Source organism: Vibrio sp. 14N.309.X.WAT.E.F5 (assembly GCF_030397615.1).
In the GTDB taxonomy this organism is placed as follows: domain Bacteria; phylum Pseudomonadota; class Gammaproteobacteria; order Enterobacterales; family Vibrionaceae; genus Vibrio; species Vibrio lentus.
In genome coordinates this window covers 173,015-288,357 of sequence record NZ_JAPNXR010000001.1, presented here as the reverse complement: position 1 = coordinate 288,357, position 115,343 = coordinate 173,015, and the positions used below count along the sequence as shown (strand labels likewise).

Below are 115,343 nucleotides of genomic sequence, written 5' to 3'. Positions count from 1 at the left end.
GCGCAGCTGGCATCACGTAATTGGAATCGAAAAGTAAGCGGTCGATGGTCGCTTTAGTATTAAGCAGCCAAACTTGTGTTTCTACCCAAATCGGCTCGAAAGAAACGTTACGTACACGCTTAATAGGATGATGCTCATACAGATAGATGATTCGCGCTTCAGTGAACGAAAGCAGTGACTCAATCCTCTCGAGGCTACTGGCTCGTAAGTCCAAGCTCTCCATATCAACGAAAATCAGATCGAATTCGAACTGGTACTCCTTGTTCTTAAGTGCAGATGCGACATCTAAGACGGCGAGTTCAAAGCCCATAAAACGCGATATCTCGGTCATTTTACTGGTCAGAATCTTCTGGTCGCTCACCATCAACACCGTCTTCAGCTTAGTGAGCTCACTCTTGATCTCTTTCACTGTATTTGAAGCCAAAGATGGGAACGTCATCGTAAACTGCGTCCATTGTTCCACTTCCGACTGACACTTAATCTCACCACCAAACGAACGCATCACCTTCTTACAAAATGGTAAACCCAGTCCGTAATTACCCGATTGGCCCGTGGTATAAAAATCTTGGAAAATGCGTCGAATCAACTCACTTGAAATACCCGCACCGTTATCGGTGACCATGATTTGATTGGTCACTTCATCACTACACATCGTGACATGAATATGAAAATCTTCTGGGCTGCGATGATGGAATGCGTTCTTGAATAAGTTATACATGACGTACTTCAGCAAGGTGTCACTGCCCAAGAAATCAAAATCGCTTTGTACATCCAAAGATATCGCAGATTTATCGGCTGAACGCTTGTAGTTAAAGCTGTCTATTGCATCCTCAACCACCGCTTGCGCTGAATGCTTTTTGAATGTTGAACGAGACACGCGGTTTTCATCAATTGAAGTCAGCAACAGGTCAATCGTCTCGTTACCTGAGTGAATAATCTCCATCGCCTCATCCCCCACTTCACGCAACTGGATAACTTCTTCATTGCTCAGCGCGTATTGCCCTTTATGGTCGCCACTTTTGGGGTTCGGCAATATGGACTGCATGACATCGATAGAGGTCAACAAGCCACTTAATGGGTTTCGCATCTCATGGGCAATACCAGCCCCAAAAGATTTCGCCAATGACACCTTGTTCTCGTGTTCCACCTGATTGCGAAAGTAGAACAAGTTACCGAATAAGTAGATAAACAAAAAGATTGGCACATGTGTCCAGTCCATTGTGAGTTCTAGATAGAAGCCTTGTGCCACCCACGCACAAAACGTCGCAATTCCGATTCCGGCAAAGGTCTGAGCGAACATGACTTTAGTTACGTGCACCAACAAGATATGCAGGAATATGGCCGACATGAAAGACATGACCCAAACGTTGGACCAATTGTTCATCAGCAACATGTAGAAGAAGAAGCACGGTAAGCAGAGGGTTATCGCAACTTGATAATAAGCAGGAAGGTATTTGCGCCAGTCAAATGGGACACGATTACGAAAAATAATGCCGAAGAATAATACAGAACAAGCGAGACGCAGCGATAAGTTTTCATAGGGTTGAGGGAACAAAAACTCCCATACAACGTAATAGATCGGAAAGCCGACAAAGCCCATCCATCCGACGAGAGTAAGGTTTGGTTCTGCGTACTGGTAAACTTTGCGAATAGCGTTCATACGGAATACTTTATTAACTAAGCCCTAACGTTTACAAATTCTATGAATTAATTTTTGTTCTTATATTTTGTCACGGATTATATTACACATCGCCTCCGAGCAATGAGGTTTCAATCAAATATATATGAAGGTATTTGCTTTTAAACTTGAATTTGGAGTCAGTATAAATACTGATAAAAGTAACAAAAGCCTTTAGCGGATTCAGAATAACTAAAGAACCTTTGGCCGATTCTGAATAGATAAAGACCCTTTGGTTATGAGTGCTCAGCGATCACAGCCGAGCACGCACAACTCATCAATGTTATATCGAATCAACTGGCGTGCGTAGCTAACCAAGATGTTCAGCAAACTGACACACGCAGCTAATTGAAATTTACAACTACTTGATATGTAAAACTAACTGATATGTAAAGCTAACTAAGCTCCAATTTCATATTGATAGTTACTATTTCTTGCTGCCATTTTTGTTGCAGATCTGGCTTCTGGTGTTTCGCTTTGCGTGACTGGTCTTGTGTTAGTAACTCTTCCAACTCTAACAGCCTTTCCAACAGCAACTCATCATCATTTTGAACTAGCTCAGAGTGTTGATTTTCACTCACCGTAGATCGTGATAACACAGTGCCTGGAGTTTCCCCTCCCACCTCTAAGTTATCAACTTGATTACCGACAGACATGGCGTCATAAACCGCGTCTAGGTAAGTCATTTCCACCAGTTGACCGTCATTGATATACCAGAATCGATTACATGAACTCTCGATGAGTTCTCGATCATGGCTGACTAACAACAGCCCTCCTTCAAAATGAGTCAAGCAATGCGCTAACTCTTCCTTACCTTCAATATCAAGATGGTTCGTTGGTTCATCCAATAACAAGAAGTGATACTTAGCCAAAGATAGCCCGACAAACAGTAAACGAGAGCGCTCGCCACCGCTTAATTCTGCGATCTTTTGATCGTGTCTTTCATAAGAAAAACCAGCACTGATCAGAGCCATTTTTCTTGCTTCCTGCGACACAGGATAAAACGGGTACAGCGAGTCTATTAATGAGTGCTCATCGCACAATTGGTTCAAGCTTTGGTCGTAATAACCGACTTCAGCTTGCGGATGGAAATAGCCATTATCTTCAAGTTGAGAAGCTTGATAACTTGCCCATAACACCTTCAACAATGAAGACTTACCTGCGCCGTTCTTGCCTAAAATAGCGACTCGGTCACCGCTCTTTACCTGCTGGAACAAAACTTCAAACAAAGGCGCTTGGTCTTGCGCGGCTGCGATTGGCACCGATGCTAATTCAAGTAAGCGGTTAGCTTTCATTGACTCACCAGAGAGACTTAGCGTCCATGGTTCAATCGTATCCAAACGCGTCATGGTCGTTCGTAAACCAGCAGCACGTTTCTCCATACTTTTGGCTTTGCGTGCTAGACCTTCGTTATCGAAATCCCTACCCCAAATAGCTAATCGCTGCGCACTCTTTTCAATGCGGTTAATCTCTTTTTGTTCCACCTCTTGTCTTTCAGCGTCAGCGCGATCTTTTTCTTCTAGCGCCTTTCTTGCTTCAGTGCAGGTTTGGCTGAAGTATTGCAGCTTTTTGTCACGTAACACCCAAGTACAATTGGTCACATGGTCGAGTAGCCTTTGGTCATGTGACACCATAACAAAGGTGCCTTTCCAATCCATCAGAAATTGCTCTAACCAAAGCAAGGTTGGCAAATCTAAGTGGTTACTCGGTTCATCTAACAGTAGAACATCAGGTTCGACAATTAAGGCTCTTGCCACCAAGACTCGCGCGTATTGACCACCACTTAAGGTCTCAATTGACTGACCCCAATAGCTTTCGTCAAAACCTAAGTTAGACAAGATGATTTGAGCGCGCCATTGCTCAGAGAGTTGGATCTCAGATGGGAGATTATCGATAACAGCATCAAGCATCGACATGCTCAACAGGCGTTTAGGCAGATGTTGCTCAATAAGCGCGACTTCAGCATAAGAGGCAAAAGACACACTGCCGATATAGTCAGGTAAGTCTTTGTTTAATAGACGTAGTAAGGTGCTTTTCCCACACCCATTGCTGCCAATTAGGCCAATACGGTCACCCTTTTTAATGGTGAAAGAAAGCCCATCAAATAAGCGGCATGATGTTAGATCGTAAGAAATGGATGATGTAGATATTAATGTAGTCATTTGTTTACTCAAGTTTCAAGCGCACGAACGCGCTGTCGTCATTTGCTGACAACAACCAAGTAAACTAGAGTGAAGAAACTCTATAGAAGTTTAGTTTTAAATGCTTCGCTCAAGTTTTGGTTATCGCAGCACGATAGTGTTAAAACTTGAGTTTTGGTCGTACCAAAAAATATGCGCAAAGTTAAATTTACACACTTTCATAAAAATCCTCCTTATTTGTATTGAGTTGAACATTAGCGCTAAAAATAAATCACATTGACCTATGAGTCAAAATATTTAGTCGTATGCTGCTTGGCCTCAATTTACCCAAAACTTACGTAAGCTAAGTCACCGTGACTCTGTGCATTTTTCTTGGCGTGTCGCCGTAATCAATTACCGCGTAATGCTGCGTTACTCTGTTATCCCAAATAGCCATTGTTCCCTTGTCCCATTTGAAACGAACTTGAAACTCAGGGCGTCGTGCAATTTCGAACAGTTGGTTAAGTAAAACATCGCTCTCTTGTCGGTCGAGCTCGTTGATATAACGAGTAAACTGTTCATTGATATAGAGTGTCTCTTTACCCGTTTCAGGGTGAATTTGAACAACCGAGTGAATCACTGGGGGATTTTCTTGAGCCGTTTTGATTAACGACTTATGCCAATCAAGCTCAATCTGATCCGACTCTATACCTTCAAAAGCCACCAGCGAATGCGTCGCTGATAAGCCTCTCAGTTTTGCTTTCATATCTTCATCTAATGAATCAAATACAGCAGTCATCGAACACCAAATCGTATCCCCGCCTACGCTTGGAATATGTTGGGCTTGCAACAACGACGCTTTCGATGGCAATTTTCGCCAGGTTAAGTCGGTATGCCAATAACTTTCCATCGGCGCATTGCCACGCGTTGTTTCTATTACGCTCACTTGAGGTACATGTTCGACGCGAGGAAAAAACGGATGCGCTGGTTCGAGTTGTCCAAATCGCTGTGCAATCATCAAATGCTGTTCTGGCGAAAGGGTTTGATCATCCAGAAAAATCACTTGATGGGTTAGAAGCGCCTTATAAACCTCATCAAGTTCAGTCGCACTGCATGTCGCGAGATTGACTCCATGAATACGAGCACCGATGTGAGGGGTAATGGGTTCGATTTTCAACATAAATTCGCTTTTTAATGATGTGACATTTCAGAGTCAATTTAGATACTGACTATTAAACCGGATAAATACGCCATTTCTTTCAATCCTACTCAACATAAAATGACTTTACTTGGAAAACAAAAAAAGAGCCCCTAAACTGGCGCTCTTTTCGTTTTTTGATACTTCCTGTATCCGTAGACAAGTCCAATCTGTAGTACCTTCACCGAAAGCCAGATCATCGATATCTCCAGTTGTGTATCAACTTAAATCTAGCACACAATCTTCAAGCTTTTCTGAGATACAACCGAGATAATGAACTTAGTGCCACTCCATCTCACCGCTTAACACTTTAGCACCCAGTTCTAGGTCGCCTTCCGTTGCCTTAAATTGCGGGTAAGCTGTCTTCATGTAATCACTGATATCTACAGACGTTGGATTGCTTGTGCTTGCTAACGCCTTTTCAATATCAGCCACGTAATCCAATGTAAATTGAACGCCATTAGTACCCGTTGGCATTTCACCTAAGTAGTGACCCGGAATGACAACTTCAGGCTCAAGTGCTTTCATGCGATCTAATGATTGTGACCACTGGCTACGAATCTCGTTCGATGCAGTATCTGCCATCCATACATGCACACCGCTATAAACCGACACACCACCAAACACGGTCTTTTCAGATGGAACCCACAGATAAGCTTGGTGTGTATTGATTTCTCTCACTTCGATAGTTTTACCTTCTATGCTCAGCGTGGTGTCGTTAAGCACGGTTGGAACAATGACTTTAGACGGTGCGTTGTCTTCTAAGATTGGGCCCCAGTATTCGAGCTTTGCATCTTTAGTGCGTTTGATATGTGCAACAACCGCTTCACTGGCAACGATCTCGACGTTTGGAAATGCCGCAACAATCGGTTCTAAGCCAAAGTAGAAATCTGGGTCGCCGCTGCTGATGTAAACCATCGACAACTCTTTACCAGTGGCTTTGATTTGCTCCACAAGATTTTTTCCATCAGCGACACTAAATTGCGCATCAAACAAAATCACTTCCTTCTCACCAGCGACCAACACAGAGCTTGCGGGGAATATCGCGTTTTCACCCGGATTGTAATGAGTGATGTTTAGTTCAGCAGCAGAGACAACACTCGATGCTGCCAACATTGCTCCTAGGCTCAGGGTTCCTAAAAGCGTGGTTCTCGATAGAAGAATTTTAGATAACTTTTTCATAGCTTGATTCCATTATTTCGAGCTGAACGCCTGCCAACTCATTGAGTGTGTAAACATCTTATTTGATTGGATTTAGATGAAATAGACATCAAATTAACTTTCACTGTTGCGATTTTCGGACATATACTAATTTTCCGGTAACTATTAGATTCAAAAATCATTGGGTAATTAGAACAATGGATAAACTCGAGGCAATGAACGTTTTTGTCACCATCGTTGAGCGTGGCAGTTTGAGTGCAGCAGCAGAGCACCTTGATCTATCTCGAACCAAAGTCACGCGCTATTTGGGGGAACTCGAAAGCTGGATGGACACGCGTTTGCTTCATAGAACCACTCGAAGCTTGAGCTTAACCAGTGCAGGGAAAGAAACACTAGAAGTCGCAAGAGAACTGCTTGCCCTTGAAGCATCGTTAGCAGGTATCAGAAACCAAAGCCGCGAGCACTTGAAAGGCCAACTGCGTATTACCGCGAGTTATTCGATTGTCGATAGCTTCTTGATGGACGTGATCGGTCGCTTCATCGATAAATGGCCAGAGGTCTCGATTGATATCGTTTCTACCGATCAAACGGTCAATCTTGTTGAGTCACGGATTGACTTGGCGATTCGTATAACCAACGAACTGACACCCAATATTGTCGCTAAGCAGCTAGGTGAATGTCGCTCGGTGATTTGCGCATCGCCTCAATATCTAAAAGAGAAAGGTACGCCATCAAACGCACAAGATTTAGCGCACCACAACTGTCTGTCATTCAGTTACTTTGGTAAAACCGCGTGGACGTTTAATGGTCCTAATGGACTGGAATCTGTGCCGATTAAAGGAAATATCAGTGCCAACACCTCTGAGGTTCTGCTTTCTGCCACACTCAAAGGCAACGGTATCTGCTTACTGCCCTTTCCTTCGGTGGAAGGCTTAATTGAAAACGGGCTATTGGTTCCTCTTCTCTCTGAATGGAAACCGAAAACGCTGGGCGTGCACGCGGTTTACGGAACCCGAAAGCAAGTCACTCCGCTGTTAAGAGCCTTTATCGATCATTTATCTAGCGAGATGGAGCAATCTACAAGCTGGTAGACAAGCTCTCTCATTAACAATACTGATGTGGAATAAGTATTATTAATTTTACTTATGCAGAGCTAAATTCTATCTTGGCTGCATTATCCAACACCATAAACAAACGCGATTACGCAGGGAAAAAGACGATGACCGCCATTACCGATTTAAACATTCTGCTAAAGTCCATGTCACCAGAGCTCATTGAAGGTGATTACGTTTTTTGTACTGTAGACGGGGGATTGGCAGATTATGTTCAACTCGAACCAATCGCGACCTTTCGAGAAAAAGAAGGCTTAACCTTGGTGCTCACTGAGGATGCCGCACGTCAAGCTCAACTCGATTTCGATGGTGTATTTAGCCTAATCACTTTGTCGGTACACTCCAGTCTTGAAGCTGTGGGACTAACTGCTGCCTTTGCCACCAAGCTAGGCTCATACGGCATTAGCGCCAACGTGATTGCTGGTTATTACCATGACCATATCTTCGTTCAAAAAGACAAAGCTGAAGCCGCAATGAGTGCACTTAGAGAGTTTTCAGAAGCGAGCTAACAAAAGTGCGTTCTTCAGACACAAAAAAAGCGACGTAATCTACGTCGCTTTGGCTTATTGCTTACCGATTACTCACTGATCAGGCATCAGTGAATGAAACCGTTAAGCAAGCTTAAAAGTCGCCACTTTGTCACTTAAACCAGCGGCTTGGCTCTTAAGTTCGTTCGACTCAGTTAAGCTGTCCTGCGCGCCCACAACTAAGTGGTCAGTGACATCTTTAATGGTCGTAATGTTCTGGGTAATTTCACCCGTCACGTGCGTTTGCTCTTCAGCGGCAGTCGCGATTTGAGTCGCCATATCGCTGATCAAAGCAACTGCAGTATTGATCTCTTCAAGCGCGTGCGAAGCTCTGTCTGCATCTTCTACTGAATGTATTGCCAGTTTAGAGCTGCTCTCCATCAACTCAACGGCTTGGGTCGTTGTGCGCTGTAGAATATCAATCGTTGATTTGATCTCTTCCGTTGAAGAGTGCGTGCGTTGAGAAAGCACACGTACTTCATCTGCTACCACAGCAAAACCACGGCCTTGTTCACCGGCACGAGCGGCTTCAATCGCTGCATTCAAAGCAAGTAAGTTGGTTTGCTCAGCAATGCCTTGGATTGTCGCTAATACTGTCGAGATCTCTTGAGCATGCTTGTTTAGCTCGCTGATCACGTTACCCGCTTCATTCACTTCATTGGCTAGGTTATTGATAGAACCTTTAGTATCGACAACCAGAGCGTGACCACTGTTAGTGCTTGTCGCTGAGTCTTGTGCAGCTTTCGCGGTTTGTTCGGCATGCGATGCAATCTCTTGAGTTGCACAGGCCATTTCAGTTACCGCCGTCGCCACCATAGTAATTTCTTGCTGTTGGTGGTTAAGTTCGTCCACAGAACGATTTGCGCGCTGGGCACTTTGCTCCGACTGGCTGTTTAGCTGTTCTGATTGTCCACGAATATGACCAATCAACTGCTGCAAGCTGCCAACAAAGGTATTGAAGTTATGAGCCAGTTCACCCACTTCGTCTTGGTTTTCAACATGAATTCGTTGAGTTAAATCACCGCTACCATTGGCAATTTGTGCCAAGGCTTGAGATACATGATTAAGCGGACGGAATAGAATCGTACACAGAAGATTGAACAATATGGTACATACGATCACAACCAACAGTGTCACCAACACTTGACCGATCACCGCATCAAATAACGGTGCAACCAACGAATCATGATTAACCACGCTGATGGTAATCAGGTTTGTTCCATCGATCGCACGCGCATACAGAACATAGTCGCTGCCGTTTAAATCTATCGAAGTGTCTTTCCCGCTTACCAACGCCTTTTGTACATCAGAAAAATCCAACCCAAGTGAACTGATATTCTTGTTCAATAGCTTGGTGTCGGCGTGCGTGTAAACCGTGCCCTTATTCGTCGCGATGAACATGTAGCCTTCACCCGGAAGAATCACTTTTTCAAGACTGTTTAGAATGTCGGTAATTTCAACATCCGCCCCCAACACAACCTGCTGACCATGCAATTGCATTGCGGTGCCCAGTGACACAACGTTAGCACCCGTTGCTGCCGCAACCGTTGGGTTGTCCATGAACACTTTACTTGGGTTCGCAACCGCATTGGTGTACCAACCCCATAGGCGTGGATCATCATTGCCTGGTGGCAACACAACACCATTCGCATTCTTTTGTGAACCATCAGGGAATGCCAGGAAGACATTATCAAAAGAGGCAGAATCACGGACCTGTTTTAGGTGAGTTACCAAGCTTTCTTGTTTGGACTCTTTCGACAGAGAAGTGAGCGCACGCTCTTTGGATAAGATCCAATCTGACACGTATTGGTTGTAAGAAGCGGATGCCCCTTCCAAACGTTGTTCAACTTCAGTATCCAATCGTTGCAATGATGCACGAAATGAAAGTGCTTCGACCAGAATCCCCCCCAGGATGATGGCCATACTGGCAGAGATCGCCAGCTTATTCTTAAGCGAGAGTTTCTTTAACATAGAAAACCTATAATTTTTGTATAAATAACCGTGGGTAACAGAACCGTTCCCATGCGGTAGCAAGCCAATATATTTTACACATTAAAATAAATAATAGAACGGGCTAACTTATTGTATTATCGATATATGTGAACCAGAAACCAGATCCAGATCAACTCACAAGAACGAACGATATACGCTAAGGTTCAATATCAATAAAGGGGAATTTACGTGCCATGCCTCTCACTTCATTTATCATCAACCAAAATAGCACTCACGTTATCAATGCATTAATCTTATACCTCGTTATGTACTCAGAGTTTTCCCATGTCCCGAAGCCAACGTCTCTTTGACCTGCTCCAACTATTAAGTTGCCATAAATACCCAGTTACTGCCGACTACTTGGCTAGCGAGCTCAATGTAAGCACTCGCACCATTTATCGCGATATCGTGACGCTGCAAGCTCAAGGTGCTGAAATTGATGGTGAAGCAGGAGTGGGCTATCAGTTGAAACCCACCTTCACTCTACCTCCGATGATGTTTTCAATGGGAGAATTGGAAGCATTAAGGCTTGGTGCGGAATGGATAGCCAAACAAGCCAATGGTGAATTCAGTGAATCGGCTAGAAATGCCATTGCCAAGATTTCTGCGGTGTTACCTGCCGACCATCAAGCCAAACGCAGTGAAGATGTTGTGCGTGTTGCTTCCATCATTGAAGTCGCAGAGTTATCCATCGAACTGTCGAACATCAAGTTAGCGATTAAGCAACAAAACAAAGCTGCAATTCATTACACAGACGCCAAAGCCAAGGTTAGCTCTAGAGTCGTTTGGCCAATGTTGATTGGCTTATTCGAACAGCACTATGTTTTGGTTGCTTGGTGTGAAGTACGAAGTGCGTATCGTAACTTCAGGCTCGACAGGATTGCCGAATGGACAATACTTGAGGAAAAGTATCAGCGTACGCGTCATGACTTGATCAAAGACTGGCAGAACATGGAAGGCATTGCAGATAAAGTGATTCGCTACTGACAAAAACTGTCACAGGGTTTCGATACATTGCTGTGGTCCCAAATCGGGTTCAACACAAAAGCCGAGTTGACTGAAACCAACACGGCAAATCCAATTGAACAGTTCAGGAGCTATTATGTTTACCATTGATTCATTTGTTCTTTATGTTGCAGACATTCATCGCAGCATGGACTTTTATGCCAAAGCATTTGATTGCGAGCCAAAGCTTCTATCACCGACCTTTGCTGCCCTAGACTTTGCAGACAATGTTAAAATCACACTCAAGCAAGCAGATGTTCTAACCCCAGTAAGTAACATCAAGGGTGGTGGCACAGAGCTCTCCATGCCTGTTGCAGACAAAGAGACACTAGAAAGTCTTTACCAAACATGGGAAGAAAAAGGCATTCAGTTTGAACAAGAACCAGAAGAGTCGGTTTACGGCATCAACTTCCTTGCTGTTGATCCAGACGGACACCGTATCCGCGTCTTCGCTTAAATGAATAAGAGCAAGCTGCACTTAGCCGCTTGCTCATCTCATCTCATCTCATCTCATCTCATAAAAAGCTTACTAACCGAAATCTAATGTCAGCAACAATCGCGTCTCGTCAGATGAAGTAACGGGAGAACGATGAACAAGACCCGCATTTTCATTGCCACTCCAACGCTCCCCTTTCAATAGCGCCACATCACCACTCGCCATTTGTTGAATATCAGATTCATGAGTGTATAAGCCTGAAGCAGAATCTGGCTGTCCGTTGGCTCCTCGTCCTAGCTTCGAACGGTCGACCGCGTAGTTAGGTAACCATTGCGTCGCGACACCATGATAAGTCGTCACTAAGCGGCAAGGTACTTGGTCAAAATGGAAACGAGGACACATCGCTTTATTCAGAACGGCTAGGCGCAGCCCGACTTCTTCAAGTTCGAACAAGCAACAGAACATATCCACCAACTCTGCCATGTTTTCTAATAGCGCTTTAGAAGCCGTTCCGTCAGTCGCAAACTCTAATTTCTCAAAAGCGTTGTCGGGTGACACGCTAACAGACTTACTAAAGTTTGGATTCGACGCGATAAACTCACCAATGTCGCCTGTTAAATCAGCATCAAGCTTACGCTGCCAAATCGCAATATTGATGTCGCTTTGATAGATATCAGCTAATACCGTGGGCTGCTCCGAAGCACTAACGCATGCCTTGTGACTCGCCTGATCTTTGATACTAACAGCCGAACTAATATTAAGTGGCTGGTTACTATTGGTTGCCAAACGCTTGGTTAACACGGCATTCATTACGTCATCTCCTTGATACATGCTTATCGTCCCCCCTTTTACCAATACGCTCGTTATTGGCAGCAAGAGTGATTTTTCAGTTATGTTATAACATAACTAAAAATACACAAGTAACTTAGCCGATCATGGTTCCAATAATATGGCTATGCTCTACCTTCCTCAGGTAATTTGGTGAATGCTAGACTAAGCTTTTATCTATCTTTATTTTCCCAAAGATGTGCTCCAAAAAATGTGCCAAAGAAGTTGTTTAAGCGAACGGCTCCATCACGTTAAACCTGTAAATTCAGCAATCTGGTGACCACTTATGAAAAAACTAATACCTACGCTCGGTCTGTTTTGTACCCTCATTTCTGCGCCCTCTTTTGCAGAAACGGGCTACACGTTAGATCCCAAGTTATCGAACATTACATTCGCAACCATTAAGAAGCAGTTTGTTGTGGAGCCTGCGTCTATAAAACCTCTATCTGGTGGGCTTACTGAAGACGGGCAATTTTCGATATTGTTAGACTTAAAGACCGTCAGTACTGGAGTATCCATTCGTGACCAGCGACTCAATGAGCTCTACTTTGAATCGATGACTTTCCCTGAGGTGAAGATCTCCGGAAAGGTTGACCCTGAAATGCTATCTGGCGACCCGCAAATTACGACCATCGCTGCCGAAGTTACCTTACACGGCACCACCAAAACTATCGACTTCCCAGTGATGGTCGTTCCGTCTGAAGGTTTTGTCATGGTCAATTCAACCTCAACCATTATCGTCAATGGCGCTGATTTTGGGATATCGACGGAAAACCTCAACAAGCTTTCAGCAACCGTCGGCGGGCTAGCGATTTCCGATAAAGTTCCGCTAAGCTTCAATCTACTCTTCGACAAATAGTGGATTAATACCGTCTCTTTCTGACTCCCTCTAAGTTCTCTCCATCCTATTAAGGCGAGAGCTTAAGGGAGAATATCCCGTTATTCTCAATGCCTATAAAGTCCCAAACAGAGCCAGAACAAGGTTCAACAAAACCTAATTGCTCGGAACCAAAGACCAAATAGGTCATACTAGAACCCTCATAGAAAAAGCCCATAGCAGCCAAAACCGCATGAACTCTATTAACCTCAGTAAACCTTTCACCCTAATCAATGGCCAAGTGATTAAGAATCGCCTATTTAAGTCAGCGATGAGCGAACAACTTGGCGACAAACACCACAACCCGACAATCGGCTTAGTTAACCTCTATCAACGCTGGGCGAACGGTGGGATTGGTTTGTCGATGACCGGTAACGTCATGGTCGATAGGAATGCGCTCGGCGAACCGAAAAACGTCGTTTTGGATGAGCAAAGTGATTTAACCGTTTTCCGCCAATGGGCTAACGCTGGAAAGCAAAACGGCTCTCAAATATGGATGCAGCTTAACCACCCAGGCAAGCAGATCCCTAAGTTCTTATGCAATGAACCCGTCGCTCCCTCTGCTATATCATTAGGCCGTGGATTAGAGAAAGGCTTCAACACCCCAAGAGCACTCAGTGAAAGCGAGATCCATGGCGTTATTAATAAGTTTATTGTGAGCGCTAAACTCGCCAAACAAGCTGGCTTTACTGGTGTACAAATCCATGGTGCTCACGGTTACCTTGTCAGTCAATTTCTGTCGGCTAGACACAACCAACGCGAAGATAAATGGGGCGGCTCATTGGAAAACAGACTTCGATTCGTACTCGAAGTTTATCGTGGTATCCGAAAAGAAGTGAGCGATGATTTCCCTGTTGGTATCAAGCTTAACAGTGCCGACTTCATGAAAGGTGGATTCACGGAAGAAGAGTCAATGCAGGTTGTACAAGCGTTGAGTGAAGACGGAATCGACTTAATCGAAATATCAGGCGGGACTTACGAAAGCCCTTCAATGATGGGTTCTAAGAGCAAAAGTGAACCGATAAAAGCAAGCACACTCAAACGTGAAGCCTATTTTATGGATTACATGGTTAAAGCGAGGAAACTGGTCAGCACGCCTCTCGTGGTCACTGGTGGCTTTCGAACCGCACAAGCGATGAATGACGCGTTAAATACATCCGCCACTGACTTTATCGGCATAGCTCGAACCATGGCGGTTGATCCTGACTTCCCCAATAAGTTAATTGAAAACCCAGAATACGGAATGCCACTAACCGTGCCTACCACGGGAAAACCTTCATTAGATAGAATGGCGATGGTTGGATTGGTTTGGTACGAACATCAAATGTGGCGAATGGCCGCAGGAAAAAACACCGATCCTAGATTAAGTGCTCTTGGCGTCGTAGTTAAAACGATCTTAAGTGCAGGTTGGCACGCCTTCAAGAAACGCAGAGCGTAACGTGTTTAGCGTATTTATTTCGGAGAATTGAAGCGCTTACACTCCAGAAGATGTCGTTGATGTCACATGTCGTTACACAGCATGAAGTCTTAAGGCTTTACATCTTGGGCGAGGTAAACAACAATCCCTGAGAATAAATCCATAACATAATGTATTTAGAAATTATGAGTAATACAGAAAACAAAAAATCGAACCCTCTTTTTGAAGTCGTGTTTAACGTCTTTCTTCCTTCATTCATCTTAATGAAGTTCAGTGGAGAGGAGCATCTCGGAACTGGCTTAGCATTGCTTGTCGCACTTGCCTTCCCTATTGCTTACGGTGGTATGGAACTCATCCGCAACAAGAAGTTTAACTTCATCGCGGCGCTGGGCTTTGTGAGTGTGTTATTAACGGGCGGCATTGGTTTCTTTGAACTCGATACTCGTTGGTTGGCACTCAAAGAAGCATTAATCCCCGGCCTAATTGGTTTAGCGGTACTTGGCTCTACGTTTACTCGCTACCCATTTATCCAAAAAGTCATCTTCACTCCGGCACTACTAAATATCTCTCTGATTGAAGAGCGTTTGAGACAGTTTGGCAACCAAGCTAAGTTTGATCGTTGCCTCATGACATCAAATTACCTATTCGCAAGCACGTTCGCCTTCTCTTCTGCGATGAACTACTTTCTAGCGACTTGGATTGTCACCAGCCCAGCAGGCACAGTCGCCTTCAATGAAGAACTTGGTAAGCTGACACTTTACAGCTACCCAGCAATCGCTATCCCAAGCCTTCTGATGATGTTAGGTATTTTCTACTATATCTGGCGCCAAGTGCGCGACATGACATCATTAGAAACGGAACAGATCTTCATTACTAAGTAGCTTTTACCGAACGATCTTAGAAAAACACCAAAAGCTCAGCACACTTGCTGAGCTTTTTCGTTTTACTCTCTCGTTGGTCGCTCGATGGGATTTCATCTTTGGTTGATCAAATGAATCACATTTATGATTCGAGGCCCGTTTTCTTAGATTAGGTCAAGTAACTCGCTCTAAATCCATAATAATCAACGAATTTCATTGATTGAACCGACAGATGCTTTTATAGTCAATTTTGTTGGTTACTTTACAAAGCCCTACCCAATCACTGACATTATCTCAATTGCTATTGATAAGATCGTATCAGCTAGGTGCTAAAGGTAGACGCCAGCCGTACTCAATAAGGAATATAGATTATGAACAAATCTCAATTAGTTGAACACATCGCGACTTCTGCAGACATCTCAAAAGACCAAGCGGGCACAGCGCTAAATGCACTCGTTGAAGGCATTTCTACGACTCTTGCTAACGGCGATGATGTGTCTATCCTTGGATTTGGCAGTTTTAAAGTGAACGCCCGCGCAGCACGCACTGGTCGTAACCCACGAACTGGAGAAGAAATTCAAATTTCAGCGTCAAAAACGCCAGCCTTTAAAGCAGGTAAAGCTTTAAAAGAGGCATGCAACCTTTAATACCGCAATACAACAAGGAAAGTTACGATGACTACGCCAAAAGAAAAAGCGAAAACCAGTCGCAGTAAAAAAGCTGGCAAGTCTACTAAAGCACAAGCCGAAACGCCTAAAACTCGTCAACGTATTGAAGAGCTAATGGAGCAGCGTGAATTGGCCAAACTGTTAGAGTTATAGATTGTTATCGTTCAAATGCCACTGCAGCTCTGCAGTGGCATTATTTGTTTAAGGACCAGCGCCTGCAACAAATACCCCCTCTCCCATAAGAACCCCTCACGATTAATAGAGACAAACGCACAAGTCCTGAACACTAAGTAACTGATTCAGTTACATTGCTATACATACCCATACATACCCACATGACACTTTTCATTATCATCATTTCCCTTGTTGTTTATGAGAATAAAGGAAGTAATCGCGACACTGATGTGTTCGTGCAGTGCTTCTTTGTTGAGGTGATTATGAATGTAGTTCGCATGGGAATTGAAGCTAATGTCCATAAGAATAAAGGAAAGTACAAGGCGATAGTTAAGTTCGCTGTTCGTGCACTTTTTTATTATTCAGATACTAAAAAAATGAATGAGAATTTCAGCTCTGTCGAGAGAAAACTCTTGTTCAAAAAGCAGCCAAATTTCCTCTCTAAGTTTGTCACCCCTTACTTGTGTACTGACTTCAGTAAAAAAGAAAAAATAGAAATACTATCAAAGCATTATGATTGGTTTGAAGACAATTTCACGACACAAGCGCGCCATCAAATTTATAACGAGAGACTTAACCTTTTAGAGCTTGAGATCGACGAACAAACCTACTTGCTAAACCTAAGCTTTGAAAGAAATGCGAGAAAAGAAGGCGAACTCACCCTCTCCCTTACTGATTCCATGTTGAACAAAATGTACACCATCTCATTCTCCATTTTTAACAATGATATCTACATTGGCGGTGTGCAAGGCGGAGCAAATGACAATGGCTTCAGCCGCACATTCACAAAGGCATTTTATGGTTTGAGACCCAAATCCTTTATGGTAGAAACCCTTCGATTAATGGCGACTAGCCTGGGAATTAATCACATTTATGCAGTCAACGAAACAGGACATGTCTCAAACTCATTACGCTATGGGAAGAAAGGGAAAGCGATAAGCCTCAAATATAATTGCTTGTGGGAAGAGCACGACGGACAGCAACATGACAAATGTTTTTACGCTTTGCCTATCCAGTCAACAAGGAAAGATCTAGAGCCGCTTAAACGTCAGAAACGAAAACTATATCGTGAGCGCTATGCTTGGTTAGATCAGTATGAGCAAGACCTGCATAACGTAATCAGTCAGCACACCCACGGTACAGACATGACCCCAATTCAACTAGCAAAAGCTAGCTGATTTAATTCTGTTGAATAGAACACGAGGCCTCGCAATCGCGGGGCCTTTGAGTTTCACTCATAAGAGTCAATAAAGGCTTGAAGTGCTTGTTGGTCGATAATTTCCAACCCTTGTTGCCCTTTCTTGATGAAGCCTTTATCGAGTAAGTCTTTGACTGCTCTGCGATATACTCTGCTCGATGTACCGAAACGTTCGGCCTCTTGATTCACTTTATCGAAGCCACCTAACACGGTATTGGTGTGGCTTTGTACCAACAAATCGTAGGCGATATTGTAGGTAATCGAGTGTAAAAGGCGATTGGTGTAAATGCCCATCGAGTCTTGGTAATCTTCCGCCAATGCTGAAGCGAAAAAAAACATCATCTCCGGGTTTTCATGTAACGCTTCTGATAGTTTCTGGATACAGATAACATCAACCTGCATGTGTTCATCTGTGACGACATTCCACTGACAAGGCGTTTGAGTGAAGAACTCCATCTCGCCAAAGATATGATAGTCGCAATTCACTTCCCCCAGTTGAAAGCGTCGCCCATTAGCCGCAGAGATACTCATAGAAACTCGCCCTGCCGGTACAACATAGAGATACTGAAGCTGCTCTCCTTGACGCAAAATTTCGTCATTCTTATCAAAATAACGCGAACTCACTTGGTGTTGGTAGATGAGAGCTTTAAACTCAGAACTTTTCTGTTCTAGGTAGTTTTTAAAACGTCCGCTTGAGTATGGTTCGATCTTCATACTAACTGTCTCTCATTGCATGAACTGCTGTTGATGTTATTGCGATTGTAGCGGCTTAAACCAATGGAGAGAACAATAAAAAAAGCGACGGTCTCCCATCGCTTTTATCTTCAGTTTATTGCTGCTCTTACTGAGCGATTAACGCTTCCAACGCCGCTAATGATGCAAGTCGTTCACCTTTCATCATCACTTTTGCTTCATCGACATACTGTCCAACACCGTCTTTTACATCTTGTTCGTACAAAACCACATTGTTCAGGATGGAGGCGACGTTAACTCCTCTCAAGCGCCCAACCGTAAACAGTGCCGATGTTTCCATGTCTGCCCCCAAAATGCCTTTACCATTCCAATACTGACATATCGCCTGTTCATCATCGGTATAAAAGCTGTCGTGTGAGCGCACCGTTCCTAAATAGTAAGGTGTTGATTGCTCCTGCAAGAACCCATCTAGCTCTTTGAGCAGGGAGAAGCTTGCATAAGCGGGATACGACGGTTTAACGTAAGCCGCAGAGCCTCCCTCATCACGAACCGCACCTTCTGCGACAATCAACTCACCAAGTCCAATATGGGACTGCATCGCACCCGCAGAGCCGACTCTTACAATATGAGTGACACCACAAAACTTGAGCTCTTCGACCGCAATGATCATTGAAGGCGCACCGATCCCCGTACTACAAACCGATACCGCTTTGCCTTGATAAGTACCAGTGAAAATTCGATATTCACGGTTTTCGGCGACTAGCTCAGCGTGCTCAAGCAGACTCGCGATACGGTTTGCTCTATCAGGCTCGCCACAAACAATAACCAACGGAGCAATTTGCGTTTCATCAACGCCAATATGAGGTTGCTTTGCCATCTTAACTCCTAAGAAACCGTTGCTTGAGTCAGTGACTTATCACTGTTTCGTTTTGCTGTGCGTGCCCACTCACGAGTACCATTCGCCGCAATAAACATCAAAATAGCGTATTGAACGGACATTGCGTAAACGCCCTGCGTAGCATAAATACCAACACTGATAATGTTAATCACAATCCACAGTATCCAGTTTTCAACATACTTACGAGTCATGAGAACTTGGGCAACAATCGATAGAATAGTCATGGTCGCATCCCAGAATGGGAACGCATCAGGTTCAAGAACAGGTTCAGCTAAGTCCGCACCAAATAGATTCAGGCTATCAACCGCGATGTTTGCCAGCGCAAAAAAGAATGGGTCGATGTACATAGTAAGCAGTGCAATCGAAATCGCACACGCTGCGGCTGTTGCCATCAGCTTGTTTTGGCTCAACCAACGAACTTCTAGCGTTTCCCCTTGCTCATTAGGGCGTGTCCATGCGTACCAGCCGTAAATGTTAGCGCAAAAGAAAAAGAGTTGAAGAAGTAACAGTCCGTATAACTGAATTTGGAAAAAGATAACCGCAAATAAGGTGACATTCAGTAATCCGAACAGATAGTTAATGGTTTTCTCTTGGCTCGCAAACCAAATGCAAAGCAGGCCAAACACAGTGCCGAATGCTTCGATCCAGCTCATTGCATAGCCATCCCCTATTGGGATATTGACTAGAGTATTGTTGATATCAAGTAGGGCGAATAGGTCCATAGGGATGTCCTTTATTATTTGTTTTTAGTAGCACCTATCTTATTGCGCTGACAGAAACAAAAAGGAGGACATTTGTCCCCCTAAGATTGCATGCGATCATAAATCAGAATAATAAATGGAAGAATCAAATTCATCGTAAAGAGCGTGATGCTTCATCGGTATTTCTGAATCTCATTTCCTTTGAAGAATAAATCACTTCCAAAAACGAAATTTTAGCTTACTGGCTTTTGACTGATATCGCGTTGACGGGCGCGTTTGAGAAGCGCATGCTTTTATTTCCGAGCAGAATAGTTTTGGCCGAATTAATAGCCTAACCCGCCCATAACGTGTTCTGTGTAACGCATCTGATTGAATGGTAGGTCACATGAATAAAGTTATTATGTTAGTAATGGGGCTGCTTTTTACCAGTCGATTATTTGCCAGTATTGGGCCGCACGTTAGTCAACTTGAGCATGATGCCCCTATTCTCCTTCGATCAGCATTGATTGTCGGTGTTTCGGCTTATGCCGTTTGGACAGCGTTCAAATATTTCAAAAAGAACAAAGCTTCTAGTTCAGACCAACTGTAGTGGAAAGAACCCAGAAAACGTCGAAGTAAGCAGCAGATGTCGGTTATTGATCCGCAAAATAATCGACCAAAATTTTACGCCACTTACGCGACTCACGAATTTTCAGCAGCGCACGGTTTATCTCTTCTTCGTATGAGTTATTTTCAGTAATGATAAATCCATAATTCTGCTTTTCTAACTGATACGGTAACACCTCTAGATCATCGAACTGTCCACTTATTCTGCCATTACCGATCATATATTTGAGTACCACATCATCGGCTACGATGGCGTCAACTTCACCTTCCTCTAAAGCCGCCAACAGTCTCGGCATATCCACATAACTCTTGTGTCGAATACCAAAGCTAGTGAGCATCAAAGAAGAGGTCGTCGCAACTTTTGCCCCTACTTCTACATCCGCGAGATCATTCACGCCTTTAATATGGGAAGAGCCTTGGCTAAGCGTAAGCTTGCTGGCTAATACCGCAGTAATACTGGCAATAAATAGCATGCTCAATACACCAATGAATACTGTGGCAATTCGTCCGGTTAAGCTCTTAAACTCAAAGTAATTGAATGGGCCTCGAGTGATGAACAGTAAGCCAAGTATGAAGCTTTCTAACCAACGACCAGTACGGCTTTTCATCGAATAGAGCTTTTCATTCTCACCGTGCTCCAACACGTAGAAAAATGCGCCAATGACCCCAGAGATAAAAACGATAACACCAATGATCACCCACAATGCAGGGTTTAAGAAAATGGCGTGCAAGGTATGAAGGTAGCCCTGTTTCTTCACTGCGATGGCAAGGTGAGTTTCGTAAAAGGAATGGGAAAAGTCAGCAAACAGCTCACGCTCTGGGGTGATTGAAATGCAAGAGACTCCGATATCGATTTGCTCGGTTTCAATCGCATTGAGTAGTTCATCCAAGCGGTGATTCTCTATCGTATATTCAACGTCCATCTCTTTGGCGATTTGTTCCCAAAGCTCGACACTCAGGCCATTCCATTGACTTTCCATCGAACTGATCACAAAAGGCGGACACGGGTACACACCGACTTTAAGTGGAGAAGAAGAAGCAAAAGTACTGAAGAATAGAAAAAGAGAAACGATTGAAGTGACACTGTATCGGAGTGTCGATTTGAAGAATTTGTGCATCAGCAGCCCTCCAGAAGAAGGCAGCAATGAATTGAATACGAAGGCTCGACTAATGAACACACATCAGCGCGATCAGAAGTGAAGAAAGTTTATGATAAATTCAATACTGCCCTAGCTTTTATAGTTATAACTTTAACTATAGAGAACCCTATTTATTGTGCAAAGAATCGGCTTAACAAAGTACAAACGATAGAACAAAACCGACTCTACACTTCCATAAAAGCAATATAGAATAAGTATTGTCACCGCCTTCTGGTTATTCTTTTTGCTGTTCCCAACAATTAAAGGTAGTTCGCAATGAAAATCGTCGTAACAAGTGTTCCCGTTGAAGACCAAGACAAAGCACTGGATTTCTATACCAATATTCTGGGTTTTATCAAGAAGACAGAAGTTCCGCTTGGTGAGCACAAATGGTTAACGGTTGTGTCACCACAAGAACAATCGGGCGTTGAACTTCTGCTTGAGCCAATGGCTTTCGAACCCGCTAAGCAATACCAAGATTCATTGAAAGAAGCCGGTATTCCTTGGACATCATTTGCTGTCGATGACGTAAACGCAGAATACGAAAGATTGGTCGCTCTAGGAGTCGAGTTCTCCATTACCCCAAGAGAAGCAGGAAGCGTGATGATCGCCGTCTTAGACGACACCTGTGGTAACTATATCCAGTTGATGCAACTGCTATAACACTCAGCTCATTCAACCAACAGGTGCTGCCAAAGGTATCACCTGTTGGTCGTTCTGCCTCTTTCGTACTGAACAAGACTAATATAAATAAGTGTCTATCCAATAACGGGTTAACGAGCAATGTCATCACCCCCTAAAACATTCTATGAACAAGAGCTCGACCGCTTGGACAGTGAGATATCACTTCCTGCCAAACATTACGTGCTCATCAGACAATCGAAGCGATTCATAGAAGAGTATTATCCAGAAAAAATAGACTTAGATGACCTAGCCAAAGCTGCATTTATGTCTCGGTTCCACTACATTCGTGTATTCAAACAGGTATATGGCGTGACACCTAGGAACTACCTGAAAGACATGCGTATTTCCAAAGCCAAAGAACTCTTGAAACAGGGCCATTCTGTCACCGATGTTTGCATGAGTGTCGGCTATGAAAGCTTGGCGACTTTCTCAACAACCTTTAACAAAAGCACAGGTTATTCACCCAGAGAGTATCAACGTTTGTATAATGAAAACCTGAAATAACGTTCGATTTGAATACCCTGCCGAATTCATCCCATACACCTTCCACCAACTCCGAGACCTATTACGTGTTACCTGACACCTAATGGCTAAAACCTAAGACAAAAACTGGCTTTGTGCCGATGAACACAGTTTTCCGTTCTGAGTGATTTTGCTCTCTAAGAAGTGAATGTTGCGTCGGCTTTTGACCCATTGAGCGTGAATTTCTAACTCTTGACCAATGGCTATTGGATGATGAAAGCGAGACGTTAAACTCACCGTCATTGCATTGATACTATTTTGGAACAAACAATGCAGCATCGCGCTGTCGTGTAATGTAGTAACAATGCCACCTTGCATGATGCCATCGTAGCCCTCAGCTTTATCTGTTGGTACAATCTTGGCTCTGGTTTCATATTTAACTAAAGCTTCACTCTTAATTGAAGCTTCATGATTGGCCAAGGCTTTATGATTGACTAAAGTCTCGCGCTCGCCAACGGCTTCAAAACAAATGGGGCTGTCTGCGAAAAAACCTTGGCTGCATACTTGGCAGCGCCGATGGTTGTGAGGAATGAAAACCTTCATACTACCCTTATTCCTTTTTACCCTTAGATTCCTAGAGATTGATATGGCTCGACCAAAAAAACATCGCCAGTTATGTACCCGTGCGGCTTACTCTTGTTTTAAGCCTAATGGCGTTCCTATGGACGAGCTTCATAAAGAAGAACTGCTATTAGAAGAGTTAGAAGCCTTACGCTTGGCTGATCAAGAAGGATTGAGCCAGCTTGAAGCCGCCGAACAGATGCAGGTATCTCGCCAAACGTTCGGCAATATCATTAAGCGTGCACGAGCCAAAGTCGCCAAATGCATCGTCAACGGCCATGCGTTGGTCATTCAAGGCGCTTAACTCGTGTCCTAACCAGAAATGATTTAGCGTAAGACCACTCATTCCCAAGACTTAGCTGATGGCTCAGTAATCTGATACAACGTTCGGCTATGCTCTTCGCACACATCCTTGCAATTGCATTCGCGCTCAATGTCTAACTGCGCGAGCCCTCCACAACTGCCTTTGATTGGCTTACGTGAAAAAATCACGCCTATCGCCATCAGAAAAACGATCCCAACAAAACCCAGTAGCGTGAGTAAGAAAGTCATTTACGAACACCTCGAATAACACTGAACCTATTCGACCGTGGCGTGTGAATCGACGTTTCTTTCTTGTGCCCTTTGTCACCGCACGTTTTCTCGCGACAGCCGCTATTTCTGGGCTCTCGACCATAATCGAGGTCAGTGACTTCTTGCAGATTGCTGAAATCCAGCGTGGCAACTTCCGCCTTTCCTGTCGATGCAAAAACTCGAATATCGTTATTGAACAAGTGCGCTAGCATCTTCTTCCCTATGTGACGGACAACTACAGCCTTCACATCGTAAGATTTAACGACAGACATCCATTGTTTCTTCTTATTGCACGGGCTGTCCGACTCAACCAAAGGAATAAGCTGCTTTATTTGTTGTTGTTCATCGACAATGGCTATCTGCGGAGAACGAGCAAAGTGGTTACCGACATGAAGGTCGCGACAAGGTACTGCGTATAACATGGTAACTTCCTGTTATTGATGATTAGGAGTTCAGCATACGCCTCATTATTAGCATATGCCAATAACTATCGCGTGAAAAATTAGATTTACTGTTTGTAGAGATCTTAACGATGAATAGGCAAAATCTCATAAAACATTGGATATCAATTGAATGCAGCGGTTAAACTCTGAACAATCACTAAGTATGGCAATCTGATACGCACACGAGGGAAATCACTATCTCATCAACGATTCTTTGGATGATAGGCACACTGATATCATTCAGTTTGATGGCCATCGGTGCGCGAGAGCTCAGTGGCAACATCAGTACTTACCAAGTGTTACTTGTACGAAGTGTCATTGGTTTATGCGTCGTGTCATTTTTGATCTTCGCGTCTAAGAAAAAGGAGCTGTTTTCGACAAACCGACTCCCCTTGCATAGCCTGCGTAATGTCTTTCATTTTGGTGGGCAATTTGGCTGGTTTGTTGGAATTGGGCTACTTCCTTTGTCGGAAGTGTTTGCGCTCGAATTCACGGTCCCACTTTGGACGGCATTACTGGCAAGTCTCTTTCTGGGTGAAAGCTTGACACTTAAGAAGATGATGGCTATCGCATTAGGGTTACTCGGCGTTGTCATCATTGTTCAACCGACTCAAGATGTCATGAATGCCGGAGCTATTGTCGTGTTGTGCGCAGCATTTTGTTACGCGGTGGCGCATACCTCGACCAAATCATTAGCCAGTACCGAGGCTCCGCTTACTATTCTGTTCTACATGTGCTTAATTCAACTGCCCATAGGCTTGGTTCTCTCTTGGCAAACATGGAAAATGCCATCAGCGTTAGAATCGGTTTGGCTGTTGCTCGTCGCCCTTTCGGCACTCTCCGCTCACTATTGTTTGACCAAAGCCATGAAGAACGCCGAAGTCACTTTGGTGATGATACTCGATTTCTTCCGCCTACCCGCTATCGCCGTTGTCGGCATTCTGCTGTATGACGAGCCATTAACGCCCGCACTCATCATTGGTGGCGTAGTGATGCTGTTCGGGAACCTGTTAGTTACCTATAAAAGCAATCGCCGCAATCAATAGCAAAAGACCTCGCTATCGCAAAACCATAGTTTTATCTCTCCGTAATCCGATTAACAAGAAGAACACAACCATGTCGCGAAATGCACATTTTCAGTGCTGGGTTCCTTTATTATCTCCTACATCAACAGCGCACTTAACTCGCTAACTAATGTAGAGGTTACATCATGAAAAAATTAATCCTAGCCGCAACAATCGCATCACTATCCACTGGTGTAAACGCATCTATTGAAACATTAGATTGGCATGAATTTGCTTCGCCAGAAGCGCAGAAATTCGCACAAGAAACCATTGTGTTGGACTTTTATGCCTCTCCTAGCGCTGTTGGCTTCACTGAAGATTCTGATGTTGCTCGCTATATCGACCTTGCTCATGAGCGTGGCATAACAGGTGCATCAGTAACGATTGCTGCACCTCACACACCAAACATGTTGGCATTTAAATCTGAACATGCGAAGTGGACAAAAGCATCAGCGTCTGCCAAGACACCAATTCGTTATGTTGAGAGTGTTGAAGACTTCCAACTGGCTCATGACAACGGTGAATACGCGATAATGTGGGCAAGCCAAACAACCATGCCTTTGGAAGGTGATGCTTCAAATGTTGCAGTCATGGCTGAACACGGCATCAAAACAATGCAACTCACCTACAACGAGACAGAGCTTACAGGTTCTGGTGTTATCTCCATGATAAACGGTGATAAATCAGGCCTAACCGAGTTTGGTAAAGAAGTAATTGATGAAATGGTGAAACACGGCATCACGGTTGATCTCTCTCATACGTCTCACTACACAACTGAAGATATTACCGACTACATGCAGAAACACCATAAAGGTGTGCCAGTTATCTATTCGCATTCGCCAGTTGCATCAACTTACGGCTGTAAGCCTCACGAAACACTGAGTGAAACGAAGCAGCGTATGGCAGAGAAAAACCTACAAAAGGACCACCCCGATTACCGTTTATCTGCATGCTACCGATTAATTTCTGATGAGCAAGCGGAGACTGTTGCCGAAATGGGCGGTGTCGTTGCAGTTACTGCGACAGAATTCATGATGGACGGCGTTTGGCCTGCAGACATCTCACCACAACAATTTGCAGAGATGATTGATGGTGCGGTAAAAGTAGCAGGTATTGACCACGTCGGCATCGCAACTGATGACATGATGACAACAGCGAAAGTGGTACCTTTTGCCGTCGCTAATGCTGACAAGTACGCTGATAACGGCTACATGGTAGAAGCATTCAACAAAGGCGCGACAGGCTGTGCAGAGCTGTCAAAACACATTGCAGGTGTTGTCGATGCTTTATGGGAAATGGGTTACTCAAATGAAGACCTTGCTAAACTATTCGGTGGTAACTTAATGCGTGTTTACGAACAAACATGGACACCAAAAGCTTAAGTTATTTCGCCCACAGAAATGTGGGCTTTTTTGTCATCCTTGGCTCTAAACGATTATCGCATTGAGTAAATTGAGGCTTATCTCTCGCCTCTTTCCCAAGATACGCTCGGTGGCTACTAGACACTGCTATTAATAGAACAGAGAGCAACGTCTAACACCCTGTATATTTCACATTTTTGTTCTGTGACATCTTCGTAATGCTGGTTCAATAGAACGCTGCTATCGCCTACCTTGAACAGGATATACGTTGCTCCATCAACTTCGAACCAATCGAACGTCCCATGCTGGTTGTACGTCGTCATTGTTCTGTTTATTTTCAAGAGATGTACACCAGAAGAGCAAGACAAGCAGACGCACATAACCCGAAGAAAGAGAAAAAGAACCTCGCCCCTAATTCAGTCTTTTCATTTTCTGGCATTGCCCTACTTTGTTGCCAGCCAAGCTCACGAACCTCATCCTTCGTGAGGTTTAAATCTAATTCTTCAATGTATCTATCGAGTTCATCATTGTGCACTGATCCAATCATCTTCTATCCCCTCTAGCCGTTTGATTCGTATTTTATGGCCACCCTGTGTTTAATTAAATTAGATAATTTATAACAGGCGTTAAGGTAAATAGAACGCAATGAAGATCAGGTTAACGAACGCCTCCCACTTCCTCAACTGGTCACTTTATGAGAGCTAGCGAACTTGTGTGGTTGCTTCAGTGATAGAAGATCAACAACAGGAGCTTCAAGGTTAATTAAGCTCCTTACTTCTTCCTATCAATACTATTTTGATAATTCTTTACTCAAAAATTCAAAGACATATTGGATTCTCCGATTGGTTCTAAGTTCACGATGAGTCACAAGCCAAAGCTCCGTTGAGACAGCCCCCAATTCCGGCAGGACTTTCTCTACACCATCTGCAGGTTGAACCAAGCTTTCTTGAAAAAAACCAATACCAACGCCTTGTTTGACTAACTCCCAATAGACCGTGTGATTGCTTGTCGTCACTGGAAAGCTCTCAGTGGTAAGGCTTAAACCGCGTCGATTTAACATCGAAATAATGTCTTGATAATCAGATGGGCCGATAAAAGCAGCATGATTAAAATCAGACAAAGCTTGCGGATTATCGATTGAATCAAGATAGGAGCTTGTCGCATAAAGGTAGAAATGGTCATTTCGGAGCTTCTTAGCGATTAAGTCTAACTGCTCAGGTCTGTAAGATCGGATAGCAATATCGGCCTCCCTGCGTTTCAAATCACTGCTCCCGTTAGATGCGACCAGTTCAATCGTAATTTTGGGTTCAATACACCTCAACTTCGATATGATCGCAGGCAACTCATAAACCGCCATACTCTCTGATGCACTGATGCAAACCGAACCTTCTAATAACTCTGACTTCCCAGAAGCTGTCAGGGATAAATGGGCGGCAGCATTCCCCATACTCTTGACACACTCAGCCAATTCGACACCACTTGGCGTTAACTCAAGCCCTTTACCTACACGCTCAAATAGAGCCACTTTAAGTTGCTTCTCCAATGCGTTGACTTGCCTACTCAACGTTGGCTGAGAGCTATTTAAAGCCTTCGCTGCCGCTGACAAAGAACCCAACTCAGCTGTTGCAAGAAAAGCTCTCGCATGATTCCAATCAAAATCTACTGCCTTCCAATCTATTCGCATATGAATACCTTTTATGCATTTTCGCCCCTACCAATCCATAATAGCATCGATAGAATGTAGTTAATTGGTGAATTTCAACTCATCAAGATCCAACTCAGGCAACAGATGTATGGTTTAACGAAACTGAAAGGTGGTAGGTAATGAACAAGACTGAAAACTTCTGGAATAAGGCGTCAAAAGGTTATGACAAGTCTGAGGCTCGCTTTGAATACATACATAACATGACAAGAGAAGATGCCAAAAAGCACCTCAATGTTAGCAATGTGGTACTGGATTATGGATGTGGAACAGGCACAAAATCATGCGAGTTAGCGAGCCATGTTAAGGAAATTCATGCCATTGATATATCAGCAGAGATGGTCGAAGCGGCAAAAAATAAAGTCGCTAATAACAACATAGAAAATGTCCATTTAGCCCAAGCTACTATCTTTGACAACGAATACAAAAATGAGTCATTTGATGTGATCTTCGCTTTTAACATATTACACACTGTTGATAACCCCCATCATGTCGTTCAACGAATACATGAGCTACTAAAGCCTAATGGGCTATTGATTTCGACCACACCTTGTCTAGGGGGAAGGAAGTCTTTATTGATTAGCATGCAGATTCACCTGGTTAGAATACTTTCGAAAATCGGAATCATCCCCATCACGATCAGGCAATACAAAAGCTCTGATTTAGACAATTTATTAATAGAAGGTGATTTCCAGATAACGGAAGCCAAAGAGATATACAAAGGGGCATCCAGCTACTTTGCTGTCGCAAGAAAATCAAATCGTCATTGATTAGAGCGAAGAAATACGGTGATTATTCGGAGTTAGAATCCCATCGGCTATAGAGTGAATACGCTGTGTCGGTATTATTGATTTACAAAAGAGCATCAAAACCGCTAAAGAAAAGTATCGAGAAGCGATACAATGCTCATGCTGCAAGACCGCGGCAAGCTATGCCCATTCAATGAAAGCACATTCACAGAACCTTAAAGTAGCCACACATGTCTAAAGATCTCGGTTTCACCACAGAATACACCCTCGACAAGACGTTTTTTGCAGAGTGTTATGATCAAACTAGCCTTCCGACTCAATTTCCAAAAGCCTATTTAAAAGGAATACTGTTTCTTGTTTTTGGTGTGGTTCTATTAGAGTTTGAGCTATTACCGAACGGTTACGTTGGCTGGTTCTTTATTGTTTTGAGTGTGATTGAAGCATTCAGTGTGTACTGCAAAAGAACCTGGTGGCTATGGCGACAAAAAATCAGCTCAGGCGCTGGTAGCAAAGTAGTCTTTGCGGGGAACATTGATGGTGTGAGTTATAAAAACCGCAAAGCCACCAATACTATCGCTTGGAGTGACATCGACCAACTTGAACAGACCGATCTCGGCTTTATCCTTCATATTGGAAAACAGCGCCAATATGTCAGTAAATCTTGTTTAAGCGATGAAGCAATCGCGTTCATGATTGAACAGCACGAAGCTTCTAAAGCATCCAAAGCTAACTAGCATCTCTAAATGCCTGCCAATTTGGCAGGCATTTTTCTATCATCTTTAACAATGTGCATGTAATGACCGGACAACAACCATGAACACCGTATACCAAATCAGTGATTGCCACCTATCCGATGAATCTAGCTATGAGAACCTGCGTAAAGCCTTGGAACACGTCGCTAACGATCCAACCTGTGAGAACATTTTCCTGACCGGTGATATTTGTTGTAATCCAAAGTCGGGAGACTACGTTCGATTAGAGGCGTTCATTAGGCAACACATTGGTGATCAATCCATTTACGCGATTGCGGGCAACCATGACGACTCTCGCTTAATGCGTACTGAGCTAAAAGGCTCGACTATTGTCGTCACCGATAAAGCGATTATCAATGAACGAAAGTTTCTATTTCTGGACTCTAGCGACAAGCCACTTGATAGCCGTCATCCACTCGGTTCAGGGCGCATTGATAACCGTGGAATGACAAAGCTAAAACAACAGCTAAGAAAAGCGAATAATCCAATCATTGTTATCCATCACCCTGTCATTCCAGTCGGAGCTGAGTGGATGAAAGTCATCTGTTTGGAAAACGATGTCGATGTGATGAGCCGACTTCGAAAACATAGCGTGCGTGAAGTTATTTGCGGTCACGGCCATGATGGAATAACGGTTACACAACAAGGCGTAACTCAATACATGGCACCTTCAACAGCCTACGGTTTTGACCACTCTATCAATGAATACAATCGCAGCGAGAAGATTGGAATAAGTCGAATTTCATTCTCTGATCATTCAATCGACTATCAAGCTATGTATTTTTAACATTGAACTGAGTTCAAAAGAATAAATTCCAGAATGTAAATGACTGATTTGATATTTACAGAGGATATAAATCACCATCAAACTCCACACATTAGAGTAGAAACTCATTTGGAGCACTCAAGTTAAAATGTTAGCGTGATGTTACAAACACAAACATCAGGCGCGACATGCAACAAATAAAACTCTTAAACCGCGCCACTTTCGCTGGGCTTGCGGCAACATTAGTCGGTAATGGCATTGGACGCTTTGCCTACATTGCCTTGATGCCAGTGCTCATACAGAGCGGATGGTTCTCAAGTGAAGATGCCTCAACCCTTGGCGCCGCAACGCTGATTGGCTATATCTTTGGGGCTCCTGCTTCCAGCTTTTTACAACGATATTATTCAACCGGCACACTCATACGCGCCTCTCTTTTATTGAGCAGCTTTAGTTATCTTGGTTGTGCCTTAAAGACTGCCCCCTTTGAATGGTTTTTAACATTGAGAACCATGGCGGGAATAACGGGAGCCATTCTTATGGTGCTCGCGCCACCCATGATTGCGAGCCTTCATCCTCAAGAAATGAAAGCAAGAATCAGTGGCGTCGTATTTTCAGGGATCGGGCTTGGTGCCATGATCTCAGGAACGATCATACCTCTGCTTATCTATCAAAGTGTGGAAAGTGCATGGTTAGGTATGGGAGCCATTGCTTTTCTAGCGACCGTTTTGACATGGAATACATGGAGTCTTGAGGTTCAACAGAGTCATTGTACGATGAGCCCAGCTTCGTTTAGAGACTTATCCAAGCGCACACGTATCAGTATTCGATTTGTGCTTTTAGCCTACACCTTTGGCGCCATTGGTTACTTGCCTCACACTCTCTTTTGGGTCGACTATATTGTTCGTGAGTTGGGAATGACTTTATCAAGTGGCGGGATTTATTGGGCCGTATTTGGTATCGGCGCTGCGATTGGACCAATAGTGACAGGCGTATTAGGCGATAGGATCGGACTCAAAAGAGCGTTATTAACTGCGTTTTTCTGCAAAGCGATTGGCGTTGCACTTCCACTATTGAGCACAGGTACCGTTGCACTTTTTGTTTCGTCCTTGCTCGTCGGTATGTTTACTCCAGGTATCGTCACACTCGTATCAACTTACACTTTAGAACTCGTTGGAACACAGCTCCATACGAAATCTTGGGGAGCCATGACAATGGCTTTTGCTATTTCCCAAGGCGTGGTTGGCTTTGTTATGGCTCATTACGCACCACAGTTAAGCAGCTATAACATCCTATTTATGGTCAGTACGAGTGCACTCATCTTGTCGATAGTCTGCATTGCATTTACATCAACCAAACAGCAATCATTAAATACTGCTCAAACAAGTTCTTAGCAAAGGAATCGCTCATGAAACTGTACTTAAATGATACCTCACCATTCTCACGAGCGGTGTTGGCCACTGCCTACCTGTGCAATGCGCCACTTAAACTTGAATGGATCGACCCATGGCAGACACCCCAAGCATTAGTCACAATCAATCCATTTAGTACCATCCCGGTTCTTGAAACTCATGAGGGTATTGCGCTCACCGAGAGCTTAATGATCTGCGAGTTTCTATTGCAGGCTTACCCAACTAAGACACTCACAGCAACCAAAACTAGTGATAGTAAGCGCATGTCGTTATTGGGGATGAGTAAAACCCTAATGGAAGTAGCATTTCGCTGCGCTGCATTGAGCCGCTTTGAAGCTGAACAAAATGTGCTGACAGTTAGAGGAAAGGAAGGTATTCAAAGAAGCGTTCAATCACTTATCGAGCAACTGAATAACACTCATGATTTACTTCAGCCTGATTTCTCGACGTTGTACCTACACGTTGCATTAGATTACGTTCTGTTCAGGCACGCGAGTTTACTCTCAGTTAGAGAAGTAGATACCCTCTCCACCGCCTTACAAAGTTCCCCTTTCACAGACACACTGGCAAAGTTAAGCCTAGAAGCGCTTTCCAATAAACCAAGCTTTAGCGAGCTATACCAATAGAAGAGGCTTGCAGCGATTCAATTTATCAATCTGTGATTGAAACCAGCACAATCAGGAGGTTTGGCGTTACACTGAACGAGACATATTAAGTAAAGAGGGCCTATGACGTTTTCTCCTGCCATTCTGCGTAAAATCTGGTACTCCCCTTCGATTAACTTAGGGCTTCGCGCCACCAGTGCCATTGTGTTGTTTCTTGGTTTAGGGGTGTTGTCGAATCACCTCAACATCGCAATGACCGCGCTAATGACTATGCCAGCGGCTTTAATTAGCGGTCTTGATGCAGCAGGCCCAAGGCGGTGGACACGTTTTGCGATTACCGCAACTGCTTGGGGAATCACTTTAGCCGTCAGTTACGTCCTGTTGAACAGTGGACTGCCTTTATGGTTAACCTACGGCGCAATGGGTGCCTTACTTGCCAGCACAGCGGTCAATGGTCCATTCTGGGCACGGCTAGGCATGTCCAGCCTCTTAATTGCAGTCGTCACCCTATCACTCCATAATTCCAACTCAGCGCTAAGCTTGTACCCAATGTTGGTACTTGGCCCACTTACTTTTGCACTGTTTAGCTGGCTTTGGTTTGCCCTGTGGAAACACTATGCATTGCGCGTGTGTCTATCTGCGATTTACGAAACGTTGGCAGACTATATTCAATATCGCCAAACCTTCTTGTTAGGAGGCGAAAACGAAGCGCCAAAAAGACGCATCAAATACCAGCTCATCGAGTTGTTCCAACAAGCACTTCAATCCGAGTCCTTTCGATCTAAACACGAAGACGCAGACTCGCTCCGACAAGCCTTATTTCTCGCGCTCGATACATTTGAAGTGATACTCAGCAGCCATACAAGTAACCCTGATTTATTGAGCCAGTTTCAATCAAGTAAGCAAAAGCGAGATTTGTTATTGGTTTGGAGCCAACATTGTCAGCAAAGGCTAAGACACAAAGCCAAACAGCTTTTGCACAACACGAATGAAGAGATGGAGCACTTAAGCTCATTAGAACAAGAAGCCAATGATTTGATTGAAGCGGTAAAGCTTGAAGACCAACCCCGCTTTCGTTATTGGGCATACGCAGTGAAGCACATTTCTCGTCGTATTGAGCTTAATGAACCCGCCTATGAACGCTCTTTTGAAGTGCAGCCGTTCGAATTGTCGTTTCGCCTGCCAAGCCGAGGCAACCCGATTTGGCGTCATGTTACCCGTGTTGGTTTGATGTTCGCACTTGGTGCTGGAATTGCCGAATACTTTGAGTTGATTCGCCCTGACTGGGTGTTGATCTCGATGTTAATGGTGATTCAGCCAAGCTTCTTGGCGACCCGCAGTAAAACTTGGCAACGCTGTTTAGGCACGGCACTTGGTGTGCTGTTCGCGACTTCCTTGATTCATATTGGCGTGCCAACGACCGCGATGTATACGCTGATGGTCATCCTCTTACCCGTCGCGATGCTTAATATCATGCGGAATTACTCGCTAGCAATTGGTTGTATTACCGCGCTATTGATTTTGATTTATCAGACCATGGCACATCAAGGGCTCGATTTTGCCGCGCCACGCTTGATCGACAACATCGTGGGGGGCACCATTGTCCTACTCGGTTATGGTTTATTGTGGCCGCAATGGCGAGGCAAAGAGATCAACAACCAAGCGTTAACGGCTCTGAACAGTTCAAAAAGCTTGTTTGTGTATTGCTATGAACAACTGCAAGTAGACACCGAACAACGCGACCACATGGCCTTAACCAAGCAACGTGCTGCCATGCTGACGGCAGAGAGCGACCTAGAACTCATCTATAACGAAATGCAACAAGAGCCAAGACACACTCGCACCGATCCCCATTATTATGAAGATATGCTGAGTCACTATCGATTATTGAGCCATTATCTCTGTCTGCTGATTCCGCTTATCAGAACAGGCACGCAATACCAAGGAACTCAACAAGTCGAACGCTTAATTCACGATGCTATGAACGCGTTGGTCAATACCATTCGCGATAATCACGTCCATGAACTACCCGCGCTAACCAATAATGCCGATCACCTCTCCTCCACAACAGGTCAACGTTCGGTAGAAGAAATAATCTGGTTAGCGCTGATGACAGTAAAACAGATGCACGATTTAGTTAGGTGTAATCTGGAAAGCTGAATTCAAGACTTAAATACCAATAACGAATCAGATTTCGCTCTGTATTTTTAGAGCGAAGTGTTTGGCACGCTTTGAGGAACAGGCTTGTTAAAAAATGGCCGACACATATTTGCTCCAGAACAAGTTAGATTAAATATCTATACACAATTTAAGGATCATTAAACACGGAAATCTCCGATTTTGATTCAACACATTTGCTATCATCTTGTGCTGATACATGTTAGCGCTGCGATTTGAATCCGCGTGGAACTTAGAGGTTGTAGTCAAATTGGCCAGACATCACATAAGAAAGTTCAAGCTCGGCTCTATATCGAACATCTTCATCATTTATCCCAAATTCTCTAATCTCTTTAAGTACGGGAAACGACATGGCAGTTAGCACTTCTGATAGACTATCTCTATCAGGTTGAGACCCTAACAAATTTTTAATTTTCTCACTGAAGAACTCAGGGTGTCTTTTCAGAATTTCTCTGCTTATCAGATGCTTGGTGGATTTGTGAGGGTGGAAATGTGCAATGTCACTAGTGTATGGGGTGTATACGACATTACCACCACGACCAGATAAAGGACGCGGAACAGGTGGAGATGAAAAACGTTGTTGGATAATTCGATTAGGTTCCTTAATGTCTACTTCGTAAGTATGATTACTATATGAAAACTCGCAAAAATATGGTTCTTTAATCCTATCGTCTGAATCTCGAGTTTGAATTGTAGATACCTTTCTACAACATTTTTCAGAAATATTAATAGAGTATTTTTTGCATGCCTTAATAGCATCGAATAATGCACTTTCCTCTGTTTTACCTCTGCCGGATATCGGCGCAAGGTTGAATTTTCCCCAATTTTGTTGCCATTCATTAACCATTGCCAGTGGTTCAACCCCATTAGAAGCTACATCCTCAATGATGTAGATGATCAAACTAACTACATGCTTGGGTTTTTGTTCGTTGACGTCTAGATACATACTTTTCCTTGTTATTTATCTAATTTATTTCATTTGTTTTGATACCAAATTATAACCTGAGATAGCAATATTCAGTACAGTTGAAGACACATACTATGATTTTTCTGCTTGGTTACTGTTTTTGTGAATGAATGATCTTAGCCAACTACATTTAGGCAGTCCATGTAGTTTCAATACTAAGAGTAATACGATAAGTTGGAATTATTGAAACGTCGTAACTCGGAATTATCCAAGATTTTGTTATCACTACCCGAAAAACAAAAATCCTCGCAAACACGAGGTCTTAGTTTTATCCATAAATAGTGAGTACATCTTTAACCTAGGGAAGAGCCCCTAGCCTCCGAATTTTCTGTTATTTTTGCGCATCTAGATTCGCTTGATGTTTTAAGTGCTCAATGAACATCGGAACCTTTTTTGCTATATGCTTTCTCGACGCATAAAAGGCGTACAGCACCAAATCTTCAGGTTTGTATTCAAGTTCTATGACTTCCAAAGAGCCAGTATCTATTTCATCGCGACAAAATTCAGCAGGGAGTATCGCAAACCCCAAACCAGCCAATGAACCTGCTTTAGCGAGTTGTCCACTATTCACTTTAAATGTAGATTTTACTCTTTGAGTAATTACCTGATCTGTTTCGTTCTTAAATACCCATGGCGTACCATTTAACGCGGTAAAGCTGCTAATACAAGGTACATGTTTCAAATCCGTAATATTAAAAGGCTTAGAAGATGTATGAAGAAGTTTGGGTGAAGCCACAACAACACTAGGCCAACGCTTAATCTCTTTCGCTATCCAATTGTTATCCTCTAGCTTCCCTCGATGAAAACTCAAAATAACGTCAAACCCGTCAAGCGGATCCCCTTTAGGGCTAATACTCGTATCACAACATAATGAAATAGATGGATATTGAGTACAAAACGAAACGACGGCTTGGGCCAAGTCAGGTGAGTCAGGCATTAAAACATTGAGTTGCCCTATGACTTCACGAGAGTGTTGTGTCACCTCTTCAAGGGCATCATTGAGTTTATCCAACAATGGCTGAGTTCGTAGATAGAGGTGGTCCCCTGCTTCTGTCGAAGCAATTCGGCGCGTTGTTCTATCAAAAAGTCGAGCATCTAGCTGCTCTTCTAGCAACGCGATATGACGACTGACGTTTGATGTCGGCAAACACAGAAACTCCGCAGCTCTCTTAAAGCTATTGTTCTCATAAACACAGTGAAAACTTTTTAGCCATTGTTGATCAATCTTCTCAAGCATTCCCATTAATCCCACCCACTCTAATAATCCCACTTAATTGGATTATTAAGCCAATATTAGCCACTTTATTACCAGAAACAGGCTTATACAATACTCATCATTAAAAGTGAACTGGATAAGGTTTCCAATGAGTTGGATAGAAAAACTATTAGATAAGAAAAATATAATCAGTACGCGTAAAGCGAATATTCCAGAAGGCGTATGGACCAAATGCCCCTCTTGCTACCAGATCCTGTACAGCATAACCCTTAAAGAAAATCTGGAGGTATGTCCAAAATGCGATCACCACATGAGGGTGTCGGCACGCTGTCGCTTAGACAGTTTTTTAGATAAAGGTATGAAAGCTGAGTTAGGCAAACAACACGAGCCGCAAGATCTGCTCAGTTTCAAAGACAATAAACGCTACACAGAGCGCCTTGCCCTAGCCAAAAAAAGTACAGGTGAGAAAGATGCAATAGTCGCGATGCAGGGAGAATTGTTAGGGATGCCTGTTGTAGCTTGCGCTTTTGAATTCTCTTTTATGGCTGGCTCAATGGGTGCCGTTGTGGGCGCTTGCTTTGTTGATGCTGTTAATGCAGCCATCGAGGCTAACTGCGGATTGGTATGCTTTTCGGCTTGTGGTGGAGCGCGTATGCAAGAGTCACTGATGGCTTTAATGCAAATGGCAAAAACGAGTGCTGCTTTAAAACGGCTATCAGATGCAAAGCTCCCTTATATCTCCGTATTAACCGACCAAACATTTGGTGGTGTATCAGCAAGTATAGCAATGCTTGGTGACATCAACATTGGCGAGCCCAAAGCGCGAATTGGCTTTGCTGGACGCAGAGTCATTGAACAAACGGTACGAGAAAAGTTACCTGAAGATTTTCAGCAGAGTGAATTCCTATTAGAGCATGGCGCATTAGACATGATTATTGATAGACGTGACATGCGTCAACGAGTGGCTAAACTGATCGCGATGATGACCAATACACAAATTCAAGTTGAGCATTAGACCACTACACCTCGCCCTAAAATGAAGTTCAGCGATCTCTTTAGATTAACGACCGCGGGGGAGAACATTCTTTGTCGATAAACTGAAGCCGCACTTGTCTCGTACCTATCACGATCGGTATTCAGTTCCTTTTCTTAATACGATCAATAAATGATTCAAGAAGTAAGACCTACACGACTGCATTTCATTGGATTACTGAATTTGAACTGGCTTCTTATGGTTAAAATGCCGTATGGTACAAACAATAAAATTATAGATATCTGAGGCCTTTGCCACAGAGACTCTCCATTTAAAGCGAAAAGACTTACTATGAATTTTGATATCAATGCACTGAAACACCACCAACTGGTCGAAGATGGTCAATTAGAAGGGTGTTACATTCATCAGCCTGTGCAAGGCAGTCAACCAGATGACAAAGCAGTTTTAGAAGAGCGCCAAGCGCTGGAAAGCCAAGGACATAAGGTAGTTCAGGTAAAAGCGAAAGGTGGAACAACAACGTTTGCCGAGGCTATGCAAGAGCTTGCGAAGAAGACAGGCCACCAGCCTAAGTAGTAAGTGAGTGGATAGAGATAGTTATAACGTTCGCTAACGTTAGTCGTTTATCTATCCATATTCGCTGTTCTCAATAAACACCGTTCCGAAATTGCACAATAGAACTACGAAAACTTCAGTCTAAAATTACCCAATTTTTTTTAATGGTTGTAGTATCTATTGATGCATAACAATTGTGGAACTAATTTAATGAGAGCACCATTTCAGGTATTGATATTCCCATACAAATTTGAGTTGGCAGACCCAATATTCTTGATTGGTCGTCGAGCTGATAATGGAGAGTGGCAGGCAATTTCTGGTGGCGGTGAAAACCGAGAGTCTTTTCTCGATGCTGCGATAAGAGAATTATATGAAGAAACCTCGTTAACAGGTATTGATTGGGTCCAACTAGACTCTATGTGTATGTTGCCTAGAGTGTTTTATTCTGGTCATGAAAAATGGAATACCCATCCTTATGTGATACCAGAATACTCATTCTCAGTGAAGGTTTCGGGTGAACCACAGTTATCTTCAGAGCACTCTATGTTTCGCTGGTGTAAGGCCTCTGAAGCGAGTGAGCTTCTAAAGTATGATTCAAATCGAATAGCGTTATGGGAGTTATCTGAACGACTTAAGTTCCATCCTATAAAGAGTTAGAATCGAATTGATGTAAATTCAATTTCTAATGCCTTGAATAAGAGAAACAAACTGCTTTTTGTTATCTTTCAAGCTCCCGAAATATTGCCTATCTAATTCTTCGATTAACGTCAAAGCCATTTCTGTCAAAGATTCTCCAGTCTGTGTAAGTTTAAGAGAAAATTACGTGAATCTTGAGTAGCACGACTTTTGACAATTAATTTCTTTAACACCAAGCCGTTCATTGATTTGGATATTGCTACCTTATCTAAACCGGTAGTTAATACTATTCCTACTTATATTGTTTTTTTCGATCTCTTTACACCATAGCACTGAAGTGTGTATTGCAAACTGAGTATGATTAAGAGCCTTAAGTATCCTTAGTGCCTCAGAGTGCCATTTGGTGTAAGTCGCCCAAAATTGTAGCCCTATGCTTTGCGGCTAAAGGTCGGGTAAAGCCTAAAATTTAACTCTATGTACAACATCGGTGGACTCACATTTATTCTGATTAATTCGAACAGCAATACCCTTACCAAAAATCATTTAAAAACATTCAATGCGGACATATTTAATATTTACGTTACGTAAATTTAAATAACAAAAGTGTCAATTTGATTATTTATAACCTCTAAGTACTCAATAGGGGTAACATACTTATAATATTTTGTTACAATCCTGTCGGAAATAATTACCATTAAAACCAATACGTTATAAACCCACTCACTTTATTCGCCTCACAAATAACTTCTCGAGTTACACATATAGGTATTTTATGTTTGGAATGAAAAAAATAAAATTAGAAAATGCATCACTCAAACAAGAGTTAGCCGAACTAAAAAAGAAGCATGACGCTGATATTAATGCCCTCGAAAATCAACTCCAAAAGTCTCAAAAACTTGTTCAGTCGACACATGAAGAACGCCACAACAGTAATGCAATGATGTCTAATTGTTTGAAAGGTGGAGATATGCTTAAAACCATTCAAAAAGAGATGGTTGAAAGTGCCAAATCTATGGCTCATGAGAACCTAGAACTTCAGCAATTAGATGACATGTTTAAGCAGACTCATCAAGCATTAGTCCGTTTAGATAACCGAGCAATTAATATCGGTACTCAAGCATCTCAAAGCATTGAATCTGTAACTATATTAGATAACACTGCTGGGGCTATATCTAACCTTGTATCAACCATTCAAGAGATTTCTGACCAAACGAACTTACTGGCACTAAATGCTGCTATCGAGGCCGCGCGCGCGGGTGAAGCCGGACGCGGGTTTGCTGTCGTCGCCGATGAAGTAAGAACCCTTGCAGGTAAAGCCAGCGAAGCCAGTGAAAAAATTGATTCATTGGTGAAACAAGTTTTGACTCAAGTAAATTCGATTAAAACCTCTATCGATGAAAACCAAGTTTGTGCAGAAGAAGTTTCAGCATCTTCTGCACAAATTAGCTCAATTGTTAATGAAGTCGTCGTGAAGTCGGAAAACATGAAGCAAGTTATTCATATTGCTTCCACTCGCGCTTTCTTAGATTCGGTGAAGCTCGATCACGCCATTTGGAAAAATAACACCTATCGTTTACTACAAAGCGGTGCCTTTAGTGAAACGATCAACACTCACTCAGAGTGTCGTTTAGGTCAGTGGTATTATCGTGGTGATGGCAAAGCTTACAACCACCTGAGAAGTTATCAACTGCTTGAAGAACCTCATAAACAGGTGCATGACAATGGTCGTAAAGCAATGAATCAAGCGGCATCTGAGGACATTGAAGGAACAATTAGATCAGTTAAAGCTATGGAAGACGCAAGTATACAAGTTGTCTTTCAAATCGATCGTTTAATGAATGAAATCATAGAAACTGAATCAAAGTAGCGTTTAGTTTCACTTATTCCATACATTCGACTTGGTTAGTGCAATACCACTAACCAACTTCTATCTAAGAGTTTATTCGAAACAGATTTATTGCCACTCTCCAAAACCCAAAAGGCCTCGCAAACGCGAGGCCTTAGTTTTTCTATCTAGCGATTATAACTATCCTATAACGGTTTCAGTTGCCCTACTTTACTGACTTTCCTTGGTAGCCCTTGTTGCTAGCTTACTGACCTAAGTTACTGAGTAAGCTGACTAAACTTCGGCAAGCTCGTAACAAACCTCTGATGTACATCCATATAGGTTTGCATATAGATTTCATCTATACTTTCACCACTAGGGAAGCTGGATGAGAAGTCTGCGTGTTTGCGGTCAATCGACAATTTGGCCGCCTCAATAATATGAGCGATGAACATTCGAGGATCTTCTAAGCCAATAGAGATACGCATTGTGGTCGGTTTTATGCCGGCTTCATTAAGCGCCTCATCACTGAGTTCTGAATGCGTGGTCAATGCTGGGCACAGCGCGACCGTATTGGTTTGTCCCAGGCTCACTTGCATACCGATTGCAGGCTCAAGCATGTCAAAGAACTGTTTAAACCCATCTCGATTGATTGGCGCACGATTACCGTTTCCTTCCATATCGATGGTAAACAACGCGGCTGGTAGCCCCAAGTACATGTTGTTTTGGCAGTGTTCATAGTTATCGCTGTCTGGCAAAGCGGGACACGAGACGTTGATGTCTGGGTGAGCATCAAAGATCTTTGCCAGTGTCAGGGTATTAATCGTTTTTTGCACCACACGCATCTCATAGGTTTTCATGCCATTGAGCACTTCAAACGCTTTGTCTGCATCTAAGAATGCGCCTTTGATGTAATACACATTCCAAAACAACGTTTCGTTCCATGGAATAGTGACCTCATCGCCGTTAGGCTTAGTGCAAGTGACCTCTTCTCCTTTTGGAACAAACATGGTCTCGTTTCGGCCAATCACAACGCCAGCGGTTGTGGTGCCAGAACCCGCCAGTTCTTTGGTGTAGGAGTGAATCACATAATCAGGCCTTTCCATTACATCATCACGCTTGAGTACTGGATGCAGCAATGGAGTCCCCACTGTCGAGTCAACAATCACATCCCAACCACGAACGTGACCAGCTTTGCTGATACTCGCAACATCCAACACGTATCCATGCGGGTTACACGGTGACTCTAGGTAAACGTAGATTTTCTTACCCGCAGCGAGGCGATCGGCATACTTATCCGCAACCTCATCTAAGCGAGTAGCAAACTCATCACCTGAGTAACCGTCAACCCACTCTACCACGACATTCAGATTAGAAGGCTTACCAAACCACTCTTCCAACAACTGGTAAGAACCGCCATAGATATTACGTGAAGCCAAGACTATGTCTTCATGTCCAAGTAAATGGCTCAACAATCCATCAATGGCCGCCATACCCGAATTAAAGTTCCATGCGAGGTATTCGTTGGCTCTAGAACCTGCCTCAATATCAACCATATGGTTAGCCAGTGAAATCGAGGTTGGGTTAAGCAGTCGAGAATAAATATCGTGCAGCGGCTCTTTACCGTTGAACGCATCTTCAATCCATTCTGTACAGGCAAATAAATACGTGGCGGTGCGCGTAATAACCGGGCTTGCCGAGAAGATAGCCGCCACATTATCGAAGATAGGATACGCGCCTTTAGACGCAAAGTTACCATTATTGGTGGCAATAGATTGGTAAGTGGCACGCATCGGGTTTTGCAGGTTATCGAGGATCTTAGCGATCTGGAATGACAAAAAGCGTTTGGCGTTAAACCAAGCGATTCGGTCACTCTTGTCGAGTTCTGAAAGTCCATCAACCGTCAATGCCCAAAGGTCGTGAGTCTTGGTATTGGCTTTGTACAGTGTCGTCGCCAGTTCGATAAGCGTGACGCCGTAATCGCTGTTTGGGTCGATACCAAAATGCTTTGCTTGCTCAATCGCAAGGGCTTCTGCTTGTTCGTGTTTGGTGGTTTTACGCAGCGGGCTAAGTTGAGTTGAAGTATTCATAATTCCTAAGTCATTCCATGCTTATTGTTCCTCCTTTAATTTTAGTTTTGTGCTGATGTTAAAAATTGCTATTTACGAAGTAAGACATACACTTTGAGCAATAATATTGCCAAACTAAATTCAATATTGATGGAATATGCCAATGGACGAGATCGACAAGAAAATACTGGCTGAACTGCAAAGCAACGCTCGGCTCACCAATCAAGAGTTGGCCGATCGAGTGGCACTGTCGCCATCTCCTTGTTTGCGTCGAGTTCGGTCATTGGAGAAACAAGGGATTATTCGCGGCTATCACGCCAGTGTCGACCAAGAAGCATGCGGCTTGCCTGTGAATGTGTTTGTGTTGGTAAAACTTGAAAAGCCAACTGAAGAGAATATGCGAGACTTTGAACAGCACATCGAAGTGATAGATGAAGTGTTGGAGTGCTTTCTGATGACAGGCAATCACGATTACCTGTTACATGTGGTCAGTGAGTCGCTCAAAAGCTACGAGCAGTTTATCCGTAAGCAATTAACTCGCCTACCCAATATTGCTTCTATTGAATCTAGCTTCGCCTTCGGTCAGGTAAAAACAAAGACCAAGTTGCCAGTAAGATGATGTGAGACGCAGCTGTTTGAGGTTAAGGAACGATAGGCACAATTTAGATAAGTAACACCTCAACAGTCTTTTCTACTCCTCACTCGATACAAACAAAAAGGCCTCGCAAACGCGAGGCCTTAGTTTTATCTACAGAGCCGTTTATCTATAACTAATTAACCACTCCCAACCCACTGAATCACTTTCAGTCCATTCGAGTAATGAAGGTTTGTTCGTCATCGACAAAAGCTACATAGTCGCCGTGATAAATAAACACGCGACCTCGCCCCTCGACTATACACGCAAGCTGTGGGTTCAAATCTTCTTCAAGATTTTCACTTTGATACGTGCCGGTATCGGTGATCACACCGCGGAGTTTAGGTAAAAATCCATAGCTGCGCTTGGCTTGATCAATCAGGCTCAACTCACTGGCGGTCGAGAAGTAAGATGGGATCGGACCTGCATCTTCGATAAACATAGTTTTCAGTTCTTCAAAAGCTGTAATCACCAGCCAGTCGATGCCGTTAACGTGATGGATAAACATTGTTTATAAATACCTAGATTCTCGATAATTCTGATGCGGGGATTCTATCACTATCAGACGCGATTTGCGGCAGAACCGTATTTTCTTTTGTCCTCCAGCCTCTAAGAGGATACATAGCTGATCTTCCTCGCGAGTCGGACGTATAGGCTCCTTAAAAGGAAGGAAAACTATGGCTAACGTCTACGTCAGCATCGGCAGTAACATCAACCGCGAACGCCACGTATCACAATCTCTCAAAGCATTGAATGACCACTTTGCACCGCTGCACATTTCTAATTTCTACGATTGCGAGCCTGTCGGTTTCGAGGGGGACAACTTCCTAAACCTTGTCGTTGGGTTTGAATGTGACCTCCCTGTCGCAGAGTTGGTTCAGGTTCTACATCAAATCGAATCAGAGAATGATCGCAAGCGTCAGACCAAAGCATATGCTTCACGCACGATGGATATCGACATCCTTCTTTATGGTAATCAAGTCGGCGTTATTGATGGCGTAGAACTGCCTAGAGGCGAAATCACCGAGTACGCATTTGTACTCAGGCCGTTAGTCGATGTTGCCGCGCAAGAACGCCACCCCACTCTAGACATCTCATTTCAGCAGCTCTGGGAAAGCTTCGATCAATTGAGCCAAAAAACCGAACCCATCCCTTTCGAACTCAGTTTCACTCAGCCTTTCCATGACGGAAAAAGAACGGCTGCAAAATGAACGACTGAACTCTTAATCACCTGAGCTTTACTGATCTTTTCTTAAAACAAGCACGTAACTGACTTCACTTTCTAAGGATTGGACACTGTTATGAATCACAACGCCATTATCACCATTACAAACCTCAGACTAAGAACCTTCATCGGCTTCAACGAAGAAGAAAAGTCTAAGCAGCAAGACATCGTTATCAACGCAGAAATCCACTACCCCGCTAACAACCTTTGCCTCTCTGATGATGTGGACAACGCGCTTAACTACAAAAACATCTGCAAGAAGATCATTCAACATGTCGAATCCGGAAGGTTTCTGCTTTTGGAAAAATTGACCAGCGACGTACTCGGCATCTGTATCGATCACCCATGGGTGAAATACGCTCAAGTGAGAATCGACAAGCCTCATGCGCTACGTTTTGCTGACTCTGTTTCGCTCACCCTGAGCTATGAAGCAGATAGCGACAATAATTCATAAGGAGTGCGTCATGCTGAATACAGAAGCCGAAAAAGTAAGAGAAGCTTTGCTCGCAAGAGGACTTGAAACTCCGATGACACCGAGCGAAATGAATCCCAACCAGAAGTACAACCGGATCAAAGGACTTTTGACGGAAGTTGTCAGTACGCTTGGGCTGGATTTAACCGATGACAGCCTTGCTGAAACACCTCATCGCATCGCAAAGATGTACGTCCATGAGATATTTTCAGGGCTAGATTACGATAACTTCCCGAAAATCAGTGTTATAGAAAATAAAATGTCGGTTGATGAAATGGTTAAGGTATCGGATATCGACTTAACATCTACATGCGAACATCACTTCATTACTATTGATGGTTTAGCGGAAGTAGCCTACATCCCTGAAAACAAGATTCTTGGGCTGTCTAAAATCAACCGTATCGTTCGATTCTTTGCTCAGCGTCCTCAGGTACAAGAACGCCTTACTCAGCAAATCCTAGTTGCGATACAGACTCTAGTGGAAACAGAAAACGTGGCCGTGACGATTAAAGCGACGCACTATTGCGTTAAATCCAGAGGCGTGATGGATGCAAACTCTGAAACCTCAACAACTGCGCTTGGTGGTATTTTCAAAACTAACCCTCAAACCAGAGCTGAGTTTTTACGATGAGTGAAACGATACTAATAACCGGCGTGGGAAAGCGACTCGGTTTCGCACTGGCGCAGCAACTTTTAGCGGATGGATACAAAGTGGTTGGCACTTACCGCAGCGACTATCCTCAACTGCAACGGTTGCGCGACAGTGGAGCCGACTTGCAGCAAGTAGACTTTTATCAACAAAGCAGCTTAGAGGGCTTTCTTGATTATGTTGGTCAAGAATATAAGACACTTCGAGCCGTCATACACAACGCTTCAGACTGGAAGCCTGAGAACAAGACAAACCCCAGTGACAATGCATCACAAATCATGCACCAAATGATGACGATTCACGCTACCGTGCCTTACCTGTTCAATTTAACACTCAAAGACCAACTGATGTCTGGCGATGAAACTTCAGACATCATCCACATCAGTGACTACGTTGCAGAAAAAGGAAGTAAAAAACACATCGCTTACGCGGCCAGTAAAGCTGCGATCAACAACCTAACGCTGTCGTTTTCAGCGATGCTAGCTCCCAAGGTCAAAGTAAATACCCTCTCTCCCGCCATGATTAAGTTTAATGAACATGACGATGAAGCATACAAAACCAAAGCGCTGAAGAAAGCTCTGATTCCCACAGAAGCGGGCTTTGAGGAAATAATAGATGGCATCAAGTTTGTGTTGGCCAGTCACTACATGACAGGAAGAACTTTACACCTTGATGGCGGCAGACATTTGAAGTGATGGTGTGCATTGTCTGCTACCTAAAACGGCTGCTACATAGCGAATGCTGTTAACTAGAAACCGCTATAAGCTAGAAATTCTTATAACCTAGAAACTGCTATAAGAATGAGGAAGGCGATCTTCTTCATCCCAGCCCGACAACTCAATATTGGTCAATGATTTACGCTGCTCATTACACAGCGAAGCGATATTGATAATAGGAAGCTGGCTACGAAACTGTGCGGTAAGGATAACCTTTTTACTTTCACTCAGGCTGTCTCGGCATTGCGCCAAAACCGCTTCAGTATCTAGCTGATGTGCGTTCTCGATAATCTGAATATTGGCGTTCTCGTGATAGCACCCTATCAGCCAAGATACGGCAGCTGCTTCTGAGCTAGTGAGTACGATGACGTCTTTTGTTGCCATAAGCTCGTGGAGTTCAAGCTCTTTTAGTTCAGTTTCCATAAATACTCTCATTCAGCAGCAAATATATTAAAGTCGATTGCCCAATTTAGCCTGTGCCAAATGGTACCCTCTATCTATCATCTCTTGTGAGCGATCAAACTCTAAGGTGCCACAGGCATTACGTGGGATCTCAAGCGTAATATCGGCAGGATAAGCGGCCAGTTTTTGACGAGCAATGGTCGATTGCATCGCATCAAACGCTTGGTTGGCAATGTCGTAGGCTGCAAAATTGAAGCTCATTTTGCTTTTTACACTGCTACCGAGATTATCGATAAAATGAACAACCTTCTCATGCAGGTTACTCTCTTTTGTTGGTAGCGAAACCGGTGTCACTTCCTGCTGAAGCGTTTCAGGTTCACCACCTAAGTTCACTGCCAGAGTAAAGTCTGTCTTATCACCAAAGGTAGGCGCAATCGGTACAGGGTTAAGTACACCGCCATCAATCAGCGCTTCGCCATTAATCACATGAGGAGTAAAGAACAACGGCAAAGAGATAGAAGCGCGAATGGCATCAAACAGAGAGCCTGATTGCAGCCAAACCTCTTTTTCATCAGCGACATTAGCGGCAACTGCGGTATAAGGGATAGGCAGATCTTCAATTGAAATCTCGCCGATCAATCCACGCAGTGTGTCGATGATCTTGTCCCCTTTGAAGATACCACTCGATTGCCATGAAAAGTCCAACATCATCGCCATATCCGATTGGTCAATACTGGTGACCCACTCTTCAAATTCATCCAACTTACCCGCCGCGTAGACTCCACCGATAAGTGCGCCAATTGAACAACCAGAGATGGATTTTATCTGATAGCCATGCTCAATGAGCCAACGGATGATTCCAACGTGAACCAAGCCTCTTGCGCCACCACTGCCAAGTACCAACGAGATCGTTTTTTCCATCGTACTCATCCTTTAATTCATTAGCTTTTTAGTTCTTTCAGCAAAATCATATCACTTAGTTTAACCGTAAGCTGTGTAATGCTTTGAAAACTGCACCACCTGCGAGCCTAAATGTGTTGCAGATTGAGATCGGGCGGCTTAAGTTGATTGCTGAAATTCATAGACTTTAGACTACCGCACTAAGCTAAAAGTGAGTCATTCCAGCAAGCCTAAGCGCGACTAGGAATCTGGTTTCCGCGAGCGCTTGATACAAAAAAGGTCACCCACTTGAAAGCGAGCGACCTCTTGTTATTCATTGTGTTTTTTAACTCATCCTGTAAGTGAGAACAAAGAGTTACAACACGCGTAAGCACTCTTCTGGCGACAAGCTCAAGAGCGTATTAGCGAAGTTGATCTTCTCATCGCGCCATCTCAATGCTGCCTCTCGACCTTCTTGTGAGTGTCGGTCGGCTTCAAAGTAGCTTTTTCTTGGAAGTCCGTCTGCTGGCGTCATCACCATAGACTGTTCATTCAAGCGAAGCGTAAATAAGAACTGACCACGTTGTCCGGTTTGCGCTGCTGGATGGTGCAATGTGGTATCACAGCAATAGCGCCTATCACGCAGTGCGCGGCATGTGTACTCAAAAGCATCTTGAGCACCACGTCCAGGGAACGCGGTATAAACACTGATGCCATCACGTTGCAAAGACTGATCACCCGCCGCGAGTTGCACCGCATGTTGGATCATCCTAAAGCCCAGAACCACGCCACCAATGCTGTTCAATCCACTGTATTGAATAGCGCCTTCTAAGCTCAGATGAAGTTTGTCTTCCCCTTCATAGAGAAAGAGATCAGGCGATGCCCAATCGCTTTTTGGAATAAGCAGTTGAGTAATATCCGAGTGTTCCATGTTGGTCTCCGCAACAATGAGTGTGTTTGAGCCCATAAAATATCGTAATGAGAATTATTATCAATAGTTTTTAACCAAAAACGTTACCCCAGAAAGCACTCGTCGATGGACGTTATCTGATGCTTTAGCGCCAAGCATTTCTTGTTAGCTATTCGCTTATTACCCATAAATTTATCGCCTACAAACAAGCCAGTTCATACTGTTTACCGTCTTTCATATTAGCCTTCTAACTCTACGACTAATGTCTAACTACCTGAGACTATTTGTTTTTTTTGGTTTGGTATAAGGTACTAACGACTAAATGTTAATGAGTTTTTAATAATAAGTTGACGCATTGTTTGCGCTTCTGCGTGAGTCAATAACGTTTGTTGGAATAACACGCCTTAGAGTGTGAACGAAAGGAATCAAAATGAGCAGTACTTTAGAGTCCGTACATATACAAGCAGATAAGCCTCAAGCCAATGAGGATGAACTCACTTATGAACAACAACACAAACCAAGATCGGAGTTTGATTCCCGCGAACAATATTTAGAACATGAATTACAAATCATGTCGCCTAAGCGCTGGCGTCCCAATTTGCCGTTTAAAGATTATCGATTCGAGATAGAAGACACCATCCCAGCGATGGCAGCGACCATTGGTAAAGTTGTGATGGTGGGCGCGATTGCTGCTACCTTTGCAGGGGCTCTCGGATTAAATGAAGACTTCATTCTAGAAAACGTTCGTTATGAACTCCTCATCGCCTCTGTTTTCATTATTATTTTCTCTGGCTTCCTATTGCCGACCGCGAACCTCGCAGGTACACACGGCCCACTCATCCCTTTAATTCCGATTGTCGTTGCAGCAGGTGGACACCCTATGGCGTTTGGCTTGTTGATTGGCGCTTTTGGCCTCATCTTAGCCATCAGTAAAGGTGGCAGCATGTTGGCCAACCTCACCAGTAAAGGCGTGTGTGGCGGCTTGTTGCTCTACCTTGGCTTTGTTGGAACCGCCTCTCAAGTTAAGAAACTGTTCGCTTGGGCTGAAGGAATCGGCATGAGCCACATCGCGTTTGTCGTGATCTTTTGCACCATTATCTTGTACGCGCTATTGGAACACTTCCGTAAACGTTGGTTAGCAGTACCTCTTAGTTGCTTGCTGGGTGGTACGATTGCATTTGCCATGGGTGCCCCATTTGCTTTCCACACTGAGCCAGGCTTGCCCAACATGAACCCTATGTATTGGTGGGGAGAAGATACAGGTTGGATGCTAGGCCTACCGACGATTGAACACTTCATGGTGGTATTGCCGTTTGCGATTCTAGCCGTAGCAATGTGGTCACCAGATTTCTTAGGCCATCAAGTATTTCAAAAAATCAGCTATCCAGAGCGTACCGAAAAAGTACACATGAACATTGACGACACCATGACCACGGCTTCAATTCGTCAAACGTTCGGTTCTCTGCTCGGTGGTACTAACTTTACGTCTTCATGGGGTACTTATATCGTACCGGCGGCGATTGCTAAACGCCCTATTCCTGCCGGCGCTTTGCTCACGGCTCTGTTCTGTATCATCGCTGCTGTTTGGGGCTACCCGATGGATCTAGCTATCTGGCAACCTGTGCTTTGTGTTGCGCTAATTGTTGGGGTATTTGTGCCATTGCTAGAAGCTGGAATGGAAATGACGCGTGAAGGGAAAACCACACAATCAGCAGCGATTGTTGTATTTTCTTCAGCGCTCGTTAACCCTGCATTTGGTTGGGCTCTCACCATGCTGTTGGATAACTTAGGCTTAGTCGGTTGTAAAGAACGCAGTAGTGAGCTTAGTAAAATGAGCCGTTGGGTGTTGCCTGGCATTATGTTTATTGTACTAAGTGGTGTAATGGCGTTGGTTGGCCTTCTACCGGGGATTCCGGCGATTATCCCAAGCTTCCGTTAAACTCGATTAATATTGAGTTTTAGCCGGAACAAAAAGGCCTCGCACACGCGAGGCCTTAGTTTTTCTATCAACGATTAACCACTATCCTTTAACAACTACAGCGCTCTACTTCACTGACTTAACCGCTTTCATAAACATTGTGGAATGGTTCTAGTAGACCAAAGCCTCTAGCTCCCCCTCGAATGGAGTGACCCGATCTCTTGAGATATAAGAATGAGGGGGAGAATATTCTTTGTCGCTGAACATATAGCAGCACTTGTCACGATCGGTATTCAGTTCCTCCCCTTTATCGTTGCCAACAAGAGATTGGAGATGTAAACCAAGGGGAGGTTAGGAGGGGATTATCAGCCTATTCTCACGTGTAATCACCCGACTTCACTGACTTAATCGCTTTCATCAACCTTGTGTTGAACTGCTCTGGTTGCTCTAGCTTTGGGAAATGGCCTGAGTCTTCAATGTAGTAAATGCTGTAATCCTTGATGTATTTCTTGTTCGATCCTAAATCCGTCAACCTCAAAGTTTCTTGCTAAAAAGGTAGAAAAGTTTATAGTATTTTTTAGATAGAGTTGAGAATCGATATGTCATTACAGAAAAAACAATCCAAAGTATCACTGAACATCAAAATCTCATCAGACTTAGATGTTCGTCTTAAACGAGCGAGAAAAGCAGCGCGTGAACAGGGCTTAATGTTCAACGTATCTCAAGAAGTTGAAAAGTTTCTTGAGAAGGAAATAAAGAAAGTGGAACGCCAGCTATCAATCGATGAAGAGATTAAGAATAACCTCGAGGATCTTGGTGGGCTTAATATAGATAAAATGATGAAATCAATGGATTAATCAAAAACTAACATATTGATTAAACTGAATTTAAAAAATTACAAAACGTGGAGATGATTATGGGCACAATAATTGGACTGTTAATTTTGGCTGGCATCAGTGTATTCCTAAAGCGTCAAACGGGACTTCATTTGCATGAGTGGATTACAAAAAAATATAAAGAATCTCAAGACAAAAAATAATGGACTCTATCAGATTGACAGATTCCACCGATTTGACTTAAAAACTAAGGCCTAGTACACACGAGGCCTTTGTTTTATCTATAGGATGATTACATCCATATTTTAACAACTACAGCGCCCTACTTCACTGACTGCACCGCTTTCATCAACGTTGCGTTGAACTGCTGTGGTTGTTCAAGCATTGGGAAATGGCCTGAGTCTTCAATGTAGTAAATGCTGTAATCCTTAATGTGTTTCTTGTTCGCTTCTGAATCGGTTGGCCATAGGCGAGCGTTGACCAATACTACTGGTACATTCACGTTCTCATACACGCGGTGTGCTTCGCCTGTTACGTATTGACCTAGATAATGGCGGAACTGGTTTATCGCGATAGCTGGCGGTGCTGAAGCCATGTCTTGCGTTGCCCAATAAAGTAAATCTGCGTCTACGTCTTTTGGTAGCGAGTCTTTCACGAACACAGTGATAGCAGCTTGGAAGTCTTCTTCAAACGATTTAGTCATTGCATCTAAGTCGCTTTGTGAAAAAGCTAATGCAACATTTTGCGATGTATCGACACCAATAATGCCCTTCACTCTTTTCGGCATCAGTTTAGCGGCTTCTGCAATAACACCACCCGCCATGGAATGCCCGACTAAGATGACGGAATCGAGTTGTTCTTTCTCGATTACTGCTTTGATATCTTCGGCGAACGCAACCATGGTGTACTCTTCGCGGTTGAACGATGAGTTACCGTGCCCTGCTAAGTCCATGGTGATCACTTGGTACTGCTTTGAAAACTCGCTCACTTGGTTTTGCCACAGCCTGCTGTCTAAGCTCCAACCGTGAATGAAGATCAGCGTCGTATCCCCACTCCCACTTCTGCCATACGCAATTTGCTCACCATCTTGAGATATTGCAATACCGTACTTAACCGTTGAATCATGAGCTATGGCATTAAAGCTACCAAGCGCCATGAATAACAAGAGTGTGATGTTTAGAATTAAGCGTTTCATAGTGTCTCTCTACTTACTTTGGAGGTAATACAGAAGGCTGCCCTCTCAATCAATATAGCCACTATAAAGTGTGAAGTTGTAGACAGGTCAATGGAAGTTTAGAAAACAAAATCAAATCAGGCACTAATGTGCCTGATGATTAATTTAAAATGAGGGCATTCTGAACAGTCTGCCTAGGTTACCTTTATCATGTAACTCTCTAATAACTTCATTATCGGGAAAGTAGTCCTTTTCCCCATTTTCTAAAATTGGAATGTCACTATCAAGAACACTAATGATAAGTTGTAAGCCGAATTGCTCTGACAAATCACGCATTCTATTTATTAGTCTAAATTTAACTCTATCGTCTAAACTTTCTAATAGCCCGTCGTGATAGCAAAATCTATAGAAACTCTCATTTGCATGCATCTTCATCAATGTAAGGTCAAAGATTGCAGATAAGGTTCGAGTGTATGAAAAACCATCATTTACTGATGTCTGATCTTTTAATCCTATATTAAAGTCAAGATTCCCTTCATTATTTGTACTTGTATAAAAGAAAGCCGATATAGAGAGGATTTCTTCGACCATCTCACTGAATATCTCCACGGCCAGCTTAATTGTATTGTTATCTCTAACACGAGTTGCTTGTGTTAGTGCTTTTTCAGCGACATCTTTTTCAATATTAGCACCCTTCAATCTATCCTCTAAAACTGAAGCTTGGTCTAACTTTTGAACACGTTCATTCAATACAGCAAGTCTGCTTTCTTCTTTACTTAGCTTTGATTGAAACAATTTATATTTTGAAAAAGCATCTTTTTGCAATAAAAGTCCTGCTAGTTGTTTTTGTTGCTCTGTTGCACTATCTAGTAAACCTTCTATAATTTTTCTATCTTCAAATAGTTTGATTTTTGTATTTTTAAGTCGCTTTTTCCTACCTTCAGACATTTGAGTATTCAAATTCACTAACTCTTCATATGAGTGAGCTAAGCTATCTGGAAAGTGAAGATTTACTTCTTCAAATAAACCTACAACTCTCTCTAAATCAAAAGAGAACTCTGTATTAAGAGATTCATTTATTGAATGAATCTTCTGATCTATTGCATAGAGATTTTTATTATAATTTGCTACATCTACAGAAACATTATCAATAAGTTCGTTATTTATATCTGTGTCAAATTTTCTAAAGTCAAAGCTATCAAGTTCTGCTTGCATTCGAGAGATATGAGCTTCAATTTGTGCAATTTCAGCTTCTAAGCTTTGTGTACTTTCTTGAGGTAATGAGTCTATTTCTTTAATAGCACTTTTAATCGATGCTACCTTTGCATTAGCGTCATATTTATTTTTGACTAAACTTGATTCAATTCCTAACACTTCTGCTAAATATGGTTTCCAATTTGAGTCACTTTCTCTACTAGTATTAACTTTAAACGTGCTCTCATATTCTGTTTGTTTACGTAGGCAATACCTCAAGCCGTTCCTATATGTAAAGGGATTATTGTTAGTAAAGCTTAATGAAACTAAACCATCAATAATGCTCTTAGCCTTTTTTAAACCAACTTTGCTATGTTCCCAATCATTCTCATCAAAATGGCTCAAATCATCCTTATTTTTTGAAGTATGTATAGATATTTTGCCTGATACCGGTCTTCTGATAGTAACATAACAGCCTTCTTGATACTCCAACTCTAAAAAGAAAACATATTCTTTGAATATATTTTTCTTTAAAAAACTTTTACTATCAATAGTCTTTAATAGTGTGAAATTTATTAACTCAACTAAAGTTGTTTTTCCTAAACTGTGAGATGATTTACTTTTACTCTCTTTTGTTACATTTGCAAAAACAATATTCAAGCCATCTCTGAACTTTATTTCTGGAAATGAATCATTATCATTTGAGTATATTTTACTTAGTTTTAACATAATTAATTACCAAGGATACCAACAAGGTCACTATCTACACTGTATTTAGCTTTACCCAATAAATATAAGAGACTAATCGCATCAGTTATATCTTGCTCATTTATTTCTTTATTTAAAACCTTACAGTATCTATATAATTCACTGAGGCTTGTATCCCCTCTTGATACAAGACACTCAATAATTAATGAAGATACATAAATCAGACAATACTCAAGGTTCATAAATCTATGTGGAGTCAGCATGCTTTTTCCCTTTCTGTTTTTTTTCCAATTAAACAGCTGGCGTATAAGTAGAATAAGAAAAAACAAATAGTATTTTCCTTACCATTCAATACTGAATATTCTTTATCCAATAGTGCTTCTTCAATAGATAAAAGCAACTCTTCAAATGACTCAAATTTTTTTCTCTTAATACGAATTTTTCTATTGAGATTACTGACTATATTATCAATTGATTTAAGTAGATCTTGATTTCCCCTTTGCTTTAGAAAAACATCGAGTTCAATAAAGAATGGTTCGTATTCAACAGCTATTTCTTCATCATAAAATTCTTGCGTTAAACCATTGAGTTTGTTTTTTTCTTCAATATCAATAATATCAAAGTCTGAAGGACTCGCACTGATTCCTCCAAACACTTTATCAATAGAGAGAATTACTTCTCTCATAGCCCTCGGATCAAATACAATCGCGCCGGTCACTGTAGACGTTAAGTTAACTAGTCCACCAATGTGAACTGTTGAATTATTAACCAACGTCTGATTTCCACTACCATTATTAACCGCAGCTAAAGAGTTTGCATCGGCTTCTGCTGTATTTCGACTAATCATTTTGAATTATCGTTCACTATAGCCGTTGAGTTGTTAGACGCGGTAGCAGTATTTATTTTGAGACCTTTAATCACGTGAGCAATTATAAGTGCTATCGCACAAAAAAAGACCAAAACCAAGAACACCAGCATTATTGTAAACGTTTGATCACCAGACAATTCAGAGAAGATCTCTAGTGTTAACCATTGCTTGTAAAGACCAAAAAAGATAGCTGCACCTACCGTACCTAGCCCACCAACCCCCAATGCTGCTTGAAAAAATTTGTCCACAGCTTACTCCATTAAAGATAATAATAATTTATTCAATCATATCATGGAGATACAGCCATGTGCATATTGTTTCGGTTATATTTTTCTATTTAGCATCGGTAAGCAATAATTAAATTCTCGATCTCCTTCTGTAAGCAATATTTCAACGATGAGAAGCCTACTTAAATCTCATAACATGTTAAATAATTTATAATATGAACCCATCCACGCTTCAAAGTAAGAATATCCTTTCACTAAAATAAAGCCGCCCGAAATTCTACATTAAGACAACTGAAAGCTCTAATCGTACTCATCATTTCAACGAAGAAAAATCTACTATTAACGACTCAACCAATCTAATAATCTGCATGAGTTTTATAAGTAATAAACATTTAAGGTTTCAAGTTACCTTCGCCAACCTAGTACGGACACTAACTAATTTCTATTCAGTTCTGAATTAGCTATTGTGCCCCTACTCGCAACAAACAAAAAGGCCTCGCAATTGCGAGGCCTTTGATTTTTCTATCTATCAGAAGAGATTAGTCGCGAAGTGCTGCGCCGAATTTCTCTGAGATTGAAGCTACGATAGCATCTACTGAACCAGCGATGTCTGCATCTTCAAGAGTGCGCTCTACAGACTGTAGGCTAAGTGCGATTGCTAGGCTCTTCTTACCTTCTTCAACGCCTTGACCAACGTATACGTCGAACAGTTTAGCGCCTGTTAGGAATTCGCCACCCGCTGCGATACACGCTTCTACGATGTCGCCAGAAGCTACTGCTTCGTCAACAACAACGGCGATATCACGACGGTTTGCAGGGAACTTAGATACAGCTACTGCTTCTGGAAGCACGCGAGTGTTGATAGCTGCCCATTCGATTTCGAATACGATAGTACGGCCGTTAAGACCAAACTTACGCTCTAGTTCTGGGTGAACAGTACCAATGATACCCACTTCTTTGCCGTCTACTACGATAGCCGCAGTTTGACCTGGGTGAAGTGCTGGGTGCTTAGCAGATTTGAAGCTGTATGCGATTTCGTTTGCTGAAAGCTCAAGAACGGCTTCTAGGTCACCTTTAAGATCGAAGAAATCTACAGTGTTAGTTGCAATGTCCCAGTGCTCTTCGCCACGAGTACCAGAGATAACGCCCGCAAGCATCATTTCTTGGCGCATGCCGTTTTCAGCCGTTGCTTCAGGGATGAAACGTAGGCCTGATTCGAATAGACGAACGCGAGACTGTTGACGCTTCTGGTTGTGAACAACTGTGTTTAGAAGACCTTGGATTAGGCCAAGACGCATTGCTGACATGTCCGCAGAGATTGGGAATGGCAGGATTAGCGGCTCAACACCAGGTACAACAAGTTTTTGCTGTTCTGGTTCTACGAAGCTGTATGTGATTGCTTCGTGGTAGCCACGGTCTACAAGAAGGTCACGAACGCGCTTAAGCGGTTGGTTAGCTTCTTTGTGGTCATTCATTTTAAGTGCCGCTTTAGGCGCTTGGTTTGGAATGTTATCGTAACCGTAGATACGACCTACTTCTTCAATTAGGTCTTGCTCGATTGCGATATCAAAACGCCAAGATGGAGACGTTGCCGTCCAACCAGCATCAGTCGTTTCAACTTCACAACCTAGGCGAGTAAGAATTTCCACTACGTCTGTAGATGGGATTTCGTGACCTAGTAGGCTGTCTAGTTTAGCGCGACGTAGAGCAACTACGTTTGCTTTAGGAAGATCAGCTTCAGATTCGCTGCCGTTTACTGGCGCAACTTCACCACCACAGATTTCAACTAGAAGCTGTGTTGCACGCTCCATTGCTGCTGCTTGAAGTGTTGAATCAACACCACGTTCGAAACGTAGAGAAGAATCAGTGTGAAGGCCGTAAGCACGTGCGCGACCACGGATGTGATCCGGTGCGAAGAATGCAGCTTCAAGAAGTACGTCTGTTGTTTCAGTAGTCACACCTGAATCTTGACCGCCAAAGATACCAGCGATTGCTAGTGCTTTGTTTTGGTCTGCGATAACAAGTGTGTTGCTGTTTAGTTCAGCTTCGTTGCCATCTAGAAGTGTTAGCTTTTCGCCCTGCTCAGCTAGACGAACCACGATACCGCCTTCGATCTTAGCAAGATCAAATGCGTGCATTGGTTGGCCTTGCTCTAGCATCACGTAGTTTGTGATGTCTACAACTGGGTCGATTGAACGGATACCACAACGGCGCAGTTTTTCTTGCATCCAGATTGGAGATTCCGCTTTCACGTTTACGTTCTTAACCACACGGCCAAGGTAACGTGGACAAGCATCAGTTGCTTTGATTTCAACAGATACTGTGTCTTCAATGCTTGTTGCAACAGCGTCAACTGTTGGCTCTGTAACGTCTGCGCGGTTTAGTACGCCAACTTCACGAGCAAGGCCACGGATGCTGAAGCAGTCTGCGCGGTTTGCTGTTAGGTCTACGTCGATAGTTACGTCGTTAAGCTCAAGAAGCTCACGAACGTCCATACCTAGCGTTGTGCCTTCTGGTAGCTCAAGGATGCCGTCAGACTCTACGTCGATACCTAGTTCAGAGAAAGAACAAAGCATACCGTGTGATGGAACGCCACGTAGTTTTGCTTTCTTGATTTTGAAGTCACCAGGAAGTACTGCGCCAACTGTTGCTACTGCTACAGTTAGGCCAAGACGACAGTTAGATGCACCACATACGATGTCTAAAAGTTCTTCTTCGCCGATATCAATTTTTGTAACTTGTAGTTTGTCTGCATCTGGGTGCTGACCGCACTCAACCACTTTACCTACTTTAACGCCGGTGAATTCACCAGCAACAGGTTCTACATCGTCAACTTCCAAACCAGCCATAGTGATTTGGTGAGCTAGCTCTTCGCTGTTAATTGCAGGTTTAACCCACTCGCGTAGCCAAGATTCACTGAATTTCATAGTTTTGACTGCCCCGGATTACTTGAATTGTTTAAGGAAACGAAGGTCGTTCTCGAAGAACGCACGAAGGTCATTTACGCCGTAACGAAGCATCGTTAGACGCTCTACACCCATACCGAATGCAAAACCAGAGTATTTCTCAGGGTCGATGCCAACAGAGCGAAGTACGTTAGGGTGAACCATGCCACAGCCTAGAACTTCTAGCCATTTGCCATCTTTACGTTTCACGTCAACTTCAGCTGAAGGCTCTGTGAACGGGAAGAATGAAGGACGGAAACGCACTTCAACTTCTTCTTCAAAGAAGTTACAAAGGAAATCGTTAAGAATGCCTTTAAGTTGTGCGAAGTTTACGTTCTCATCAACCAACATACCTTCCACTTGGTGGAACATTGGCGTGTGAGTTTGATCGTAGTCGTTACGGTAAACACGACCCGGAGCAATGAAGCGGAATGGCGGTTTGCCGTTTTCCATCGTACGGATTTGAACACCAGAAGTGTGCGTACGTAGCATTAGATCAGGGTTGAAGAAGAAAGTATCGTGATCAGTACGAGCTGGGTGATCGTCTGCGATGTTTAGTGCATCAAAGTTGTGGAATGCATCTTCGATCTCAGGGCCAGACTCAGTGCTAAAGCCAAGCTCACCAAAGAACTGTTCGATACGCTCAACTGTGCGAGTAACTGGGTGAAGACCACCGTTCTCAATGCGACGACCTGGTAGGCTCACATCGATAGTTTCTTCAGCTAGTTTCGCTTCAAGCTCTGCACGTTGTAGTGCGTCTTTGCGAGCTGCGATCGCTTGTTGAACAGCACCTTTCGCTTTGTTGATCTCTTGACCAGCAGTGCGACGCTCTTCAGGTGGAAGTTTACCTAGGCTTTGTAGTTGAAGAGTTAATTCACCCTTCTTACCTAAATACTGAACTCGCACTTCATCAAGTGCGACTAACGAATCTGCTGTATCAATAGCAGTCGTTGCATTAGCAATGATCTCTTCTAGATGTTGCATCATTTCCTCATCTACCAGTTGGTAGTGTCCGTATCGGATGATTAGTTTTTTTAGATAGCTACACATAGTAATCAAACACGCTACCAATGCCAAATTGAATCGCTAAAAGAGCAAGTTATTGACTAAAAACACGGCAAATTTAACAGGATATTAATGAGGAGTAGGAAGAAGTGGAACAATTACTGGTACCACTCCTTAATTTGGAAGCGAATCGCGCTCAAAAAATAAAGCGAGCTAGGTTTTAGATTTAAAGTGAACTGAGCGCTAAAACTGACGAGAGCTATGGTTCTAAGTCTTAAGTAAATCGAGATCTAAATCTGAATCGAACAAACGCTGTTCTTCCCCGCGTTTTTCGCTAAATAAACGGACTCATCAGCCGCTTTAATCAATTCATTCATGGTTTCGAATTCTTGGGTCATTTCAGCCACACCGACACTAATGCTGCCAATCCAAGCTTGGTTGCCGGTTTCGACCTCTAATTCAGACACTTTCTGGCGAGTCGTTTCTGCGATGTGCATGCCCCCTTTAAGATCGGTATCAGGGCAAATCACCAAGAATTCATCGCCCCCTAATCGGCACACAATATCATCGTTGCGGAATGTGTTTTTCAGTTCGCGTGAGAGGGTTTTTAACACCAAATCACCTGCATCATGGCCACTTGTGTCATTAATGCGCTTGAAGTGGTCGGCATCAATCATAATGCACACCAAAGGCACGCCAAGTTCTTTGGAGTCTTGCCAATGTACGGCTAACTGTTTGAAAGCACAGCGGCGGTTAGGCAAATTAGTGAGTGAGTCTGTTAAGGAGAGTTCTTCAAGTTTCTTATTCGCTTGTTTTAACTCTGCCGTACGTTCCTCGACTTTGTCTTCGAGTAACTGGTTGAAGCGTAACAACTGTTTGTTGCGTTCAGAGACCTGCTCAAATAAGCCTTTAAGCGCGGCTAATAAAGGGATGGTTGACGAGTCTTGCTGCTTTTCTTCTGCCTCAAAGGCTTGGAGGGGTGTTGCGCCCTCTTCTATCGCGGCCACTTGTCGCGCCATGTTTTGGTCGATGCCGAGGATGTGATAAGCAAGCCAATGAATGAGGAAGTCCAGTAGGTGACGTGCTGACGCCTGATCTTCTTCCAAGATGAAAGCTTGCATGCTGTAGATATCTTGCATAAACACACGATGCACTTTGATGTGTTCTTCAATGTGTAAGTCATAGAGTCCGCAATCTCTCATCAAAGATTCTTCTTCTTTAAAATGAAATTCGGCATAGCGTGTGAGATCGAGTAAAGCGACGCTCATGTCGTCTATAGAGATCGTATTCTCTGACAACAGGTTTCCGTAGTGATTGATAAAACCAACAAGGTATTGATGTTGTTCGTCTACGACACCAATGCCTGTTTCAAAGTTTTTATCCCAATTAAATGAATTCATAAATCCCTTAGGGCCGATACCACCAGCACAATTTACATGCATATCCGGAGGTTATAGAGGTTCGAAAAATATAACCATCTTACCTGTGGGGCTATTCGATTGTTTGATCCACTTTATAAAAAGACGACGTTGAACATTCTAAATATGGCTCATCTTAAATTTGAGACGCTCCCCTTAAGAAGAACGCCTCATGAAGCTAATATTTACTTTTTGGAAATGGCAATTTTTTGGAAGCGCTAACTTGTTGGAAATACTCACTTTTTGTAAAGACTAAAAATAGTATTCCAACGCCATCTCAACAAAGTCGTCCTTACGCGCGAAGAACAACAAGTCTTCTGGGGTTTCGTTCTCAAACAACCAAGCGTTCAATCGCCACTTGAGGTTGTTGTTGATGCGGCTTGATGCTTCCAACTTGGCACTGTAGACATCGCTGTTATCTAAGTCTTGAGTGATGCCTGTAAGCACTTCGGTTCCGTCTTCATCGTTCAAAGCGAAACGCGCGCCAAGGAACACATCGTTTTGGCCGATGGTTTGGGCGTTATTGCCTCGGCTGTCATACAGGTATTCAGCAATGAAGCCGATGTCCCAATACGATTCAAGCGCCCCAACCCATGTGTATTCAAAACCTGTCGCGACGCCTGTGTGGTTGTCGTAACTGTCGCGATAAATGCTTTCCAGCTTCCATAACCAATCACCAATAATGCCTTGTACATCGAGTCCGAAGTGCTGCATTTGCGCGTAATACGGCTTGAGTTCATTGCCCTCTACACGGTAATAAGGGTCGCGGTTTGTACCACCTAAGTAGCTTAAACCGACATCCCAATCGCCGTACATTTGGCTATAGCGCAGTGCTACATCAACGTGCTTTTCTTCTCGCGATGATTCGTAAAGCGCATCGTCTGAAACGGGGACGGGCGTTCTTAATCGACCGTCTTCCCCTGCGAAGGTACGCTCACGAAAATACGGCAGTAGCATGGCATCGATGGTTCCCCAGTCTTTGATCGACGTGAAGTGCACCATTGGCTGACCCAATTTGGATTCACCATCGACCGATTCAATGGCATCGGTTTGGTTGACCACATCGACCAAGTGCGCCGATTCGGTTACGCCCCAAAACACCTTGCCTACACCGGCTCGCAGTTCATAATCATCCCAATAATTGAGATACAGAGCTTCACGAACGTCGCCATGGGTGCGCTCATCGTCTTCGCTGTCTAGGCGATAAAACGGGGTGAAGGTAAAGCTGCCGTTGCCCTCTTGTTGCTCCCAGTAAAACTCTGGCTGCAACACCAGTGAGCTTTGCCCTTTATCCTGCCCTTGCAAGCCGTCGCTAAAGAACTGCCTGTGTTCAAGGTTAATCTGCCCTGCGAGTTCCGGACTAATCTGTTCTACGAACTCAGAGCTAAAACCAGCCGCGACACATGGCAACGACACTTGCATTAGCCCAACTGTCGCCGCCAAAGTTAAAGATAACTGCGTTCCTGTTAACACAATCCTTTTCATATTCTTGCCTTACTTTGCGCGTTTAAGTGTGTTTTTTTGAAAATCCTTGTCCTTAAGACCGGTCTGGAAGGCTAAATCTGTCGTCGTTAATACCGTGCTTTTGCCTGTTTGGTGGTTTTGCATCGACATAGTGTGTGCGCGCCAGTATTGGTTTAGGTATTGTTTGTAGTCTTGGAACGAGAGGGTTTTGAGTAATGCGCCTTTACGGTCGTAAAACTCCACTTGAACTGGGCGGTAATATTGTTGGTCTAGCCATACCTTTTGCATGGTGTAACCAGAGTTTTTATCGGTCGGTACTTGCTCTAAAACAAAGGTATCGACACCTTCGATTTTGGCGTCTTCAATGTAGTTGAACGTATACTTTCCTAACTCGAACGAGCTCAAGTCTTCGTAAGCAAATTCACTGCCCATAAACGGGCCCGATTTGTTGCGTGAAGAGATGCGTTTTACACGTTTCAATGCAGGCAGATACAACCATTGATCATCCGATTTAGTGATGTGTGAATGGTTTAGAAAAGCCGTGCCTTTTACGTCGCGAGGCTCGTCAAAAATCGTCAGCCCTTTATCACCATCGTCATCCACTTCTAACGATTTCAATCGCATTAGGCGTGTGCTGCTTTCTCCTTGTTTGTTGCGAAGTAGCATTTCCATGGTCGCGACTGAATCGCCCCACCCCATATCGACGGCTTTGCGTTGCTCGGCGATTTCTAAGCCTTTCGCTGGGTCGGCTAACGCAGGGAAAGCTAATACCGCGCCCATACTGAATAATGTAGTAACGAATGTTTGTTTAACGCTTTTCATAAATTTCTCCTTGAGTCAGCCCACCGCAGCAGGCTGACGATTCCTTATTTAGTCGAAGTAGACAGTTCGCCAGTCGAGCTAGGCTGCGACTTGGTGTCTGGCTTTGATCCGTGCTGAGTTTTAACTGCATAGTGAGTCTGTTTGTCGAAGATCATCAGCAAGCTAGGTAGCAAGATGAAGTCGACTACTAGCGCAATGAAAATCACAATCGCGCTGAGTAAGCCCATGTCGGAATTGAGTCTGAAGCTCGACATCGCTAGTACAGAGAAGCCAGCCACTAACACAACTGTGGTGATCCACAACGCACGGCCAACAGTGTGGAAGGCGTAACGAACGGCTTCCTCCGCTGATTTCCCTTCTAGTCGTGCTCGTTGGTATTTACTCAAGAAATGCACTGCATCATCGACCACGATACCCAATGTAAGGGTGACTACGACCGACAAACCCAAGTTGATTTCGCCCGAGATCAACGCCCATAAACCAAAGCCGATAATCGCAGGGGCAATGTTTGGCACTAGGCTGATCACACCCAAGCGAACCGAGCGCAATGCGAAGATCATCAAGCCAGAGATAAGCACTAAGGTAATAGGCAGAGTTGATAGCATGCTCGCCATATTGGTTTCACCGATGTGAGCAAACATCAGTGATGGGCTCGACGCGACTACTTCATATTGCGGCGCATTGGCGGCAAACCATGAGTAGATGCGTTCTTCGAGTTCCACCAATTCCAAGCTGCCGAGGTTGTCTACCGTCAGCACCATTTTTATCGATGATTTATCGACGTTGATTTGGTTGTTCAAGTCCAAGCCGTATGGCAATGACATCTCGTAAAGCAGTAGGTATTGTGCCGCGAGTTCACGGTTAAGTGGCAATTGGTAATAGCTGTCGTCGTCACCATGCATGTTCTTATTCAAACGCATGTAAACATCGGAAAGCGTGGCCACATGATCGGTTTCTGGTTGTACGCGTAGCCAATCGGTAAAGTCACCAATCGCTTGCAAGAACACAGGATCAGCAATCGCTTGAGATTCGTTGGTTTTCACCGCAATACTGATGGTCGTCATGCCGCTTACAGTCTCTTCCATGAAATCGGCTGCTTGTCTGAATTCACTTGAGGTATCGAAATACTTCACCGATTCATCATTCACTTTGTTCAATGGAATTAACGCGGCAGCGCCAACAATCACTAAGGTCGAAATCGGCAGCAGTGCTTTGCGGTTGGTCACCACAAAGTCGCCCAGTTTATCCATGAAGGTCACTTTGTTTTGTGCGGCCTCATTGGCTGGCAAGGTCTTCACTGGCAAGAGCTTTAACAGCGCAGGAAGCATAGTCACAGAGAGGAAACACGCGATGATCACACCCAATGCCGACAAGTTACCGAAGTCTCGCAATACGGGAGAATCCGACATGTTCATCATCAAGAAACCAATCGCTGTGGTGACAGAAGTAATTAAGATCGGCATCGCATTCAACTTGATGCTGTATTGAATGGCTCGTGCTTTCTCCATCCCGCGCTGCATCGCTTGTCTCATGGTCACAATCACGTGAACACAATCGGCAACCGCAAGGGTTAATACCAAGGTTGGAACGTTAACCGTCGCGGTGCTGAGGAACATCCCTGCCCAGCCAGACAAACCCATGGTCGCGACAATCGACGAGATAATCACAACTAAGGTAGCCACCACACTAAAGAATGAGCGCAACATAAAGGTCAGGAACACCAACACCACCAACAGCATTAACGGAACGAGTGTTGAGCTGTCTTCTTGAGCCGACATCATAAACGCGTTGTTCATGGCAATGATGCCCGCTTTATGGAATTCGACATTCGGGGAATCGGCTTGGTACTTGGCGATCATAGTATTGATGGCCGCGATCACTTCTTGCACTTCGGCGGTTTTATCCACTTCAGGCAATTGCACGGTGACGTTGACAATGGTCACGTCACCAGAGGCTGAAACTAGTGCGTTTTTAAGCAGTGGTTCGTTGAGCGCAATCTGTTTTACTTTAGCGATTCGCTCTGGTGTGTGCTCATATTCTTCATACAGCAGGTCTTCGACCAAGAGGTCGTCTTCAACGGCTTCGGTATGCTGATAATTGGCCAGCGAATCGACACGGCTTGAGTACGGGATCTGCCACGAATCAACCGTGAGGTTTTGAATTAAGGTGAGGGTTTCTGGGGTGAAGACATTGCCATCTTCAGGTGCGATAACAATCGCGAGGTTGTCGGTTTTCGCAAAGGTGGTTTGGATTTCGTCGAACGCCATCAACTGTTTGTTGGTGCCTTCGAAGAAGATGTTGTAGTCCCCTCTAAAGTAGAGGTTCTTCGCACCAAAAGCAGAAAGCATGATGATTGAAAAAACCACCAGCAAAACGATAAACGAACGCTTAGTCGGTATTGAGTGCCAACTGTTATCTAGATTATGAGCCTGTTGACCTAAGTTGGACGATTGACTCTCTAAATCGGGGTTATTAGCTAGATCGAGGTTACTGGTTGAATCAGGGTTACTCATTAAATCAGAGCTATTAGCTAAATTGGGCTTCTGGCTGTCATGTTCCATCACAGTCTCCATTTGTGACGATTCGTCATAGTTGTGTCTTAAAAAGCCAGCCGAAGCTGACAAAAGACACAATTCTTAGTCATACACTCAAGAAAACCAAAACCACGTTAGGCTAAACTTAAGTTTATGACGAATCGTCATAAATGGTTATTAATAAACCCACATGAGTGGGCTTAATGGAAGCTTATCTACCTACTGATTCTAAGTAAGTGATTTCTTCACTGAACAGTTCTTGTTCTACACGACGCCAAGTTTTTCGGTAATCCCAATCGCTAGAAAGGGGTTGCCAACTTAGGCCGTCTAAAAGCATGTTCGCGTTATGTAATACTGAATACGGGTCTTGTAACCGCTTGATACAATGACTGTTTGATGCGTTTTGCGACAAGGCATTTGAACCAAATGCGATTGACCAGTTTGCAAACACGATGGCATCTGAACCCACACCAGAAGAGAACTTTAGGTCACCCGCTTCTACCGCTTGGTTAACCATAGAATCGGCTTGTTCAATCACCAACTCTTCCAGTTCGTTCATCTCGGTTACTCGTGCACTAGACGCTTTCTCTAGTACCCACGGGCTTTTCGCCATGATCGCACAAGTTGATAGTACCGGTTCCATGCGAGCATAGATTCGGTAAGCAACGTGTAGTGCGACGATCTTTTCACGTGTGTTGCCTTCAAACTCTCCAGAGCGAGCAAACATCAATGCCTCGGCCTTTAAAGAATGAATACACAAAGCTAAAACCACATCTTCTTTGCTGCAAAAGTGATTGTATATCGTACCTTTAGAATAGCAGCTCGCAGCCGTCAGTTTATCCATCGTGAGGTTTCCGAACCCTTGTTCTCGAACCAGATCTTTTGCTAACAACATCAATTCTACTTCTCGGTCTGCGATAGACTGCTGCTTTTTAGACAACACGCCTTTGCAACCAAAGATACCTTGTTTATCGCCTTTACAACTAAAGCCAAACATAATTTTTCAGTCCGTATATGAGCTTAGCCGTTATCTAAGCTTCGCCAGTATTTAAAACGCTCCTATCCAATATATTAACACGAATGGTAAATTCATGTAGCCAACCATTTTGTGACGCTTCGTCATTTCTGACTTATCGTCATAATAGCGCAAATATTGATCATATCAAGGCGTTTTATAAATTAAATACATTTTGTGAATGGGAAGAGGATAAATGGAAAATAGCTAAGAAGATCATCAATAGTCACTACGCGACGTACAAAAAAGCCAGCGACGACCAAAATCGCTGGCTTGGAAGGTTTCATAGCCTCTGATGACTGTTTAAAGCTGACACACCCTAGAAGTTAAAGCTCAGGCAATACCGACTAAAGCAGTGCCTTGCCATTCTCACCTTGTGCATACAATGCGAGGCTAATGGTCTTCAAGGCTTCTGACTCGGTTTCACTGACAGTTAACGACGACACCGTGCTACCGTTCAGTCGGCTCAACATCTGCCTAACGATCATCAGTTGTGGCCTCACGCCAGGAATACGGGTATCAATAAATTGGAACCACTCTGGGCTCATGTGGTGCTTCACTTTGTCCAACACATCTTTATTAACGATGGTGAAGGTTTTGGCGCCCTCTTTAGCATCACGCAAGATATCGTAAATCACATGTTCTTTCTCTTTGGCGACCAACATACCCGATATGTTGAGCTGTAACTCACCAATGATGCCGTTTTGCATCTTCAAGAAGAACTTGATGTCTTTGTATCCCGACTTTTGCGCTTTGGTATTGAAACGGTCGAGCCCGGATAACTGAGAACCAAATCCATAGCGATCTTTCAAAGCAGACTGGTAGTGTTCTAGGTCTCTGAACTCTTTGGTTCTTGATATAAACACCTTCGCCGCTGACATCGCTTTTACGCTGTCGAACTCAATGGTCATGCGGGCACAGTCTTTGAGGTCTCCAATATCATCTAGCGGGTTTCGGTTGGTGATCTTATCCAATGCGCCATTGAAGCTCTTAATGCCACCATACGCGCCCGGTGGAACCGATAGCTTACCATTGAACATTGAGACAACATGCTTAGAGAACTCTTTTAGCTCTTCTTGCGCTTGAATGATGTCACGATACATCATGAATAACTGCTTACGCTTTAGATGGGCATTCGCCAGTTGGTTCTTGGCTTTAAAGCTCGCCCCCTTCGACATGATCTTTGAAGAGCCGTTGGTCGAACTCACCACATTGCCTTGCATCTCTTCGCTCAGGTAAGTTTTGAACGCGTTATCGTCTGTTAGAATCGAATACATCAACTGCGCGACTTTACCCTGATCGGTATTGCGAAAGGATTGTCCTTGTAAGCTGGCTTTCAATTCAGCCAATGCTTGTTGATAAGCCTTGTTATTGACTAGGCGAAAGCCTTGAGACATATGAGTCGATTTATCGATATGTTTAAGTACTTCTGGCTTTCGCTTTTTAATCTCTTCTTTCTTCAATTCCCATTCTGTCTTGGTAAACGAGGTTCCGTTTTCCGGCATCATGGTGAATTCCACACTGGTTGGCATACAGTCTCCTTCTGTCGTGTCCTTCCTTGGCGGGTATAAACCCTTACTTTTTTAGGTATTTATTCGTTCTGTTGCTCATTTCAACATAGCAACTCAGGTAGCTCACAACCAAAAATTTGTTGGCTTATGCTAAGTTTCTGGGTCTGACCTCTCCTTATGGTTATTATTTGTCTCACTAATGCCGTTTTCTGTTAAGTTGCTATAAATTCAGTAAGGGGTGACTTACAATAGAGTCAACGACCTACCTTTTTTGAGAACACGATATTGAGCGCCAAATATTCTTATTTAGCTTGGCAAGTGAATACTTCTAGCCCGGCAGAAAAGCTTGTTTTATTGATGCTTGCAGACGGTGCTGACGAGTTCGGTTACACCAACGTATGCCTGCAATCAGCAAGTCAGCTTTGTGCTCTCTCTACATTCGGTTTAGCCGACTGCCTTAAGTGTTTAGTCGACCAAGGTTTTCTCGATAAGGTAAAAGTAGATTATCGAGATAAGAAAGAGATCCACGTTTTCAAAATGCTCATTGAGCAAGAGCAAGCTGCGGTTCACGTTGAGACTCAACCGACCAATAGTATTCCGGTCTACTCTACGGCACCTGCACCTGCACCTGCACCTGCACCTGCACCTAAGTTTCAGCCAGCTCCGGCACCGATGCAAAACATGCAGCATGCCCCTCGCCCACAAAGCCGAGGCTCAATGACCAGCAATACCGTTTCAACTCATGATTTGGATGAAGAGAACATTCCAACATGGGCGGAACGTGCGTTTAAATTCTCCGGCCTTGCTGGTGACCATAGCTTAATATGGAAAAAATTTGTCCTCTGGTATAAAGCCAAAGCCAATGAACTAATGCCAATATCACGCATCGAATCTAAGTTGCAGTACTGGTTAGTTAACGAGAAGCAAAATGAAAGACAACAACAGCAGAAGACCTCTCAATATTCAGGAAATGCAGGACAAGCTCAAGGAAATGGGTATCGACAAAAGCTTAGCCCATCTGAACGCTTCAGGCAGCAGCTCATTCAAAAAGGCAAAAAGCCAACCTTCTGAGCCAGCTTCACCTGTTGTGCCTGAGGCTACCGTTCTGCCTAAAGGTTCAGTAGTACCTGACGTTATTGAAGCGCAAAGTACCGAAGTAAATGTAGCGGCTCAACAAGCTGCCGGCTCTGGTGCGTCTCAGCAAGTGCCCGTTGTTGATCAAGATCCAGCAGAATTAGAGCTGACCGATTGGTGTATCCATGTGTTCGGTTCTTTCTTGAGCGTGTACGAAACTCAGTGGGAATACCAATACGGTAGTGAACCAAGCGGTAAGTTTCTTGAGTTTGCCCACTCTGTTGACTCAGACGGCCTTAACCGCGTGCTAATGCACTGTCATGAACGTATTCAACTTGGCAACAGTTGGCCGCCGCAAATGGGCGAGCTTTGGATCCTGAAGGATTCACTGACAGAGGAAGAGCTGCTTGATAGCCGCATTCGTGTGTTGTCGCGCACTGCTGTGAACAAGATTGAGAAGTGGTTAATCCAGAACAAACTGTACGACTTAAAGCGTACGGCTGAAAACAAGCTTGATGGCCTGTTTAAGAAATACTATTTGGAAGCGAAGCGTTTAGATGAGAAAGGCATGCTGGAAACAGAATTGCCGCAGTTCCTTCTTGCTGCTAACTCAGTGAAGAACCTAAACGACTTGAAACGCGAAGAGTATGAAAGCCAACACGGTAAAGCGATTAACCCAAGAATCCAAAAGATTCTAAACAGCAAAAAATAGCGCTGCTCGCTTAACTTATACCGCTTAAGTCAACGACATTACTATTCTACAGATACAAAAATGCCAGCTATCAAGCTGGCATTTTTTATGAATTCTAACGAACTCTTTAACGACTATCCGACCGTTACTTACGATCGCCTTACTGATTAATTACAGTAGGTGGATAGTTGCGTTTAGAGAGAAGATGCCTGCGTCGTCATCTTTCATTTTGAAGTTTTGGTAGCTAGCGCCTACAGATAGTGGACCAAAGATGAAGTATTCTGCGCCAACAGCAAACATTACGTCTACATCGTCTTGCTTAAAGCCGTCAGCTTTAAGTTCGTAAGAGTGAAGGCCACCTTTCGCGTATACGTGTAGAGGACCGAAATCGATGCTTGGTTTGATTGCAAGGTATGCAGTGCTCGCATCCATGTTGCTTAGGTCACGATTGCCGTATTTAATGCTATCGAAAGAACCTAGATCCCAGTAACCCGCTTCAACACCGATCAGTGGCAGGATGCCTGTACCCACGTGGATACCCATCGCCGTTTCTTCTTCGCTACCGAATGAGTTTTGACCACCCATTACGCCGCCGTACAACCAAGAATCAGCCATTGCTGTTGAAGATGCACCTAGCAGTGCTAGTGCCAATAACGTTTTTTTCATATTCGACCTTTTCGTCCTAGTGGCAGGCCTTGCGTGGTAATAAATTGCCACCAAGTCGCCCTTTTTGTAGTAACTATTTAATTAGTAATGCAATAAGCAAGATTTATACCCAAACCTTGCCATTGCGTCTAGCTTTATTCCTTTAGCAAGCATCAATAGCGTTTTTAACACGCTTATCTGAAACTGGGTAAGGCGTACCGAGCTGCTGTGCGAAGAAGCTTACACGAAGCTCTTCTATCATCCAACGCACCTCTTTTACATTTTCTGGAACCGCGATCCCTTTTGGAATCTTATTAAGCAGCTCTTTGTAATCGTTCATTACTGACTCAACTTTGATCATATGAAGACGATCTTTGTTCGGGTCAATCGGCAGTTTTTCCATACGACGCTCAATGGCTTTCATATAGCGTAGAATATCCGGCAGACGTTTCCACCCGCATTCTGTGGCAAACCCCTTAAAAATCAAACCTTCTACCTGAGCTTTTATGTCTGAAAGCGCAAATGCCATAGAAAGATCGACACGTCCCTTCAGTTTCTTACTGATGCTGAATGCTGTGGTTAAGATGGTTTCAACCTGTTGAGCAATCTCAACGACACTGTCACCCAACTCTGCACGTACGTGTTCTTTCAGTGCTTCAAACTGCTCAGGCTCCCAAACTAAACCGCCCTTCTCTTCAATCAGCTTATCAATACCACAAGCGATACAGTCATCGATAAGATCGAGTACCTGTCCGTATGGGTTGAAATACAAGCCAAGCTTAGATTTGTTCGGCAAATTCGAGTGCAAGTATTTGATCGGCGATGGCACGTTCAACAAGATTAAACGACGCTGACCCGATTTCATTGCTGAGATCTGCTCTTGCTCGGTTTCGAACAGTTTGATCTCTACGCTGTCTTTAGAATCCACCAGCGCTGGGAAGGCTTTAACATCGTAGCCGCCACGCTTCTGTTGGTAGACTTTTGGTAACTCACCAAAGCTCCACGTATGCAGGTTCTGCTGTTCGATATCATCGTCTGCAACTTTAGAAAGCGTTTCTTGAACCTTGTCTTTCAGGCTCTCTTTCAGTTCATGCAGGTCTTTCTGTTCTTTCAGCTTACGCTTACGATGATCCACGGCGCGGAATGTTACCTTTAAGTGCTCTGGGATCTGGTCTAACTTCCAGTCATCACGCACCACTTCCACACCTGTCATGCGGCGCAGCTCTTTCTCAAGCGAATCCAACAACGGTGCTTCAAGTGGTGTCACACGAGCCAAGAACGCATCTGCATAGTTTGGCGCAGGCACAAAGTTACGGCGTAGCGTTTTTGGTAGTGACTTAATCAGGCTAATCACCAGTTCCTGACGTAGGCCTGGGATCTGCCAATCAAAACCGTTTTGGTCGATTTGATTCAAGATAGGCAGCGGAATGTGGACCGTTACACCATCGTTGTCGTCGCCCGGCTCAAATTGATAGCTCAGCTTCAGCTTAATACCATTTTGGTGCCAGAAGTTCGGGTAATCCAAATCGGTAACATGGCTAGCATCGCCACGGAACAACATCGACTTTTCGAAGTTCAGCAGTTCCGGTGTTTTCTGACTGGTCTTCTTCCACCATGTATCAAAGTGACGACCAGATACCGCCTCTTCACCAACACGCTGATCATAGAAATCGAACAGCTCATCATCGTCGATCAAGATGTCACGACGACGCGATTTATGTTCTAGCTCTTCCACTTCTTGTAGAAGCTTACGGTTTTGTTTGAAGAAGGCATGTTTAGTTTCCCACTCACCTTCAACAAGTGCGCTACGTACAAACAGCTCACGGCTGACGGTTGCGTCAATCGCGCCGTAGTTCACTAAACGTTTAGGGATGATTGGGATTCCGTAAAGCATCACTTTCTCGTGTGCCATTACGGCCGCTTGCTTCTTCGACCAATGTGGTTCGCTGTAGCTGCGCTTAATCAGGTGTTTCGCTAGTGGTTCAATCCATTCAGGCTGAATCTTCGCGATAACACGACCCCAAAGTTTTGAGGTTTCTACCAGCTCAGCAGACATGATCCACTTAGGCTGTTTCTTAAATAGGCCAGACGCAGGGAAGATATGGAAGCGCGCATTACGAGCACCTTGATATTCATTCTTCTCTTGGTCTTTCATACCAATGTGCGAAAGCAAACCTGATAGCAATGACATATGAATGCCATCGTAGCTGCCCGGTTCTGTATTCAACTTAGTGTCCAATTCACGCATTGCTTGGTGAATTTGGAAGTACACATCTTGCCATTCACGGATACGTAAATAGTTCAGGTAATCTTGCTTACACTGTTTGCGGAACTGGTTACTCGACAACTCTTTTTGCTGCTGCTTAACGTAATCCCATAGGTTCACAAACGTGATGAAATCAGACTCTTTATCGAAGAAGCGCTTGTGCTTATCGTCAGACGATTGTTGCTTGTCTGATGGACGCTCACGCGGATCTTGAATCGACAACGCAGACGCAATCACCATGACTTCGTGCAAACAGCGGTTGCTTGGCGCTTCAATCACCATACGCGCTAAACGCGGATCAATCGGCAGCTTAGCGAGCTTGCGACCAATAGCGGTTAGCTTCTTCTTGTCGTCGCCATGATTCTTGTTTTTGTTTGCAGCGGGTTCAGCTGTTGCGATCGCACCAAGCTCTTCAAGCAGTCTTACACCATCTTGAATGTTGCGCTTATCTGGCGCTTCAACAAATGGGAATGCTTGAATATCGCCTAAACCTAGCGCTGTCATCTGAAGGATAACGGATGCTAGGTTAGTACGAAGAATCTCTGGGTCAGTAAACTCTGGGCGTGATTCGAAATCTTCCTCAGAGTACAGACGAATACAGATACCTTCCGCAACACGACCACAACGACCTTTACGCTGGTTCGCACTCGCTTGAGATACTGGCTCAATCGGTAGGCGTTGTACTTTAGTTCGATAGCTGTAACGGCTAATACGCGCCGTACCCGGGTCGATGACATACTTAATGCCCGGAACGGTTAATGAGGTCTCTGCGACGTTGGTTGCCAGAACGATGCGTCGACCAGTATGAGACTGGAAGATTCGGTTCTGTTCACCCGCAGAAAGACGCGCGTAAAGTGGTACGATTTCGGTATCGCGTAAATTACGCTTACTTAGAGAATCGGCCGTGTCACGAATTTCACGCTCACCGTTCATGAAGATCAAGATATCGCCTTGCCCTTCATCACAAAGCTCATCCACCGCTTCAAATATGCCTTCGATTTGGTCACGGTCTGAATCACTTTCATCACCACCTAATGGGCGGTAACGCGTATCTACAGGGTACGTTCGGCCTGAAACTTCAATGATAGGTGCATTATTAAAGTGCTTCGAGAAACGCTCTGGATCGATGGTCGCTGATGTAATGATAACTTTAAGATCAGGACGCTTTGGCAGAAGCTCTCTTAAGTAACCCATGATGAAGTCAATGTTCAGGCTACGTTCGTGGGCTTCATCGATGATGATGGTGTCGTATTGGCTTAAGAAACGGTCGTGCTGAATTTCCGCCAGTAGAATACCGTCGGTCATCAGTTTGATTTGTGTGTTATCAGAAATTTGGTCGTTAAAACGAACCTTATAACCAACAAAGTCACCCAACTGTGTTTCCATCTCTTCCGCGATGCGGTTTGCAACCGAACGAGCCGCAAGACGACGAGGCTGAGTGTGGCCAATTAAGCCGAAGCGGCCACGGCCAAGCTCAGAACAAATCTTTGGTAACTGGGTAGTTTTACCCGAACCCGTTTCGCCCGCCACGATAACCACTTGGTTTTCAGAAATGGCTTTCGCAATATCATCGCGCTTTTGGCTAACAGGGAGAATCTCTGGGTATTCTATGGTTGGTTTGTGCGAGGCACGCTGATTTGCCGTCATCATTGACTTGGCAATGTCTAACGCTATCTCATCGAAGACAACGTTCTTAGATTGTTCGTTTTTAATTCTACTCGCACCAGCAATTCGCTTACTCAGACGGAAGCGATCGCGCATCATACATTCGTTGAGCGCTTTACGAAGAGAGGCTGGGCTATTTTGAGATGCTTTTGTATTGGCTGCTGCTGAATGATCGGCAGGTTTAGCTTTTGATTGATTAGCTTTTGGCTGTTTAGCTTTTAATTGCTTAGCAGGTCGGTTCGATGCAGGCTTATTCGATTTCGCGTCGTTCTGTGGAGAACTTGGCTGTGCTGCATTCTTGTTGTTGTCTGCTTTTTCCGGAGACGAAGTCAAAGCGTGTCCTATTCTTGTACTTATTAAACTCGCGCGATTGTACCACAAGTCTCAAACAAAAAAGCCTGACAACAAAGGGAAAACCTTTTGCTATCAGGCTGATTCTTTAAGCTAACACTAGCGAAGGCTATGAAAGCAAGGTCGAATACAAACCGTATGTATCGAAACGGCTGTTAAAAACGTCCCCATAAAAGCCGCAATTAGAATTCGTACTGGAAGTAAACGGTGTTGTAGTTACTGCCGCCTTTGATACGACCAAACTGGGATGCGTTTTCAAATATCGCAGAACGATGATGCAACGAGTAGCCGAACCACAAGTTGTTCAAATCGTTCTTACCGATTAAGTCGCCGACGTTCACATCAAATGAGAAGTCTAAGTAATTCAACAGATGGCTTGCTGTATATCCTTTACGGTCCATCTCCGAGCCTTCGATATAGGTAATCGAATCGATGTAAGACATACCTTCTGCCACACCAACGCGCCACTGAGTTGGCCAATCAAAGGTGTAATACGCTTTGATTGCAATAATGTATTCGGTGCTGCTCGATTGAACGTCTGAACTCCAGTGGTGCGCGATACCTGGCGTTAGGTAGATATCTAATGGGAAGCCGAAGATTTCATCGGTTAATGGGTGGCCATAGAAGAACGAAGTAAGTTGGTTGTTGTATTCGTCTTTCTCCGCATTGAACTTCATGATGTCGCCAATGTTTGATGGCGTTGCCCAACCGTGTGCCACACGCAGATAAGGTGCATTGCTTAGCTTAGGTTTCGGCGCTTTCTCTTTATCATTAAAAAAGCCAAAGCCGAAGTAGAGTTCACCTTGGTAACGGTCTTCAATAATCGATGAATCGTAGGCGTTGTCATCCAATCGAGTCACACTGGTTGAACCCAATAAGTACAAGTTCGAAACCACATGGTAACGCGCTTCTACACCGACATTCAGATCCACACCTGCGCCAATGGTTTCGCCCGTAGCAGAATAGTATTCACTGTTGAAATCGGCACTCTTGTAACGCAACGTAGCGCTCGGAGAAAACTCCCAATCACCGGTTTCATACTTGGCTTTTGCACGCAGGTTACCGTGGAAGTTGTATTCACTGTCACTCATGATTTCCGTTTCGACGCCCCATTGCTCATCAAGTTGATAAGTAAATTGAGCACCGAAATCGGCGGTATCACCTTCTATGGCGTTTTGCTCTGAAGCTGGGATATCAATAAAACGCATACGAGAAATAGCGTTCAGTGACCACTTTTCATCATCGGCTTGATAGAGGTATGCGCCCATTTCAGTGCCGTCGATGAATACGTAATCGTTCTTGAAGAACAACATCGGCACAAACGAGCTCACCGATTGGTCACCACCAGACGTGTCGTAAGGAATGCTCGCAGTACGGAACATTGCGGCAATGCCCCATTCTTGCTCTTCAGCAGCCCACGCCACGCTATTACCTAGAAAAGCGTTACCTAATAAAACCGCCCCATACGAAATGAGCTTCGGTGAAAATTTGTGCTTCATTCTTGTGTCATTGCTCTTTGTAATAAATATTGTGTTACTGAATAGACATTTATTGGCCATGCCAGCCAACTAATTTTAGGTTTGATCGACATTGACCGTTACAATGTAGAATATTCTCGGTTAAATGAAAGTATTGTGAAAGTCTCAGAATTACAAAACATTATAGACCACTTACCCAATGATTCCGACCCAGATATCGTTATGGGCGAGGAATGGCTGCCAGAGCGATTGGTCAATACAAAGTTAGACGGTGAGCTGCTGTTTATGGAGTTCGATAACGCCCCTGAAGAAAACCAAGGGGACGACGAAGGCCGTGGCTTTGTTGAGCACGAGATAGCTATGATTCGAGAAAAGCTTGAACAGTTGTTAGACGAACCTTCCGATACCAAGACTAAAGCCGATGCCCTATTGGCAATATTTCTAATGGGTCATGAACTTTCTAGCTCAGAAGTTATCGAAGTTCTTGAAACAACAGAAGCTGAGATGGCTGAGTCTGAGGTTATGGAGCTCGAGGAAAATGAGGCTGGTATGGCGCTACCGGCAACATCTGCGCTCGAAATTAACGAGCCTCAAACACCAGAACTCGAAACCTCTGCTCTTGAAACGAAACATCTCAACGACTCACCTCCAACGATTTAGGAACCGCATTGAAACGCTCGACGACATCACCTCTTCCCTTATTGCTTGCTGGCCCAATTTTAAGAAAAACCACCGCAACTGAGGTGGTACTCTGGATAGTCACCAGCGCCCCACTTTCGGGCACAACTCAACTATTCAATGCAGAGCAAGAAACGCCTTTTTATTCGTCATCACTCGATGAGCAAGAGTCGATACAAGTCGGCACACACGCTTGGGTCACCTTGATTCATTTACAGGGTGAGTTCCCCACCAACGTTCCGTTGGAATATCAAATAGAGACTGAGCAAGGTTCAATCACTGAGCTGGCTCCGCATTTGGTTTACAAGGACACGCGAACCAACAACGACAGTTCTCGAATCGAATTTAAGATATCTACAGCTGCCGACTACATTTTGCATGGCTCTTGTCGTAACCCACACCATCCAAGCAAAGACAGCTTAGTCGCTGCAGACAACAAAATCGCCAATCAAACGGTACTTGAACGACCAGATATGTTGATGATGAGCGGCGACCAAATCTACGCTGATCATGTGGCAGGCCCAACGCTGGATGCCATTCAGCAAGTGATTCAGTTGCTTGGCCTAGTTGGTGAAGCATTACCAACCGACTCACAAGTCAGCCAAATCAATAGCAGCGATGCCTTGTTTGAGAGTGAATATCACCTCTATCAACGCCATCACCTACTGCCACACCACAACACTTCGGATTCGCTGCTCGATAAGTTATTCCCTAAACGCGGGATTCCTATCTTTAGCTCGACCGATTGTGAGAATCACTTGGTCACCTTGTCTGAATTCATCGCGATGTATCTGCTGGTTTGGTCCCCGACCTTGTGGCAATGCATCAACCGTGAGCGATTAATCGACAATGATTTCAAGCAGGCTGATCGTCAATTAACACCTGCCGAGCAACAACAATGGCGTGACGAAAGCATTATCATTGATGACTTCGTCGCTGGCTTGCCACAAGTACAGCGTCTGTTCGCTCATATTCCGACTTACATGATCTTCGATGACCACGATGTCACTGATGACTGGAACTTAACCGTAGGTTGGGAACATGCCGTCGATCAAAATCGCTTTGCGACTCAAGTGATTGGTAACGGCCTTGCCGCTTATTGGATGTTCCAAGGCTGGGGTAATGCGCCAGAGAAGTTCAGCAGCGAATTTATTGAGCAAACCAAGCAGCTTTTCTCTCCGGTGATTAGCAGTAACGAAAGCGAAAGCCGTGGCGAAGATAATGGTGAAAGAAATAGCGAAAGCAATGGCAAAATCAACGGCGTTCTCAGTAAGAATATCGATCCCCAACAGCACCAACAATATTTAGAGATGATCGACCGCTTTGAAGAGTGGCATTACACCATCAACACGTCACCAAAAGTGATTGTGTTGGATACTCGGACACGTCGTTGGCGCTCAGAGTCCCGTATGAACAAGCCATCGGGTTTGATGGACTGGGAAGCGCTGACGGAATTTCAGCATCAATTGATTAATCAAGAAAAGGTGGTGATTGTTTCTGCTGCGCCAATGTTCGGTGTTAAGTTCATTGAAACACTACAAAAGATGGCGACTACAATAGGTAAGCCATTGATGATCGATGCTGAAAACTGGATGGCACACCCAGGCAGTGCAAACACACTCATCAGTATCTTTACCCACACCAAAACGCCCACCAACTTTGTGGTGCTTTCTGGTGATGTCCACTACTCGTTTGCCTACGATATTAAGCTTAGGTATCGCCGAAACAGTCCGAACATCTACCAGATTACTTGTAGTGGTATCAAAAATCAGTTCCCTGCTCCATTGCTTAAATTCTGCGATGTGTGCGACCGATTATTGTATAGCCCGCGCTCAGTTCTTAACTATTTCACCAAGCGAAAGCGCCTAAGAATCGAAAAGCGTAGCCCTGACAATCAGACCTTTTATCGCCTTTCAAACCGCAGTGCAATTGGCGAGTTAAGGCTAGATAGCGACGGGAAGCCACAAGCAATTACGACGTTAAGTGGTGATGGAAAAGTCACTCGTTTTCCAGAGCCGGACTAAACAAGTGTTCCTTATTGCTGACCTCTTCGTAATGTCAGTTTTAAGTAAAGACGCTTGCGATCACACTCTGTAGGCCCAATAGTAATAATATTCACCATAACTGGAATGCTCTTATGTTTAACTCACTTACCTCGTTATTTAAACAATTAGTTGAAGGCTCTGATTTAGGTAAAACACCCACCGCCTCACCTAACTTAGCTATCGCCAGCTTGTTATGCGAAGTGGCCGGTGCAGACCACGCGATCAACGAATCAGAACAAGAAGCCAAGCTTCACTTACTACAACGTTTGTTGAACATAACAGAAGAAGAATCCAAAGCCTTATTGGCGCAAGCTGAGCCTCAAGTTGAACAATCTGTTTCTCTGTACGATTTCACTTCTCAACTGCGAGAACTTTCGCAGCCAGTTCGCATAGACTTGATCAGAGCTATGTGGGAAGTCGCGCATGCCGATGGAGAGATTGACCCACTTGAAGATTCAGTAATTCGCAAAACAGCAGAACTGCTTTACGTTGACCACAAAGACTTCATCAAAAGTAAATTAAGCGTTCTGGGCGAAGATTAGACTCTCAATGGAATCAGCAGCGACGGCTCAATAAACCGTCGCTATTGGATTTGATGAGCCAGAATCAAATTGATTTAAGCTGAACTATTATCTACAAGCTTGCTTAAAGAACGGGATATGAATTAGCGAAGAGATCGCCCGTAGAGAATGCCTTTCAGTTCCAGAATTTTCCCATCTTTAGTTACGTAAGCACCGCGCTGATCTGAAACCATCACGCTACGCTTATTGCTGTGGTGCTGAATAAAAAGATTCTTCACGTTGAAGGCCTGCTGCCCGTGCGCCTGGTCTTGTTCAATCTGATAGAAATAGTAGTGATTGCCCCAGCGCAAGAAGACACCAAAAAACTGCTTGGTTTGCACGACTTGGCCGTCGATATCATAACCAACATAACGCATCTTTGAACGGCCATTCTTCAGATCCAGCGTCAGCACTTCATAACCGACGTTTTCATAGATTCCCTCAAACTGATAAGCCCCTCGGGTCATCACACCGGAAATGACACCAAACAGAAAAATAGCGGACAAGGTAACCACGATAGGTAACCAAAACTTACGCTTCATCAACCGTTCCTTCTGTTGCTTGGTTTATTCCCAGCCTATTAATTGGTTCGATCTCATAAAGCCCAATATGCGCATCATTGCAGTGTGTCAATTTAAAGCTTGAGCTGATGTCTTTCCAGCCACTTTGGTTCAATATCACCACCTGTATAGCGCCGCAATCAACCCCCATACGATGTAGGTATATCGCTTCGACTCCAGGTTCAGCAATCGATGTTAAATCTTCCACCAGCATCGAATCCAAGTTGACGCTGTCGTGGTATACCACAATCCCATTAATAGACGTTTTCTCCATAAAAAAGCCAAGGAAAGACAACACCACGACCAACAACGCGCTCACCGCAATACCAGCCGTTAACGGCACAACATAGAGTTTGTTTTTGCCATTAACTAGATTAAGTAATGAGGGACGCTTAGAAAAAGGCATCTCTATAACGTCGGAAACTTCGGTAGGATCTTTCACTACTTGTGGAGCGCTACTAATTTCTAGTCGCTCTGGGGCTCTATCGCTAGGGTTATTGATAAGATCAGTCACTTGAGCCTCACCTTTATCTGGTGAAATAAAGCAATATCCTTCTTTTTGGACCGTGACAACTTTGCATTCCGAACCGACTGCTTTAAGCGCGGTACGAACGTTTTTAATTGCGACGTTAAGAGAACTGCTTGTTACCACTCTACCCGGCCAACAATGCTTTAGGAGGAACTCTCGCCCTATGGTTTGTGAACAATTATCCATCAAGTGCTTTAAAATTAAACATTCTGATGGGGATAAGGTCACATGCTTATTTAAAGAAAGGTTAAGCAGCTGTCGATTTTCAATTTCAATAACCAAGCTATATTCTTGTATTTTATTATTATTCATAAGGTGAGTTAAATGCATTGAATAAACTCACCCTAGAATAACATGGAAATTTATTTTATTTCAAAAATCATAACGCGAGTTTAAAACCAAGTTCACTGATATTTACACTAGCAAACCCTAATTTAACGGCATTAAGTTCATTAGCAATTTCAAGTGCATGTTGTTCATCTCGTGCTAATACAGCAATCGAATAGATAGGTCTGATCATCGCCATTTGATTAGCTTGAGCTTCTGCAATCGCTTGGTTTTTTAAATAGGCCGAAGTAATAACGCCTTGAGCACTCCAGTCCACCACTTTTTGCAAATCAACGCTGATTACTTTGTCTGCAATTAATTGATCTTCCGGCTCTTTCCAAGATAACTCAATCGCATAATTTTTAAACGCAACTTCAGTATCTAACCACTTGCTTCCGATATCTCTCACCTCTGTTATTTCTGCTAACTCTTTAAATTGAAGAGGAAGATTACCAATAACACGTCGAACTTCTTCTTCGCTGTCTGCTTCCATTACAAATTTAATGATTGGAAATGCTTGATCGCCAATAAAGCTTTCAGAGATAAACATGTCGTGAATTAGCCCTGCATCAATCAGATTAGCAAACGCCTTTTTCTGAGTAGGCATGGCATCGAATACCGCTTGGGCGTCTTGTGTTTTCCATGCAACGGAAACGCCATAAGCCGCAGAATAACTGCTGACAGAGAACAAAAAGCTAAAAAGAACTAAAAACAATCGTGGTACATATTTCATTTAAACAAACTCTCAATTAGTGGCGAATAACTTCGTAAAGATTAGGATCGGCAGTCACACCCTTAATATCGAGTGCAGGCAGTTGTTTCCTCATCACAGAGATAGCGTCGATAAAATGCTTCTGGCTCTCCCAATTGGCGACGTTCACATACAGGTAGGTGGCATCAGCGCTTAGTGAACGGTGCAGCGTGGTAGAGATGTATCCCGGTTGTTCAATGAGTACGTCCCTAGCGCTTTCCCAATACGCTAACGTTTCAGCTTCTTTACTAGTTTCAACTGAGAAGGTGTTAATAAGTACAACGGGCTGGGCTAAAACTAAGGGGCTCACACTCAACAAACTCAACGCAATGGCTCGTTTAATCAAACTCTTGATGTTCTTCATGTCGTTCTCCGTGGGTTAGATTCGACTACGCTAACAGAGATAAAACCGCCATCAAGAGCAATACGAACGATTTAATATTAATTAAATCGATACGTTATTATTAATATTAAACATTCGGTGAACATATTAATAACACACGCCAGATAAATATAATAAATCGAACAACACTAATAATGGAATATCGTATGAACCAAGAAATAATACAAAATAGAATAAACAAACACGAAAATAACAAAGTCGATTCATTACATTGGGCAATGTTGTGTGCTGTTATGATGACCTTAACGCTTGGGTTTATATCGAGCCGATTACTCCCCTTCCCAGATAAATACCCAACAATATTAATACATCAGATTTTTGGGTCTGTTGTTCTGGTGTTGATCAACATACTGATTGCAAGAATGCTCGCTAAACCGAAAAGAGGTGAACGTCGATTTACTATTCCAAAAATAGTGCAACTTATTCAGGCGGTAACACTGACCTTTATTGCGGTATCGGGTTTAAGTATTGCATTGATTGATACACCGATATTCAGTGTTTATTCATGGGTATTTAGTGAAGGGGCAACAAAAAGAGAGATGGTTAGCCTATTGTTTTTTATTCATGCGACTGCAATTAAGGTGTTCATGTCGTTGATAACGTTACATGTGCTAGGCGCGATAAAGCATCACTTTTTCGATAAGGGTGATAAGTTAAAAAACATGCTTGGTAAATAGTTAGGGTGAATTAGGCACTAGGTTAAATAAGGAAACAGGCTGAAAGTCTTTCCTTGAATAACAAAAAAGCCACCTAGTTTTTCATATAGATACTCAGATCATATAGAGACTTAGAAGGTGGCTTTTTGTTGTCTGTTGTTCTTTTCAGAGACCGAGCGCTTTTAAAGACTAAAGCATCGTCAATGTCAGTTTCGCGAGGTTATAAGCATCGACATAACCAGAGTGCTGACGACCTTCCCACTCAATGTTCTTAGCTTCTTGAGCGGCGCGATGTCCGATGCGTTTCTCTTTAAGGCGGTTTTGAACACGATAAAGTGTCGCGATATTCAAGAACTCGCTAAACGGCGGTTCGATGCCTTTCTCTATACATTCTTTGTGTAAGATAAGGTCATCACGCCCCCAAGCGGCATAGATTTTCTTTGGGCCACCGAAGTTCTTAATCATCGATTTAATCACCGATTCTAAAGGACGCCCCTGCTTTTCTATCTTGCGAGGTGTGATACCTGTTAGCTCCGCACAAAACAGAGAGACTTCGTCTTTTTCAGGCTTAACGTAATATTGCGCGCGCTTCACGATGGTTCCAGAGACAAGATCGATCTCAGCAAGACCCACTTCAATGATCTCTCCTGTTGTTCCTACACCATCTTTGCTCCAACAGCACATTTCTAAATCGAAACATACCACTCGATTGTGATTCATACGTCGCCCAATTCTTTCATCAAAAGTTTTTTGAAATTGTACATGAGCCCAATAAAGAACTCGACCCCAGTTGCACCAAGTGCTCATTTAGCCTGCAATTGTGACTCTATTTCGGCCATTTGACTTACTTTGGTAGAGCATGCTGTCCGCTTTTTGCATGATCTCTTCAGAGTCCTCACTGTCACGAATGGCTGCACCGATACTCAAAGTACAACTTAACTGTCGACCTTTGTGTTCGCAATGAGAGTGACTTACGGTGTTGATAATGCACTCTAAGTAACGATTCAGGGCTTCATGGTTTGAGATGCTAGAAATAATACAGAACTCATCACCACCTAAGCGGAACAGGTCGTCCCCTTCTTTCAGGTTCACCGAGATCAGCTTGATGACATGAATAAGCAAAGCATCACCCGCTGGGTGACCGAACTGGTCGTTAATACCTTTAAACTTGTCGATATCAAACCCAACGAGACTAAAGGGCTGGTTTCGCTCAATGGCTTTGTCTAGCTTCTTATTGAACGCGCGTCGGTTATAAATTTCCGTCAGGCTGTCGTGATCAGCTAAGAAGCGAAGTTCTTCAGTTCGCTTATTCAGCATTCGATACAAGCGATCTTTCTCTCTGATTTGCATGTTAACGATATACGCCAACAACAATGAGATGGTTGTACCGACCAATGCGATGCCTGTTAACACCAAATAACCATAAAAAGAGATGCATGAATCTATTTTGTAATCGACTTTCCAATCACGGTTAGTCAGTGCGATAGTCTTGGTTATGTGATGCCCAGAAACCGCGTCATAGCCATCAGTTTCGAACAAAATTGGCGAATCTTCCGCTTCGAATCCAGTATCGGTAACACGAACATAAACATCCATATCACCCACGGCAGACGCCAGCAGATTTTCAAAGTAATACGTGGTGCGAACCACACCAATCACAACACCGAGTAAATTGTCACTTTCGCCTTCAAACACAGGGTGATAAACCAACATGCCACTCTTTGGTGTCTCTTGATCTAAGCCATCTTGTATCAAACGAACCTTGTCTGAAATATTCGCTTCGCGTGTCTGTTTAATGTTTTCTAAGATAAGCTTAAATCGCTCGCGAGAAGAGTAAAAACCGAGAACTCTATCGTTCGCTGGGGTATTGGGATAGATATCGCTGGCGATAAAAGCTGGCTCGCCATCTAAGATGTAGCCATAGGTTTTTGCTTCATGCTTCGGGATGGTGAATAACTTATAGAATGGGTACTTTTCTTCCATTTTAGCCGTGTGTTCAGCAATCTCATCTACTGACACTTTTTGCATCCACTGCAAACCGATTAGACTCTTTGAATCGTTAATGGTTTGCTGAGCAAAACGGTCGAATTTATCCCAGTTCTCGGGATCATTGGAATAGAAAAAATTAGCGCCGGAACCTATATAAGCCACATCATTGCCGATAAACGCTTCCAAGCTCAGTGTCTGATGATTTGCGAAGCTATTCAAATTCATATTCAGTGCGCGGTTTTGGTTCAGCGCGACTAAGATAAAACACAACACAGTAATCAAAAAACTGACCGCAAATACGACCAATGGGAGAGTTCGTCTCTTCAACCCTGTTAATGGGTCGGTGGTGTGAGGCATATAGGTTCCAAATAGGCTCTAATGAGTTGAAAGTATATAACGGAAGAGAATCGTGCTCCATTTCTGTTTAGTCTTAAAACTGACATAAAACGGGCATAGTTTACCTCTCGCTTACATCAGAGAGCAATATTCAGACAAATCTCGGCTAAATTTCAAGCTAACACGCCAAAAACCCACTTAATCGAAAACATTAAATACCACTCTTAAGCCTTGAATATGCTAGTATCCACCCATATTTATAGCTTGAAAGTGACCGTTTCGGACTTGCGCCGATGAGTTTCTTTCCAACCTGTATATTCCTTTAAACCGACGAATATACCGTTAAATCAATTTTAAAGAGAAATCACTATGATCGTTGATTTGAACCTAATCCCACAGACGTTTGATATGCTTCACGCAGGCTTAACTGCATCAAGCGTTTTACTACTGTTAATTGCCGTTTCTCGTAAAACCAAAGTGGTTGAGAAAGTCGTAGAAAAACCAGTAGAGAAAATCGTTGAAGTTGAAAAGCAAGTTGAAAAAATTGTCGAAGTAGAGAAAGTTGTTGAAGTTGAAAAAGTGATCGAGAAAGTCGTTGAAGTTGAATCTAAGCTAGCAACAGCACCGACAGATTCTGCAATGCAACTTCTGTCTATCATGCAACAAGAAGCGCGTTTAATCGACTTCCTAAAAGAAGACCTGACTTCGTTCTCTGATGAAGAAGTTGGTGCAGCAGCACGTGTTATTCACACTGGCGGTAAAAAAGTACTAGCAGACTACGTAACGCTGTCTCACATCCGCACAGAAGATGAAGAAACGCGCATCACAGTTGTTGAAGGCTTCAACCCACAAGAAATTCGCCTAACAGGCAATGTAACGGGCAATGCACCGTTCAATGGCACATTGGTTCACAAAGGTTGGAAAGCAACTGACATGAACCTGCCTAAGCTTGCTGAGAACTACGATGCATCTGTGATTGCCCCGGCAGAGGTGGAGCTATAATGGAACACCAAAGTCATTCAGCTCAAGAGCTATCTTCTCAAGACCGAGAGCATTCACAAGAACATCAGGCGCCTAAGTTCAGTGTTGGTATCGATTTAGGTACCACACACTGCGTTTTGTCTTACATCGACACAACCAATGAAGATGCTCGTGTAGAGGTGATGCAAATCCCTCAGCTAACGGCACCTGGTACAGTAGAAACTCGCAGCCAACTTGGCTCGTTCCTATACCAGCCGCACGAACATGAAATGAATGCGGGTTCTCGCGTTCTGCCTTGGTCTTCTGAGCCTAAAGCACTGGTTGGTGCTATTGCGCGTAACCTTGGTTCTAAAACCCCTATCCGCTTGGTCGCAAGTGCTAAATCTTGGCTATGCCACGGTGGTGTGAACCGTCGTGATGCGTTCCTTCCTGCAGGTAGCCCTGAAGAAGTTGAAAAAGTATCTCCGCTTAAGACAACTGAGTTGTACCTAGAGCATCTTAAAGATGCTTGGAACCACGCTAACCCAGAACACAAACTGGCAGACCAAGATGTAACGATCACCGTTCCAGCTTCGTTTGATCCTGCAGCTCGTGACCTAACAGCTGAAGCTGCGCGTAATGTTGGTTTCACTCACCTGACACTTCTTGAGGAGCCACAAGCGGCTCTTTACAGCTGGATTGATAACAGCAACGACACATGGCGTGATGAAGTGAACGTTGGCGACATCGTTCTTGTTGTTGATATCGGTGGTGGTACGACTGACCTTTCGTTGGTTGAAGTAACACAAGATGAAGGCAACCTAAGTCTGAACCGTATCGCAGTAGGTGAACACATCCTACTTGGCGGCGACAACATGGACTTAGCGTTAGCTTACCGTCTGAAAATGAAACTGGCTCAAGAAGGCAAAGAACTGGCTCCTTGGCAGGTTCAAGCGATGACTCATGCGTGTCGTGATGCGAAAGAAGCATTGCTTAATGATGCTGAGCTTCAATCTGTGCCGATCGTTGTTCCAAGCCGTGGCTCTAAGCTACTTGGCGCAACACTGAAAACAGAACTGACTCAGCAAGAAGTACAACAAACATTGGTTGATGGCTTCTTCCCACAAGTCGCTGTAACGGATCACCCGGTACAGAAAACTCGTGGTGCACTGACTCAAATGGGTCTGCCTTACGCTCAAGACGCAGGTATTACTCGTCACATTGCCGCATTCCTTTCTAAGCAAGCCAATGCGCTTTCTGGAAATAGTGAAGCCGCTCAACAAGATTTCAACCCATTTGCAAACATGCCGGGTATGCCAGGTGCGGAAGCGCCAGCAGCAGACTTCATCAAACCAACAGCGGTACTGTTCAATGGTGGTGTTCTAAAATCTAACCTACTTGCTGATCGTCTTTCAGACACGATCAATGAATGGCTAATTAATGCAGACGTAGAATTCGCTAAACAGCTTTCGGGCTTAGACTTAGACCTAGCGGTTGCAAGTGGCGCTTCTTACTACGGCGCAGTACGTCGTGGCCAAGGCGTTCGTATCCGCGGTGGTATTGCTTCTTCTTACTACGTAGGAATTGAAAGCGCGATGCCAGCTATCCCAGGTATGGCTCCTCCGATGGAAGCTTTGTGTGTTGCACCATTTGGTATGGAAGAAGGCTCAAGCGTTCAAGTTCCTAGCCAAGAGTTCGGTCTAGTGATTGGTCAGCCAGTACACTTCCAATTCTTCGGTTCAACAACACGTCGTGAAGACCAAGCAGGTACGCACCTTGATCACTGGGCTCCAGAAGATCTTGATGAGCTTCCTGAAATCCAAGTGACACTGCCTGTTTCTGAAGGTCGTCGCGAAGGTGAAGTGGTTCCGGTGACTTTAGCGTCTCGTGTTACTGAATTAGGCACGTTATACCTAGAAGCGATTGCCACTGACAATGGTCAGAAATGGCACGTTGAGTTCGACGTTCGTGAAGATACGAATAGCGACTCAAACGAACAAGCATAATGAATCAACGGCACCTTAACGGGTGCCGTTACTTTATCAATGCGATTCCCTAGCCCTGTATTAAAAGCATTCCAAAGACAATAATAAGACCAAGACTATCCATTAACTGGTCATCACTTTGGCAGAATAAGGTTTTGTATGGCATCTCCTCGTTTTTTAGTCGGCATTGACTTAGGCACAACCAACACTGTGGTTGCCTACTGTGAAATCAACGACGACCTACAACATGCTCCCGTTTCTCTTTTCGATATTGACCAACTCATCGGTCCCGGTGAAGTGGTTCGTAAACCGCTGCTTCCTTCATTTCGTTACCATCCAGCACAAGGCCAGATCTCTCCTTCCGATCTCACTATGCCTTGGGAACCGAGCTTGGTTAAAGGAGATATTCAAAACGTCATCGTCGGTGAATGGGCGCGCGAACTGGGCGCAAAAGTTGAAGGCCGCCAAGTATCCAGTGCTAAGAGCTGGCTATCTCACCAAGCGGTTGATCGTAACTCCGATATTCTGCCTTGGGCAGGCGCAACTGACGTCGATAAGGTGTCCCCTGTTGTCGCAAGCGCAAGCTACCTGAACCACATCCACCAAGCATGGAACTACCGTAACCCAAGCAACAAGCTTGAAGACCAAGATGTTGTAGTCACCGTTCCTGCTTCATTCGATGAGACAGCACGCAAGCTGACACTCGAAGCGGCAGAACTGGCGGGCTTGGGTAAGATTCTGTTACTCGAAGAACCTCAAGCCGTTTGTTATGACTGGTATGCACGTCACCAAAAAACCGCTGCTGATGAACTTCAACAGATCCCGCTGATTCTAGTGTGTGATGTTGGGGGCGGTACCACCGATTTAAGTTTGATCGAAGCAAGCTTCAACTCAAACAATGGGGATGACCAAGAACTCGCACTCGACCGTATCGGCGTTGGCGAACACTTGATGCTCGGGGGTGATAACCTCGATTTAGCCCTTGCTCACCTTGCAGAGCAACGCTTCAATCAAAACAAAAAGCTGAATGCGTCTAGCCTAACCAAGCTTATTCAGCAGACTCGCGCCGCAAAAGAGAGCCTGCTTTCTGCTAATGCGCCAGACGATGTGAAGATCACCATGCTGGGCAGCGGTTCAAAACTGCTTGGCGGTACGAAGAGTATTGGTTTAACCAAACAAGAAGTTCATCAGATTGCACTGGAAGGTTTCTTCCCACTTTCTGAGTTCACTGAAGTACCTGACAAACGCCGCAGCGCGGTGGTTGAGTTCGGCCTACCCTACGCAGCAGATCCTGCGGTAAGTAAGCACGTTGCCGAATTCCTAGCGACACACCAGCAAGTATCAAAAGCGGCACTAGAGAAATCTGGCGCAGTCGAATTTGATGAGACAAAGCCAGCGATACCCGTCGGTGTGCTACTCAACGGCGGTGTATTTAACAGTGAGCTTGTCACTGAACGTATTACTCAGTTACTTGGCAATTGGAACGGTGCACCAATCACCGTCTTAGATAACCCTCACCCTGACTGGTCTGTAGCCCTTGGCGCGGTTGCCTTTGGTAAAGCACGCCGTGGTGCACAGCTGAAAATCGGTGGCGGTGCTGCCCGTTCTTACTTCTTGCATTTACAAGAGAAGAACAAAATGGGTAAAGCGCTTTGTCTGCTTGCTAAAGGGACTGAAGAAGGCCAAGAGATACGTTTAAACAGCCGTCGTTTCTCACTGACTTTGGGTGAGCCGGTACGTTTCAATCTACTGACTTCAACACACGATCAAATTGCTCATGACACTGCCATTCAAAACGGCGTGATGGTCAATGTCGACGCTGACTTGTTCTCCCCTCTTCCACCGTATATTTCAACGCTTGAAGGGTCAGGCACTGCAGAGCTTCAAGCCAACCAAAAAGAGCGCGTTGAAGTATTGCTCGCTTGTCAATTAACCGAAGTCGGCACATTGAAAATGGAGTGTGTGAGTACGGAAGATGACACTAAGCGTTGGTTACTTGAGTTCGAAGTCAGAAACAAGCAAGGCGATGAATCCGATAACTCTAAACTTCATCCAAGATTGGACGAATGTAAGGAGTTGATTTCTCGCCTGTATAGCGGCAACAAGAAAAGTGCGGAATCTAAAGAGATCAAAACGCTGGCCAAAGATCTTGAGAAACGACTTGGTAAGCGCGAAGAGTGGGACTTTACTACTCTCCGGCACCTGTTTGATTCGTTCTCATTAGGTCGTAAACGACGTCGTCGCTCTGAAGCACACGAGAAAAACTGGCTGCGTTTAGCGGGTTACTCTATGCGACCTGGCTTTGGTGATCCAACCGACTCATGGCGTATTGAACAAATTTGGGGGCTATACCAACAAAACATCCAATTCCAGAACCATCAAGGTTGGACAGATTGGTGGGTATTCTGGCGCCGTGTTGCGGGTGGCCTGAATCAAGAGCAGCAAGAAACCATCTTGGCTGATATCGCGAAGTACCTTCACCCAGGTGCAATGAAGAACCCTAAAACGGCTAAAGATGCACAAGACAATGGTTATGAAGCCATGGTGAGATTGGCAGCATCACTTGAGCAACTTGAAGTGGAAGACAAGGTTCTATTAGCGACTTGGTTCTTAAGCAAAGCGATTAACCATAATCAGTTCGAACAGGCTCACTGGTGGGCTCTGGGTCGCTTAGCGTCTCGCACACCGTTATACGGAAGCCAACATAGCGTCATTCCAAGAGAGCAAGCAGAACAGTGGTTACCAAAGCTGCTTGACCAGAATTGGCAGAAAGAGCAGATGATTGCCTTCGCGGCTGTGATGATTTGTCGTAAGACGGGTGACCGACAGTTCGATATCTCTGATGACTACCGTGCTCAAGTTCTTGAAAAGTTAAAGCAAAGTAAGGTGCCAGAGTCTTGGCTAACGCTAGTAAGTGAAGTCACTGAGCTTTCTGAGAGCGAGTCTAAGCGCGTGTTTGGTGATGCATTGCCAAGCGGCTTAAGCCTGATCAATAGCTAGCATTCAAAACGATTAGCTTTCGTTGTTAATGAGTAAAGAAGCTAACAAGAAAAGAAAAAGCCACTTTCGGTTCGTTGAAAGTGGCTTTTTTATTGGTGGCTTAAGGCTGGTATGTTTAATCGACTTATAGCTTTTTGGTTAAGAGCCTTAGCCGTGTTGCAGTTAATCATTATTAATGTTTCGTTCCGGTTGGGTTAATAGGAAATTCGGTGTTTTCATAGATGTCTGATAACTTTTTCGGTTTCTTCTCTTTCTCTCCATTCTTAGGTTGATTATGAGTTTCGCTTAAAAGCCATTGCTCATGCATTTTTGCCGAATCCAGAAAATCCGGATCCTCCATTGCTTCCTTGCGAAGTTTATTTACACGTTCGAGAGTATCCCAAATCATAATACTTCACCTCCACTAAGGCTACACTTCCCAATATAGAGCTCCCCCCTATTGATTCAATATTTTCCGGTTAAACCATAACGAATTTGTGATTTACATATCGAAAACAGCTTTATAATTGAATTATTCAAACAGATAAACCACTTATTTTTATTAAAAAATAAATATGGTCATGATGATTTTTTGAATGCTTTTATAAATGCACCACCTAGGGGTTACAGCTTTGTCTTATTAAAAATACAAATAGAAGGAAATGCATTATTTCAGATTGCAAAGGTGAAATTTTGACATTAGAGTCAACAGTATGACATTCCAAAAAGGTGATCATTTATGCCATTTACCAATATATATCAATCCAGCTCTAAATATGCCATCAATGATCTAGTTAAAGAAATGGACCTCTCTTTATGGAAAAGTATGCTCAACAACATAGCAGAAGTGCTTAATGCGCCGGCTGTAGGGCTTATTCTTACGTCAAAAGTTGGATTCCAAAACATTGCTATGTCTTCATCACCAGGCGTAAAAGCAAACCCCGGAAAAATCATCCCTAGAGACATCAATTTGTACTGTAAGAAAGTGATGGAAACCAAGGCCATGCTTTATGTACAAAATGCTTCCGGTAAAGAGGAGTGGAGCGACAACCCAGAACTGACGCAAATGGGTTACGTTTCTTATCTTGGCTTACCTATCTTCCAATCAGACGGCAGAATGTTTGCGACACTTTGTGCCCTAGACACTAAAGAGACCTCTTATAAACCGATACAGATAAATTTAATGGAGAGTATTCGTGCTCTATTAGAGAGAGAGGTTCACATTGCTGAGCGAGTACGAAAATTAAAATACACTTCTAATCATGACGAGTTAACTCAGGTTTTTAATAGGCGAGCCATATTAAGTGAATCCCCTAAATTCATCGATAGTGCCATAGATAGTGGAGTTAGCATTGGAGCTGTCTATTTTGATATAGATGGTCTTAAGCATGTCAATGACAACTTCGGACATAATATTGGCGACCAATATATAAAGTCGCTCTCTCATTCACTTCAGTACAACACCCGCAAGGAAGATATTTGTGGAAGGCTTGGAGGAGATGAATTTATCTTATTATGTAGAGACGTCACAGAAAACTCCTTAAATAAGATTCTAAGCCGAATACAAACAGACTTTAACAAACACTCTCAAAAGCTAGGTATAGATTGCCATGCTACCTTTAGTCATGGTTCACTCATTTACTCATCAAATATTCCAGCTACCGAAGAGTTAATACGACTAGCAGACACGCAGATGTATGAAAACAAAATGAGTAAACGTTATGCCCAGCTCTAATAAAAAAGCGAGCACTAGGCTCGCTTTTATACAGCTATACATACGTTCTGAAGCTTAAGCCCGGTTACCAATTTTAACGGTGCCGTTTGTTGCAAACCAAAGAGCTTCTGAACGACGGCGACCTAGCAAAATTGGGCCATCATCGTAGAACAAAAAGTTCTTCCAGTGTTTCTTAAAAACCGACCACTTAGTTTCGAGAATGTTGTATTTTTCATAACAAAAATAAACAGTTACGTCATCTTGCCAATCAATAAAGTTAAGGATCTCTTCTGGCATTTCTGGCTCATCGGCTTCCCAATTTTCCATCCAACTGATCTCTTCGTTCCAGTTGGATGCCTTGTTTGGCCAGTCTTGCGAACTTAGTCTTTCAGCGTCCGGGCTTTGTGGGCTTACGTTCTCTTTCCAAAACTGAGACGCCCTTGCCTGTGTCATTGGTTTAATCTTTTCCAAGTCCTCTGCCGGTAATGGCATCGACTGGTGAGTAAAAATCCATTTTCTTTGGTATTCGTCCAAAGTTGTATATGACATCAAAATTCCTCAAATTTCTTCTTAGGCTTATGGATTACCATGCCTATATGCTCTTTTTGATACAGTGACGGTTTCATTTTATCTATGTTCGTCACTGCCTCTAAATCTGTATTTACGTTTAATTGATACTTACGCCTAATGACTATTGGTATCTAAACAGCGCGCCTATCTTCCCAGTTCGGGTTAACTAATGCAGTCAGTATATGGTCTTCCCATTTACCGTTGATCTGCAAATAATCTTTGGCAAAGCCTTCACGAACAAAACCTAAATGTTCTAACACACCAGCGCTACGCTCATTATGAGGCATATAACCCGCCATCAAACGATGCATGTTCTGAACATCAAACATATAGTCCTTTGCCATGCTTAAGCCTCTGCGCATGTAACCGTGGCCTTGTGCACTTTCAGCAAGCGAATAACCGACATTACACGCATAGAAAGGGAATCGAGACAGATTACTGAATGAAATGGTGCCCAACATTTCGTTGGTGTCATCATTAACAAGCAAACAGTAATAACCTAGCCCCATTTTATGAAGTTCGTTTAGCTTAATCAGGCGCTGCGCCCAACCCGTTCTATCAAAAAACGCATCTTCACGAATTGGTTCCCAAGGCTTAAGGTACTCTCGGTTAGTTTGAAAGTAATCACTGATCATGTTCGCATCATCTATCTCAGCGGTACGTAGAATCAGGTTTCCATCGCGCTTATAAATGCGTTCTGGTGTGCTCAAATCTTCCATAATCATGTTCTTATTCGATCAGTTCTTTCTGATACCGTAATCGCGAAGTTTGTTCGCAATTGAGGTGTGAGAAACATTCAGACGTTTTGCTAACTTACGGCTCGATGGGAACGACTGATACAGCTTCTCTAGAATCTGCGACTCGTAGTCTTTCATGATCTCATCGAGTGAACCGTCTAAACTTAAGTTCGCCATTCCTGCCGTCATAGTTTCTAGTTGAGGCAAGTGGAACTGCTCAACCGTTAGTGTGTCTGAGTCCAACTCTGTTAGTGCACGAAGAACCATGTTGTCCAATTGACGAATGTTGCCCGGCCATTGGTAATTCCCTAACTGATCGATAAGTTCTACCGTCAGTTTTGGTTTTAACATGCCCAATTGCTGTGCGTATTTTGCGACAAAGAGTTCCAACAAAGGCGCTACATCGTTTGAGCGTTCACGCAGTGCCGGAATAGACAGAGTCAAAACGTTTAAACGGTAGAACAAATCTTCACGAAATGAACCTGAGTCAGCTAATTCAGAAAGACGATGACGTGTTGACGCGATAATACGCACATCGGCGTGCATCTCTTCTTCTTCGCCTACACGTCGGAATGAACCATCTTGTAGGAAACGCAACAGTTTGATTTGTAGATGCGGGCTCATTTCGCCGATCTCATCTAAAAATACTGTGCCGCCATTCGCTTGTTCGAAAATGCCTTTATGACCTTGTTCATGATTGAATGAACCCGGAGCATGACCAAACAGCTCAGTTTCAGCCACGTCATCAGGCATTGATGCACAGCTTAGAATCAAGAATGGGAAAGACGCTCGGTTCGAACGGTTATGACACGCTTTAGCCAACATCTCTTTGCCCGTGCCTGTGTCCCCTTCAATAAGTAGAGGCTGATCCAGCATAGCCAATTTCTTAGCTTGGCTGATCAAGGCTTTATGGCGATTAGAGACACCAACAAAGTGTTCAAAACCTAGGTTGTTCTGTTCAGGGATTGAATCTGGCGAATTCATCTCTTGATTACAAGAACGAATCGTCATTACTGCGCTCGCCAGTACCGCTTCGTTAACGTCGCCGCCAAGATAAATCGGTAGTATCTCGATAGAGAAGTCCAAACCTTCTAACACCACGACTTCACGGTGACGCGTTACATCGCCTTCGATCCAACGAGCAAAGTTAAAGCTAGGCACAAACGTCGCTAACGGCTCACCGATGACTTCGTCTTCTTGCTTGCCGAATAGGTTCAATGCAGCGTGGTTCGCCATGTCGACTGAGCCTTTAAGGTCAATCGCAATCACGGGATCTGGCAGGTTAGCCAGCAGAGCAATCAGCTCGGTATTATGCCTTTCGCTCGGCATAAATTGGATTTTACGTACATCCTTCACACCTGAAATTCGGCGAATTTCAGCCATAAGTTCACTAAAAGCATCAAAATTAATATCAGGGCAGTTTAGGTAAATAATGCCTTTAACATCAATTTCGATTCCTCTTAAATCAATGCTTTTTGAGGCCAAGATATCGAGCAACTCACGCGTTAAGCCGAGTCTGTCTTCACACAATACTTCAAGACGCACAAATAGTCCTATTATAGGTGTCAGGATAAGTTGACAGTAGTGTGGATTAAGCTCTGAGTTCAGTCAAGAAGAAGAGTAAACATATGTTTACTCTTCTTCTCAAACTATTGAGCTTTCAATACTTTATTTGAGAGTGATACGCTTTATTTCAGAAAGGACAGCTTTGCGGAGGTCTGATAGTTTTACTTTTCGGTCATTGTGCCAAGGCATAGGTCGAAGCAATGACATCGCTTTCAGACCAAGTCGTGCAGTAAGAATACCAACACCAAGACCCTGCCCTGCTCGAGCTGAGACTTTACCCGCAAGATCCATCGAGACTAAGTCCATACTCGCATCAATCGCTAGCTCACTCGCCCCTGCCGCTGCCATGTTGATTAACACCAACTTGAACAACTTAATGCGAGACCAATAGCCAAGCTCAATACCATAGACGTCGGCAAGCTTGTCTATCATAGTGAAATTACGCCATGCCACCAGCAACATATCAGCAGCAGCCAACGGGCTCACAGCAACCAAGGCCGCGGATTCCGTCGAAAACTTAGTGACGATTTGAGTAGCGACCTTATCTTGCTGACTCACGACCAACGCATCGTACATATCCAACACTTCAGCATCGCTGTGCGCCGGATTAATGCTATTTCGCCACTTATCGTATGAAGGAGATTCAGCCACTATGCCGCCCTGCTTGGCAATGTTTTCACAGAACGCTTTGCCTTTACCAACACTCTGGCTTTGCAGTAACTCTTCACTCTGCTCTTGCACACTGAAATGGTCTTTCAGCGAACGCAACTTCCACAACTCTTTGCCTATTGCGCCTAAACCTAATGAAGCAATGGCAGCGATAAAGCCTGCCCAACCTAAAGCTAGCCAGTCAGCGGTTTGAATAGCAGTAATGACAGAGTCAATCGCCTGCCAGCCCACCAGACCGGAGAAAGCGACCAGTAAACCCGTTCCAAACCACTTTTTCTTTTTGCTCGGTCGAATCACTTGTTCCAATTGCAACTCAGCGTCACCATCAATGTCTATTTCCACTTGTGGCGCGACGGGTACAAACTTCTCTTGTTCCGTGAATAGCTGTTGGGCACCCAAGTCTGGACTAATTTCATTATTATCAGGCTCGTCGAACGAGGTCTTCAACGGTTCATCAAAGACCTGTTTTGTTTTCAATTCACTCATTTTGATTACCTCAATTACTTCAACTTATCGCCAATGAGATACTCTAAAACCTTGTCGACTCTCAGATGCTGACAAGGCTCATCGGAGTGTTGTTCCATTGGCCTAAAGCTCGTGAAATCAAACTGGTTGGTTTCCCAATACTGTTTGTTCGGCAGTTTGCGCGGCACCTCACCCGGATACATGGTTTGAGGCTCGTTGTTTAAAGTGACACCTTGCAGTGCTGGAACATTGTCTGAACCCGACGAGATATAACCCGCGCTGGTCGCTTGAATAGACGCAATGCTCATGCAACTCATGTCGATGTGTTCAAACGCCGCCTGTTGCCAAGCAGGGTGTACCATCTGCTGTAACAGCGATACCAAGTTCGGATGTTGATCCGGTGTCACGTGATCAGCCTTAGTGGCAGCAAACAAGATCTTGTCAATCTTCGGCGCAAACAAGCGTCTTAGCATATTGCTTCGCCCGTACTTAAAGCTCTTCAATAACTGTTCTAACGCACCACGCATGTCCATGAAAGAGTCATAGCCCGCGTTGAGTGGCTGCAAGCAATCCACCAGCACGATTTGTCTGTCGAACGTAGCAAAGTGATTCTTATAGAACGCCTTTACGACTTTCTGTTGATACTCTTCATAACGCGCTTTTAAAACCGCATAGTTGCTGGTTTTCGAGAATTTACCCTCGGGTGCAGCACACGGGAAGAATTGCAGCACAGGCGCACCTTCAAGCTCACCCGGCAATACGAATCGACCCGGCTGTACCCAGTGCAAGCCGTTATCCTTACAAGTATGAAGGTACTGAGTATAGCTATCGGCAATCGCGACCAGTTTCTTTTCGTCGGCTTCGGCTAGCAAGTCAATGTCACCACGCATTGTGTTCCACTGTTGCGAGTAGGTTTCTCTGTCGCCTTTCAACGCGGCGAATTGGGATTGGCTCCAAGTATCAAAGTCCATATCCAGCAAAGGTAAATCAAGTAGCCACTCACCTGGATAATCGACAATATCGAGATAAAGGGTGCTGTTTTTACTCAGTAGCTTCTTTGCGCCTTTAGCTGGCTTATATTTGATGGCTAGACGAATCTCACTGACATCACGCGTCGGTACTGGCCACTCTGGTGGCTGCGCATTCAAAGCTTCCATCGCTTCATCATAAGAGAAGCGTGGGATCATCATATTGTGTTGCGGGATGCGCTTAGCGCCAATAATTCTTCCGTCTCTCGCCGATGCAAGTAGAGGCAGATTTTTGTGGGTAGACGTATGAAGAAGCTGATTAACCAGCGAAGTAATGAAGGCTGTCTTACCCGCACGAGAAAGCCCCGTGACCGCTACTCGAATGTGAGAATCCGTTCCTCTGCTTATAAAGTCACTCATTTCTTGAGTTAGGTGTTTCATTTGAACGACTCCGTGATAGTTAGGCTAGCTGATTATGATAATAGAGAGGCAAGCCTATGTTCTTTCCCAGTTGGGATAGTTTGTATGCTTTTGCTTGTCTTGATGTTGATGTTGATGTTGATGTTGATGAGTATGCAATACCCATTCTTAATGCTAGATGAATAAAAGCCCCTGACTACGTTCATAATCAGGGGCTTTAGAATTTTTCTGCGATATCCGACTCTTAATCGTCTTCAATCAACTTGTAGATAACAAACAGTGCAATCTCTGCGATTAGCCAAAGTGCACAAGTAATCGTCACGTATTTATTATCAAAGATACTGATCCCTTTCAAGATCAGGTCGTAACCAACAAAAGCACCAATCACCACTGCCAAGATAATCTGTAGGATCTGAATAAAACGAGGCATTCCTCTCTCCTATGTTCTTATATCAAACTATGTGTTCATCACTATATCATTGATAATAAGACAAAAGTGCAAATAATGCTGCACTTTTGTCTTCAAGTTTCTGTCAAGAATTGCAATTCAAACGCTGAAGCTAGCGCCTGTTACGACTTTTGACTTCGGTAAATTATGCTTTTTCAGCTTCAGCAATTTTCACTTTCCACGTGTCAGGGCCGATCTGGTGCGCGTTCACGCCGTTAGAGTCAACCGCAACCGTTACCGGCATGTCTTCAACTTCAAACTCGTAGATCGCTTCCATACCGAGATCTTCAAACGCAACCACACGTGCTTTTTTAATTGCTTTAGCCACTAAATAAGCTGCACCACCAACCGCCATCAGGTAAACCGATTTATGTTGTTTGATTGACTCAACCGTTGCAGGGCCGCGCTCTGCTTTACCAATCATGCCCATAATGCCGGTTTCTTCTAGCATCATGTCGGTGAACTTATCCATACGAGTAGACGTTGTTGGGCCAGCAGGACCTACCGCTTCATCGCCTACTGCATCAACAGGGCCTACGTAGTAAATGAACTTACCTTTCAGGTCGACGCCTTCTGGTAAACCTTCACCACTTTCAAGCATGCCTTGAATACGCTTATGCGCTGCATCACGACCGGTTAAGATCTTGCCTGATAGAAGAACCGTTTCGCCGGTCTTCCACTCTTGAACGTCTTCTTTAGTAATTTCATCAAGGTTAACACGGCGAGTATTTGCACCTGCTTCCCAAGTAATATCTGGCCACTCTTCTAACTTAGGTGGTGTTAGCTCTGCAGGGCCGCTGCCGTCTAATGTGAAATGTACGTGACGTGTTGCTGCACAGTTCGGGATCAAGCAAACAGGCTTAGAGGCTGCATGAGTTGGTGCTGTTTTGATTTTTACGTCAACCACAGTGGTTAGACCGCCAAGACCTTGTGCACCAATACCCAGCTTGTTTACACGGTTGAAGATGTCTAGACGAAGCTCTTCTTCTGTGTTCTCAGGGCCTTTTTCGATAAGCTCTTGAATATCGATGTGTTCCATCAAAGATTCTTTTGCTAGTACTGCTGCTTTCTCTGCCGTACCACCAATACCTATACCTAGCATGCCCGGTGGACACCAGCCCGCACCCATTGTTGGTAGCGTCTTCTCTACCCATTCTGCAATATCATCAGAAGGGTTCAGCATCACCATCTTGGTTTTGTTCTCAGAACCGCCGCCTTTTGCTGCGATTTGAATTTCAACTTTGTTGCCAGGAACCATATTAATGTGAACAACCGCTGGTGTGTTGTCTTTGGTATTAATACGCTTACCTGCAGGGTCCATTAGGACAGATGCACGCAATGGGTTATCTGGGTTGTTGTAAGCTTGACGAACGCCTTCATCAACCATCTGTTGTACTGTTTGATCCGTTTCCCACCTAACATCCATACCGATGTTCACGAAACAAGTAACAATACCCGTATCCTGACAAATTGGACGATGGCCTTCCGCAGACATACGCGAGTTGATCAGAATCTGAGCGATAGCATCTTTTGCTGCTTGGCTCTCTTCTTTCTCGTACGCTTTTTCTAGGGCTTGGACAAAGTCTAAAGGGTGATAATAAGAAATGTACTGAAGTGCGTCAGCGACACTGCTGATCACATCTTGCTTACGAATAACCGTCATTGCATGCCTCTTTATTGTTCTGGTTCCATGTGGGGTCTTGGTTAGACTGTTTTTGTCTAACCGGATTAGTTGGCTTAGCTTTTTATTATGTTGAGCTGTATTTAGTTGCTTTAGCAATCGCTTGCATAGCTTTAAACTAAACCATGTGGTTTGCACCGTTCTAATCAAGAACCCATTTTATTTTCAATTTATGATACTCTTGCTTCCTCTCACACGCCATGCAGTGATCGAACTCTTTGTCACAAATTAAACAAATGAATAACAACGAATTTCGCTCTATCCAAATCAAGCCGCTTGAATATCAATCAACTTTAGCTAAACAGCTGTTTTCTCATATTGAAAGCGTGCCGTGGGCAATGCTATTACGCTCTGCCTCAGAAAGCCACGTTGATAGTCGATACGACATTTTAGTTGCTCAACCCATCGCCACCTTCGAGACAATCGGTGCAAAAACGACCGTCAATGTTAATGAGACGTGCGAGGTTTCAGAGTCAGACCCTTTCGAACTACTCGACCAATATCAACAGCAATTACTACCCGCAACCAGTGAGCATCCTGAACTGCCTTTCATAGGTGGCGCTTTAGGCTATTTTAGCTACGATTTGGGACGACGAGTGGAAGCTCTGCCCTCTCTTGCTAAGCGTGATATTTCTGCGCCAGACATGGCGGTTGGATTGTATGAATGGGCTGTAATTGTTGATCACAAGCTTAAAGCTGCGTTCCTTGTTGGGCAAAACATTGATACCCATTGGGATTGGTTAACTCAACAACAATCGCCAAGCCAACAAGCAGAAAGAGCAGAACGGGCTCATCAGAACTTTGGATTAACCACCCCATGGCAATCCAATATGACTGAACAAAGTTATGCCAATAAGTTCGATAGCGTTCAAGAGTACTTGTTGTCGGGTGACTGTTATCAGATAAACCTTGCTCAACGTTTTCGTGCCGATTACCAAGGCAGCGAATGGCTCGCTTATGAAAAGTTAGAGCAATACAATTCGGCGCCGTTTTCTGGTTTTATTCGTCTTGAACACTCAGCAATCTTAAGTGTTTCTCCTGAACGATTCCTAGAGCTCAATAGTGGCACCATTGAAACAAAACCAATCAAAGGCACACGTCCTCGTTCTGAAGAACCCATGATTGACGACGCCAATGCACAAGACTTAGCGGCAGCAGAAAAAGATCAGGCAGAAAACCTGATGATCGTCGACCTACTGCGCAATGACATCGGTAGAGTTGCAAAGCCAGGCTCGGTTCACGTCCCTAAATTGTTTGAGATTGAAAGCTTCCCTGCCGTTCACCACTTGGTCAGTACGATTAGAGCAGAGTTAGATGTTCAGTATTCAGCAACTGACTTATTAAGAGCCTGTTTCCCTGGAGGATCGATTACCGGAGCACCAAAAGTTCGCGCGATGCAGATCATTGAAGAGTTAGAACCCCATCGACGTTCAGCGTACTGCGGCAGTATTGGCTACATCAGCCGTAATGGCAGAATGGACACCAGTATTACGATTCGTACCTTAGTGGCGGAAGATAATGCCCTCTATGCCTGGGCTGGCGGTGGTGTGGTATTTGATAGTGATTGTGCCTCTGAATATCAAGAAACACTCGATAAGCTGAGCCGTATCTTGCCTGTACTTGAAGAGTGCTAATTTAAATCGATAACTACCTCAGCATAAATTAGCGGCGTGTTGACCAATCTAAGGCATAAAATAAAACAAACCCTAAGCCATCCAAGATCGCTTAGGGTTTTCAGTTTTTAGAAAAGACAAAATACGGATGCGTTAGCGTTAAGCAACAGTTACTGGCGCAATACCCCACTTCTTAAGCATGTCTTTAAGATCATTCGAGGTATAGGGTTTGCTGAGGATGTCATCCATTCCAGACTTAATGCAACGTTCACGCTCTTCAAGTGTCGTTCCGGCGGTGAGTGCCACAATAGACTTAGTGTAGCCTTTCTTTCTAAGCTTTTGTGTCGCTTCAAAGCCATCCATGACTGGCATCCTGCAATCCATAAACACGATGTCATATTCATTGTCAGAGGCCAGTTCCAGCCCTTCGACTCCATTACCTGCGATGGTCGGCTCTATCTCATATTTACGCAGCATCTGTTGGATGATGATTTGGTTCATCTTAATATCATCCACCACTAGAACTTTAAGTAAAGACAGTTCGACCTCTGATTCGAAGCTTTTAGCCACGCAATCGCTCTCTACTGGAACATCGATAACTTGAAGCGGAACTGAGATAGTAAACGTAGTACCAGAACCCAAGACACTGGTAACGCCAATATCACCATTCATCAGAACCACCAACTTACGACAAATCGCTAAACCAAGCCCCGTACCTTCATAGTTTCTGCTACTTGAATTGTCAGCCTGGGTAAAAGGTTCAAACAGTGTTTTATGGGCGGATTCTGCTATACCGACACCGGTATCTTCCACAGAGAAAACGAACTGGTTGTTTTCCCACTTAATATCGACTTTGACATGCCCGTGTTCTGTAAATTTGATTGCATTGCCAATTAAGTTTACGAACAGTTGAGTGATACGTTCTAAATCACCGTTGAAATGAGTCGGTACGTCTGGCGCAATAGTGATCTGGAATTTAAGCTGCTTCTCAATCGCTCGGTTGATGAAGATACTTTCAATCGTATTTCGCAAATCGTGTAGCGCAAATTTCTTAGGAATAAGCTCCAGCATCCCTGCATTAATTTTACTGTAATCCAGTAGGTCATTAATGATGGTTCTTAGAAATTCACCAGATTGACTTAGGTTGTTCACTATCTCGCGCTGAGAACAGTTCAGCTCGGTATCACTGATCAACTCAGCACTGCCTAGCAAGCCGTTAAGCGGAGTTCTTAGTTCATGGTTGATCATCGCAACGAAATCGCGTGTCGCCCTTTCGGATTCTTCCGCTCGTTGTCGTGACTCAATATTTCGATTAATCGCTAATTGGTGACTGAGCGCGCTGCAAATCAGATCCGTTACTAACAAGAGCTGACTCTCGATAAACTCATAGTCTTGATCGAGCAACCTAACCTTAACGATCAGCGCACCAACGATCACCTTCTCCACTTCAAGAGGCACCGTCAACAAGTCACCTTGCCATTGAGGCTCCTGAATATTTTGGTCAAGTTCACCGACAGTTTCGTCGCCATAATCGTATGTAAGAAGCTGAGGGATAAGCTTGGGAGGGAGTATCAGGCGACTGGATTCAATCAAATAGCTGTTGGTTACGTTAGTCGTTAGTTCAGACAACATAATATCGTCAAGGTCATTTCTGAGAAACGCGCGCCCAAAATCGATCAACAAGTTGTCGATTTGTTCTTGAAACTCAATGCGACGAATATTCGCGTTCGAACGTTTTTCTAACTGACGAAGTGCAAGTTCAAGCTGTTGGTTAGCCTCAAACAGTTCAAGGCTCTTTTGTTCCAACAATGCTTCAGCCGCTTTTCGTGCCGCTATTTGACGTTTAAGCTTCTTTTCTAGGGCTGATGCCAGATCCATATTACTTTTCGACTTTTAAATTAAACCTAACCACACTTTGGTCATCATTCTGAGGTGTCATTTCTACCACGATGGTTTCACCATGATAGTCAGCACACCCCTCGATTAACCCCAAGCAGACATGCGACATGCATCTTGCGCTCTTGTAATCAAAGATGAGTTGCGCTTCAGTCGTAGTGATGAAACTAAATTCTGGTGGCTCTGCGTCGGGATAGAGCTTCTTCACTTCTACATGAATATAGCGCTCTACGTGTTGGATAAATTGAAAAGTGGTATTGCTATGTGCAAGGCTGGCTTTGTTTGGTAAAGAGGCTAACAAGTTCTTAAATACCGACTGCCCAAATACGCGTTGTAAACTCCCAGCATCGATATCGGTTTTCTTACTTAGGTTAATAATGAGTTTCACGAGATCTTTATGGTCGTAACTTCCAACCGATGTATAGATCCCTTCGTCTTCAGACATTTCTAAAACTTCTTCCAAAAGTTCCAAACCAAACTTATCTTCAACAAGCTCTAAAAATTCAGTGAATATGATTCCTTTCATCTCATACCTTTTCTTCTATTTCTTTTTAGAATGAGCCACTAGGTGAGTGTTATCAAATTCTTAAAGACAAAAACTACGTTTCACCACTCAATTTTATGACATGGGTAACGCTTACTGGCTCATATACCCATATTGAATATAGCAAAAACCTGACAATTTAAGATAAAGCACACCGAGCTTCTCTATTGATTGGCGATTCTATCTATTGGTACCTGAAAAAGGGTGAAGCAAACAGATCAGGTACAAAAGCCTACGCAAAACGAGCTGAGCCGCGAAATTGGCTTTCAACTCGCTGTTGTGCCTATACTTAAAAGTATAATAATCAACATATTGGCATGGCATGAATAAAGACAACTTCCTTCAACAGTTCCAACTTAACCCAACGGTTGGTTACCACCCTGAATCTGTAGAGCGTGTTTCTCATATTAGTGGGGAGCAACTACGTAAGGCTGCAGTTGTGGTTGGTTTAGTTGAACGAGAAGACGGTTTACATGTCATTTTTACTAAAAGAGCAGCACATCTTAAGCACCACCCAGGTCAAATCAGCTTCCCGGGGGGAAAACATGAGCAATCTGACCCTTCTATGCAATTTACTGCACTAAGAGAACTACACGAGGAAGTAGGAATTCGATCGGATCAAGTTAAAATTGTTGGGCAATTACCAGCATTGAGTACCATTAGTAAATTTTCTGTGACACCTATTGTTGCAATGGTCGATCCTGATTACAAAGCGGTTATTGATCAGAACGAAGTTGCCTCTATTTTTGAGGTTCCTGCCACCTATGTTTTGGATCAAGCCAAGCTTCATAGCCACACCGTCAACTTTAAGAAAATCAAACACCGTGTTTTTGCCATGCCCTTCGAAGAGCACCTTATATGGGGCGTCACAGCTCAAATCATCCAATCATTGCAGCAGCATGTAGTGCAACAAATTACATAGCAACTACGTTTTGTTTAATCTCTGTTAACAAAAATCAGCCTTTCTATGGAACAGATTTATTAATGCAATTTTACGCAAACGTTTTCCTGGTATAAATCTCAACAACCTCGCCTTTCGCATAACAAAAACTAATACCTAGCATGAACATAAATCACCTGTAGCACGCCAATTTCGTGATCAAAAATCCGTTTTTCGCATATCATGTGACACGCCGTTTCATTACATGATTTAGATCTATTTTTTGCAGAAGAAAATTCTGCAGAATTACCCCAACTTATTTCCTGTTCCCAAAAAATGAGTAATTTAACATGAACACAACAACTTCTTCGGCAAATGCCGTTAAAGATTCAAGCAAGTTTAACTATAAAGATTTTACCTGGTGTTTATCACTATTCGGTACAGCAGTTGGTGCTGGCGTACTATTTCTTCCAATCAAAGCTGGTGCGGGTGGTTTTTGGCCATTAGTTATCCTAGCTCTAATCGCGGCGCCAATGACTTGGTTCGCACACAAATCTCTAGCTCGTTTCGTACTGTCTTCTAAGAACCCTGAAGCAGACATTACAGATACAGTTGAAGAACACTTCGGTAAGACCGGCGCAAACCTTATTACTTTTGCTTACTTTTTCGCTATCTACCCAATCGTTCTTATCTACGGCGTTGGTATCACCAACACGGTTGATTCTTTCCTAGTAAACCAAATGGGCATGGAATCTATTCCTCGTCCTCTTCTTTCTGGTGCACTTATCCTTGCTATGACAGCAGGTGTTGTATTCGGTAAAGAACTGATGCTTAAAGCAACTTCAGCGATGGTTTACCCACTAGTATTCATCCTACTAGCATTATCTTTCTATCTAGTTCCTGATTGGAACACTTCAATGATGGAAACAAGCCCAGAATGGTCAGCAATGCCTTCTATTATCTGGCTTGCGATTCCAATCATCGTGTTCTCTTTCAACCACAGCCCAATCATTTCACAGTTCTCTAAAGAGCAACGTCGTGTATACGGTGATGACGCAGTTAAGAAAACTGACGCGATCACTGGCGGCGCAGCAATGATGCTGATGGGTTTTGTAATGTTCTTCGTATTCTCTGTAGTACTTTCTCTATCTCCAGAGCAACTAGCAACAGCGCAAGCACAAAACATCTCTGTACTTTCTTACCTAGCTAACGTTCACGGGTCTCCACTTATCTCTTACATGGGTCCTCTAGTAGCGTTCGCAGCAATCACTTCTAGCTACTTCGGTCACTTCCTAGGTGCTCATGAAGGTCTTGTTGGTCTAATCAAGTCTCGCTCTGGTTCTTCAATCAGCACGATTGAGAAAGCATCTCTAGCGTTCATCGTTGTTACAACTTGGATTGTTGCGGTAGTTAACCCAAGCATCCTAGGTATGATTGAAACAATGGGTGCTCCAATGATTGCAGCTATCCTGTTCCTAATGCCTGTATTCGCGATGCAGAAAGTACCAGCAATGGCTAAGTACAAAACATCAGCACCTGTGCAAATCTTTACAGCTTTATGTGGTCTAGCGGCTATTAGTTCTGTAATCTACGGCGCTCTTTAATCTAAAGCACTTTTTATAAGATGAGCTTCATCTTATATCGCGAGATTAAACACAAAATATAATGATAATAAATGAGCCTCCCTACTCCCCTTGGGAGGCTCTCTTTTTGAGGTAATCGCTATGATTAGTGTATTTGATATCTATAAAATCGGTGTTGGTCCATCGAGCTCACACACAGTTGGACCAATGAAAGCGGGTAAAGAATTTATTGATGACCTACGTTCAATGGGAAAATTGCGCGACATCACTAAAATCACCGTGGACGTATATGGATCACTATCACTGACAGGGAAAGGTCACCACACAGATATCGCTATCATCATGGGTCTTGCTGGCAATACTCCTGAGAAAGTAGATATCGACTCTATCGCGGGCTTTATTGCTCGAGTAGAAGAAACTGAACGTCTACCTGTTGGTATGCACTGTCATACTGTTTCGTTCCCTAAAGATGGCGGAATGAACTTCCATACTTCGAACCTTTCATTACATGAAAATGGCATGAGCATTCATGCTTGGGTTGATGACGAAGTAGCATACTCAAAAACATACTACTCAATTGGTGGTGGTTTCATCGTTGACGAAGAGAGCTTCGGCAAAGAAGAAGAAAACCCAATTAAAGCACCTTACGAATTCACAACAGCTGAAGAGCTGGTTAATCAGTGTAAAGAAAGCGGCCTTTCTATCAGTACACTGGTTATGAAAAACCAAGCGGCTTTCCACTCAGACGAAGAGTCTCGTACTTACTTCGCTAACATCTGGAGAACGATGCGTGAATGTATGGATCGCGGTATGAATACTGAAGGTATCCTGCCTGGTCCACTGCGTGTACCTCGTCGTGCAGCAGCACTTCGCCAACAGCTGATCACTTCAGAAAAAACAACTAACGATCCAATGACGGTTGTTGACTGGGTGAACATGTTTGCTTTCGCAGTAAACGAAGAAAACGCAGCGGGCGGTCGTGTAGTAACAGCACCAACAAACGGCGCGTGTGGCATCATCCCAGCTGTATTGGCTTACTACGATAAGTTCATCCAAACAGTGACAGAGAAAGACTACATCCGTTACTTCGCAGCTTCTGGCGCGATCGGTGGTCTTTACAAGCGTAACGCTTCTATCTCTGGCGCTGAAGTTGGCTGTCAGGGTGAAGTTGGTGTGGCATGTTCTATGGCTGCTGCTGGTCTTGCTGAGCTTATGGGTGGTAGCCCTGAGCAAGTATGTATGGCTGCAGAAATCGGCATGGAGCACAACCTAGGTCTAACGTGTGACCCAGTTGCTGGCCAAGTACAAGTACCATGTATCGAGCGTAACGGTATTGCTGCAGTTAAAGCAATCAACTCAACTCGTATGGCACTTCGTCGCTCTTCTGCTCCTACTGTTTCTCTAGATAAAGTTATCGAAACTATGCTAGAAACTGGTAAAGACATGAACGCTAAATACCGTGAGACTTCTCAAGGTGGTTTGGCAGTTAAGGTTGTTTGTTAATAGCTTCTAACACAGCTTGCTTGGTAACGAGCAAATAATAAAAAAGGAACGCCAATGCGTTCCTTTTTTTGTATTTAAAGCTTTTGTAGCTAAAACTTGGTGACTGATTTATTCAACCGACCAAATTGTTTTGCTAAATCACTTGCGAGATAAGCAAGAAGCAACCAAACAACAATGAGAAAAGCATCATTGGTCGGCCACCTTCAGCGCTGTATCTGTCTTCCGCTACTTTCATAAAGCGTTGCTTATGAACCATCACCAGAGGAACAAAAACAGCCAAGAACACTAAGATGATGCCTGCATAGTTCAACACTTGTAGGAACTTATCTGCAGCAAGCAATGAACCCGCCAGCGGCAAGATGAAACTAATGCAGTAAGTGACCGCTGTGTTTTGGTTAAACATGTCTCTGTTCTGGTTGAACAAAGACATCGCTACACCAAAGAAAGAGGTCAACAACGCCAAGCCAGTGAAGGTAGACAGAACATTACCCACCCAAGGAGACTGAGCCTCAAAAGCCGCCATCAAATCTGATACGTTCTTAAAGCTTCTAAATTGCTCTTCACTCAAGTTACCGACCACAGCAAACAACCAGCACAGGTAGCACACTAATGGAATCAGAGAACCGACGATCACCATGTTACGCAGCTGTTTGTCTGTCGCTTCGTGGTTGTAAGAAACCAAGGTTGGAATCACAACCATAAAGCCAAAGCTTGTGAACAGGATTGCACTGGTTTTGATTAGATCGACATGGTCATGACTGGTTACCTGCATCAAGTTTTCTTGCGTCATGCTTGGTGCCAAAAACACCATAGTTGCAAACAAGCTTGCTAACATCACAAAGAACAATGCGCGGTTGAGCTTATCAATCACTCCTGTGCCACTCGCGACAACTGCACCCGCAAGTAAAGTAAAGGTGATTTGGCTCGTCGTTGCGCTAATGTCTACACCGAAGTTAGACAGTAACTTACTCAGCAAATCACCCGCCCCCAGAATGTAGGCCATCAATAGGCAAATCAATAACGCGTAAAGTAGGCCGTTGGTAATCAACTGCCCTTGTTTGCCCAGAGTTTTTCGAGCAATAGAGTTCAACCCTAGACCGCCACCGGCTTTGATGGTCGCTTCTAGAAGTAATAATGCTGCGTAAGTGGTACCGAAACAGATCAGAACCATCAGCAGCGTGCCGTAAAGCAATCCAAATTGAGCTAATACCATTGGGATCGCAAGCATACCAGCACCGAGAGCGGTACCAGCGATAATTAGGGAGCTACCCATCATTTTAATATTCATTGTTTTTAACTTATTTGTTTAGTTTTTATAGGTGTGAGTCTTCGTACATCGAGCGGATGACAAAGGAGTTCAGATAGAAATAAAGTTATAAAACGAATAACAATAGGAGCGATAAGCAGTAAAGAAGCGTGCAGAGACGTTGTCGAACAGGGTGTTCAAAGGGGATCTTGTCTTAAAGGAGGTAAAACGAGAAGCGTGAGTGAGCGTTAACTGATGTGGTGAACCTTCTGTAGGTTCAATAATCGGCGATGTAATCTTGAATTTCATGTATGTGTCCAATAATTGAGTCACATTCCATAGTATTTGAAGCAGCGTATCCGTTGCTGCCCTACCTCTAGCATTAGAGGTCTTTTCATCTTATCGAATGAGCCTCGAAACACAACGCTGTAACCACAATTTCTGCTATTAAATTGAACAAAATAGCCATTTGAGCAGAAATTAACCACTAAACCGCGTAAAACAATAATCATTTATAATAAAAACCAAAGGGAGACCCAATGGCCTCTCTTTTTATCCAAACGAAAACATTACATTTAAGGTGCTGGGCTATATAAACGAGGTGGACTGTTGTTTGGTAAGTGAATCAGATTTAAGCGATTACGTCTTGCCCATTCGACCGTCAGTGAGGTCGGAGCCGACAAACAAACCAAGGTTGCGATTTCAGCACGCACGGCTTTATGAATAAGCTCTAAGCTGCAACGACTCGTCATAATCACGAACCCCGACTTAGGGTTGATCTCGTTCACAGCCATCGCCCCTATTAGTTTATCCAGTGCGTTATGGCGGCCGATATCTTCACGACAAAGTGAAATTTCACCTTTCGAATTCGCAAACAAAGCGGCATGTAAAGCACCGGATATTTTGGCTGCTTTTTGATGTTCGGCAATTCGCCCTCTCAACCCCTGAAAAACCAGTGGACTGGGTGGTAACGACGATGGCAATGGAACCAAATCCGGAAGTGCTTGTTCAAGCGCTTCAACACCACACAAACCACAACCTGTGGTTCCAGCCAAGTTACGCCGCTGAGTTTTCATGTCCCAAAAGGCGCGATTGCTAATTTCTACTTGCGCGTAATGAGATTCACCATTGCCACCAATCTCAATATCACGAATTTCACTGAATCTTTTTATGATGCCGGTGCTTAAACTAAAACCGCGCACAAAGTCTTCCATGTGGCCTGGTGTTACCATCATAACCGCCTGACTGATCCCGTTATAACTGATCGCCAATGCAGATTCGTTTGCCAGAGGTGCATCCACCACCATGCTATAGCCCGTAAGCTCTCGATAGCTCATGGCATTGGGCTTTGGAGGCGCTTGATTAAAATCAGGCAGTTCAATATAGGATTGAGTTATACATCTCATAAAATCACCCAGAAAGACGGTCAGCTTGACGATATCGACTCAGACTGAAAACATTACTGATTAAGTAAATATCACTGGTTAAACAAACATCACTGATTAAACAAGTGTTTTGCTTCAGCAAAGCACTGATCAGTGAGTGCCGAATAAGGTTCTTGTTTACGCTTAAGTAGACCGAGAGGCGAATGCACCACGGCTTTTTCTATCGGTACGATACGCAGTTGTTCGTTGAGCTCTTCCAATCCAGAGTTAAGCGGCATAACAGCACAGCACAGGCCACTGGTGACGGCTTGGATAAGATGAAACGTAGAGTTACTTTCAATCAAAGTCTGCGGAACTAGGCCTTTACTACCGAAGCTCAAATCAATCGAATGACGATAATGCATGCCTTTAGACAAAAGCCCCAAAGGAATGCTATTGAGTGATTCCCATAAGACTTCCGACTCAGCAAAATCAAAGAATCGGCTATCATACAGAATGCCTAAATCCGTCGAGTTCATTTCTATAACGTCAAAATAAGCCGTATTGATCTGGTCGGTGTAACACATACCTAAATCAAGTTGGTTACGATTGAGCTGGTCTATGATCTGCTCAGATGTCATCGACAAAATTTGAAAACGAAGTTCAGGGAACTTTTCTGCTAAAGGCTTAATCAACTGCATCGGGTTTTGGCTAGCTAAAGGCACCATGCCAACTCTCAGCGAGCCGACCAGTTGACCACGGCAGTTAGCCGCTTCAGCTTGTAAACCGTCATGAGCCGCTAAGACCGTCTTTGCCCAAGCCAATATACGTTCGCCCGCTTCGGTAAACCCTTCAAAACGTTGACTTCTTGAAATCAACTCGAGGTCTAACTCTTCTTCTAAACGCCTTATCCTCATCGACAACGTAGGCTGAGTAATATGGCAAAGTGTCGCAGCCTGACCAAAGTGTTTCGTTTGATCTAAAGCGATTAAATACTTAAGTTGTTTTATATCCATGAATGATTAGTAAAACCTTGAAATGAAGCGTCGTCTTCGCGTTCGTCGTACATTCACTGTTCTCTGTGATTGAAAAGAGCTATCACGGGAAATGACTCAATCTGTAAAGCAACAGCCAAAATAAAACGGTATTTTTTGATTTAAATCAAAGTATGTCCAATTTAAATACAGGTCAAATCTAAATTACCTATAACGTGATAGACGGCAACTATCATGGAAGACTCAGCTATACCAAGGCTGCTCGATAAATCCCTCATAAAATAGAACTCACATCGCACTGGCTAATAAATTCTATTTATCACTATAACAAGTCTATTTATCACTGTGGCAAAAGCGATACTTTCCATATTTACTCGCCATGATAGATTCTATTTATCACTTAGTCGGCAATATCAATTGGACGCATCGCCCCTTAACGACATAACCTTTGATTTAGATCATGGCAAAAAGACAGCCAATCTATTTCTGAATTTTCAAAGCAGTAAACAGGTATCGACATCAAATAATCAAAACCGTTTTACTCCCGCCTTATTTTTATAACGCGCCTGTTTTTACCGGTTCCCTTGTTTACTGCCGTTCCCACGAGTGAGGAGTGCAGTTGTGAGCCAAAAAGAACAGATAAAAAAATATAAAGGTCCTGCTGGTGGTTGGGGCGCGTTAAGAGCCGTCACTAAGAGTTGGTGGGGCAGCGAAAACGCCATCAAAAACATTCGAACAATGCTTAAAACGAATCAAAACGGTGGTTTTGATTGCCCGGGATGCGCATGGGGTGAATCCCCACAAGGCAGTAAAGTGAACTTCTGTGAGAACGGTGCAAAAGCCGTGAACTGGGAAGCCACAAATCGATTTGTGGATCCAAATTTTTTCGCTGAACACAGCGTAACATCCTTGTCGTCACAAACAGATTACTGGCTGGAATACCAAGGCCGAATAACCCATCCGATGAAGTACGACGCTGCATCCGACCACTATATTCCTATCGCGTGGGACGAAGCATTTTCACTCGTAGCCAAGCATTTGAAGCAACTCGACTCACCACATCAAGCTGAATTTTACACCTCGGGTCGAGCCAGTAATGAAGCGGCGTTCTTATACCAACTCTTCGTCCGTGCGTTTGGAACAAATAATTTCCCAGACTGTTCAAACATGTGCCACGAAGCCAGTGCAATTGGCATGAAAGATACGGTCGGAGTGGGCAAAGGAACCGTGATTTTTGACGATTTTGAAAAAGCAGACGCGATCTTTGTACTCGGGCAAAACCCAGGCACTAACCACCCCCGCATGCTTGAACCATTGCGTGAAGCGGTAAAACGCGGTGCGCAGGTGATCTGTTTCAATCCATTGAAAGAACGTGGACTTGAACGTTTCCAAAATCCTCAAGTTCCGGTTGAAATGTTAAGCAATGGTTCAAAGCCAACCAATACCGCTTATTTAAGACCTGCATTAGGTGGCGATATGGCCGTCTTTCGTGGGATGGCTAAATATTTGCTGCAATGGGAACGTGATGCGCTCGCAACCGAAGGAAAAGCCATATTTGATCGTCAATTCATCAGCGAACACACCACAGGTATTGATGAATACTTAGCAGAAGTTGATGCGACGACATGGGAGCATATCACTGAACAATCGGGGTTAGCTTTAAGCGAAATAGAAATGGTCGCTGACATGTACCGTCGTTCAGAAAAAGTGATCATGTGTTGGGCTATGGGGCTAACACAACATCGTCATTCAGTACAAACCATCAAAGAAGTAGCCAATGTGCAATTGTTGCGCGGCAACGTCGGTAAGCCGGGTGCTGGGTTATCACCTGTTCGGGGACATAGTAATGTCCAAGGCGATCGTACGATGGGTATCGATGAAAAACCCTCAGACCAATTGCTTGATAGCATTGAACGCCGCTTTAACTTCAATGTCCCACGTGATGTAGGCCACAACACCATACAAGCGATTAAAGCGATGGAAGAAAAACGCTCTAAAGTCTTTATTGGTTTAGGTGGTAATTTTGCGCAAGCCACACCCGATACTCCTCGCACGCATCTGGCGATGAAAAATTGTGACCTAACCGTTCATATCTCAACCAAACTCAATCGCTCTCACCTTGTTACCGGTCAAGATGCCCTGATTCTGCCTTGTTTGGGACGCACGGAAATCGATACACAAGCTAATGGGCCACAAGGCATCACCGTCGAAGATACCTTCAGCATGGTTCACATCTCTTACGGACAGCTCGAACCTCGATCAGAGCATTTACGTTCTGAACCAGCCATTGTTGCGGGTATTGCCAATGCGACACTGGGCAGCCATCCAATCGATTGGAATTGGGTCATTCAAGATTATGGGCATATTCGAGATCTCATTGCAGATACGATTCCGGGCTTTACTGATTTCAATCAGAAACTGGAAAATCCTGGTGGATTTCATTTAGTCAATCCGGCCGCAAATCGTCAATGGAACACCCTCAGCGGCAAAGCGCAATTTGGCTCCAATGAACTGCCAAAACAGCTGATTAACGAAGCGGTGTTACAGGGTGATAATAAACCCGATCTGATCTTGCAAACCATGCGTTCCCATGACCAATACAACACCACGTTATATGGCTTGAATGATCGTTACCGCGGTGTCTTTGGTATGCGCGAAGTTTTGTTTATCAATGAAGCTGATATATTGAAACTCGGTTTTAAAACGGGTGACAAGGTCGATATGGTGTCGCTTTGGGAAGATGGTGTAACGAGAAAAGTGAAAGGGTTTACCTTGGTGGCTTATGACGTTCCACAGGGGCAGGCGGCGGCTTACTATCCTGAAACCAACCCTTTGGTTCCTTTAGACAGCTATGGTGAACGAACCTTTACTCCTACCTCGAAATTTATTGCCATCAGATTAGAGAAATCAACCTCTGACGCCATTCCCCTTTCAACCGTCAGCTAACTCTCAATCGGCAACTGAAAATAAAAGTTAAAATCCACCTGTTTTGGCAGGTGGATTTTAATATTGACGCTTGGCTAGTATATTCAACAACAAGAAAAGTATTCGCATAACTCATCAATAAACACCTTCACTTTGCGCGGCGTATTCACTCGCTCTCGGTAAAGT

The 115,343-nt window shown here is 43.8% G+C and carries 106 protein-coding genes and 1 pseudogene (2 of these 107 running past the window's edge); 48 read left to right on the top strand and 59 right to left on the bottom strand.

Features of this window, described 5'->3' with window-relative positions; all coding sequences use genetic code 11:
- The 4 genes from OW495_RS01285 to OW495_RS01270 form a co-directional block, all read right to left on the bottom strand.
- Positions 1 to 1,660 carry the 5' portion of a hybrid sensor histidine kinase/response regulator gene (locus OW495_RS01285; RefSeq protein ID WP_102513842.1) on the bottom strand. It extends 389 nt beyond the left edge of the window, so 1,660 of the gene's 2,049 nt are visible here — the first part of the coding sequence; the start codon lies at positions 1,658 to 1,660; its stop codon lies off the left edge, out of view.
- Positions 1,661 to 2,073: 413 nt separating this feature from the next.
- Positions 2,074 to 3,840, bottom strand: a complete 1,767-nt coding sequence (locus OW495_RS01280) for an ABC-F family ATP-binding cassette domain-containing protein (RefSeq protein WP_102513841.1) — start codon at positions 3,838 to 3,840, stop codon at positions 2,074 to 2,076.
- Positions 3,841 to 4,162: 322 nt separating this feature from the next.
- Complete coding sequence (locus OW495_RS01275; protein ID WP_102513840.1) at positions 4,163 to 4,978, bottom strand: TauD/TfdA family dioxygenase; 816 nt, start codon at positions 4,976 to 4,978, stop codon at positions 4,163 to 4,165.
- Between the two features lie 297 nt (positions 4,979 to 5,275).
- Positions 5,276 to 6,178 (bottom strand): Vmh family MBL fold metallo-hydrolase, encoded by a 903-nt coding sequence (locus tag OW495_RS01270; protein WP_065103670.1) that lies wholly within the window; start codon positions 6,176 to 6,178, stop codon positions 5,276 to 5,278.
- Between the two features lie 176 nt (positions 6,179 to 6,354).
- Between OW495_RS01270 and OW495_RS01265 the strand changes: the two genes are divergently transcribed.
- Positions 6,355 to 7,248: a LysR family transcriptional regulator gene (locus OW495_RS01265; RefSeq protein ID WP_065103671.1), complete on the top strand. Its 894-nt coding sequence runs from the start codon at positions 6,355 to 6,357 to the stop codon at positions 7,246 to 7,248.
- 128 nt (positions 7,249 to 7,376) lie between these two features.
- On the top strand, positions 7,377 to 7,778 hold the full coding sequence (locus OW495_RS01260) for an ACT domain-containing protein (protein ID WP_065103672.1): 402 nt from the start codon (positions 7,377 to 7,379) through the stop codon (positions 7,776 to 7,778).
- Positions 7,779 to 7,880: 102 nt separating this feature from the next.
- Here the strand turns inward: OW495_RS01260 and OW495_RS01255 are convergent, their stop codons facing one another.
- Positions 7,881 to 9,767 (bottom strand): methyl-accepting chemotaxis protein, encoded by a 1,887-nt coding sequence (locus OW495_RS01255; RefSeq protein ID WP_102513839.1) that lies wholly within the window; start codon positions 9,765 to 9,767, stop codon positions 7,881 to 7,883.
- A 306-nt stretch (positions 9,768 to 10,073) separates the two neighbouring features.
- Between OW495_RS01255 and OW495_RS01250 the strand changes: the two genes are divergently transcribed.
- Together OW495_RS01250 and OW495_RS01245 are read left to right on the top strand one after the other, a co-directional pair.
- Positions 10,074 to 10,775 (top strand): YafY family protein, encoded by a 702-nt coding sequence (locus OW495_RS01250; RefSeq protein ID WP_102513838.1) that lies wholly within the window; start codon positions 10,074 to 10,076, stop codon positions 10,773 to 10,775.
- 115 nt (positions 10,776 to 10,890) lie between these two features.
- Positions 10,891 to 11,250 carry a VOC family protein gene (locus OW495_RS01245; protein ID WP_102513837.1) on the top strand — a complete coding sequence of 120 codons (360 nt, stop codon included), beginning with the start codon at positions 10,891 to 10,893 and terminating at the stop codon, positions 11,248 to 11,250.
- 72 nt (positions 11,251 to 11,322) lie between these two features.
- On the opposite strand, the gene OW495_RS01240 is transcribed toward OW495_RS01245, so the two are convergent.
- On the bottom strand, positions 11,323 to 12,039 hold the full coding sequence (locus OW495_RS01240) for a DUF1826 domain-containing protein (protein WP_102513836.1): 717 nt from the start codon (positions 12,037 to 12,039) through the stop codon (positions 11,323 to 11,325).
- 304 nt (positions 12,040 to 12,343) lie between these two features.
- Between OW495_RS01240 and OW495_RS01235 the strand changes: the two genes are divergently transcribed.
- The 6 genes from OW495_RS01235 to OW495_RS01210 all read left to right on the top strand — a co-directional run bounded on the left by OW495_RS01235 (position 12,344) and on the right by OW495_RS01210 (position 17,231).
- On the top strand, positions 12,344 to 12,916 hold the full coding sequence (locus tag OW495_RS01235; RefSeq protein ID WP_102513835.1) for a YceI family protein: 573 nt from the start codon (positions 12,344 to 12,346) through the stop codon (positions 12,914 to 12,916).
- A gap of 211 nt (positions 12,917 to 13,127) precedes the next feature.
- Positions 13,128 to 14,372: an NADH:flavin oxidoreductase/NADH oxidase family protein gene (locus OW495_RS01230; protein ID WP_102513834.1), complete on the top strand. Its 1,245-nt coding sequence runs from the start codon at positions 13,128 to 13,130 to the stop codon at positions 14,370 to 14,372.
- A gap of 164 nt (positions 14,373 to 14,536) precedes the next feature.
- Entirely contained in the window at positions 14,537 to 15,232 is a 696-nt protein-coding gene (locus tag OW495_RS01225; protein ID WP_102513833.1) for a VC0807 family protein, read from the top strand.
- 350 nt (positions 15,233 to 15,582) lie between these two features.
- A complete protein-coding gene (locus OW495_RS01220; protein WP_017106020.1) occupies positions 15,583 to 15,858 on the top strand; it encodes an HU family DNA-binding protein in 276 nt (91 codons plus the stop codon).
- A gap of 27 nt (positions 15,859 to 15,885) precedes the next feature.
- Positions 15,886 to 16,032, top strand: a complete 147-nt coding sequence (locus tag OW495_RS01215; protein WP_017106021.1) for a hypothetical protein — start codon at positions 15,886 to 15,888, stop codon at positions 16,030 to 16,032.
- 284 nt (positions 16,033 to 16,316) lie between these two features.
- On the top strand, positions 16,317 to 17,231 hold the full coding sequence (locus OW495_RS01210) for a VirK/YbjX family protein (RefSeq protein WP_133153978.1): 915 nt from the start codon (positions 16,317 to 16,319) through the stop codon (positions 17,229 to 17,231).
- 53 nt (positions 17,232 to 17,284) lie between these two features.
- Here OW495_RS01210 and OW495_RS01205 read toward each other — a convergent pair whose 3' ends face one another.
- The 3 genes from OW495_RS01205 to pnuC all read right to left on the bottom strand — a co-directional run bounded on the left by OW495_RS01205 (position 17,285) and on the right by pnuC (position 19,564).
- Complete coding sequence (locus OW495_RS01205) at positions 17,285 to 17,965, bottom strand: Crp/Fnr family transcriptional regulator (RefSeq protein WP_289884506.1); 681 nt, start codon at positions 17,963 to 17,965, stop codon at positions 17,285 to 17,287.
- A 127-nt stretch (positions 17,966 to 18,092) separates the two neighbouring features.
- Positions 18,093 to 18,821, bottom strand: a complete 729-nt coding sequence (locus OW495_RS01200; protein WP_289884504.1) for a nucleoside phosphorylase — start codon at positions 18,819 to 18,821, stop codon at positions 18,093 to 18,095.
- Between the two features lie 8 nt (positions 18,822 to 18,829).
- Positions 18,830 to 19,564, bottom strand: coding sequence for a nicotinamide riboside transporter PnuC (pnuC, locus tag OW495_RS01195; protein WP_289884502.1), 735 nt, complete (start codon positions 19,562 to 19,564; stop codon positions 18,830 to 18,832).
- A 364-nt stretch (positions 19,565 to 19,928) separates the two neighbouring features.
- Between pnuC and OW495_RS01190 the strand changes: the two genes are divergently transcribed.
- Positions 19,929 to 20,132, top strand: a complete 204-nt coding sequence (locus tag OW495_RS01190; protein WP_065103683.1) for a hypothetical protein — start codon at positions 19,929 to 19,931, stop codon at positions 20,130 to 20,132.
- Positions 20,133 to 20,175: 43 nt separating this feature from the next.
- Here OW495_RS01190 and OW495_RS01185 read toward each other — a convergent pair whose 3' ends face one another.
- Entirely contained in the window at positions 20,176 to 21,267 is a 1,092-nt protein-coding gene (locus tag OW495_RS01185; protein ID WP_102558210.1) for a transporter substrate-binding domain-containing protein, read from the bottom strand.
- Positions 21,268 to 21,564: 297 nt separating this feature from the next.
- Here OW495_RS01185 and OW495_RS01180 point away from each other — a divergent pair, with 297 nt between their 5' ends.
- Together OW495_RS01180 and OW495_RS01175 are read left to right on the top strand one after the other, a co-directional pair.
- Positions 21,565 to 21,951, top strand: coding sequence for a VOC family protein (locus OW495_RS01180; protein ID WP_017109753.1), 387 nt, complete (start codon positions 21,565 to 21,567; stop codon positions 21,949 to 21,951).
- A gap of 120 nt (positions 21,952 to 22,071) precedes the next feature.
- Positions 22,072 to 22,476 (top strand): AraC family transcriptional regulator, encoded by a 405-nt coding sequence (locus OW495_RS01175; RefSeq protein ID WP_099166820.1) that lies wholly within the window; start codon positions 22,072 to 22,074, stop codon positions 22,474 to 22,476.
- Between the two features lie 93 nt (positions 22,477 to 22,569).
- On the opposite strand, the gene OW495_RS01170 is transcribed toward OW495_RS01175, so the two are convergent.
- Positions 22,570 to 23,037 carry a PaaI family thioesterase gene (locus tag OW495_RS01170; protein ID WP_289884489.1) on the bottom strand — a complete coding sequence of 156 codons (468 nt, stop codon included), beginning with the start codon at positions 23,035 to 23,037 and terminating at the stop codon, positions 22,570 to 22,572.
- A gap of 43 nt (positions 23,038 to 23,080) precedes the next feature.
- Between OW495_RS01170 and OW495_RS01165 the strand changes: the two genes are divergently transcribed.
- On the top strand, positions 23,081 to 23,359 hold the full coding sequence (locus tag OW495_RS01165; RefSeq protein WP_017109750.1) for a DUF134 domain-containing protein: 279 nt from the start codon (positions 23,081 to 23,083) through the stop codon (positions 23,357 to 23,359).
- 38 nt (positions 23,360 to 23,397) lie between these two features.
- Here OW495_RS01165 and nqrM read toward each other — a convergent pair whose 3' ends face one another.
- Both nqrM and OW495_RS01155 read right to left on the bottom strand, forming a co-directional pair.
- Positions 23,398 to 23,607 carry a (Na+)-NQR maturation NqrM gene (gene nqrM, locus OW495_RS01160; protein WP_289884487.1) on the bottom strand — a complete coding sequence of 70 codons (210 nt, stop codon included), beginning with the start codon at positions 23,605 to 23,607 and terminating at the stop codon, positions 23,398 to 23,400.
- On the bottom strand, positions 23,604 to 24,050 hold the full coding sequence (locus tag OW495_RS01155) for a NifB/NifX family molybdenum-iron cluster-binding protein (protein ID WP_065103687.1): 447 nt from the start codon (positions 24,048 to 24,050) through the stop codon (positions 23,604 to 23,606). The genes nqrM and OW495_RS01155 overlap by 4 nt, the downstream gene beginning before the upstream one ends.
- A gap of 239 nt (positions 24,051 to 24,289) precedes the next feature.
- Between OW495_RS01155 and OW495_RS01150 the strand changes: the two genes are divergently transcribed.
- Entirely contained in the window at positions 24,290 to 25,117 is an 828-nt protein-coding gene (locus OW495_RS01150; RefSeq protein WP_102558213.1) for a DMT family transporter, read from the top strand.
- Positions 25,118 to 25,281: 164 nt separating this feature from the next.
- Positions 25,282 to 26,517, top strand: coding sequence for a membrane dipeptidase (locus OW495_RS01145; protein ID WP_289884481.1), 1,236 nt, complete (start codon positions 25,282 to 25,284; stop codon positions 26,515 to 26,517).
- 316 nt (positions 26,518 to 26,833) lie between these two features.
- Here OW495_RS01145 and OW495_RS01140 read toward each other — a convergent pair whose 3' ends face one another.
- Positions 26,834 to 27,043, bottom strand: coding sequence for a hypothetical protein (locus OW495_RS01140; RefSeq protein ID WP_289884479.1), 210 nt, complete (start codon positions 27,041 to 27,043; stop codon positions 26,834 to 26,836).
- 243 nt (positions 27,044 to 27,286) lie between these two features.
- Positions 27,287 to 28,180 carry a LysR family transcriptional regulator gene (locus tag OW495_RS01135; RefSeq protein ID WP_017109745.1) on the bottom strand — a complete coding sequence of 298 codons (894 nt, stop codon included), beginning with the start codon at positions 28,178 to 28,180 and terminating at the stop codon, positions 27,287 to 27,289.
- Positions 28,181 to 28,320: 140 nt separating this feature from the next.
- On the opposite strand from OW495_RS01135, the gene OW495_RS01130 reads away from it, so the two are divergent.
- The 6 genes from OW495_RS01130 (at position 28,321) to OW495_RS01105 (ending at position 34,639) form a co-directional block, all read left to right on the top strand.
- Complete coding sequence (locus OW495_RS01130; protein ID WP_289884477.1) at positions 28,321 to 28,968, top strand: class I SAM-dependent methyltransferase; 648 nt, start codon at positions 28,321 to 28,323, stop codon at positions 28,966 to 28,968.
- A 209-nt stretch (positions 28,969 to 29,177) separates the two neighbouring features.
- Positions 29,178 to 29,681 carry a YcxB family protein gene (locus OW495_RS01125; protein WP_289884474.1) on the top strand — a complete coding sequence of 168 codons (504 nt, stop codon included), beginning with the start codon at positions 29,178 to 29,180 and terminating at the stop codon, positions 29,679 to 29,681.
- Positions 29,682 to 29,760: 79 nt separating this feature from the next.
- Entirely contained in the window at positions 29,761 to 30,486 is a 726-nt protein-coding gene (locus OW495_RS01120) for a metallophosphoesterase (RefSeq protein ID WP_289884473.1), read from the top strand.
- A gap of 167 nt (positions 30,487 to 30,653) precedes the next feature.
- The gene (locus OW495_RS01115) at positions 30,654 to 31,856 is read left to right on the top strand and encodes a YbfB/YjiJ family MFS transporter (protein WP_289884468.1); all 1,203 of its coding nucleotides are present in this window, start codon (positions 30,654 to 30,656) and stop codon (positions 31,854 to 31,856) included.
- 14 nt (positions 31,857 to 31,870) lie between these two features.
- Positions 31,871 to 32,500 carry a glutathione S-transferase family protein gene (locus tag OW495_RS01110; protein WP_289884467.1) on the top strand — a complete coding sequence of 210 codons (630 nt, stop codon included), beginning with the start codon at positions 31,871 to 31,873 and terminating at the stop codon, positions 32,498 to 32,500.
- 102 nt (positions 32,501 to 32,602) lie between these two features.
- Positions 32,603 to 34,639 (top strand): FUSC family protein, encoded by a 2,037-nt coding sequence (locus OW495_RS01105; RefSeq protein WP_289884464.1) that lies wholly within the window; start codon positions 32,603 to 32,605, stop codon positions 34,637 to 34,639.
- Between the two features lie 250 nt (positions 34,640 to 34,889).
- On the opposite strand, the gene OW495_RS01100 is transcribed toward OW495_RS01105, so the two are convergent.
- Positions 34,890 to 35,603, bottom strand: coding sequence for a hypothetical protein (locus OW495_RS01100; protein ID WP_102513817.1), 714 nt, complete (start codon positions 35,601 to 35,603; stop codon positions 34,890 to 34,892).
- A gap of 352 nt (positions 35,604 to 35,955) precedes the next feature.
- The gene (locus OW495_RS01095; RefSeq protein WP_198599795.1) at positions 35,956 to 36,867 is read right to left on the bottom strand and encodes a LysR family transcriptional regulator; all 912 of its coding nucleotides are present in this window, start codon (positions 36,865 to 36,867) and stop codon (positions 35,956 to 35,958) included.
- 121 nt (positions 36,868 to 36,988) lie between these two features.
- Here OW495_RS01095 and accD point away from each other — a divergent pair, with 121 nt between their 5' ends.
- The 4 genes from accD (at position 36,989) to OW495_RS01075 (ending at position 40,889) form a co-directional block, all read left to right on the top strand.
- Positions 36,989 to 37,855, top strand: a complete 867-nt coding sequence (gene accD, locus OW495_RS01090; protein ID WP_102513816.1) for an acetyl-CoA carboxylase, carboxyltransferase subunit beta — start codon at positions 36,989 to 36,991, stop codon at positions 37,853 to 37,855.
- Positions 37,856 to 38,164: 309 nt separating this feature from the next.
- Complete coding sequence (locus OW495_RS01085; RefSeq protein ID WP_065112314.1) at positions 38,165 to 38,407, top strand: hypothetical protein; 243 nt, start codon at positions 38,165 to 38,167, stop codon at positions 38,405 to 38,407.
- Positions 38,408 to 38,596: 189 nt separating this feature from the next.
- Positions 38,597 to 39,043 carry an NUDIX pyrophosphatase gene (locus OW495_RS01080; RefSeq protein ID WP_017109737.1) on the top strand — a complete coding sequence of 149 codons (447 nt, stop codon included), beginning with the start codon at positions 38,597 to 38,599 and terminating at the stop codon, positions 39,041 to 39,043.
- A gap of 751 nt (positions 39,044 to 39,794) precedes the next feature.
- A complete protein-coding gene (locus OW495_RS01075) occupies positions 39,795 to 40,889 on the top strand; it encodes a methyl-accepting chemotaxis protein (RefSeq protein WP_076671591.1) in 1,095 nt (364 codons plus the stop codon).
- 236 nt (positions 40,890 to 41,125) lie between these two features.
- Here the strand turns inward: OW495_RS01075 and OW495_RS01070 are convergent, their stop codons facing one another.
- Positions 41,126 to 42,937, bottom strand: coding sequence for a PLP-dependent transferase (locus OW495_RS01070; RefSeq protein WP_289884451.1), 1,812 nt, complete (start codon positions 42,935 to 42,937; stop codon positions 41,126 to 41,128).
- Positions 42,938 to 43,079: 142 nt separating this feature from the next.
- Between OW495_RS01070 and OW495_RS01065 the strand changes: the two genes are divergently transcribed.
- Entirely contained in the window at positions 43,080 to 43,535 is a 456-nt protein-coding gene (locus OW495_RS01065; protein WP_017094327.1) for an Lrp/AsnC family transcriptional regulator, read from the top strand.
- 184 nt (positions 43,536 to 43,719) lie between these two features.
- Here the strand turns inward: OW495_RS01065 and OW495_RS01060 are convergent, their stop codons facing one another.
- Positions 43,720 to 44,058 carry a hypothetical protein gene (locus OW495_RS01060; protein WP_017109731.1) on the bottom strand — a complete coding sequence of 113 codons (339 nt, stop codon included), beginning with the start codon at positions 44,056 to 44,058 and terminating at the stop codon, positions 43,720 to 43,722.
- Between the two features lie 169 nt (positions 44,059 to 44,227).
- Between OW495_RS01060 and folK the strand changes: the two genes are divergently transcribed.
- From folK to folM, 4 genes are all read left to right on the top strand, one after another.
- Positions 44,228 to 44,761, top strand: coding sequence for a 2-amino-4-hydroxy-6-hydroxymethyldihydropteridine diphosphokinase (gene folK / locus OW495_RS01055; RefSeq protein ID WP_102513814.1), 534 nt, complete (start codon positions 44,228 to 44,230; stop codon positions 44,759 to 44,761).
- Positions 44,762 to 44,851: 90 nt separating this feature from the next.
- The gene (folX, locus tag OW495_RS01050; RefSeq protein ID WP_017109730.1) at positions 44,852 to 45,229 is read left to right on the top strand and encodes a dihydroneopterin triphosphate 2'-epimerase; all 378 of its coding nucleotides are present in this window, start codon (positions 44,852 to 44,854) and stop codon (positions 45,227 to 45,229) included.
- A gap of 10 nt (positions 45,230 to 45,239) precedes the next feature.
- Complete coding sequence (gene folE / locus OW495_RS01045; RefSeq protein ID WP_017099742.1) at positions 45,240 to 45,878, top strand: GTP cyclohydrolase I FolE; 639 nt, start codon at positions 45,240 to 45,242, stop codon at positions 45,876 to 45,878.
- Positions 45,875 to 46,591 (top strand): dihydromonapterin reductase, encoded by a 717-nt coding sequence (gene folM, locus OW495_RS01040; RefSeq protein WP_289884442.1) that lies wholly within the window; start codon positions 45,875 to 45,877, stop codon positions 46,589 to 46,591. Before folE ends, folM begins: the two co-directional genes overlap by 4 nt.
- An 87-nt stretch (positions 46,592 to 46,678) precedes the next feature.
- Here the strand turns inward: folM and OW495_RS01035 are convergent, their stop codons facing one another.
- The 3 genes from OW495_RS01035 to OW495_RS01025 form a co-directional block, all read right to left on the bottom strand.
- A complete protein-coding gene (locus OW495_RS01035; protein WP_102513812.1) occupies positions 46,679 to 47,047 on the bottom strand; it encodes a hypothetical protein in 369 nt (122 codons plus the stop codon).
- 15 nt (positions 47,048 to 47,062) lie between these two features.
- On the bottom strand, positions 47,063 to 47,935 hold the full coding sequence (locus OW495_RS01030; protein ID WP_102513811.1) for a patatin-like phospholipase family protein: 873 nt from the start codon (positions 47,933 to 47,935) through the stop codon (positions 47,063 to 47,065).
- 334 nt (positions 47,936 to 48,269) lie between these two features.
- On the bottom strand, positions 48,270 to 48,824 hold the full coding sequence (locus OW495_RS01025; RefSeq protein ID WP_065103976.1) for a hypothetical protein: 555 nt from the start codon (positions 48,822 to 48,824) through the stop codon (positions 48,270 to 48,272).
- Between the two features lie 409 nt (positions 48,825 to 49,233).
- Here OW495_RS01025 and OW495_RS01020 point away from each other — a divergent pair, with 409 nt between their 5' ends.
- Entirely contained in the window at positions 49,234 to 50,742 is a 1,509-nt protein-coding gene (locus OW495_RS01020; protein WP_016789509.1) for a DUF3360 domain-containing protein, read from the top strand.
- A gap of 355 nt (positions 50,743 to 51,097) precedes the next feature.
- On the opposite strand, the pseudogene OW495_RS01015 reads toward OW495_RS01020, so the two are convergent.
- Positions 51,098 to 51,256: pseudogene (locus tag OW495_RS01015) on the bottom strand (alpha/beta hydrolase); the annotation flags it as partial.
- Between the two features lie 64 nt (positions 51,257 to 51,320).
- Between OW495_RS01015 and OW495_RS01010 the strand changes: the two are divergent.
- A complete protein-coding gene (locus tag OW495_RS01010; protein ID WP_017085640.1) occupies positions 51,321 to 51,578 on the top strand; it encodes a hypothetical protein in 258 nt (85 codons plus the stop codon).
- Between the two features lie 301 nt (positions 51,579 to 51,879).
- On the opposite strand, the gene OW495_RS01005 is transcribed toward OW495_RS01010, so the two are convergent.
- The 13 genes from OW495_RS01005 to OW495_RS00945 all read right to left on the bottom strand — a co-directional run bounded on the left by OW495_RS01005 (position 51,880) and on the right by OW495_RS00945 (position 68,463).
- Entirely contained in the window at positions 51,880 to 52,752 is an 873-nt protein-coding gene (locus OW495_RS01005; protein WP_102535871.1) for an alpha/beta hydrolase, read from the bottom strand.
- 144 nt (positions 52,753 to 52,896) lie between these two features.
- The gene (locus OW495_RS01000) at positions 52,897 to 54,654 is read right to left on the bottom strand and encodes a DUF2326 domain-containing protein (protein WP_102535872.1); all 1,758 of its coding nucleotides are present in this window, start codon (positions 54,652 to 54,654) and stop codon (positions 52,897 to 52,899) included.
- A gap of 2 nt (positions 54,655 to 54,656) precedes the next feature.
- The gene (locus tag OW495_RS00995; protein WP_048609146.1) at positions 54,657 to 54,896 is read right to left on the bottom strand and encodes a hypothetical protein; all 240 of its coding nucleotides are present in this window, start codon (positions 54,894 to 54,896) and stop codon (positions 54,657 to 54,659) included.
- Positions 54,890 to 55,480, bottom strand: coding sequence for an ABC-three component system protein (locus tag OW495_RS00990; RefSeq protein WP_048609148.1), 591 nt, complete (start codon positions 55,478 to 55,480; stop codon positions 54,890 to 54,892). Before OW495_RS00990 ends, OW495_RS00995 begins: the two co-directional genes overlap by 7 nt.
- The gene (locus tag OW495_RS00985; RefSeq protein WP_048609150.1) at positions 55,477 to 55,749 is read right to left on the bottom strand and encodes a hypothetical protein; all 273 of its coding nucleotides are present in this window, start codon (positions 55,747 to 55,749) and stop codon (positions 55,477 to 55,479) included. The genes OW495_RS00990 and OW495_RS00985 overlap by 4 nt, the downstream gene beginning before the upstream one ends.
- 518 nt (positions 55,750 to 56,267) lie before the next feature.
- Entirely contained in the window at positions 56,268 to 58,655 is a 2,388-nt protein-coding gene (pheT, locus tag OW495_RS00980; protein ID WP_017109719.1) for a phenylalanine--tRNA ligase subunit beta, read from the bottom strand.
- 18 nt (positions 58,656 to 58,673) lie between these two features.
- On the bottom strand, positions 58,674 to 59,657 hold the full coding sequence (gene pheS, locus OW495_RS00975; RefSeq protein ID WP_004734764.1) for a phenylalanine--tRNA ligase subunit alpha: 984 nt from the start codon (positions 59,655 to 59,657) through the stop codon (positions 58,674 to 58,676).
- A gap of 311 nt (positions 59,658 to 59,968) precedes the next feature.
- Positions 59,969 to 61,078 carry a diguanylate cyclase gene (locus OW495_RS00970; protein ID WP_017109718.1) on the bottom strand — a complete coding sequence of 370 codons (1,110 nt, stop codon included), beginning with the start codon at positions 61,076 to 61,078 and terminating at the stop codon, positions 59,969 to 59,971.
- A 270-nt stretch (positions 61,079 to 61,348) separates the two neighbouring features.
- Complete coding sequence (locus tag OW495_RS00965; protein WP_102535873.1) at positions 61,349 to 62,581, bottom strand: hypothetical protein; 1,233 nt, start codon at positions 62,579 to 62,581, stop codon at positions 61,349 to 61,351.
- 9 nt (positions 62,582 to 62,590) lie between these two features.
- Complete coding sequence (locus OW495_RS00960) at positions 62,591 to 63,382, bottom strand: outer membrane lipoprotein-sorting protein (RefSeq protein WP_099166777.1); 792 nt, start codon at positions 63,380 to 63,382, stop codon at positions 62,591 to 62,593.
- A 44-nt stretch (positions 63,383 to 63,426) separates the two neighbouring features.
- Positions 63,427 to 66,006 (bottom strand): MMPL family transporter, encoded by a 2,580-nt coding sequence (locus tag OW495_RS00955; RefSeq protein WP_289884432.1) that lies wholly within the window; start codon positions 66,004 to 66,006, stop codon positions 63,427 to 63,429.
- Positions 66,007 to 66,127: 121 nt separating this feature from the next.
- The gene (locus OW495_RS00950; RefSeq protein WP_099166775.1) at positions 66,128 to 66,913 is read right to left on the bottom strand and encodes a TetR/AcrR family transcriptional regulator; all 786 of its coding nucleotides are present in this window, start codon (positions 66,911 to 66,913) and stop codon (positions 66,128 to 66,130) included.
- A gap of 365 nt (positions 66,914 to 67,278) precedes the next feature.
- Positions 67,279 to 68,463 (bottom strand): hypothetical protein, encoded by a 1,185-nt coding sequence (locus OW495_RS00945; RefSeq protein ID WP_065103719.1) that lies wholly within the window; start codon positions 68,461 to 68,463, stop codon positions 67,279 to 67,281.
- Positions 68,464 to 68,727: 264 nt separating this feature from the next.
- Here OW495_RS00945 and OW495_RS00940 point away from each other — a divergent pair, with 264 nt between their 5' ends.
- Positions 68,728 to 69,513 (top strand): hypothetical protein, encoded by a 786-nt coding sequence (locus OW495_RS00940; protein ID WP_065112291.1) that lies wholly within the window; start codon positions 68,728 to 68,730, stop codon positions 69,511 to 69,513.
- Complete coding sequence (locus OW495_RS00935; protein WP_099166773.1) at positions 69,434 to 70,228, top strand: hypothetical protein; 795 nt, start codon at positions 69,434 to 69,436, stop codon at positions 70,226 to 70,228. Before OW495_RS00940 ends, OW495_RS00935 begins: the two co-directional genes overlap by 80 nt.
- 150 nt (positions 70,229 to 70,378) lie before the next feature.
- Here the strand turns inward: OW495_RS00935 and OW495_RS00930 are convergent, their stop codons facing one another.
- The 3 genes from OW495_RS00930 to OW495_RS00920 form a co-directional block, all read right to left on the bottom strand.
- The gene (locus OW495_RS00930; RefSeq protein ID WP_099166772.1) at positions 70,379 to 70,873 is read right to left on the bottom strand and encodes an outer membrane beta-barrel protein; all 495 of its coding nucleotides are present in this window, start codon (positions 70,871 to 70,873) and stop codon (positions 70,379 to 70,381) included.
- A gap of 142 nt (positions 70,874 to 71,015) precedes the next feature.
- Positions 71,016 to 75,116 carry an ATP-dependent RNA helicase HrpA gene (gene hrpA / locus OW495_RS00925; protein WP_099166771.1) on the bottom strand — a complete coding sequence of 1,367 codons (4,101 nt, stop codon included), beginning with the start codon at positions 75,114 to 75,116 and terminating at the stop codon, positions 71,016 to 71,018.
- Between the two features lie 200 nt (positions 75,117 to 75,316).
- A complete protein-coding gene (locus OW495_RS00920; RefSeq protein WP_102291633.1) occupies positions 75,317 to 76,633 on the bottom strand; it encodes a MipA/OmpV family protein in 1,317 nt (438 codons plus the stop codon).
- An 81-nt stretch (positions 76,634 to 76,714) separates the two neighbouring features.
- Here OW495_RS00920 and OW495_RS00915 point away from each other — a divergent pair, with 81 nt between their 5' ends.
- The 3 genes from OW495_RS00915 to OW495_RS00905 all read left to right on the top strand — a co-directional run bounded on the left by OW495_RS00915 (position 76,715) and on the right by OW495_RS00905 (position 79,877).
- Positions 76,715 to 77,272 (top strand): hypothetical protein, encoded by a 558-nt coding sequence (locus tag OW495_RS00915; protein WP_076671553.1) that lies wholly within the window; start codon positions 76,715 to 76,717, stop codon positions 77,270 to 77,272.
- An 8-nt stretch (positions 77,273 to 77,280) separates the two neighbouring features.
- Positions 77,281 to 79,314: an alkaline phosphatase D family protein gene (locus OW495_RS00910; protein WP_099166769.1), complete on the top strand. Its 2,034-nt coding sequence runs from the start codon at positions 77,281 to 77,283 to the stop codon at positions 79,312 to 79,314.
- A gap of 113 nt (positions 79,315 to 79,427) precedes the next feature.
- Entirely contained in the window at positions 79,428 to 79,877 is a 450-nt protein-coding gene (locus OW495_RS00905; protein ID WP_099166768.1) for a TerB family tellurite resistance protein, read from the top strand.
- Between the two features lie 122 nt (positions 79,878 to 79,999).
- Here OW495_RS00905 and OW495_RS00900 read toward each other — a convergent pair whose 3' ends face one another.
- The 4 genes from OW495_RS00900 to OW495_RS00885 are packed head-to-tail and all read right to left on the bottom strand — an operon-like array spanning position 80,000 to position 82,417.
- Complete coding sequence (locus OW495_RS00900; protein WP_099166767.1) at positions 80,000 to 80,437, bottom strand: hypothetical protein; 438 nt, start codon at positions 80,435 to 80,437, stop codon at positions 80,000 to 80,002.
- A complete protein-coding gene (locus OW495_RS00895) occupies positions 80,427 to 81,314 on the bottom strand; it encodes a winged helix-turn-helix domain-containing protein (RefSeq protein WP_099166766.1) in 888 nt (295 codons plus the stop codon). The genes OW495_RS00900 and OW495_RS00895 overlap by 11 nt, the downstream gene beginning before the upstream one ends.
- 49 nt (positions 81,315 to 81,363) lie before the next feature.
- Entirely contained in the window at positions 81,364 to 82,044 is a 681-nt protein-coding gene (locus OW495_RS00890) for a hypothetical protein (protein WP_065112282.1), read from the bottom strand.
- 16 nt (positions 82,045 to 82,060) lie between these two features.
- Positions 82,061 to 82,417 (bottom strand): antibiotic biosynthesis monooxygenase family protein, encoded by a 357-nt coding sequence (locus tag OW495_RS00885; RefSeq protein WP_026084105.1) that lies wholly within the window; start codon positions 82,415 to 82,417, stop codon positions 82,061 to 82,063.
- A 194-nt stretch (positions 82,418 to 82,611) separates the two neighbouring features.
- Between OW495_RS00885 and OW495_RS00880 the strand changes: the two genes are divergently transcribed.
- Positions 82,612 to 83,142 carry a cytochrome b/b6 domain-containing protein gene (locus tag OW495_RS00880; RefSeq protein WP_099166765.1) on the top strand — a complete coding sequence of 177 codons (531 nt, stop codon included), beginning with the start codon at positions 82,612 to 82,614 and terminating at the stop codon, positions 83,140 to 83,142.
- Positions 83,143 to 83,310: 168 nt separating this feature from the next.
- Here the strand turns inward: OW495_RS00880 and OW495_RS00875 are convergent, their stop codons facing one another.
- Together OW495_RS00875 and OW495_RS00870 are read right to left on the bottom strand one after the other, a co-directional pair.
- Positions 83,311 to 83,841, bottom strand: coding sequence for a 3'-5' exonuclease (locus tag OW495_RS00875; RefSeq protein ID WP_017109700.1), 531 nt, complete (start codon positions 83,839 to 83,841; stop codon positions 83,311 to 83,313).
- 87 nt (positions 83,842 to 83,928) lie between these two features.
- The gene (locus OW495_RS00870; protein WP_099166764.1) at positions 83,929 to 85,467 is read right to left on the bottom strand and encodes a sensor domain-containing diguanylate cyclase; all 1,539 of its coding nucleotides are present in this window, start codon (positions 85,465 to 85,467) and stop codon (positions 83,929 to 83,931) included.
- Positions 85,468 to 85,815: 348 nt separating this feature from the next.
- On the opposite strand from OW495_RS00870, the gene OW495_RS00865 reads away from it, so the two are divergent.
- From OW495_RS00865 to OW495_RS00855, 3 genes are all read left to right on the top strand, one after another.
- Positions 85,816 to 86,448: a DUF2760 domain-containing protein gene (locus OW495_RS00865; RefSeq protein WP_017108190.1), complete on the top strand. Its 633-nt coding sequence runs from the start codon at positions 85,816 to 85,818 to the stop codon at positions 86,446 to 86,448.
- Complete coding sequence (locus OW495_RS00860) at positions 86,448 to 88,412, top strand: Hsp70 family protein (protein WP_289884421.1); 1,965 nt, start codon at positions 86,448 to 86,450, stop codon at positions 88,410 to 88,412. Before OW495_RS00865 ends, OW495_RS00860 begins: the two co-directional genes overlap by 1 nt.
- A gap of 138 nt (positions 88,413 to 88,550) precedes the next feature.
- On the top strand, positions 88,551 to 91,391 hold the full coding sequence (locus OW495_RS00855) for an Hsp70 family protein (protein ID WP_102291634.1): 2,841 nt from the start codon (positions 88,551 to 88,553) through the stop codon (positions 91,389 to 91,391).
- 172 nt (positions 91,392 to 91,563) lie between these two features.
- Here OW495_RS00855 and OW495_RS00850 read toward each other — a convergent pair whose 3' ends face one another.
- Entirely contained in the window at positions 91,564 to 91,779 is a 216-nt protein-coding gene (locus tag OW495_RS00850; RefSeq protein WP_099166761.1) for a hypothetical protein, read from the bottom strand.
- 330 nt (positions 91,780 to 92,109) lie between these two features.
- On the opposite strand from OW495_RS00850, the gene OW495_RS00845 reads away from it, so the two are divergent.
- Positions 92,110 to 93,105: a sensor domain-containing diguanylate cyclase gene (locus OW495_RS00845; protein WP_289884417.1), complete on the top strand. Its 996-nt coding sequence runs from the start codon at positions 92,110 to 92,112 to the stop codon at positions 93,103 to 93,105.
- Between the two features lie 54 nt (positions 93,106 to 93,159).
- On the opposite strand, the gene OW495_RS00840 is transcribed toward OW495_RS00845, so the two are convergent.
- The 7 genes from OW495_RS00840 to OW495_RS00810 form a co-directional block, all read right to left on the bottom strand.
- Positions 93,160 to 93,633, bottom strand: a complete 474-nt coding sequence (locus tag OW495_RS00840; RefSeq protein ID WP_289884415.1) for a DUF2947 domain-containing protein — start codon at positions 93,631 to 93,633, stop codon at positions 93,160 to 93,162.
- Between the two features lie 152 nt (positions 93,634 to 93,785).
- Positions 93,786 to 94,373, bottom strand: a complete 588-nt coding sequence (gene rimJ / locus OW495_RS00835; protein WP_065103735.1) for a ribosomal protein S5-alanine N-acetyltransferase — start codon at positions 94,371 to 94,373, stop codon at positions 93,786 to 93,788.
- An 18-nt stretch (positions 94,374 to 94,391) separates the two neighbouring features.
- Positions 94,392 to 95,936: a transcriptional regulator TyrR gene (gene tyrR, locus OW495_RS00830; RefSeq protein WP_017108195.1), complete on the bottom strand. Its 1,545-nt coding sequence runs from the start codon at positions 95,934 to 95,936 to the stop codon at positions 94,392 to 94,394.
- A 123-nt stretch (positions 95,937 to 96,059) separates the two neighbouring features.
- Positions 96,060 to 97,112: a TIGR01620 family protein gene (locus OW495_RS00825; protein ID WP_289884411.1), complete on the bottom strand. Its 1,053-nt coding sequence runs from the start codon at positions 97,110 to 97,112 to the stop codon at positions 96,060 to 96,062.
- Between the two features lie 14 nt (positions 97,113 to 97,126).
- Positions 97,127 to 98,500, bottom strand: coding sequence for a YcjX family protein (locus OW495_RS00820; RefSeq protein WP_289884409.1), 1,374 nt, complete (start codon positions 98,498 to 98,500; stop codon positions 97,127 to 97,129).
- A 223-nt stretch (positions 98,501 to 98,723) separates the two neighbouring features.
- Complete coding sequence (locus OW495_RS00815) at positions 98,724 to 98,909, bottom strand: hypothetical protein (RefSeq protein ID WP_004734731.1); 186 nt, start codon at positions 98,907 to 98,909, stop codon at positions 98,724 to 98,726.
- Between the two features lie 163 nt (positions 98,910 to 99,072).
- On the bottom strand, positions 99,073 to 100,590 hold the full coding sequence (locus OW495_RS00810) for a fumarate hydratase (RefSeq protein ID WP_289884408.1): 1,518 nt from the start codon (positions 100,588 to 100,590) through the stop codon (positions 99,073 to 99,075).
- Between the two features lie 254 nt (positions 100,591 to 100,844).
- Here OW495_RS00810 and pabB point away from each other — a divergent pair, with 254 nt between their 5' ends.
- Positions 100,845 to 102,242 carry an aminodeoxychorismate synthase component I gene (gene pabB, locus OW495_RS00805; protein ID WP_289884407.1) on the top strand — a complete coding sequence of 466 codons (1,398 nt, stop codon included), beginning with the start codon at positions 100,845 to 100,847 and terminating at the stop codon, positions 102,240 to 102,242.
- Positions 102,243 to 102,380: 138 nt separating this feature from the next.
- Here pabB and OW495_RS00800 read toward each other — a convergent pair whose 3' ends face one another.
- Both OW495_RS00800 and OW495_RS00795 read right to left on the bottom strand, forming a co-directional pair.
- Positions 102,381 to 104,099, bottom strand: a complete 1,719-nt coding sequence (locus tag OW495_RS00800) for an ATP-binding protein (RefSeq protein WP_289884406.1) — start codon at positions 104,097 to 104,099, stop codon at positions 102,381 to 102,383.
- A gap of 1 nt (position 104,100) precedes the next feature.
- Positions 104,101 to 104,643: a heme NO-binding domain-containing protein gene (locus tag OW495_RS00795; RefSeq protein WP_065103740.1), complete on the bottom strand. Its 543-nt coding sequence runs from the start codon at positions 104,641 to 104,643 to the stop codon at positions 104,101 to 104,103.
- Between the two features lie 340 nt (positions 104,644 to 104,983).
- Here OW495_RS00795 and OW495_RS00790 point away from each other — a divergent pair, with 340 nt between their 5' ends.
- The 3 genes from OW495_RS00790 to OW495_RS00780 all read left to right on the top strand — a co-directional run bounded on the left by OW495_RS00790 (position 104,984) and on the right by OW495_RS00780 (position 108,627).
- A complete protein-coding gene (locus OW495_RS00790; protein WP_017109688.1) occupies positions 104,984 to 105,583 on the top strand; it encodes a CoA pyrophosphatase in 600 nt (199 codons plus the stop codon).
- Between the two features lie 308 nt (positions 105,584 to 105,891).
- Positions 105,892 to 107,145, top strand: a complete 1,254-nt coding sequence (locus tag OW495_RS00785; protein ID WP_102512860.1) for an aromatic amino acid transport family protein — start codon at positions 105,892 to 105,894, stop codon at positions 107,143 to 107,145.
- Between the two features lie 120 nt (positions 107,146 to 107,265).
- Positions 107,266 to 108,627: an L-serine ammonia-lyase gene (locus tag OW495_RS00780; RefSeq protein ID WP_102307422.1), complete on the top strand. Its 1,362-nt coding sequence runs from the start codon at positions 107,266 to 107,268 to the stop codon at positions 108,625 to 108,627.
- Positions 108,628 to 108,760: 133 nt separating this feature from the next.
- Here OW495_RS00780 and OW495_RS00775 read toward each other — a convergent pair whose 3' ends face one another.
- The 3 genes from OW495_RS00775 to OW495_RS00765 form a co-directional block, all read right to left on the bottom strand.
- Positions 108,761 to 109,903, bottom strand: a complete 1,143-nt coding sequence (locus OW495_RS00775; RefSeq protein ID WP_102278442.1) for an aromatic amino acid transport family protein — start codon at positions 109,901 to 109,903, stop codon at positions 108,761 to 108,763.
- Positions 109,904 to 110,448: 545 nt separating this feature from the next.
- The gene (gene fdhD, locus OW495_RS00770; RefSeq protein ID WP_102512861.1) at positions 110,449 to 111,279 is read right to left on the bottom strand and encodes a formate dehydrogenase accessory sulfurtransferase FdhD; all 831 of its coding nucleotides are present in this window, start codon (positions 111,277 to 111,279) and stop codon (positions 110,449 to 110,451) included.
- 89 nt (positions 111,280 to 111,368) lie between these two features.
- The gene (locus tag OW495_RS00765) at positions 111,369 to 112,253 is read right to left on the bottom strand and encodes a LysR family transcriptional regulator (RefSeq protein ID WP_004734714.1); all 885 of its coding nucleotides are present in this window, start codon (positions 112,251 to 112,253) and stop codon (positions 111,369 to 111,371) included.
- Positions 112,254 to 112,853: 600 nt separating this feature from the next.
- Here OW495_RS00765 and OW495_RS00760 point away from each other — a divergent pair.
- On the top strand, positions 112,854 to 115,178 hold the full coding sequence (locus OW495_RS00760) for an FdhF/YdeP family oxidoreductase (RefSeq protein WP_289884403.1): 2,325 nt from the start codon (positions 112,854 to 112,856) through the stop codon (positions 115,176 to 115,178).
- 83 nt (positions 115,179 to 115,261) lie between these two features.
- On the opposite strand, the gene OW495_RS00755 is transcribed toward OW495_RS00760, so the two are convergent.
- Positions 115,262 to 115,343: the 3' end of a LysR family transcriptional regulator gene (locus tag OW495_RS00755; RefSeq protein WP_289884401.1), read on the bottom strand. It continues 812 nt past the right edge of the window; 82 of the gene's 894 nt are visible here — the last part of the coding sequence; its start codon lies off the right edge, out of view; its stop codon occupies positions 115,262 to 115,264.

What these genes read in the sequence shown, in the direction of transcription:
- OW495_RS01280 (WP_102513841.1), bottom strand. Translation starts at nt 3,840, where the DNA reads ATGACTACATTAATATCTACATCATCCATTTCTTACGATCTAACATCA.
- OW495_RS01275 (WP_102513840.1), bottom strand. Translation starts at nt 4,978, where the DNA reads ATGTTGAAAATCGAACCCATTACCCCTCACATCGGTGCTCGTATTCAT.
- OW495_RS01270 (WP_065103670.1), bottom strand. Translation starts at nt 6,178, where the DNA reads ATGAAAAAGTTATCTAAAATTCTTCTATCGAGAACCACGCTTTTAGGA.
- OW495_RS01265 (WP_065103671.1), top strand. Translation starts at nt 6,355, where the DNA reads ATGGATAAACTCGAGGCAATGAACGTTTTTGTCACCATCGTTGAGCGT.
- OW495_RS01260 (WP_065103672.1), top strand. Translation starts at nt 7,377, where the DNA reads ATGACCGCCATTACCGATTTAAACATTCTGCTAAAGTCCATGTCACCA.
- OW495_RS01255 (WP_102513839.1), bottom strand. Translation starts at nt 9,767, where the DNA reads ATGTTAAAGAAACTCTCGCTTAAGAATAAGCTGGCGATCTCTGCCAGT.
- OW495_RS01250 (WP_102513838.1), top strand. Translation starts at nt 10,074, where the DNA reads ATGTCCCGAAGCCAACGTCTCTTTGACCTGCTCCAACTATTAAGTTGC.
- OW495_RS01245 (WP_102513837.1), top strand. Translation starts at nt 10,891, where the DNA reads ATGTTTACCATTGATTCATTTGTTCTTTATGTTGCAGACATTCATCGC.
- OW495_RS01240 (WP_102513836.1), bottom strand. Translation starts at nt 12,039, where the DNA reads ATGAATGCCGTGTTAACCAAGCGTTTGGCAACCAATAGTAACCAGCCA.
- OW495_RS01235 (WP_102513835.1), top strand. Translation starts at nt 12,344, where the DNA reads ATGAAAAAACTAATACCTACGCTCGGTCTGTTTTGTACCCTCATTTCT.
- OW495_RS01230 (WP_102513834.1), top strand. Translation starts at nt 13,128, where the DNA reads ATGAACTCTATTAACCTCAGTAAACCTTTCACCCTAATCAATGGCCAA.
- OW495_RS01225 (WP_102513833.1), top strand. Translation starts at nt 14,537, where the DNA reads ATGAGTAATACAGAAAACAAAAAATCGAACCCTCTTTTTGAAGTCGTG.
- OW495_RS01220 (WP_017106020.1), top strand. Translation starts at nt 15,583, where the DNA reads ATGAACAAATCTCAATTAGTTGAACACATCGCGACTTCTGCAGACATC.
- OW495_RS01215 (WP_017106021.1), top strand. Translation starts at nt 15,886, where the DNA reads ATGACTACGCCAAAAGAAAAAGCGAAAACCAGTCGCAGTAAAAAAGCT.
- OW495_RS01210 (WP_133153978.1), top strand. Translation starts at nt 16,317, where the DNA reads ATGAATGTAGTTCGCATGGGAATTGAAGCTAATGTCCATAAGAATAAA.
- OW495_RS01205 (WP_289884506.1), bottom strand. Translation starts at nt 17,965, where the DNA reads ATGAAGATCGAACCATACTCAAGCGGACGTTTTAAAAACTACCTAGAA.
- OW495_RS01200 (WP_289884504.1), bottom strand. Translation starts at nt 18,821, where the DNA reads ATGGCAAAGCAACCTCATATTGGCGTTGATGAAACGCAAATTGCTCCG.
- pnuC (WP_289884502.1), bottom strand. Translation starts at nt 19,564, where the DNA reads ATGGACCTATTCGCCCTACTTGATATCAACAATACTCTAGTCAATATC.
- OW495_RS01190 (WP_065103683.1), top strand. Translation starts at nt 19,929, where the DNA reads ATGAATAAAGTTATTATGTTAGTAATGGGGCTGCTTTTTACCAGTCGA.
- OW495_RS01185 (WP_102558210.1), bottom strand. Translation starts at nt 21,267, where the DNA reads ATGCACAAATTCTTCAAATCGACACTCCGATACAGTGTCACTTCAATC.
- OW495_RS01180 (WP_017109753.1), top strand. Translation starts at nt 21,565, where the DNA reads ATGAAAATCGTCGTAACAAGTGTTCCCGTTGAAGACCAAGACAAAGCA.
- OW495_RS01175 (WP_099166820.1), top strand. Translation starts at nt 22,072, where the DNA reads ATGTCATCACCCCCTAAAACATTCTATGAACAAGAGCTCGACCGCTTG.
- OW495_RS01170 (WP_289884489.1), bottom strand. Translation starts at nt 23,037, where the DNA reads ATGAAGGTTTTCATTCCTCACAACCATCGGCGCTGCCAAGTATGCAGC.
- OW495_RS01165 (WP_017109750.1), top strand. Translation starts at nt 23,081, where the DNA reads ATGGCTCGACCAAAAAAACATCGCCAGTTATGTACCCGTGCGGCTTAC.
- nqrM (WP_289884487.1), bottom strand. Translation starts at nt 23,607, where the DNA reads ATGACTTTCTTACTCACGCTACTGGGTTTTGTTGGGATCGTTTTTCTG.
- OW495_RS01155 (WP_065103687.1), bottom strand. Translation starts at nt 24,050, where the DNA reads ATGTTATACGCAGTACCTTGTCGCGACCTTCATGTCGGTAACCACTTT.
- OW495_RS01150 (WP_102558213.1), top strand. Translation starts at nt 24,290, where the DNA reads ATGATAGGCACACTGATATCATTCAGTTTGATGGCCATCGGTGCGCGA.
- OW495_RS01145 (WP_289884481.1), top strand. Translation starts at nt 25,282, where the DNA reads ATGAAAAAATTAATCCTAGCCGCAACAATCGCATCACTATCCACTGGT.
- OW495_RS01140 (WP_289884479.1), bottom strand. Translation starts at nt 27,043, where the DNA reads ATGATTGGATCAGTGCACAATGATGAACTCGATAGATACATTGAAGAA.
- OW495_RS01135 (WP_017109745.1), bottom strand. Translation starts at nt 28,180, where the DNA reads ATGCGAATAGATTGGAAGGCAGTAGATTTTGATTGGAATCATGCGAGA.
- OW495_RS01130 (WP_289884477.1), top strand. Translation starts at nt 28,321, where the DNA reads ATGAACAAGACTGAAAACTTCTGGAATAAGGCGTCAAAAGGTTATGAC.
- OW495_RS01125 (WP_289884474.1), top strand. Translation starts at nt 29,178, where the DNA reads ATGTCTAAAGATCTCGGTTTCACCACAGAATACACCCTCGACAAGACG.
- OW495_RS01120 (WP_289884473.1), top strand. Translation starts at nt 29,761, where the DNA reads ATGAACACCGTATACCAAATCAGTGATTGCCACCTATCCGATGAATCT.
- OW495_RS01115 (WP_289884468.1), top strand. Translation starts at nt 30,654, where the DNA reads ATGCAACAAATAAAACTCTTAAACCGCGCCACTTTCGCTGGGCTTGCG.
- OW495_RS01110 (WP_289884467.1), top strand. Translation starts at nt 31,871, where the DNA reads ATGAAACTGTACTTAAATGATACCTCACCATTCTCACGAGCGGTGTTG.
- OW495_RS01105 (WP_289884464.1), top strand. Translation starts at nt 32,603, where the DNA reads ATGACGTTTTCTCCTGCCATTCTGCGTAAAATCTGGTACTCCCCTTCG.
- OW495_RS01100 (WP_102513817.1), bottom strand. Translation starts at nt 35,603, where the DNA reads ATGTATCTAGACGTCAACGAACAAAAACCCAAGCATGTAGTTAGTTTG.
- OW495_RS01095 (WP_198599795.1), bottom strand. Translation starts at nt 36,867, where the DNA reads ATGGGAATGCTTGAGAAGATTGATCAACAATGGCTAAAAAGTTTTCAC.
- accD (WP_102513816.1), top strand. Translation starts at nt 36,989, where the DNA reads ATGAGTTGGATAGAAAAACTATTAGATAAGAAAAATATAATCAGTACG.
- OW495_RS01085 (WP_065112314.1), top strand. Translation starts at nt 38,165, where the DNA reads ATGAATTTTGATATCAATGCACTGAAACACCACCAACTGGTCGAAGAT.
- OW495_RS01080 (WP_017109737.1), top strand. Translation starts at nt 38,597, where the DNA reads ATGAGAGCACCATTTCAGGTATTGATATTCCCATACAAATTTGAGTTG.
- OW495_RS01075 (WP_076671591.1), top strand. Translation starts at nt 39,795, where the DNA reads ATGTTTGGAATGAAAAAAATAAAATTAGAAAATGCATCACTCAAACAA.
- OW495_RS01070 (WP_289884451.1), bottom strand. Translation starts at nt 42,937, where the DNA reads ATGAATACTTCAACTCAACTTAGCCCGCTGCGTAAAACCACCAAACAC.
- OW495_RS01065 (WP_017094327.1), top strand. Translation starts at nt 43,080, where the DNA reads ATGGACGAGATCGACAAGAAAATACTGGCTGAACTGCAAAGCAACGCT.
- OW495_RS01060 (WP_017109731.1), bottom strand. Translation starts at nt 44,058, where the DNA reads ATGTTTATCCATCACGTTAACGGCATCGACTGGCTGGTGATTACAGCT.
- folK (WP_102513814.1), top strand. Translation starts at nt 44,228, where the DNA reads ATGGCTAACGTCTACGTCAGCATCGGCAGTAACATCAACCGCGAACGC.
- folX (WP_017109730.1), top strand. Translation starts at nt 44,852, where the DNA reads ATGAATCACAACGCCATTATCACCATTACAAACCTCAGACTAAGAACC.
- folE (WP_017099742.1), top strand. Translation starts at nt 45,240, where the DNA reads ATGCTGAATACAGAAGCCGAAAAAGTAAGAGAAGCTTTGCTCGCAAGA.
- folM (WP_289884442.1), top strand. Translation starts at nt 45,875, where the DNA reads ATGAGTGAAACGATACTAATAACCGGCGTGGGAAAGCGACTCGGTTTC.
- OW495_RS01035 (WP_102513812.1), bottom strand. Translation starts at nt 47,047, where the DNA reads ATGAGAGTATTTATGGAAACTGAACTAAAAGAGCTTGAACTCCACGAG.
- OW495_RS01030 (WP_102513811.1), bottom strand. Translation starts at nt 47,935, where the DNA reads ATGGAAAAAACGATCTCGTTGGTACTTGGCAGTGGTGGCGCAAGAGGC.
- OW495_RS01025 (WP_065103976.1), bottom strand. Translation starts at nt 48,824, where the DNA reads ATGGAACACTCGGATATTACTCAACTGCTTATTCCAAAAAGCGATTGG.
- OW495_RS01020 (WP_016789509.1), top strand. Translation starts at nt 49,234, where the DNA reads ATGAGCAGTACTTTAGAGTCCGTACATATACAAGCAGATAAGCCTCAA.
- OW495_RS01010 (WP_017085640.1), top strand. Translation starts at nt 51,321, where the DNA reads ATGTCATTACAGAAAAAACAATCCAAAGTATCACTGAACATCAAAATC.
- OW495_RS01005 (WP_102535871.1), bottom strand. Translation starts at nt 52,752, where the DNA reads ATGAAACGCTTAATTCTAAACATCACACTCTTGTTATTCATGGCGCTT.
- OW495_RS01000 (WP_102535872.1), bottom strand. Translation starts at nt 54,654, where the DNA reads ATGTTAAAACTAAGTAAAATATACTCAAATGATAATGATTCATTTCCA.
- OW495_RS00995 (WP_048609146.1), bottom strand. Translation starts at nt 54,896, where the DNA reads ATGCTGACTCCACATAGATTTATGAACCTTGAGTATTGTCTGATTTAT.
- OW495_RS00990 (WP_048609148.1), bottom strand. Translation starts at nt 55,480, where the DNA reads ATGATTAGTCGAAATACAGCAGAAGCCGATGCAAACTCTTTAGCTGCG.
- pheT (WP_017109719.1), bottom strand. Translation starts at nt 58,655, where the DNA reads ATGAAATTCAGTGAATCTTGGCTACGCGAGTGGGTTAAACCTGCAATT.
- pheS (WP_004734764.1), bottom strand. Translation starts at nt 59,657, where the DNA reads ATGCAACATCTAGAAGAGATCATTGCTAATGCAACGACTGCTATTGAT.
- OW495_RS00970 (WP_017109718.1), bottom strand. Translation starts at nt 61,078, where the DNA reads ATGAATTCATTTAATTGGGATAAAAACTTTGAAACAGGCATTGGTGTC.
- OW495_RS00965 (WP_102535873.1), bottom strand. Translation starts at nt 62,581, where the DNA reads ATGAAAAGGATTGTGTTAACAGGAACGCAGTTATCTTTAACTTTGGCG.
- OW495_RS00960 (WP_099166777.1), bottom strand. Translation starts at nt 63,382, where the DNA reads ATGAAAAGCGTTAAACAAACATTCGTTACTACATTATTCAGTATGGGC.
- OW495_RS00950 (WP_099166775.1), bottom strand. Translation starts at nt 66,913, where the DNA reads ATGTTTGGCTTTAGTTGTAAAGGCGATAAACAAGGTATCTTTGGTTGC.
- OW495_RS00945 (WP_065103719.1), bottom strand. Translation starts at nt 68,463, where the DNA reads ATGCCAACCAGTGTGGAATTCACCATGATGCCGGAAAACGGAACCTCG.
- OW495_RS00935 (WP_099166773.1), top strand. Translation starts at nt 69,434, where the DNA reads ATGGGTATCGACAAAAGCTTAGCCCATCTGAACGCTTCAGGCAGCAGC.
- OW495_RS00930 (WP_099166772.1), bottom strand. Translation starts at nt 70,873, where the DNA reads ATGAAAAAAACGTTATTGGCACTAGCACTGCTAGGTGCATCTTCAACA.
- OW495_RS00920 (WP_102291633.1), bottom strand. Translation starts at nt 76,633, where the DNA reads ATGAAGCACAAATTTTCACCGAAGCTCATTTCGTATGGGGCGGTTTTA.
- OW495_RS00905 (WP_099166768.1), top strand. Translation starts at nt 79,428, where the DNA reads ATGTTTAACTCACTTACCTCGTTATTTAAACAATTAGTTGAAGGCTCT.
- OW495_RS00900 (WP_099166767.1), bottom strand. Translation starts at nt 80,437, where the DNA reads ATGAAGCGTAAGTTTTGGTTACCTATCGTGGTTACCTTGTCCGCTATT.
- OW495_RS00895 (WP_099166766.1), bottom strand. Translation starts at nt 81,314, where the DNA reads ATGCATTTAACTCACCTTATGAATAATAATAAAATACAAGAATATAGC.
- OW495_RS00890 (WP_065112282.1), bottom strand. Translation starts at nt 82,044, where the DNA reads ATGAAATATGTACCACGATTGTTTTTAGTTCTTTTTAGCTTTTTGTTC.
- OW495_RS00880 (WP_099166765.1), top strand. Translation starts at nt 82,612, where the DNA reads ATGAACCAAGAAATAATACAAAATAGAATAAACAAACACGAAAATAAC.
- OW495_RS00875 (WP_017109700.1), bottom strand. Translation starts at nt 83,841, where the DNA reads ATGAATCACAATCGAGTGGTATGTTTCGATTTAGAAATGTGCTGTTGG.
- OW495_RS00870 (WP_099166764.1), bottom strand. Translation starts at nt 85,467, where the DNA reads ATGCCTCACACCACCGACCCATTAACAGGGTTGAAGAGACGAACTCTC.
- OW495_RS00865 (WP_017108190.1), top strand. Translation starts at nt 85,816, where the DNA reads ATGATCGTTGATTTGAACCTAATCCCACAGACGTTTGATATGCTTCAC.
- OW495_RS00860 (WP_289884421.1), top strand. Translation starts at nt 86,448, where the DNA reads ATGGAACACCAAAGTCATTCAGCTCAAGAGCTATCTTCTCAAGACCGA.
- OW495_RS00855 (WP_102291634.1), top strand. Translation starts at nt 88,551, where the DNA reads ATGGCATCTCCTCGTTTTTTAGTCGGCATTGACTTAGGCACAACCAAC.
- OW495_RS00850 (WP_099166761.1), bottom strand. Translation starts at nt 91,779, where the DNA reads ATGATTTGGGATACTCTCGAACGTGTAAATAAACTTCGCAAGGAAGCA.
- OW495_RS00845 (WP_289884417.1), top strand. Translation starts at nt 92,110, where the DNA reads ATGCCATTTACCAATATATATCAATCCAGCTCTAAATATGCCATCAAT.
- OW495_RS00840 (WP_289884415.1), bottom strand. Translation starts at nt 93,633, where the DNA reads ATGTCATATACAACTTTGGACGAATACCAAAGAAAATGGATTTTTACT.
- rimJ (WP_065103735.1), bottom strand. Translation starts at nt 94,373, where the DNA reads ATGGAAGATTTGAGCACACCAGAACGCATTTATAAGCGCGATGGAAAC.
- OW495_RS00825 (WP_289884411.1), bottom strand. Translation starts at nt 97,112, where the DNA reads ATGAGTGAATTGAAAACAAAACAGGTCTTTGATGAACCGTTGAAGACC.
- OW495_RS00820 (WP_289884409.1), bottom strand. Translation starts at nt 98,500, where the DNA reads ATGAAACACCTAACTCAAGAAATGAGTGACTTTATAAGCAGAGGAACG.
- OW495_RS00815 (WP_004734731.1), bottom strand. Translation starts at nt 98,909, where the DNA reads ATGCCTCGTTTTATTCAGATCCTACAGATTATCTTGGCAGTGGTGATT.
- OW495_RS00810 (WP_289884408.1), bottom strand. Translation starts at nt 100,590, where the DNA reads ATGACGGTTATTCGTAAGCAAGATGTGATCAGCAGTGTCGCTGACGCA.
- pabB (WP_289884407.1), top strand. Translation starts at nt 100,845, where the DNA reads ATGAATAACAACGAATTTCGCTCTATCCAAATCAAGCCGCTTGAATAT.
- OW495_RS00800 (WP_289884406.1), bottom strand. Translation starts at nt 104,099, where the DNA reads ATGGATCTGGCATCAGCCCTAGAAAAGAAGCTTAAACGTCAAATAGCG.
- OW495_RS00795 (WP_065103740.1), bottom strand. Translation starts at nt 104,643, where the DNA reads ATGAAAGGAATCATATTCACTGAATTTTTAGAGCTTGTTGAAGATAAG.
- OW495_RS00790 (WP_017109688.1), top strand. Translation starts at nt 104,984, where the DNA reads ATGAATAAAGACAACTTCCTTCAACAGTTCCAACTTAACCCAACGGTT.
- OW495_RS00785 (WP_102512860.1), top strand. Translation starts at nt 105,892, where the DNA reads ATGAACACAACAACTTCTTCGGCAAATGCCGTTAAAGATTCAAGCAAG.
- OW495_RS00780 (WP_102307422.1), top strand. Translation starts at nt 107,266, where the DNA reads ATGATTAGTGTATTTGATATCTATAAAATCGGTGTTGGTCCATCGAGC.
- OW495_RS00775 (WP_102278442.1), bottom strand. Translation starts at nt 109,903, where the DNA reads ATGATGGGTAGCTCCCTAATTATCGCTGGTACCGCTCTCGGTGCTGGT.
- fdhD (WP_102512861.1), bottom strand. Translation starts at nt 111,279, where the DNA reads ATGAGATGTATAACTCAATCCTATATTGAACTGCCTGATTTTAATCAA.
- OW495_RS00765 (WP_004734714.1), bottom strand. Translation starts at nt 112,253, where the DNA reads ATGGATATAAAACAACTTAAGTATTTAATCGCTTTAGATCAAACGAAA.